The 115,343-nt window shown below is 39.1% G+C and carries 100 protein-coding genes, 4 tRNA genes and 2 pseudogenes (2 of these 106 cut by a window edge); 60 read left to right on the forward strand and 46 right to left on the reverse strand.

Annotation, left to right across the window (positions count from 1 at the left end):
• On the reverse strand, positions 1 to 214 hold the 5' portion of the coding sequence (locus GQR52_RS05915; protein WP_165727797.1) for a glutathione S-transferase. Its footprint begins 410 nt before the window's first position; the window shows 214 of its 624 coding nt (coding positions 1–214); the start codon lies at positions 212 to 214; its stop codon lies off the left edge, out of view.
• Between the two features lie 116 nt (positions 215 to 330).
• Between GQR52_RS05915 and GQR52_RS05920 the strand changes: the two genes are divergently transcribed.
• Positions 331 to 1,224 (forward strand): LysR family transcriptional regulator, encoded by an 894-nt coding sequence (locus tag GQR52_RS05920; RefSeq protein WP_165727798.1) that lies wholly within the window; start codon positions 331 to 333, stop codon positions 1,222 to 1,224.
• Between the two features lie 156 nt (positions 1,225 to 1,380).
• On the opposite strand, the gene GQR52_RS05925 is transcribed toward GQR52_RS05920, so the two are convergent.
• The 3 genes from GQR52_RS05925 to GQR52_RS05935 all read right to left on the reverse strand — a co-directional run bounded on the left by GQR52_RS05925 (position 1,381) and on the right by GQR52_RS05935 (position 4,733).
• A complete protein-coding gene (locus GQR52_RS05925; protein ID WP_165727799.1) occupies positions 1,381 to 2,232 on the reverse strand; it encodes a universal stress protein in 852 nt (283 codons plus the stop codon).
• A gap of 10 nt (positions 2,233 to 2,242) precedes the next feature.
• Positions 2,243 to 3,733 (reverse strand): SulP family inorganic anion transporter, encoded by a 1,491-nt coding sequence (locus tag GQR52_RS05930; protein ID WP_165727800.1) that lies wholly within the window; start codon positions 3,731 to 3,733, stop codon positions 2,243 to 2,245.
• 271 nt (positions 3,734 to 4,004) lie between these two features.
• A complete protein-coding gene (locus GQR52_RS05935) occupies positions 4,005 to 4,733 on the reverse strand; it encodes an NUDIX domain-containing protein (protein ID WP_165727801.1) in 729 nt (242 codons plus the stop codon).
• A 365-nt stretch (positions 4,734 to 5,098) separates the two neighbouring features.
• On the opposite strand from GQR52_RS05935, the gene GQR52_RS05940 reads away from it, so the two are divergent.
• The 9 genes from GQR52_RS05940 (at position 5,099) to GQR52_RS05980 (ending at position 17,496) form a co-directional block, all read left to right on the forward strand.
• Positions 5,099 to 6,454: an MFS transporter gene (locus GQR52_RS05940; RefSeq protein WP_165727802.1), complete on the forward strand. Its 1,356-nt coding sequence runs from the start codon at positions 5,099 to 5,101 to the stop codon at positions 6,452 to 6,454.
• Between the two features lie 62 nt (positions 6,455 to 6,516).
• The gene (locus GQR52_RS05945; protein ID WP_165727803.1) at positions 6,517 to 7,584 is read left to right on the forward strand and encodes a glycoside hydrolase family 43 protein; all 1,068 of its coding nucleotides are present in this window, start codon (positions 6,517 to 6,519) and stop codon (positions 7,582 to 7,584) included.
• A 388-nt stretch (positions 7,585 to 7,972) separates the two neighbouring features.
• Complete coding sequence (locus GQR52_RS05950; RefSeq protein ID WP_165727804.1) at positions 7,973 to 11,002, forward strand: TonB-dependent receptor; 3,030 nt, start codon at positions 7,973 to 7,975, stop codon at positions 11,000 to 11,002.
• Positions 11,003 to 11,179: 177 nt separating this feature from the next.
• A complete protein-coding gene (locus GQR52_RS05955) occupies positions 11,180 to 11,923 on the forward strand; it encodes a SapC family protein (protein WP_165727805.1) in 744 nt (247 codons plus the stop codon).
• Between the two features lie 10 nt (positions 11,924 to 11,933).
• Positions 11,934 to 12,944: a cupin-like domain-containing protein gene (locus GQR52_RS05960; protein WP_165727806.1), complete on the forward strand. Its 1,011-nt coding sequence runs from the start codon at positions 11,934 to 11,936 to the stop codon at positions 12,942 to 12,944.
• A 22-nt stretch (positions 12,945 to 12,966) separates the two neighbouring features.
• Complete coding sequence (locus GQR52_RS05965) at positions 12,967 to 14,451, forward strand: tryptophan halogenase family protein (protein WP_165727807.1); 1,485 nt, start codon at positions 12,967 to 12,969, stop codon at positions 14,449 to 14,451.
• Between the two features lie 5 nt (positions 14,452 to 14,456).
• Complete coding sequence (locus tag GQR52_RS05970) at positions 14,457 to 15,167, forward strand: DUF6445 family protein (protein WP_165727808.1); 711 nt, start codon at positions 14,457 to 14,459, stop codon at positions 15,165 to 15,167.
• A gap of 7 nt (positions 15,168 to 15,174) precedes the next feature.
• Positions 15,175 to 16,002, forward strand: coding sequence for a ThuA domain-containing protein (locus GQR52_RS05975; protein ID WP_024611074.1), 828 nt, complete (start codon positions 15,175 to 15,177; stop codon positions 16,000 to 16,002).
• 213 nt (positions 16,003 to 16,215) lie between these two features.
• A complete protein-coding gene (locus GQR52_RS05980) occupies positions 16,216 to 17,496 on the forward strand; it encodes a glycosyl hydrolase family 8 (protein WP_165727809.1) in 1,281 nt (426 codons plus the stop codon).
• Between the two features lie 153 nt (positions 17,497 to 17,649).
• Here GQR52_RS05980 and GQR52_RS05985 read toward each other — a convergent pair whose 3' ends face one another.
• On the reverse strand, positions 17,650 to 18,624 hold the full coding sequence (locus GQR52_RS05985) for an SMP-30/gluconolactonase/LRE family protein (protein ID WP_165727810.1): 975 nt from the start codon (positions 18,622 to 18,624) through the stop codon (positions 17,650 to 17,652).
• Positions 18,625 to 18,739: 115 nt separating this feature from the next.
• On the opposite strand from GQR52_RS05985, the gene GQR52_RS05990 reads away from it, so the two are divergent.
• From GQR52_RS05990 to GQR52_RS06000, 3 genes are all read left to right on the forward strand, one after another.
• Positions 18,740 to 19,873, forward strand: coding sequence for an endo-1,4-beta-xylanase (locus tag GQR52_RS05990; protein WP_165727811.1), 1,134 nt, complete (start codon positions 18,740 to 18,742; stop codon positions 19,871 to 19,873).
• Positions 19,874 to 20,457: 584 nt separating this feature from the next.
• Positions 20,458 to 22,680, forward strand: a complete 2,223-nt coding sequence (locus GQR52_RS05995; RefSeq protein WP_165727812.1) for an endo-1,4-beta-xylanase — start codon at positions 20,458 to 20,460, stop codon at positions 22,678 to 22,680.
• A gap of 464 nt (positions 22,681 to 23,144) precedes the next feature.
• Positions 23,145 to 24,002, forward strand: coding sequence for a nucleotide-binding protein (locus GQR52_RS06000; RefSeq protein WP_165727813.1), 858 nt, complete (start codon positions 23,145 to 23,147; stop codon positions 24,000 to 24,002).
• Between the two features lie 120 nt (positions 24,003 to 24,122).
• On the opposite strand, the gene GQR52_RS06005 is transcribed toward GQR52_RS06000, so the two are convergent.
• Entirely contained in the window at positions 24,123 to 24,593 is a 471-nt protein-coding gene (locus tag GQR52_RS06005; RefSeq protein ID WP_240914459.1) for a cupin domain-containing protein, read from the reverse strand.
• Positions 24,594 to 24,761: 168 nt separating this feature from the next.
• Between GQR52_RS06005 and GQR52_RS06010 the strand changes: the two genes are divergently transcribed.
• Positions 24,762 to 25,910 carry an endo-1,4-beta-xylanase gene (locus GQR52_RS06010; protein ID WP_165727814.1) on the forward strand — a complete coding sequence of 383 codons (1,149 nt, stop codon included), beginning with the start codon at positions 24,762 to 24,764 and terminating at the stop codon, positions 25,908 to 25,910.
• Positions 25,911 to 26,006: 96 nt separating this feature from the next.
• Here GQR52_RS06010 and GQR52_RS06015 read toward each other — a convergent pair whose 3' ends face one another.
• The 6 genes from GQR52_RS06015 to xylB form a co-directional block, all read right to left on the reverse strand.
• Complete coding sequence (locus GQR52_RS06015) at positions 26,007 to 26,981, reverse strand: aldose epimerase family protein (RefSeq protein ID WP_165727815.1); 975 nt, start codon at positions 26,979 to 26,981, stop codon at positions 26,007 to 26,009.
• 13 nt (positions 26,982 to 26,994) lie between these two features.
• Entirely contained in the window at positions 26,995 to 27,378 is a 384-nt protein-coding gene (locus GQR52_RS06020; RefSeq protein ID WP_165727816.1) for a hypothetical protein, read from the reverse strand.
• Between the two features lie 80 nt (positions 27,379 to 27,458).
• Positions 27,459 to 29,477 carry a transketolase gene (tkt, locus tag GQR52_RS06025; protein WP_165727817.1) on the reverse strand — a complete coding sequence of 673 codons (2,019 nt, stop codon included), beginning with the start codon at positions 29,475 to 29,477 and terminating at the stop codon, positions 27,459 to 27,461.
• Between the two features lie 58 nt (positions 29,478 to 29,535).
• Positions 29,536 to 30,474: a transaldolase gene (gene tal, locus GQR52_RS06030; RefSeq protein WP_165727818.1), complete on the reverse strand. Its 939-nt coding sequence runs from the start codon at positions 30,472 to 30,474 to the stop codon at positions 29,536 to 29,538.
• Between the two features lie 39 nt (positions 30,475 to 30,513).
• Complete coding sequence (gene xylA, locus GQR52_RS06035; RefSeq protein ID WP_007375167.1) at positions 30,514 to 31,833, reverse strand: xylose isomerase; 1,320 nt, start codon at positions 31,831 to 31,833, stop codon at positions 30,514 to 30,516.
• 30 nt (positions 31,834 to 31,863) lie between these two features.
• Positions 31,864 to 33,321 (reverse strand): xylulokinase, encoded by a 1,458-nt coding sequence (xylB, locus tag GQR52_RS06040; protein WP_165727819.1) that lies wholly within the window; start codon positions 33,319 to 33,321, stop codon positions 31,864 to 31,866.
• A gap of 162 nt (positions 33,322 to 33,483) precedes the next feature.
• Between xylB and GQR52_RS06045 the strand changes: the two genes are divergently transcribed.
• The gene (locus GQR52_RS06045; protein WP_165727820.1) at positions 33,484 to 34,440 is read left to right on the forward strand and encodes a Gfo/Idh/MocA family oxidoreductase; all 957 of its coding nucleotides are present in this window, start codon (positions 33,484 to 33,486) and stop codon (positions 34,438 to 34,440) included.
• An 81-nt stretch (positions 34,441 to 34,521) separates the two neighbouring features.
• Here the strand turns inward: GQR52_RS06045 and GQR52_RS06050 are convergent, their stop codons facing one another.
• The gene (locus GQR52_RS06050; protein ID WP_165727821.1) at positions 34,522 to 36,132 is read right to left on the reverse strand and encodes a glycoside hydrolase family 43 protein; all 1,611 of its coding nucleotides are present in this window, start codon (positions 36,130 to 36,132) and stop codon (positions 34,522 to 34,524) included.
• A 211-nt stretch (positions 36,133 to 36,343) separates the two neighbouring features.
• Here GQR52_RS06050 and GQR52_RS06055 point away from each other — a divergent pair, with 211 nt between their 5' ends.
• The 7 genes from GQR52_RS06055 to GQR52_RS06085 all read left to right on the forward strand — a co-directional run bounded on the left by GQR52_RS06055 (position 36,344) and on the right by GQR52_RS06085 (position 43,605).
• Positions 36,344 to 37,384 (forward strand): LacI family DNA-binding transcriptional regulator, encoded by a 1,041-nt coding sequence (locus GQR52_RS06055; protein WP_165727822.1) that lies wholly within the window; start codon positions 36,344 to 36,346, stop codon positions 37,382 to 37,384.
• 54 nt (positions 37,385 to 37,438) lie between these two features.
• Complete coding sequence (locus tag GQR52_RS06060; RefSeq protein WP_346774280.1) at positions 37,439 to 38,848, forward strand: sugar porter family MFS transporter; 1,410 nt, start codon at positions 37,439 to 37,441, stop codon at positions 38,846 to 38,848.
• A 1,082-nt stretch (positions 38,849 to 39,930) separates the two neighbouring features.
• On the forward strand, positions 39,931 to 40,329 hold the full coding sequence (locus GQR52_RS06065; protein WP_165727824.1) for a type IV pilin protein: 399 nt from the start codon (positions 39,931 to 39,933) through the stop codon (positions 40,327 to 40,329).
• Positions 40,320 to 40,772, forward strand: a complete 453-nt coding sequence (locus tag GQR52_RS06070; RefSeq protein ID WP_165727825.1) for a GspH/FimT family pseudopilin — start codon at positions 40,320 to 40,322, stop codon at positions 40,770 to 40,772. The genes GQR52_RS06065 and GQR52_RS06070 overlap by 10 nt, the downstream gene beginning before the upstream one ends.
• The gene (locus GQR52_RS06075) at positions 40,766 to 41,176 is read left to right on the forward strand and encodes a prepilin-type N-terminal cleavage/methylation domain-containing protein (protein ID WP_165727826.1); all 411 of its coding nucleotides are present in this window, start codon (positions 40,766 to 40,768) and stop codon (positions 41,174 to 41,176) included. Before GQR52_RS06070 ends, GQR52_RS06075 begins: the two co-directional genes overlap by 7 nt.
• Positions 41,173 to 41,685, forward strand: coding sequence for a prepilin-type N-terminal cleavage/methylation domain-containing protein (locus GQR52_RS06080; protein WP_165727827.1), 513 nt, complete (start codon positions 41,173 to 41,175; stop codon positions 41,683 to 41,685). The genes GQR52_RS06075 and GQR52_RS06080 overlap by 4 nt, the downstream gene beginning before the upstream one ends.
• Positions 41,686 to 43,605 (forward strand): PilX N-terminal domain-containing pilus assembly protein, encoded by a 1,920-nt coding sequence (locus GQR52_RS06085; protein WP_165727828.1) that lies wholly within the window; start codon positions 41,686 to 41,688, stop codon positions 43,603 to 43,605.
• A gap of 357 nt (positions 43,606 to 43,962) precedes the next feature.
• On the opposite strand, the gene GQR52_RS06090 is transcribed toward GQR52_RS06085, so the two are convergent.
• From GQR52_RS06090 to GQR52_RS06105, 4 genes are all read right to left on the reverse strand, one after another.
• Positions 43,963 to 44,039, reverse strand: a tRNA-Val gene (locus GQR52_RS06090).
• Between the two features lie 149 nt (positions 44,040 to 44,188).
• Positions 44,189 to 44,265, reverse strand: a tRNA-Val gene (locus GQR52_RS06095).
• A 113-nt stretch (positions 44,266 to 44,378) separates the two neighbouring features.
• Positions 44,379 to 45,374, reverse strand: coding sequence for a DUF3080 family protein (locus GQR52_RS06100; protein ID WP_240914461.1), 996 nt, complete (start codon positions 45,372 to 45,374; stop codon positions 44,379 to 44,381).
• Between the two features lie 31 nt (positions 45,375 to 45,405).
• Positions 45,406 to 46,776 carry an MATE family efflux transporter gene (locus GQR52_RS06105; protein ID WP_165727830.1) on the reverse strand — a complete coding sequence of 457 codons (1,371 nt, stop codon included), beginning with the start codon at positions 46,774 to 46,776 and terminating at the stop codon, positions 45,406 to 45,408.
• A gap of 128 nt (positions 46,777 to 46,904) precedes the next feature.
• Here GQR52_RS06105 and GQR52_RS06110 point away from each other — a divergent pair, with 128 nt between their 5' ends.
• Positions 46,905 to 47,531, forward strand: a complete 627-nt coding sequence (locus GQR52_RS06110; RefSeq protein WP_165727831.1) for a riboflavin synthase subunit alpha — start codon at positions 46,905 to 46,907, stop codon at positions 47,529 to 47,531.
• A 1-nt stretch (position 47,532) separates the two neighbouring features.
• On the opposite strand, the gene GQR52_RS06115 is transcribed toward GQR52_RS06110, so the two are convergent.
• Positions 47,533 to 47,736, reverse strand: a complete 204-nt coding sequence (locus GQR52_RS06115) for a CPXCG motif-containing cysteine-rich protein (protein WP_165727832.1) — start codon at positions 47,734 to 47,736, stop codon at positions 47,533 to 47,535.
• A 103-nt stretch (positions 47,737 to 47,839) separates the two neighbouring features.
• Positions 47,840 to 48,712: a fructosamine kinase family protein gene (locus GQR52_RS06120; protein ID WP_165727833.1), complete on the reverse strand. Its 873-nt coding sequence runs from the start codon at positions 48,710 to 48,712 to the stop codon at positions 47,840 to 47,842.
• Between the two features lie 125 nt (positions 48,713 to 48,837).
• Between GQR52_RS06120 and GQR52_RS06125 the strand changes: the two genes are divergently transcribed.
• From GQR52_RS06125 to GQR52_RS06140, 4 genes are all read left to right on the forward strand, one after another.
• Entirely contained in the window at positions 48,838 to 49,530 is a 693-nt protein-coding gene (locus tag GQR52_RS06125) for a DUF445 domain-containing protein (protein WP_165727834.1), read from the forward strand.
• Between the two features lie 123 nt (positions 49,531 to 49,653).
• Positions 49,654 to 50,439 carry a hypothetical protein gene (locus tag GQR52_RS06130; RefSeq protein WP_024590332.1) on the forward strand — a complete coding sequence of 262 codons (786 nt, stop codon included), beginning with the start codon at positions 49,654 to 49,656 and terminating at the stop codon, positions 50,437 to 50,439.
• Positions 50,440 to 50,539: 100 nt separating this feature from the next.
• A complete protein-coding gene (locus GQR52_RS06135) occupies positions 50,540 to 51,922 on the forward strand; it encodes an amidohydrolase (protein WP_165727835.1) in 1,383 nt (460 codons plus the stop codon).
• 12 nt (positions 51,923 to 51,934) lie between these two features.
• Positions 51,935 to 53,182, forward strand: coding sequence for an amidohydrolase family protein (locus GQR52_RS06140; RefSeq protein ID WP_165727836.1), 1,248 nt, complete (start codon positions 51,935 to 51,937; stop codon positions 53,180 to 53,182).
• Between the two features lie 306 nt (positions 53,183 to 53,488).
• Here the strand turns inward: GQR52_RS06140 and GQR52_RS06145 are convergent, their stop codons facing one another.
• The gene (locus tag GQR52_RS06145; protein ID WP_165727837.1) at positions 53,489 to 55,711 is read right to left on the reverse strand and encodes an NADP-dependent isocitrate dehydrogenase; all 2,223 of its coding nucleotides are present in this window, start codon (positions 55,709 to 55,711) and stop codon (positions 53,489 to 53,491) included.
• A gap of 791 nt (positions 55,712 to 56,502) precedes the next feature.
• Positions 56,503 to 56,721, reverse strand: coding sequence for a cold shock domain-containing protein CspD (cspD, locus tag GQR52_RS06150; protein WP_002962500.1), 219 nt, complete (start codon positions 56,719 to 56,721; stop codon positions 56,503 to 56,505).
• Positions 56,722 to 56,930: 209 nt separating this feature from the next.
• Between cspD and clpS the strand changes: the two genes are divergently transcribed.
• Together clpS and clpA are read left to right on the forward strand one after the other, a co-directional pair.
• Positions 56,931 to 57,239, forward strand: coding sequence for an ATP-dependent Clp protease adapter ClpS (gene clpS / locus GQR52_RS06155; RefSeq protein ID WP_007585109.1), 309 nt, complete (start codon positions 56,931 to 56,933; stop codon positions 57,237 to 57,239).
• Positions 57,240 to 57,470: 231 nt separating this feature from the next.
• Entirely contained in the window at positions 57,471 to 59,732 is a 2,262-nt protein-coding gene (gene clpA / locus GQR52_RS06160) for an ATP-dependent Clp protease ATP-binding subunit ClpA (protein ID WP_007585108.1), read from the forward strand.
• A gap of 213 nt (positions 59,733 to 59,945) precedes the next feature.
• Here the strand turns inward: clpA and infA are convergent, their stop codons facing one another.
• The 4 genes from infA to trxB all read right to left on the reverse strand — a co-directional run bounded on the left by infA (position 59,946) and on the right by trxB (position 62,715).
• A complete protein-coding gene (gene infA, locus GQR52_RS06165; RefSeq protein WP_002962494.1) occupies positions 59,946 to 60,164 on the reverse strand; it encodes a translation initiation factor IF-1 in 219 nt (72 codons plus the stop codon).
• A gap of 90 nt (positions 60,165 to 60,254) precedes the next feature.
• On the reverse strand, positions 60,255 to 60,959 hold the full coding sequence (locus GQR52_RS06170; protein ID WP_010552618.1) for an arginyltransferase: 705 nt from the start codon (positions 60,957 to 60,959) through the stop codon (positions 60,255 to 60,257).
• Positions 60,952 to 61,668, reverse strand: coding sequence for a leucyl/phenylalanyl-tRNA--protein transferase (gene aat / locus GQR52_RS06175; RefSeq protein ID WP_165727838.1), 717 nt, complete (start codon positions 61,666 to 61,668; stop codon positions 60,952 to 60,954). Before aat ends, GQR52_RS06170 begins: the two co-directional genes overlap by 8 nt.
• 96 nt (positions 61,669 to 61,764) lie before the next feature.
• Entirely contained in the window at positions 61,765 to 62,715 is a 951-nt protein-coding gene (trxB, locus tag GQR52_RS06180; protein ID WP_008168643.1) for a thioredoxin-disulfide reductase, read from the reverse strand.
• A 298-nt stretch (positions 62,716 to 63,013) separates the two neighbouring features.
• Between trxB and pssA the strand changes: the two genes are divergently transcribed.
• Positions 63,014 to 64,339: a CDP-diacylglycerol--serine O-phosphatidyltransferase gene (gene pssA, locus GQR52_RS06185; protein ID WP_165727839.1), complete on the forward strand. Its 1,326-nt coding sequence runs from the start codon at positions 63,014 to 63,016 to the stop codon at positions 64,337 to 64,339.
• Between the two features lie 119 nt (positions 64,340 to 64,458).
• Here pssA and ald read toward each other — a convergent pair whose 3' ends face one another.
• Positions 64,459 to 65,580, reverse strand: coding sequence for an alanine dehydrogenase (gene ald, locus GQR52_RS06190; RefSeq protein ID WP_165727840.1), 1,122 nt, complete (start codon positions 65,578 to 65,580; stop codon positions 64,459 to 64,461).
• Between the two features lie 142 nt (positions 65,581 to 65,722).
• Between ald and lrp the strand changes: the two genes are divergently transcribed.
• From lrp to GQR52_RS06225, 7 genes are all read left to right on the forward strand, one after another.
• On the forward strand, positions 65,723 to 66,202 hold the full coding sequence (lrp, locus tag GQR52_RS06195; RefSeq protein WP_007582985.1) for a leucine-responsive transcriptional regulator Lrp: 480 nt from the start codon (positions 65,723 to 65,725) through the stop codon (positions 66,200 to 66,202).
• 174 nt (positions 66,203 to 66,376) lie between these two features.
• A complete protein-coding gene (locus GQR52_RS06200; protein ID WP_165727841.1) occupies positions 66,377 to 68,875 on the forward strand; it encodes a DNA translocase FtsK 4TM domain-containing protein in 2,499 nt (832 codons plus the stop codon).
• Positions 68,872 to 69,498, forward strand: a complete 627-nt coding sequence (gene lolA, locus GQR52_RS06205) for an outer membrane lipoprotein chaperone LolA (protein WP_165727842.1) — start codon at positions 68,872 to 68,874, stop codon at positions 69,496 to 69,498. Before GQR52_RS06200 ends, lolA begins: the two co-directional genes overlap by 4 nt.
• A complete protein-coding gene (locus GQR52_RS06210) occupies positions 69,491 to 70,834 on the forward strand; it encodes a replication-associated recombination protein A (RefSeq protein WP_165727843.1) in 1,344 nt (447 codons plus the stop codon). The genes lolA and GQR52_RS06210 overlap by 8 nt, the downstream gene beginning before the upstream one ends.
• Positions 70,827 to 71,207 carry a fluoride efflux transporter CrcB gene (crcB, locus tag GQR52_RS06215; RefSeq protein ID WP_165727844.1) on the forward strand — a complete coding sequence of 127 codons (381 nt, stop codon included), beginning with the start codon at positions 70,827 to 70,829 and terminating at the stop codon, positions 71,205 to 71,207. Before GQR52_RS06210 ends, crcB begins: the two co-directional genes overlap by 8 nt.
• A gap of 9 nt (positions 71,208 to 71,216) precedes the next feature.
• Complete coding sequence (gene serS / locus GQR52_RS06220; protein ID WP_165727845.1) at positions 71,217 to 72,521, forward strand: serine--tRNA ligase; 1,305 nt, start codon at positions 71,217 to 71,219, stop codon at positions 72,519 to 72,521.
• A gap of 364 nt (positions 72,522 to 72,885) precedes the next feature.
• Positions 72,886 to 74,139, forward strand: a complete 1,254-nt coding sequence (locus tag GQR52_RS06225) for a hypothetical protein (RefSeq protein WP_165727846.1) — start codon at positions 72,886 to 72,888, stop codon at positions 74,137 to 74,139.
• A gap of 22 nt (positions 74,140 to 74,161) precedes the next feature.
• On the opposite strand, the pseudogene GQR52_RS06230 reads toward GQR52_RS06225, so the two are convergent.
• Positions 74,162 to 74,575: pseudogene (locus GQR52_RS06230) on the reverse strand (transposase); the annotation flags it as partial.
• Positions 74,576 to 74,683: 108 nt separating this feature from the next.
• Here GQR52_RS06230 and GQR52_RS06235 point away from each other — a divergent pair.
• The 3 genes and pseudogenes from GQR52_RS06235 to GQR52_RS06245 form a co-directional block, all read left to right on the forward strand.
• Positions 74,684 to 75,631, forward strand: a complete 948-nt coding sequence (locus tag GQR52_RS06235) for a transposase (protein ID WP_165727847.1) — start codon at positions 74,684 to 74,686, stop codon at positions 75,629 to 75,631.
• Between the two features lie 82 nt (positions 75,632 to 75,713).
• Positions 75,714 to 76,688, forward strand: a complete 975-nt coding sequence (locus GQR52_RS06240; RefSeq protein WP_165727848.1) for a transposase — start codon at positions 75,714 to 75,716, stop codon at positions 76,686 to 76,688.
• A 203-nt stretch (positions 76,689 to 76,891) separates the two neighbouring features.
• A pseudogene (locus GQR52_RS06245) lies at positions 76,892 to 77,191 on the forward strand (hypothetical protein); the annotation flags it as partial.
• Positions 77,192 to 77,294: 103 nt separating this feature from the next.
• On the opposite strand, the gene GQR52_RS06250 reads toward GQR52_RS06245, so the two are convergent.
• The 4 genes from GQR52_RS06250 to GQR52_RS06265 all read right to left on the reverse strand — a co-directional run bounded on the left by GQR52_RS06250 (position 77,295) and on the right by GQR52_RS06265 (position 83,332).
• Positions 77,295 to 78,494, reverse strand: a complete 1,200-nt coding sequence (locus GQR52_RS06250) for an Nramp family divalent metal transporter (RefSeq protein WP_165727849.1) — start codon at positions 78,492 to 78,494, stop codon at positions 77,295 to 77,297.
• 463 nt (positions 78,495 to 78,957) lie between these two features.
• Positions 78,958 to 80,220 (reverse strand): valine--pyruvate transaminase, encoded by a 1,263-nt coding sequence (locus GQR52_RS06255; protein ID WP_165727850.1) that lies wholly within the window; start codon positions 80,218 to 80,220, stop codon positions 78,958 to 78,960.
• A gap of 135 nt (positions 80,221 to 80,355) precedes the next feature.
• Positions 80,356 to 81,015, reverse strand: coding sequence for a glutathione S-transferase (locus GQR52_RS06260; RefSeq protein ID WP_165727851.1), 660 nt, complete (start codon positions 81,013 to 81,015; stop codon positions 80,356 to 80,358).
• Between the two features lie 13 nt (positions 81,016 to 81,028).
• Positions 81,029 to 83,332: a peptidase U32 family protein gene (locus GQR52_RS06265; protein ID WP_165727852.1), complete on the reverse strand. Its 2,304-nt coding sequence runs from the start codon at positions 83,330 to 83,332 to the stop codon at positions 81,029 to 81,031.
• 296 nt (positions 83,333 to 83,628) lie between these two features.
• Between GQR52_RS06265 and GQR52_RS06270 the strand changes: the two genes are divergently transcribed.
• From GQR52_RS06270 to GQR52_RS06280, 3 genes are all read left to right on the forward strand, one after another.
• Positions 83,629 to 84,738 carry an endonuclease/exonuclease/phosphatase family protein gene (locus GQR52_RS06270; RefSeq protein ID WP_165727902.1) on the forward strand — a complete coding sequence of 370 codons (1,110 nt, stop codon included), beginning with the start codon at positions 83,629 to 83,631 and terminating at the stop codon, positions 84,736 to 84,738.
• Positions 84,739 to 84,968: 230 nt separating this feature from the next.
• Positions 84,969 to 87,356 (forward strand): GGDEF domain-containing protein, encoded by a 2,388-nt coding sequence (locus GQR52_RS06275; RefSeq protein WP_165727853.1) that lies wholly within the window; start codon positions 84,969 to 84,971, stop codon positions 87,354 to 87,356.
• A 190-nt stretch (positions 87,357 to 87,546) separates the two neighbouring features.
• Entirely contained in the window at positions 87,547 to 87,966 is a 420-nt protein-coding gene (locus GQR52_RS06280) for an MAPEG family protein (RefSeq protein WP_002963227.1), read from the forward strand.
• 130 nt (positions 87,967 to 88,096) lie between these two features.
• Here GQR52_RS06280 and GQR52_RS06285 read toward each other — a convergent pair whose 3' ends face one another.
• On the reverse strand, positions 88,097 to 89,944 hold the full coding sequence (locus tag GQR52_RS06285) for an ABC transporter ATP-binding protein (RefSeq protein ID WP_165727854.1): 1,848 nt from the start codon (positions 89,942 to 89,944) through the stop codon (positions 88,097 to 88,099).
• Between the two features lie 149 nt (positions 89,945 to 90,093).
• Positions 90,094 to 90,930 carry a hypothetical protein gene (locus GQR52_RS06290; RefSeq protein WP_165727855.1) on the reverse strand — a complete coding sequence of 279 codons (837 nt, stop codon included), beginning with the start codon at positions 90,928 to 90,930 and terminating at the stop codon, positions 90,094 to 90,096.
• Between the two features lie 247 nt (positions 90,931 to 91,177).
• On the opposite strand from GQR52_RS06290, the gene GQR52_RS06295 reads away from it, so the two are divergent.
• Positions 91,178 to 91,582, forward strand: coding sequence for a GFA family protein (locus tag GQR52_RS06295; RefSeq protein ID WP_165727856.1), 405 nt, complete (start codon positions 91,178 to 91,180; stop codon positions 91,580 to 91,582).
• Between the two features lie 6 nt (positions 91,583 to 91,588).
• Here the strand turns inward: GQR52_RS06295 and GQR52_RS06300 are convergent, their stop codons facing one another.
• Positions 91,589 to 92,386: a hypothetical protein gene (locus GQR52_RS06300; RefSeq protein WP_165727857.1), complete on the reverse strand. Its 798-nt coding sequence runs from the start codon at positions 92,384 to 92,386 to the stop codon at positions 91,589 to 91,591.
• A 149-nt stretch (positions 92,387 to 92,535) separates the two neighbouring features.
• Between GQR52_RS06300 and GQR52_RS06305 the strand changes: the two genes are divergently transcribed.
• From GQR52_RS06305 to GQR52_RS06315, 3 genes are all read left to right on the forward strand, one after another.
• Positions 92,536 to 92,928, forward strand: a complete 393-nt coding sequence (locus GQR52_RS06305) for a hypothetical protein (RefSeq protein WP_024589167.1) — start codon at positions 92,536 to 92,538, stop codon at positions 92,926 to 92,928.
• A gap of 118 nt (positions 92,929 to 93,046) precedes the next feature.
• The gene (locus GQR52_RS06310; RefSeq protein ID WP_165727858.1) at positions 93,047 to 94,450 is read left to right on the forward strand and encodes a M28 family metallopeptidase; all 1,404 of its coding nucleotides are present in this window, start codon (positions 93,047 to 93,049) and stop codon (positions 94,448 to 94,450) included.
• A 117-nt stretch (positions 94,451 to 94,567) separates the two neighbouring features.
• Positions 94,568 to 95,014 (forward strand): DUF4826 family protein, encoded by a 447-nt coding sequence (locus tag GQR52_RS06315; RefSeq protein ID WP_007580192.1) that lies wholly within the window; start codon positions 94,568 to 94,570, stop codon positions 95,012 to 95,014.
• Between the two features lie 62 nt (positions 95,015 to 95,076).
• On the opposite strand, the gene GQR52_RS06320 is transcribed toward GQR52_RS06315, so the two are convergent.
• The 5 genes from GQR52_RS06320 to mnmA form a co-directional block, all read right to left on the reverse strand.
• The gene (locus GQR52_RS06320; protein ID WP_010552647.1) at positions 95,077 to 95,535 is read right to left on the reverse strand and encodes a GNAT family N-acetyltransferase; all 459 of its coding nucleotides are present in this window, start codon (positions 95,533 to 95,535) and stop codon (positions 95,077 to 95,079) included.
• A 154-nt stretch (positions 95,536 to 95,689) separates the two neighbouring features.
• Positions 95,690 to 96,847 carry a cupin domain-containing protein gene (locus GQR52_RS06325; RefSeq protein WP_165727859.1) on the reverse strand — a complete coding sequence of 386 codons (1,158 nt, stop codon included), beginning with the start codon at positions 96,845 to 96,847 and terminating at the stop codon, positions 95,690 to 95,692.
• An 88-nt stretch (positions 96,848 to 96,935) separates the two neighbouring features.
• Entirely contained in the window at positions 96,936 to 98,306 is a 1,371-nt protein-coding gene (gene purB / locus GQR52_RS06330; protein WP_024589170.1) for an adenylosuccinate lyase, read from the reverse strand.
• A gap of 31 nt (positions 98,307 to 98,337) precedes the next feature.
• Positions 98,338 to 98,940, reverse strand: a complete 603-nt coding sequence (hflD, locus tag GQR52_RS06335; protein WP_165727860.1) for a high frequency lysogenization protein HflD — start codon at positions 98,938 to 98,940, stop codon at positions 98,338 to 98,340.
• On the reverse strand, positions 98,940 to 100,040 hold the full coding sequence (mnmA, locus tag GQR52_RS06340; protein WP_007580201.1) for a tRNA 2-thiouridine(34) synthase MnmA: 1,101 nt from the start codon (positions 100,038 to 100,040) through the stop codon (positions 98,940 to 98,942). The genes hflD and mnmA overlap by 1 nt, the downstream gene beginning before the upstream one ends.
• Before the next feature lie 360 nt (positions 100,041 to 100,400).
• On the opposite strand from mnmA, the gene GQR52_RS06345 reads away from it, so the two are divergent.
• Positions 100,401 to 101,672, forward strand: coding sequence for a diguanylate cyclase (locus GQR52_RS06345; RefSeq protein ID WP_165727861.1), 1,272 nt, complete (start codon positions 100,401 to 100,403; stop codon positions 101,670 to 101,672).
• A gap of 50 nt (positions 101,673 to 101,722) precedes the next feature.
• Here GQR52_RS06345 and GQR52_RS06350 read toward each other — a convergent pair whose 3' ends face one another.
• From GQR52_RS06350 to GQR52_RS06380, 7 genes are read right to left on the reverse strand one after another with little or no spacing between them, the layout of a single operon-like run.
• A complete protein-coding gene (locus GQR52_RS06350; protein ID WP_165727862.1) occupies positions 101,723 to 102,160 on the reverse strand; it encodes an NUDIX hydrolase in 438 nt (145 codons plus the stop codon).
• Complete coding sequence (locus GQR52_RS06355; protein WP_165727863.1) at positions 102,153 to 102,839, reverse strand: pseudouridine synthase; 687 nt, start codon at positions 102,837 to 102,839, stop codon at positions 102,153 to 102,155. The genes GQR52_RS06350 and GQR52_RS06355 overlap by 8 nt, the downstream gene beginning before the upstream one ends.
• Positions 102,839 to 103,168 (reverse strand): TusE/DsrC/DsvC family sulfur relay protein, encoded by a 330-nt coding sequence (locus GQR52_RS06360; protein WP_165727864.1) that lies wholly within the window; start codon positions 103,166 to 103,168, stop codon positions 102,839 to 102,841. Before GQR52_RS06360 ends, GQR52_RS06355 begins: the two co-directional genes overlap by 1 nt.
• A 3-nt stretch (positions 103,169 to 103,171) precedes the next feature.
• Positions 103,172 to 103,438, reverse strand: a complete 267-nt coding sequence (locus GQR52_RS06365; protein ID WP_007580209.1) for a DsrH/TusB family sulfur metabolism protein — start codon at positions 103,436 to 103,438, stop codon at positions 103,172 to 103,174.
• Complete coding sequence (tusC, locus tag GQR52_RS06370; protein WP_007580210.1) at positions 103,435 to 103,791, reverse strand: sulfurtransferase complex subunit TusC; 357 nt, start codon at positions 103,789 to 103,791, stop codon at positions 103,435 to 103,437. Before tusC ends, GQR52_RS06365 begins: the two co-directional genes overlap by 4 nt.
• A complete protein-coding gene (gene tusD / locus GQR52_RS06375) occupies positions 103,788 to 104,141 on the reverse strand; it encodes a sulfurtransferase complex subunit TusD (RefSeq protein ID WP_165727865.1) in 354 nt (117 codons plus the stop codon). Before tusD ends, tusC begins: the two co-directional genes overlap by 4 nt.
• A 55-nt stretch (positions 104,142 to 104,196) precedes the next feature.
• Positions 104,197 to 104,862 carry a Bax inhibitor-1/YccA family protein gene (locus GQR52_RS06380; protein ID WP_007580214.1) on the reverse strand — a complete coding sequence of 222 codons (666 nt, stop codon included), beginning with the start codon at positions 104,860 to 104,862 and terminating at the stop codon, positions 104,197 to 104,199.
• 251 nt (positions 104,863 to 105,113) lie between these two features.
• On the opposite strand from GQR52_RS06380, the gene GQR52_RS06385 reads away from it, so the two are divergent.
• The 12 genes from GQR52_RS06385 to pepN all read left to right on the forward strand — a co-directional run.
• A tRNA-Ser gene (locus GQR52_RS06385) sits at positions 105,114 to 105,204 on the forward strand.
• Positions 105,205 to 105,287: 83 nt separating this feature from the next.
• Positions 105,288 to 105,378 (forward strand) — tRNA-Ser (locus tag GQR52_RS06390).
• 382 nt (positions 105,379 to 105,760) lie between these two features.
• The gene (locus GQR52_RS06395) at positions 105,761 to 106,645 is read left to right on the forward strand and encodes a LytTR family DNA-binding domain-containing protein (RefSeq protein ID WP_165727866.1); all 885 of its coding nucleotides are present in this window, start codon (positions 105,761 to 105,763) and stop codon (positions 106,643 to 106,645) included.
• A gap of 118 nt (positions 106,646 to 106,763) precedes the next feature.
• A complete protein-coding gene (locus tag GQR52_RS06400; protein ID WP_007586924.1) occupies positions 106,764 to 107,576 on the forward strand; it encodes a CPBP family intramembrane glutamic endopeptidase in 813 nt (270 codons plus the stop codon).
• 13 nt (positions 107,577 to 107,589) lie between these two features.
• Positions 107,590 to 107,835 carry a hypothetical protein gene (locus GQR52_RS06405; protein WP_165727867.1) on the forward strand — a complete coding sequence of 82 codons (246 nt, stop codon included), beginning with the start codon at positions 107,590 to 107,592 and terminating at the stop codon, positions 107,833 to 107,835.
• 174 nt (positions 107,836 to 108,009) lie between these two features.
• The gene (locus GQR52_RS06410) at positions 108,010 to 108,390 is read left to right on the forward strand and encodes a hypothetical protein (protein WP_007586920.1); all 381 of its coding nucleotides are present in this window, start codon (positions 108,010 to 108,012) and stop codon (positions 108,388 to 108,390) included.
• A 128-nt stretch (positions 108,391 to 108,518) separates the two neighbouring features.
• A complete protein-coding gene (locus GQR52_RS06415; RefSeq protein WP_007586917.1) occupies positions 108,519 to 108,977 on the forward strand; it encodes a GAF domain-containing protein in 459 nt (152 codons plus the stop codon).
• Positions 108,977 to 109,255 carry a hypothetical protein gene (locus GQR52_RS06420; RefSeq protein ID WP_002961910.1) on the forward strand — a complete coding sequence of 93 codons (279 nt, stop codon included), beginning with the start codon at positions 108,977 to 108,979 and terminating at the stop codon, positions 109,253 to 109,255. Before GQR52_RS06415 ends, GQR52_RS06420 begins: the two co-directional genes overlap by 1 nt.
• Positions 109,256 to 109,270: 15 nt before the next feature.
• Positions 109,271 to 109,921, forward strand: coding sequence for an RNA chaperone ProQ (gene proQ / locus GQR52_RS06425; RefSeq protein ID WP_007586916.1), 651 nt, complete (start codon positions 109,271 to 109,273; stop codon positions 109,919 to 109,921).
• Positions 109,922 to 109,947: 26 nt separating this feature from the next.
• Positions 109,948 to 111,972 (forward strand): carboxy terminal-processing peptidase, encoded by a 2,025-nt coding sequence (gene prc / locus GQR52_RS06430; protein WP_165727868.1) that lies wholly within the window; start codon positions 109,948 to 109,950, stop codon positions 111,970 to 111,972.
• 181 nt (positions 111,973 to 112,153) lie between these two features.
• Positions 112,154 to 113,617 (forward strand): Na+/H+ antiporter NhaC, encoded by a 1,464-nt coding sequence (gene nhaC / locus GQR52_RS06435; RefSeq protein ID WP_007586912.1) that lies wholly within the window; start codon positions 112,154 to 112,156, stop codon positions 113,615 to 113,617.
• Between the two features lie 47 nt (positions 113,618 to 113,664).
• Positions 113,665 to 115,343: the 5' portion of an aminopeptidase N gene (gene pepN, locus GQR52_RS06440; RefSeq protein ID WP_165727869.1), read on the forward strand. The gene runs 916 nt beyond the window's last position; the window shows 1,679 of its 2,595 coding nt (coding positions 1–1,679); its start codon is at positions 113,665 to 113,667; its stop codon lies beyond the right edge, outside the window.

The following is a 115,343-nucleotide window of genomic DNA, read 5'->3' on the forward strand; positions in this document are numbered from 1 at the left end:
AAATAGCGTTTGAATCGTTAATAACGTCATCGTTATTTTTGAGTACCGGTACTTGTCCAAAAATATTCATTTTTAGAAAGTCAGCTTGCTTTTGTGCGCCGTTTTGCAGTGCCACATCAACCATATTTACATCAAGCTTTAAAAGCGATGTAAATAGCTCTGCGCGGTGTGAATGACCAGATAAAGTAAAACGGTATAGCGTTAGTTTGCTCATGGGTTGTCCTGTTTTTAATTTTGAATAGTGATTTTTAGTAACGCTATTCTTTCACTATTGTCAGTTTTGAAAAACCGAGCTAGCAAGGAATTAATGTCAATGCTATATTGACAATCATGGATACTATTATTGGCATTAAAACAATCATCGCGGTTGTTGAAACAGGCTCTTTTACAGCCGCAGGCGACAGACTAGGGCTTTCAAAGGCGCTGGTTAGTAAATACGTGGGCATTGTAGAGCAAGACTTAGGGGTTAGATTATTTAACCGCTCCACGCGTAGAATTTCGATTACCGAAGCGGGGCAAAGTTATTACGCAAGCGTAGTGCCCGTTATTGAAAGCTACAGCGAAATGCTCGATAACTTATCGGGTCAAACAGCGCTTGCCAGCGGAAAGCTTAGGGTGAGTGCGCCGGTGTCGTTTGGTGAATCAAACCTTGCGCCGTTAATGCCTGAGTTACTGAGCCGATACCCTGATTTAAGTATTGATTTAGTGCTTTCTGACAAAACAATTGATTTGCTAGAAGAGGGGGTTGATTTAGCAATTAGAATTGGCAGTGTGTCTGACTCTAATTTAATTGCGAGGCAAATTACCAGTTACCCTTTAATTTTATGTGCTTCGGCAGATTATATAAACCGCTTTGGTGCTCCTACGAGCGTTGAAGAGCTTGAACAACACGCCACAGTGATTGATAGCAACTTTAAAATAGGTCGCCATTGGCCTCTAGTTTCACCAAGTGGTGAGGCATTAACGGCAAGCGTAAACTCGCGTGTTTCGGTTAATAATCCGCAAGCTGTAAAAGAGGTTGTTGTTGCGGGTGGCGGTATTGGCTTAATCCCTGAAATAGTGGTGAGAGACGATATTGCATCGGGTAAGCTTGTGCAGGTTATGCGGGACTATAAAACATTTGAATTTGGCTTATTTGCTATTTATCCGCATAGAAAATTTGTGGCTCAAAAGGTGACGTCGTTTATTCAGTTTTTATTCGAAAAGTTTGAAGTTAAAAAATAAAGCGGCTCTCAACCTTCAACCTTACTTTAAAGTTAAAACTAAAACTAAAACCCAGGCTAAGCCAAAAACCAAAAGCCTAAAATCAGTTAAGTGATTTTAGGCTTTTTGGTGTGGGCTATTAAATTTTTTTAAATAACCACTTACTTAAAAGGAGCCTTACTTTAAAATAACCACAGGCACATCGCTGTTTTCGAGCATTTTAAGGGTGTTGCTGCCTACAAAAAACTGCCTTAGCTTAGAGTGGCCAAACGCACCCATTACAATTAGTTCTACATTATTTTGCTCTTTGTATTGCATTAACGAGTTAAAAATATTGCCCTCTAAAAAGCTTGCTGACACTTTAAAACCCATACTGGTGAGTTTGTATTGCGCGTTAATAAACTTTTCTTCAAGGTCTTCTTCGTTGTTTTTAATACTCACTAAATGACAATGTAAGCCGTGTAATAAACCGCCATCAATCACTTGTTGTAGCGCTTTATCGGCTGTTTCGCGGCCATCGTACGCAATCATAAATGACGTAGGTTGTTTAAACGTTTCAGGAACAAGCAAAATAGGTTGGGTTGCATTGCGTATTAGAGTTTCTATATGTGAGCCAAGTACCGCTAAGCTATTACTATGCCCAGTACCATTTTGTCCAATAACAATAAGGCGAGCGTCGTCTTTAAAGTCGATAACGGTATCGAGCAAATCACTGTGGCGCTTAATTAACTCAAAATTAATAATGCCTGCCGATTTAGCATGCTCACTTACTGAGTTTAATAATTCATCAGCCATTTTTAAACTTACTTTGCAGCGCTGCTCGTCAAGGGCTACCATTTCACTAAGCAGCGAAGAATGCGCGCCAATCCCAATGCTGCCAGAGTAGTTGCCGATATTAGTTTGCTGGGCTTTTTCAAGCGTATGTACAAAACTAATGGGTTTATTTAGCTTTTTTGAAGCCCAAATAGCGGCTTCGGTTACATTTTTAGTGATGGCTGAGCCATCAACACAGGTAATTATTTTAGTCATTACATTCTCCTTAATGTCCGCCAAGTAGTTTTTCGACTTCTTCAGGGTTGTTATGCACACCAAACTTATCAACAACGGTTTCGGTTGCGCTATTCATACCAATAACATCAACTGTTGCGCCTTCACGCCTAAATTTAATAACCACCTTGTCGAGTGACGATACTCCTGTTATATCCCAAAAGTGGGCATGGGTTAAATCTATTACTACATTAGCAACCGCATTTTTAAAATCGAATGACGCTATAAATTGCTCAGCGGAGGCAAAAAACACTTGACCAACAACTTCATAGGTTATTTGGTCGTTGATTTCATCATGATTGGTTTTAACCACCATAAAGCGACCAATTTTATTGGCAAAAAACAACGTTGCTAACAATACGCCAACTAAAACACCAATGGCTAAGTTATGCGTAGCAACCACCACAATAACGGTGGAAATCATCACTATATTTGATGAAAGCGGGTTCTTTTTTAAATCTTTAACGGATGCCCAAGAGAACGTACCAATCGATACCATAATCATTACAGCAACCAATGCAGCCATAGGAATTAACCGTAGCCATTCATCTAAAAACACCACCATGATGATTAAAAACAAACCGGCAATAAACGTTGAGAGCCGACCACGACCGCCCGATTTAACGTTAATGATAGACTGCCCAATCATGGCGCAACCCGCCATACCACCAAATAACCCTGCACCAATATTGGCAATACCTTGACCTTTACACTCTTTATTACGGTCGCTCGTTGTATCGGTTAAGTCATCAACAATAGTCGCGGTCATCATCGATTCAAGTAAGCCCACAACAGCAAGACCAATTGAGTAGGGTAAAACAATTTGCAGTGTTTCGAGTGTTAGTGGTACATCGGGCCATAAAAATATAGGTAGGGTGTCTGGCAGTTCGCCCATGTCGCCAACGGTTCTTATATCAAGCCCTAAAAACAGTGAAACAAGCGTAATAACAACAATACACACTAAAGGAGAGGGAAGTATTTTGCCAATAGTGGGAATATACGGAAATAAGTAAATAATACCCAAGCCCGCTGCGGTCATCGCATAAACATGCCAAGTAACATTAGTCAGCTCAGGCAATTGCGCCATAAATATTAAAATAGCCAATGCGTTTACAAACCCAGTAACAACAGAGCGTGATACAAACCGCATTAACTCACCGAGCTTTAAAAACCCTGCAAATATTTGTATTACGCCGGTAAGTAAGGTGGCAACCAGTAAATATTCAAGACCGTAGTCTTTAACCAGCGTGACCATTAGCAGCGCCATTGCTCCGGTTGCCGCCGAAATCATTCCTGGGCGTCCGCCTACAAAGGCAATAATAACCGCGATACAAAATGAGGCGTATAACCCCACCTTTGGATCAACACCCGCAATAATAGAAAAGGCAATCGCTTCAGGTATAAGGGCAAGCGCCACAACAATACCAGCAAGCACATCGCCACGAATATTAGAGAGCCAATCTCTTTTTACGTGATCAAACATGTAAGTAACCTAATTAGTTAGTTTCCCAAAGTATAGGGGAATATTTTATTTAAATAACAGTGATTCTCGCGCAGATGGCGATTAAGGGTGCACGCAACGTGCTGATGAAAAAGGGAGTGGTTGCCTAGGGCGGCGTAAGTTTCAAGTAAAAAGCTCCTTTTTGATTAGTGTGTATTAATAATGCGGGCGAATTATAAGTAACACATACACTTTAGCAGCATGCTGTTTGGCCTTAAAGACCAAACTTTAATCTAATAATGTTTTTGAATATTTAAAACTCAAATGTAAAACCAAACTCTCTTAATTTTTCATATACGTTTATGTCAAAACGGTACAAAGTAGCAGCTCTGTGGGCTACGTTGGTTTGTTTTTCTTTGCAGTTTATTAATAAGTTCATTTTTTGAAACTTACGTCTAAAGTTAGGCTTATCGAGTGACTTATTTAAAATCGACTCGTAAATTCCTTGTAGCTCAAGCAGGGTGAATTTTTCAGGGAGTAAGCTAAAACCGATAGGCTCGTGCCTTACTTTATAACGTAAGTAATCAAGGCCACTTTTTAAAATGTCGGCGTGGTCAAACATTAAAGCAGGTGCGTTGTTTACATCAAACCACTCACACTCTACAGCGTTATCGCCACTCACAAGATTGGTTTCTTCAAAGCGCACGAGCGAGTAGTAAACAATAGTAATAATACGCCTAGCGGGGTAGCGGTCTACGTTACCAAATGCACCTAACTGATCTAAATAAAGGTTTTCAACACCGGTGGTACTTTTAACAACACGCAGAGCTGCAAGGTCTAAGTTTTCGTCTTTACGAACCCAATGACCAATTAAACCCCATTGGCTTGTTGCAAGACCGCGATTATATTTAACCAGCAGCACTTTTAACTTACCTTCATGAATAGCAAATACAATATTATCTACGGTTAGATTACTAATGCAGTCATCAGGAATCGATTCTTCGTCAATATTGTTAGAAATATTTGATGTTTTATGGTGCATAAATTACTCAGCCAATGCTATACATACATATTGTTATAAAGACTATTAAGAGTATATAAAAGGCGATTAAAGCGCAAATAAAAAACATTTATAAATCCTATCTAAAACAATCACATCTATTTAATTAACCGCTATTTCAGCTGTACCTAATTTAATGTATCAACACACATTTTTTTATTTTGGCCAAGTAGTGGTTTTTTATTGAACGGCTAATGCCTTTGTATGTTAGTAAATTTAACGCCAAATTAGCGTCATGTATTAAATAAATTACCAGTTGATTAAAAATGTAACATAAATGTTTACATGCGCTAAAAATGCATATAGTATTTTTGACTATATCGATTTGCATTGAAAATTGAGCACACATGAACAACACAAAACACACACTCACAATTAAAGAAAAAATAGGGTACGGCCTAGGTGATACAGCCAGTAATATTGTATTTCAAATGGTCGCTAACTTTATGTTGATATTTTATACCGATGTTTACGGTTTATCTGCAGCTGCTGCGGGTACGCTACTTTTAGCGGTTCGTTTATTTGATGGTATTACCGATCCAATAATGGGCAGCATTGCTGATAGAACGCGCAGCCGTTGGGGTTCTTACCGTCCTTACATATTATTTTTAGCTGTTCCGTACGGTGTGTTTGCTTGCTTAGCATTTATAACCCCAGATTTTGATTCTACGGGCAAGCTTATATATGCCTACTTAACTTACGGGCTATTAATGACGTGTTATACCGCCATTAATATACCGTACGGTGCACTTGGCGCAGTAATGACAAACGATCCTAAAGAGCGCGCATCGCTACAGTCATACCGATTTGCAATGGCAATGGCAGCACTGCTTGTAATTGTATGGGCACTGCCTAAGCTGGTTGCCTTTTTTGGCGACGGCAACGATGTAGTAGGTTACCCGCTAGCAATGGTGTTTTTAGGCGGACTTGCCGCAGCGTGTTTTTTACTGTGTTTTAAAATGACCAAAGAAACCAAACAAGTTAAACCCGCGCAAAGTAAAAAGAATGCCTTTCTTGAGTTTTTAAGCCTATTTAAAAACGATCAATGGGTTGTTATAGCCGTTATAAGCCTAGCAACATTAATCTTAATTGGCGTTAGAGCCTCAGTAGCGCCGCATTATATTAAGTACTACGTAGGGGAAGCCTCGCTTACTTCTAACTTTTTAACACTCTCAGCAATTGGCTCAGTATTGGGCGCTATATCTACCAACTTTTTAACCAAATTTATTGAAAAGAAAACACTTTTCATTGTCGCTTTAGTGGTCGTAATTATTTCTCACAGCATGTTTTACGTACTTGAGAGCGACGCAATCGTAACCATTTTTATTGTGTACTTTATTGCTAACTTTGCTCACATGATTATTACCCCAATTATGTTTTCGATGGTGGCTGATACGGTTGACTACGGCGCATTAAAAATTGGCCGTAGATTAACGGCAGTTACGTTTTCGGGTCATTTATTAGCAATAAAACTAGGCTTTGCAATTGGCGGTGCTATTGCAGGCTGGATATTATCAGGGTACGCCTACGTACCAAATCAAGAGCAATCAGAACACACGTTATCAGGCATTTTACTCGCCTTTGCTGGTATTCCAGTAATTTGTACCGTGGCATGTTTAATTTTTATAACACGTTACAAACTTACCGAGCCTGAAGTAAAGCGCATTCAAACGAAGCTGGCTGATAACAAAACCATAAACTAATTTAGCAGTCCATTTTGCACCTTTTAAAAGTGTAAATTGGGCAGGCAATACTAGGAGTAAAAATGCAAAATACAGCGCAAGCAGCACCCCCATCTAATGGATTAAGTGACGCTGAACTTAAACAGTTAAAAGACTTACAACGAGCCAACTCGTTAATACAAAATCACAATGTATTAGTTGATCACATGTATACAGCCGATCCGTCAGCGCATGTGTTTAACGGCAAAGTGTATATTTATCCGTCGCACGACATTGAATCAAAAAATGAAATTAATGATAACGGCGACCACTTTGCAATGCGCGACTACCATGTGTTTTCGCTGGACGAAAGCACAGGCAAAGCCATAGACCATGGCGTAGCACTTTGTGTAGACGATGTAAAATGGGCAAGCAAGCAAATGTGGGCACCCGATGCAGCGCATAAACTTGGTCAGTATTACCTTTATTTTCCGGCACGCGATCAGCAAGGTATTTTCAGAATTGGCGTTGCAAAAAGTGACAGCCCAACAGGGCCCTTTAAAGCAGAAGACGATTACATTCAAGGCACGTTTAGTATCGATCCGGCTGTATTTGAAGATGACGACTCAAGCCATTATTTATATTTTGGTGGCTTGTGGGGCGGCCAATTACAAAATTGGCAAACAAGCGAATTTAACAAAGAAGGTACATATCCAAAAAATGGTGAAGCTGCAATTCCAGCACGCGTAGCAAAATTATCGGAAGATATGATCAGCCTAAGCGAAGACGTAAAAGAGGTTGTTGTACTTGATGAGAGTGGCTTACCAATTACAGTATGCGATAACAACCGCCGCTTTTTTGAAGGCCCATGGGTACACAAACACAACGGTGTTTATTATTTTTCGTATTCAACGGGTGATACACACAAAATTGTCTATGCAACGGGCGATAATCCGTACGGACCATTTACCTATCAGGGCGTTATTTTAAACCCAGTACTGGGTTGGACCACGCACCACTCAATTGTTAAGCACAATGGTGATTGGTTTTTATTTTATCACGACAGTACGTTATCGAGCGGGCAAACCCATTTACGCAGTATGAAAATGGCTAAGCTTGAGCACGACGAAAACGGAAAAATCCAAACAATAAGCCCATATGAACACGCTTAATAAAAATAGTTATAAACAATGCAAATTATCTGCGTGAGCACTGCAACGCCTTTTATTTGCATAAAAAAGATATAGTCAATATGACCATTAATTTATTTGTAAATGGTCGATTTAAGAGGAAGCTGAGGACATATGACAAAATGAAAATATTTTAAAGTAAAAAATTAGCACAAAGAATTAGCATAAACTTGCTGATATTTAATGTTTTTTTAGTTAAGTAGCACAGGTTTAAAACTGGTTGTGGTCTTTGTAAAACGTTTAAAACATACACACACAATAATTATTTATTGACCGTAAAATGAAACAAATAGTTTACAATTATGTTTCGAGTAATTCTTAAAGTCTTGCAGTACGTCAATAATAATTAAATAAGAAAAAGGGCATCATGATGTTTAAGAAAAAGATAATTTCAACAGCCATACTCGCTGCAATAGGGTCGGTTACGCTTCCTCACCAAAGCTACGCTGCAGAAACCGTTGTCGATGAAGATGTAGAAATAATACAAGTAACCGGCATTAGAGGTTCATTGCAACGCTCTATGGATGTTAAACGCGATTCTTCTGGTATTGTCGATGCAATTTCGGCTGAGGATATGGGGAAATTTCCTGATACCAATCTTGCTGAATCGCTACAACGTATTACCGGCGTATCAATTGATAGAGCCGGCGGTGAAGGTAGCCGCGTAACAGTCCGTGGATTTGGACCTGCTAATAACTTAATTACTATTAATGGTCGTCAGCTTCCTAATACAACAGGTGACCGCACATTTGATTTTGCAAATGTCGCATCTGAAAGCGTATCGGGTGTGCAAGTTTATAAAACATCAGACGCAAGTGTTACCTCAGGTGGCATTGGCGCAACTATAAACTTAACAACAAACAGACCCTTAAATAGCCCAGGTATAAAAGCATCGTTTGGCGTAAAAGCCGTAGACGATCAATCAACCGATGAGGGCAGCATTACACCAGAGGTAAGCGGTTTATATTCGCAAACATTTGGGGATGACAAGTTTGGTATCTCGATATCGGGTAGTTACCAAGACCGTGAAAGCGGTATGCAACAGTTTATTCAAGATCAAGGTTACAGAGCATCTGATTACACAAATACAGGATGGGGCGGCGTACCTGCAGGAGCAGAAGGCGGAACAAACAGACCTACATCAGGTATTTATTCAAACCCGCAACAACCACGTTATGTGTTTGAAGAGCGCCAACGTGAGCGTATAAATGGGCAGCTAGTTTTTCAATATCAGCCTGTTGAAAACATTACAGTAACCCTTGATTACACTGGCTTTAAAACAACTATTGAAGAGCAGCATACGGACGCCTCAGTTTGGTTTAACTACGCTGGCGATAGAAGTGAATCTGTTTGGGCGGGAGAGCCTAACGCGTATCCACTTATTTACTCAGAAATTTATGACATCCAAAGTGATGCCGACTACCGCGATACGTCGCTTACTGTAGGTTCTTGGGGCCGCGAAGAAAAAACAGATTCATTAGGCTTTAACCTAGAGTGGGCAGTGTCGGATCAACTTAACCTAGAGTTTGATCATCACAGTTCAAAAGCCTCTATGAAAGCAACCGATCCACGCCACGGTACACGTAATAATATTCAGTTACCGTCGTACACTCGTTCGCGTACAGGGCTTGATTTAACCGGTGACTTACCAGGTATTGCTATTGGGAACATTGAAAATTTCACGCCAGAAACCATGCGTTTATCGGGTAGCTGGTTTGCAAACGACAAATACGATTCAGAAATCGATCAAACACAAATCTCAGGTAAGTACTTCTTTGACGACAGTTTAAGTATTGATTTTGGCGTTGCGGTTAATAAAGTAAATAACCATTATCGTCATACGCAAGTACAGCGCCCAGATTGGGGTGGAGTTGGTGTTGAGGGCGACTTTGCTGATATCGATTGGCGCCAAGATACTATTTTAGATAAGTTTCAAGCTAAAGCGGGTAATTTTGAAGGCACTGCAACACAAGGCGAATATGATTTATTTAATACAATCTTTTTTGCCGACTTTGACGCGATTGTAAATGCTGCCGAGTTTGCTGACCCTGTTGCTAACGTAGATAACCTTTACGGTGATTGTAAAGCAGCCGACGGCGCAGCGGCAGGACCAAACGGGGAAGGACAATTTTGTGCCTCAACCGATTGGGATGCAGCAACAAACCGCTTTACTGAAGAAAAAACGCAGTCTGCTTTTGCACAAGTAAATTACAAAGGCGAATTGAGCGGCATGTTCTTCGATCTACAAGTTGGCTTACGCTACGAAAAAACAGACGTATATTCTAAAGCAACCGCACCCGGCTACAGCCGCGTAGAATGGAACGAAGATACAGCCACATCAGTAACGGGTGTTACCGGTATTGAAACGCTAAGCCAATCGGCAGATTACAGCCAGTTCCTGCCAAATATTAATTTTAATATTGAAGTTGTTGAAGATGTAATGATTCGCGCAGCAGCAAGCAAAACTATTTCAAGAGCGGGTTATGGTCAGCTGCAAGGCGGCACAACTATTAATACCGGCGGTAGTTTAAGTGGTTATTCGGGTGGGTCTGGTAATCCAGGACTTAAACCGCTTGAATCAATTAACTACGACTTATCAAGTGAATGGTATTACGGCGAAGGAAGCTATATTTCGTTTGGTTACTTTAAAAAAGACGTAACAAACTGGATAACTACAGGCACTATCGACTCAAATATATTTAACTTAGCGGATCCATTAAATGGTGAAAAATTTAGAGCTGCATCAAGTGCTCTAGGTGGTAATGCATCTAACGAAGACATCAGAAATTACATATTTGAAAACTTTGCTGATGATCCAAATGTGCAACCTAAATTTGATGAAGATGGTGAGTTAGACGGCGGCACAATTGTTGGTGACCCAGACTCAGATGATCCAATTAACTTTAGAATAAACGTGCCTGTAAATGGCGACCAAGAATACACCATTGATGGATTTGAATTTAATATTCAGCACTTATTTGGTGAGTCAGGCTTTGGCGGTATTTTTAACTACACCATGGTTGACTCGGGTCTTGAATACGACAACGATTCGCTAGAGGATACAGAAGCACTCGTAGGGTTAAGTGATACTGCAAACGTGGTGTTCTTTTACGATAAAGAAGGCTTACAAGCACGTATTGCGTATAACTGGCGCGACTCGTTTTTAAATGAACGTCGTGTAAATGGCGATTTAACCGCACCAATTTACACCGATGAGTATTACCAAATAGACTTTAACGTAAGTTACGAAGTACCAGCAGTAGAGGGACTTACTGTATTTATTGAAGGTATAAACATTACCGACGAGTACGTAACATCGTACGGGCGTAAGCAACAGTTGATTTATAACATCACTCAAACAGGCTCTCGTTACGGTTTAGGTGTTCGTTATAATTTTTAATAAATTACCCTTGTAGCAACCTTATAAAAGCCGCATTTTGCGGCTTTTTTATTTGCCTAAATTAACCTAGTAATAATAATATCCAGCTGTTATAGTCAATGTGAATTTAACTTATTAGTTACATTTAATGTGTAGCAATAGGTAAAGGCACACAACAACAATTGGAGCACACAATCCATGGCCAATCATGCATTATTAAATAATGTTGAACATCAGCATTTAAAAATAAACCCTGCACGCAGCACACACCTAGGTGACGGGGTTTGGTACAGCGAAACATTTGTGAGTGAATTTAGAGTCGCTCAAGCACATTACCCAATATTTTTTACCAAAGACGATACAAAAAATACATTTTCGCCGGTGTGTTTATACGGCATAAACAAAGACGAAAACTTATTTTTAGTAAACCAACAATGGCAAGCACACTACATTCCGCTCAGCATGCAGCGACTGCCTTTTGCTATTGCGACTCAAAATACAATGCAAAACGGTGTAGCAACGCAAGAGCGCATGTTAAGTATTGATTTAGACTCGCCAAAAGTGTCAACAAAGCAGGGTATTAACTTATTTTTAGAACACGGCGGGAATAGTGATTACCTCGAAAACATAATAAATGTGCTCGACAACTTGCATCACGGTCTACAACAAAACCAGCCCTTTATTAAAACCTTAATTAAACATGGTTTGCTTGAATCGGTATCGCTAGAGCTTGATTTAGTAAACGGGCTTAAACATAACTTACTTGGTTTTTATACCATAAACGAAGAGTCGCTTAACCAGCTAAGTAGCGATGCAATTACACAGCTGCATTCGCAAGGATATTTAGCGTGTATATACATGATCATTGCATCGCAAGTACATGTGCGTGATTTAGTGGCGCTTAAAAACGAGCAACTTATGCTACAAAAGCACGCTGTGTAAGTACTTAGCTATGGAAAATTTAGCAAATAATATCCAAACGCTGAGTGGCTTAACTCCCAGGACGTTACCCAAGGAGCTTTTAAACTCGCCTGTGCCTATTGTACTAAAAGGGTTTGTAAGCGATTGGCCCTTAGTTATTGCTGCTAAAAAGTCAGACAGTGCAGCGATTGATTATTTAACGCCGTTTTACGAAGGTTTTTTAGTTAATACTTGCACAATACCCGCCAGTCAAAGCGGGGTTGTAGGGTATAACCCCGATATGAGCGGTTTTAATTTTACTAATCAGCAAGCTGCATTTATTAATGCGCTTGAGCAAATAACGCAAAGTGCAAATAGCCCACAAGCCGACACTTTATACATTGGCTCTACCAGCATTGCACAGTGCTTACCTGCTTTGGTTAAACACTGCCATGTTAACGCATTAAGCGAAGGCTGTTTATTTAATGTATGGGCAGGCGGAAAAGTTACCGTACCAGCACATTACGACGTAGCGCAAAATTTAGCATGTTGTGTTGCAGGTAAAAGGCGTTTTACTTTATTTGCCCCCGATCAAATAGATAATTTATACATAGGCCCGCTTGATAAAGCACCCGGTGGTCAGCCAATAAGCTTAACCACCACAACTGCGCCCAACTTCACGCAATACCCTAAGTTTGAGCAAGCAATAAAAGCGGCAATTACCGCTGATCTTGAAGCCGGCGATGCCCTTATATTACCCAGCATGTGGTGGCACCAAGTAGAGGGGCTTGGCAGTTTAAATATACTGTTTAATTATTGGTTTAAAAATACGCCTGCGGTGTATGGGCAGCCTACTAATGCGTTGCACCTTGCTATTTTAAACATACGTAATTTACCAAAACATGAGCGAGCAGCATGGCAACGCTTGTTTAATTACTATGTATTTGCTGATAACGAATTTACCCACATACCAGAGCCCGCACAGGCTATTTTAACAAAGCCAATGGATGAGCTAACAGCGCGTAAATTAAGAGCCGAATTACAAAATAAATTAAGACGCTAAGCGTACTTGTAAGGTTTGAATTATGAATCAAAATGCAATTAAAAAAATAGTAATAGCAGGTGGCGGCACCGCTGGTTGGATGTGCAGCGCTGCAATGGCAAAGCTGCTAGGTAAAAATATTGAAATATGCTTGGTTGAATCCGATTTAATACCTACCGTAGGGGTCGGGGAGTCAACTATTCCTACGCTGCATATATTTCACGATTTACTAAAAATTAGCGAATCAGAATTTATGGCAGCCACTAATGCCACGTTTAAGTTAGGCATATCGTTTGAGGGCTGGAAACAAAACCAGCAAAGCTACTTTCACTCATTTGGTTATGTGGGGCAAGGTTGTTGGGCTGCAGGTTTTCAGCACTTTTGGCTAAAAGGTATGCAACAAGGTGTAGCAGCCGATATTGGTGATTATTGCACAGAGCACGTAGCAAGTCGCTTGGGTAAATTTGCCGTAGTGCCGAATCAAGACCGTAACCATGCTTATCAGTTAGATGCCGGTTTGTACGCTAAGTTTTTACGAAATTTTGCAGAGCAAAACGGCGCTAAACGTATAGAAGGCATGATAAGCAAAGTTAACTTAGAGCCCAATAATGGCTTTATAAAATCGCTTACTTTAGGTGACGGGCAAATTATTGAGGGCGATTTATTTATAGATTGCACCGGCTTTAAAGGTTTATTAATAGAGCAAGCGCTACACACCGGATACGAAGATTGGAGCCATTGGCTCCCGTGCGACAGCGCAGTAGCAGTACAAACCGAATTAGTAAGCCCAATAGTGCCATATACGCGTGCAATGGCACATAAATGTGGTTGGCAGTGGCAAATACCGCTGCAAAGCCGCCGTGGTAATGGCTTAGTGTTTTGTAGTAAATACATGAGCGATGATGAGGCAAAAACAGCGCTCCTTAATAACGTAGAAGGCAAACCTATTAATGAGCCGCGCGTTATTAAATACCGCACCGGTACACGGCGTAAACATTGGAACAAAAACTGTGTTGCTATTGGCTTGGCAAGTGGTTTTATTGAGCCGCTTGAATCAACCAGTATTCATTTAATTCAGCAAAGCATTATTAGATTAATGCAAAACATGCCAACCAAGGCAATTGAGTCGTGTTATCAAGATGACTTTAATAACAAAATGCGCTTTGAGGCGGAAAATATCCGCGACTTTATTGTACTGCATTACCACGTAACGCAGCGCACCGACAGCGACTTTTGGCGTTACTGTAAAAATATGCCAATACCAGAGTCGCTCGCTAAACGCCTTGAGCTATTTAAACAAAGCGGGCATGTTTATAAAGCAGAGCAAGAGCTATTTGGCGAAGCATCGTGGTTACAAGTGATGTTAGGGCAAGGGCTAGTGCCGCAAAATTATCACCCCATTGTAGATAGCATGAGCGATGATGAGCTTAAACGATTTTTAGAATCAATAAAAAATCATGTGGCTAAAAAAGCAAATAGCTTACCGAGTCACATTGATTTTATTAATCATTATTGCAAGGCTAAGTAAGTATTATGCTAACACTTGGCAATAACTTACAGCCAGAGTATGAGTTTATAGGGCAAGAGCAAACGCCAATTATTATAATTGACGACTACCTTAGTGAGCCGCAAAAACTTATAAAATTAGCGCAAAGTGCTGCTCAAAGTAATGGAGAGTTTAAACCCGACGAACTCACTCAATACCCAGGTTTACGTATGCCGCTGCCAAAGCAATGTGTGGTTGATTACTTAAAGCCTCTTATACAGGGGTTTTATAACGTATTTAATATTGGGCAAACACTTACCCCATACCCAAAAGATAATGCCTTATCGTTAATTACTAAAACGGAGCAGCAGCTATCACCAATACAAACCTTGCCACACTTTGATACCAACGATCCTAACCTAATTGCCATTATTCATTACCTTGGAGAGGGGCCGCATGGCGGAACGGGGTTTTTTAGGCATAAAAAAACAGGGTTTGAAATAATAAGCACAAAGCGCAAAAACACGTATTTAACGCATGCTCAACACATTCTTGAGTGCAGTAACACAAAACCTAGTTACTGTACCCCACAGCACAGTGAGTTTGAATGCTACAAGCACATACCCTACAAGCCAAATAGGCTTATTGTGTTTCCTGGGTATTTGCTGCACACCAGTTTACTTAATACAGCCACCGATATTTCACCGTGTCCACAAACAGGGCGGTTAACGGCCAATATGTTTGTTCATTTTAAATAGGAATACTATGTTTTTTTCTTTACCTAGATTCGCATATAAGGGTTGGCTATTAAGCTTTGTTGTATTGGCGCTGAGTATGGCAACAGTGCAAAAAAGTCATGCTACAGGGTTTGATACCCTCCCTAAAAAGCAATTTAATGTGCTGCTATTTACAAAAACCGCAGGGTGGCACCATAAGTCGCAAACCGAAGGCGTTAAAGCGCTAGAAGGCTTAGCCGATAAGCACTTTTTTAATTTAATTTGGCACGAAGAAAGCCATTATTTTAACGACGATTACTTAAAAAATGTTGATGTAGTAGTGTTTTTATCAACCACAGGCGATATTTTAAACCCAAAAGAGCAAGCCGCGCTTGAACGATTTGTAAAAGCAGGTAAAGGCTTTGTGGGTATTCATAGCGCATCAGACACCGAATACGATTGGCTGTGGTATCAAAAGCTGGTGGGGCGCACCTTTAACATTCATCCTGTTATTCAAACCGGTGTATTAAGCAAAGTGCCTAATACTAACTTTATTGGCTTAAGCCATATGCCGCAGGAAATGCTTTGGACTGACGAGTGGTACGAGTTTGGGCCAGAGCTCACTAAGTTAAACTACTTACTCACGGTTGATGAGCAAACTTACAACCCAACTGCCGATTGGGGTAATAACAAAACAGGCTCAGGCATGGGATCGTTTCATCCTATTTCGTGGTATCACAATTACGATGGCGGCCGCTCATTTTATACCGCTCTTGGGCATACTAATGCGGTGTATAGCAGTGAGTTTTTAACCGAACATATTTATGGCGGTATTTATTGGGCTGCAACAGGTAAAGGGTTAAAAAGCAGTAATTAATGAATAACTCATAAATGTACTTTTTAGTTTTATTTACATCGTTCAAGGCCGCTTTTTTAAGCGGCCTTTTGCATTTTAGGCACTGTTTAAACACCTCACTCATTTCACTTAGTTTATAAAATAAACAAATAATTTTGAGAATTGCTTGATCAAATGGTCAAGAAGACTATATTAAATTTGCACGCTGATATAATTCAAATAAAGAGGATAAACATGAAAGTATTTTTTAAAATAACAACTTTATTGTTAACACTAATAAGCTATCAATCACTTGCTGCATTTAATAATAACCCATCGAGTGTAGGCGCCGACAGTTCAGGGACATACCGTAACCTCGCACAAGAAATGGGTAAAACAAATATACAGCAAAAGGTGAATAGTACTTTTGACAATATGTTTGGCTATAACAACACTCAACAACTTTACTACCCGTACACCGAAAACGGTGTTTATAAAGCACACTACATAAAAGCAATTAACCCAGACGAAGGCGACGATATAAGAACAGAAGGGCAATCGTGGGGAATGACCGCCGCTGTTATGCTCTACAAGCAAGAAGAATTTGATAACCTATGGCGCTTTGCTAAAGCGTATCAAAAAAATCCAGACAATCACCCTGATGTAAAAAAACAAGGCGTTTACGCGTGGAAACTAAAGCTTAATCAAAACGGCTTTGTTTATAAAGTAGATGAAGGTCCGGCTCCCGATGGTGAAGAGTACTTTGCGTTTGCACTACTTAATGCCTCTGCTCGTTGGGGTAATTCGGGCGAATTTGATTATTATGCTGATGCCATTACCATGTTAAACACAATTAAAAACAAGCTGATGCAAAACCAAATAATCCGTTTTTCACCTTACATTGATAACCTAACAGACCCTTCTTATCATATACCTGCGTTTTACGACTACTTTGCAAATAACGTGACTAATCAAGCCGACAAAAATTACTGGCGACAAGTGGCTACAAAAAGTAGAACCTTACTTAAAAACCATTTTACAAAAGTGAATGATAATCCGCATTGGAACTTACCTACATTTTTATCGCGCTTAGATGGCAGCCCTGTTATTGGCTACATTTTTAACGGCCAAGCAAACCCAGGTCAATGGTATGAGTTTGATGCATGGCGCGTAATTATGAATGTTGGCTTAGACGCGCATTTAATGGGTGCTCAAGCATGGCATAAAAGTGCAGTAAATAAAGCATTAGGCTTTTTAAGTTATGCAAAAACAAACAACAGTAAAAACTGTTACGAGCAAGTGTATTCGTACGGTGGAGCGCAAAACAAAGGCTGCGCAGGTGAAGGTCAAAAAGCCGCGAATGCAGTAGCGTTACTTGCTTCAACAAACGCTGGGCAAGCAAATGAGTTTTTTAACGAATTTTGGTCTTTATCGCAACCAACGGGTGACTACCGTTACTATAATGGTTCGTTATATATGTTAGCTATGCTGCATGTATCGGGCAATTTTAAGTTTTATAACAACACGTTTAATTAAAATAACGGTGCCTAAGTAGCAAAAATCTAAGTAGCAAAAGCTTAGGCAGCAAAAACTTAAATAATAAAAAACCGGTGTAACCAAGTTACACCGGTTTTTGTGCTTAACGAGTGAGCTTAACTTTCCCTTTAATAAGTTACTTAACTAATTTAGCTAATTAGCCAAACCCGCTACTTTTACATCAAGCGTAAACAAGCCCTTAGCGGTGGTTATTAATAATGTTTTGCGATTTTTACCACCAAACGCAAGGTTGGTTACATTAGGGCCAAGTTCAATTTTATCGATAAGTAAGCCGCTTGGCGTGTAAATATTAATAACGCCTTCTTTGTGGCTGCTAACGTAAATATTGCCAGCAGAGTCTACTTTTATACCATCGGGCGAGGTTACTTTAATAAAGTCTTCGCGCGGTGAAATATCACCGTTTTCATCGATAGTGTATTTGCTTACGCGGTTGCTAAAGTCGCCAACATAAAGGGTACGTTGATCAGGCGAGAGCGCAACACCGTTAGGCTTTTCAAGAGTAGCGTCAATTAAACTAAGTACGCCTGTATTGCTTAACTTATACACACCAGTATAAGGCATTTGTTGAGTGCGTTCGCCTATTTGCCAGTTAGGATCGGTAAAAAATATATCGCCATTTTTATGCATAGTCATATCGTTTGGCGAGCTAAAGCTTAGCCCATCAAATTCATTAACTACCACGGTATTAGTTTTACTTTTTATATTAATTTTAGAAAGCGACTGCGTACTGTGGTTAAGCGTATAGAGGCTCTCTCCTTTGGCATACAGGCCATTTGTACCACTGTGTTCTAAATAAGTGGTAAGGATATTGGGCAGCACTAATTTATAAATGGTCGAATCGGGGCCGAGTGCTTGCGAGCTTGAAAAATTCATTTCAGAAAAATAAAACGCATTGTCTTGGCTTGACCACGTAGGCCCTTCTAAAAACAAAAGCTCGTCACTAACAAGTGTGGGCTTAACGCCTTTTATTAATGGTGACTGCTCATTGCTTTGGCTGTTTACAGCGTTTAACAAAGGTGTATTTTCAAGTTGTTGTGCCAGCGCTGCTTTATTAAAGCAGAGCATTAATACAACTAAACTTAGTGTTTTTTTGTGTGTTTTTAGCATGGACGTTTACTCAGGTTTGTTTAATTCATAATTAATGGTCATTTTGACTATATCATTTGTTTTTTTCGTTGTATGATATTTATTGAAAATAATAACGATTCAACGGAGCACACACATGCATAAAAAACACACACTCAGCCTGCTTTTACTTACAGGATCTTTAAGCGTAAACGCTGCACAAGACCAAGCCCTTAAAAACACCTTTGCAGACTCATTCAAAATGGGGGTTGCTGTAAATCAAGATATAGTGACAGGCAAAAACGCAGCCGCGCAGTCAATTATTGCTAAGCAATTTAATACAGTCACCCTAGAAAACGCCATGAAAGCTGAAGTAATTTACCCACAGCAAGGTAAGGTCGATTTTAGTGGTGCAGATGCATTTATAGATTTTGCCAAGCAAAATAACATGTTTACAGTAGCCCACACCTTAGTGTGGCATAACCAAACGCCTGACTGGTTTTTTACAAATAGCAAAAATGAGCCAAATACCCCAGCAGAGCAGTTAGAGCAAATGCGCAAACACATAGAGCTGGTAGCAGGGCGCTATAAAAACAAAGTAGATGCGTGGGATGTAGTAAACGAAGTAATTGCTGATGACGGCTCTTATCGACCAACTGTGTGGGTTAACCGCGTGGGCGATGGCGATACAATGGTAAAAGCCGCGTTTAAATACGCTCAGCAGTATTCACCTAATACCGAGCTTTACTACAACGACTTTAATGCGTGGCGACCAGAAAAAAGAGACGGCATTATACGTATGATCAAAATGCTGCAAAAAGAAGGTATTCGAATCGATGGCATTGGCATACAAGCGCATTGGGGGCTTAACTTTCCTAAAATGCAATACATTGAGCAAGCCATTGACGCATACGCCGCGTTGGGTATAAAAGTGATGATCACCGAGCTTGATATAGACGTGCTGCCTTTAACAAAAGAAGGGCAGATTACCGGCACCGATATGATGAAACCACAGTTTCAGTTAGAAGAGTTTGAAACCTACCTCGACCCATATAAAAATGGCTTACCTAGCGACGTAGAGGCGCAATTAAACGCCCGTTATAAAGCCTTGTTTGAACTGTTTTACGCAAAACGCGACAAGATAGACCGCGTAACCTTTTGGGGATTACACGATGGTATGTCGTGGAAAAACGACTACCCAATCCCAAACAGAACAAACTACCCATTACTATGGGATCGTAATTTAAACCCTAAGCCAGTTATTAAAACCATTGCTGAAGTAGTTCAGTAAATCGCATTGTGTAGTCAAAGCCGAGTATTTTTAAATACTCGGCTTTTTTTGTTTGGAAATTTTCACATAGGGGCAAATAAAAGTCACTTTACTAAGTGATGAGCTGGCAAACCTTGATCTTACCTAAGTAACACAAGCAAAAGTATCACTTACACCTTCTATTTAATTATTTTCTTCAAACTCAAATAAAACTCAAAGCAAACGCAATATGAAGCGGGTTAAATTTTAATCTTGATCCTTATTGTTAAATAGACTATAACAATGTTGGTTTTAGGTTAATTTAATGATTGTATATTCACACACACGATATAGAACAATAAAAATTTAATTTAAGCCTTAACTATAACTCAATGATTTTAAATTTATATTTGTACCCTTGTACAAGGTAAATATTAACGTTTGAAGAGATATTAAAATAATAAATATAAATGACTGTTTGTTTTTCTAATCAGTTGTAGTCATATTGAATAATAGCTTTTGATGATACAGTAGAAATACTCTTATCATATTTTATTTACTCAAATGGCTTTACTGCACCTAGTTTAAAAACGACTCATTTATTGCTTTAGTCTAAGGAATAAAAAATGAATAAATCGATTTTTCGTAACACCGGATTAGTGACCTTAGTGTCACTTTTAATGGCGTGCGGGGGGAATAATAAAGATACACCGGTGCCTGAACCCATACCGGAAGTAGTAGCCCCTGATACACCAGAGCCTGAAGCGCCAATAGCAGCTGAAATAACAAATGGCGGGTTTGAAGAAGACACTGCAGGGCAAACAACACCCGTCGGAAATTGGGTATTTAGGCCAACACAAGAATCAAGCGCAACTTCTACTATAGAAGTAATAGAATCCGAAGAAGGCGTTAATACTTACCAAGGCACAAAAGCAGTTGAGGTGAGCGTTAATACACTGGGTGACAACCCGTGGGGAATTGAAATAGCTTATGAAGACCTTCCTATCACCGGTGGTAAAAATTATGAGTTTAGCGTTTGGGCCAAAGGTGAAGAGGGAACCAGTGCCGATTTTTGGATTCAAACACCTGCGCCAGATTACGGTCAACTTAGCCTAGTAAAAGAAACACTCACAGGCGAGTGGCAAAAAATAACATTAACAGCCGCAACGGCTGAAGCTGACTCATTAGTTAGATTAGCAATTCACTTTTCAAAAGAAGAGAACATTAACAAATCTATATATATTGACGAATTTTCAGGCTTTATTTTAGACGATGTACCAGCACAAGAAATACCTGATGTTCAATATAGCGAAGTAACAGCACAAAGTTTAAAAGCATTGGCACCTAATTTTAATATTGGTGTGGCTGTGCCAGCGGGTGGTTTTGGTAACAGCGTAATAGACAGACCAGAGATTAAAACGATTATTGAACAACACTTTAATCAGCTCTCGGCTGAAAATATTATGAAGCCTACCTATTTACAACCAACCCAAGGCGAATTTTTTTACGATGATTCTGATGAGCTAGTTAACTACGCCAAAGACAACTCACTTACTATACATGGCCATGTTTTTGTTTGGCACTCGCAAATTGCGCCTTGGATGCAAAGTTTTCAAGGTGATAAAGCCGCGTGGATAACCATGATGGAAGATCACATCACTCAAGTTGCCACTCATTTTGAAGAAGAAGGCGATAACGATACCGTCGTTAGCTGGGATGTAGTTAACGAAGCGTTTATGGAAAACGGTAAATACCGTGGTGAAAAAACCACAAACGACAGCGCCGACGAATCTGTATGGTTTGAAAACATAGGAGCCGAATTTTTATCGTTAGCCTATAAAGCAGCAAGAGCGGCCGACCCCGATGCCGACTTATACTACAATGATTACAACCTGATTTGGAATGCCGATAAATTAGATGCCGTTATATCTATGGTTAACGATTTTCACAACAACGGCGTGCCTATTGATGGTATTGGGTTTCAATCTCATATTTCACTTAACAGCCCTGACATTTCAACCATTCAGGCACATCTTCAAAAAGTGGTCGATATTCGCCCTAAAATTAAAGTAAAAATTACCGAGCTAGACGTTCGTATGAACAATGAAGGCGGCATTCCTCTAACTTACCTAACCAGTGAAAGAGCGGATGAGCAAAAGCAGTACTACTACGATATTGTTAAAACATACCTAGAAACTGTACCTGAAGATCAACGCGGTGGCATAACTATTTGGGGCGTAATTGACGAGGATAGCTGGCTACAAAACTGGCCAGAGCCAACAACAGAATGGCCACTGTTATTTTTTAATGACTTTACTGCAAAACCTGCCTTACAAGGATTTGCTAATGCATTAAAAGAGCTAATTGAAGTTGGTCAACCAGCACCTTCATCAGAGCTGCTAACTAATGGCGACTTTGAAGCCGGACTTGATTCATGGCAAGCGCGTGGCAGTGCAAGCATAACCTTAGAGTCAACCCAAGCTCATAGCGGTAATAATAGCGCTTTAGTACAAGGTCGAACTGAAACGTGGAATGGGTTACAAAAGGATGTAAAAGGCTTATTTACAGCAGATAAAACCTATAACGTATCTGCATGGGTTAAGTTATCTGACGATACCAGTACCGTTTCACCAGATATAAAACTCACGCTACAAATAGAGCACACTAGCACTGAGTACCTCGAGCTAACCCCTGTTACAAACGTAGTCGCAGGCGATTGGGTACAGCTTTCGGGTACTTACACTCATTCAATTACAACGCAGGAAAGTGCGGCTTTACTTTATGTTGAGTCAAATGAACTCACTGCAGACTTTTATGTAGATGATGTATCGGTAACCTTGGTTGAATAATAAACCTAACTAAAAGTAATTAACCCCAGAGTAAATAGTCTGTATTTTTATACAGACTATTTTTTTGCGTATGTTTTAATTGTTTTACTCAAAATGAAGCAAGTTAAGTAGCGTTGCCTATTGTGGTTGTTTGATGACGTTTTAATAAAACGATTGCATATGAAGTTAAGCAAAGTGTAATCAAAGCTGGATATTTTTAAATACTCGGCTTTTTTTAGAAAATTTTCACGAAGAGAAGAAAATGAGAAGTGCCCGACGAGTTCAAAGCATCATGATAAGAAAAAATAACTTAAAGCTTATAACTAGCAATACGTTATAGTACTTTGTACTAATATAAGAATAAATAGCAGGATTTATTTATATCTTAAATGAGATAGATAAGTTCTGTATGAATAGCTATACGAATCATCAAAATTAAGTATCTGTATAGCGTGATATAAATTATTTAAAATGGTTGTATTAACATGGAAAAACCTCGTCTATTTATTGGTTCATCGTCGGAAAGCTATGATGTGGCTAGTGCATGTAATGTTTGTCTTGACCGCAAAGTTGAAGTAACAATTTGGGATAAGATATTTAACTCAGGTGGAGATACTCTTACATCACTTACCGATAAAGCAAAAAATGTTGATTTTGCGCTTTTTATATTTTGCCCTGAAGATCTAACTGTAATGAGAAGTAATCCTAAACCTACAGTCCGAGACAACGTAATATTTGAGTTGGGATTATTTATTGGAGCCTTAGGCAAAGAGCGCTGTTTTATTCTTAAGCCTAGGCATGAAGAGCTTTATATGCCGACGGATTTATTGGGTGTAAACATCAACGACTATGATCCTATTCGCAGAGATAATGATTTAGAATCGGCAGTAAATTCAGCATGTACCAGGTTTTTAAAGCAAATAGATAAGTTAGGTAGTTTCCATAGCCAATTTAAAGACGATCTACGTCAATCAGCTGGTACAACTGAATACAAAAAATCTCTCCCTCAACACGTTGTAACAGAGTCTATGCTCATTATTCTTTGCAACTTACTTTCAACAGCAACAGACAACGACAGTATTTCAGCTTTCAGTTTGTCTAATAGTTCAGAGCCACATAAAAGTACTATAGCTTTAATAAAACTAGAACGAATGCGTTTAATTGAGAAAGTACTTGATTCAGATTTTAATGGTAATGAGTGGTATGGCTATAAATTAACGCAAGATGGGGTTGAATACGTGTTAGAAAATGAAACTAGAATAGATAAACTCTTAACGCCAATTCAACAACCGCAGTACAGACAGTCAACTCCAGAAGTAAAAGATGACGATATTTCGTTTTAATTAAAAAATAGCCTGATCTTATATCAGGCTATTTTTTCCTCTAAAAGCGAAGCGTCTCTTAACCTCTTTGTGCATAATTCTCTTAATCTATTTCACTAAAAACTAAAAAACCAGCCAAAACTACTTAGCCTGATACCTCACTACCACAAACTTAAGCGGTACATCGCCGTTGTTATAAACCCCGTGTAGATCATTAGGGGCTGCAAATAAAATATCTCCAGTATGAGCTGGCTGGCTTTTGCCATTAAGCGTCCACGTGCCAGAGCCCTCGAGAATCATTAAGTATTCTTCATCAGGATGCTGGTGGGCGGGGTGTATTTCGTTATTAGGTTTAATAACCGCCACACCTGTAATAGCGCCTTTGGTGAGTGATGTATCGCCATAAAAGTACGTATGAAAATCACCGCCTTCGTAGTGAGTGATATGCGCGTCTTTTGGGCTCACTATAGATGAGGTAAGTTGCTTGGGTTTATCTGCTGCGCTGACAGGTAATGCAGTAATTATTGCAGAAGTTAATGCAGCAGTTAATGCGACCGTTAATGCAAAGGTGCCTGCGGCTTTTAGTGATAAAGTGTTTGTTGTGTTTTTCATGTGTGTCCTTGCTAATTTATTTACTAGTTATCTTGCTAGTTAGGTATGCAATTAAGGAATGTGTGCTGTGTTATTTTTGTTCAGTCTATTTTAATAAAACGTTGTTGTCAAAAAGACTATATGGTGTTAAGTTTACCTTGCACACTAAAAACACACAACAGGTACATCATGCATAAAAATAAACTAACGATTGCTATTTTATTAGGAATGTCGAGCCTTGCACTTGGCTGTAATGGCTCAGCAGAGCAAAGTAAACCGACACTAAAAGCACAAAAAGCATCGGCGCAATTAACGCTTAAAGCGCAATTTAAAGACCACTTTAAAATAGGTACGGCGATTAGCCGAGACCAAATATTAGGGGCTTTGCCTGAAGATTTAAATGTGGCTAAAGCGCAATTTAATACCTTTACGCCAGAGAACTCAATGAAGTGGGAGCGTATACACCCAGAGCTAGAAACCTATGATTTTGAAGCCGCTGATGCGTTAGTTAAGTACGCACAAGAGAACAACCAAGAGTTAGTTGGGCATACATTAGTGTGGCATTCGCAAACGCCTGATTGGGTTTTTGAAGACGAGCAGGGCGAACCGCTTACCCGCGACGCATTACTTAAGCGTATGCAAAACCATATTAATGCTGTTGCAGGGCGTTATAAAAACCGTATTTTTGCATGGGACGTTGTAAACGAAGCACTTAACGAAGACGGCACACTGCGTGAATCTAAATGGAGCACCATTATTGGTGACGACTTTATAGAATACGCGTTTAAATACGCTAAGCAGGCAGCGCCTAATGCCAAGCTGTATTACAACGACTACAACTTGTATAAGCCAGAAAAAAGAGCCGGTGCAATTGCGCTTATTAAAAATTTACAAAGCAAAGGCATTGAAATAGATGGCATTGGCATGCAAGCGCATTATTCGCTTGATAACCCAGAGCTGTCGTTAATGGAAGACTCTATTGTGGCATATGCTGCAACGGGTATTGATGTGATGATAACCGAGCTTGATATTTCGGTATTGCCGTTCCCTGAAGGTGAAGAACAAGGCGCTGACATTTCGTTAGATATAGCGCTGCAAGAGCGCTTTAACCCATACCCGAATGGTTTGCCGAGTGAAGTAAACACCCAGTTAGGCGAGCGCTATAAAGCCGTGTTTAACATACTTAAAAAGCATGACGATAAAGTAAGCCGTGTTACTTTTTGGGGTATAAGCGATGCAGGCACTTGGCGTAACGATTGGCCAATGCAAGAGCGCACCGATTACCCATTATTAATTGACCGTGAGCTAAAACTTAAAAGCTTTGTAAGCGATTTATAATAGTAAAAAACATTTAATCTCCCGTAAAGGATCGCTTAATAGCGATCCTTTTTTGGTTTTAAGCGCTTAAAATAGCTATTTTTGATAGGTTTATTATTAAGATTTCAAGTTAGTTAAGCAGTAACTAATGTGTGTTTGCAAAGGCACTTGTGGTGTTAAATAGCTAAATGGGAAGTGTGGGTTATTTGGGCTGTCGGGGCAAAATTGCGGTTCTAGGCAAATACCGTCATGTGCATTAAAAGGACTTTTTAAATGCTGCCCCGTATATACCTGAATAGCAGGGTAGTTAGAAAATACACTCAGCATTACTTGTTCATCAGCACTTGTAAGCGCTGCGTGTCGCTTATTGGCTTGCAGATTAAGCACTTGCTCGGTTACAAAGTTATGATCGAGTTTATCGGTTTTATTAAGCACCCGCGCATTTGTGTAGTCAAAAGTTGTATTTGCTACAGGGACTATTAAACCTGTGGGAATGGAGTTTGTATCTACGGGGGTATAATGCGCGGCGGCCAGTTTTAATGTATGCCCTTGTGCGCTGTTAGTAATGCCATTTAAATTAAAATATGGGTGCGCTGTTGGCCCTGCAATGGTTTTTTTATTACTGGTAATCGTAAATTTAATATCAAGATTACTTTGGTTTTTACTGTTAGTGGTAAAGGTATACAGCACGTTAAATATAGTTTTACCGGGGTAGCCGTTGTAACCATCGGGTAAGGTAATACTTAAACTTAATGCATTTTTGTGATGATAATCGAGCTGCCAAAACAAGTCGCTTAATGCTTTATGCCCGCCATGAAGTTGGTTATTGCCTTCGTTTTTATTAAGCGCATAAGCTTTATTATCAATATGTATTTGGGCGTTACTTAGCCTACTTGCATAAGGTCCGGCTACTGCGCCTAAGTAAAACGTGTCGTTTAAATAGTTATTAATATTAGAATAGCCGAGTACAATATTTCGTTTTTTATTATCAACATGGGTAACCCAGCTGGTAAGCCGGGCACCGTAGTTAATAATAGAAATAGTGTCGTTTGCCTCATTACTTAGTGTGTATTGAACAAGTGAAGTTGTCATGGTGGTTACTCTTTTAATTGTTCATTCTGGCTTTTTTAATTTCTTCTTTTACGATTGGATACAGATCGTAAGTTGGGTAAAACTCAGTACTGTAAGCTTTCCAACCATAACGTTCAATCGATAAATTTACTTTTGGTAATAAGGCTGCCGGAAAACGCAAAGTAACAACTTGCCCTATGCCCATCATTACTTTCCAAGATTCTACTGTTGCGCCCTCTGGCGGGAAGTGTTTGTAAAAGTTAGCGTTGTTGAGTATTTCTTTTATTTCAGAGAGGTTTTTTGATTGGTCGTGCTTTAAAAAAATCGTCAGCATTAGTTCATCATTTTGCTTGTCATTTGCCCATGCGTTAAAACTAGTACCTGCACTAAAAAGCATAATTAATAGTAAGTATTTCATCATATTCCTTAAATTTAAAAATGCGCTAAGCATTGGGATACTTAGCGCATTAATTGGATAAAATTGTGTTTTTAAAAGTATTAAGCGTTGGCTTTAATTAACGCCTGCGCGGTGCTCACTACATTTTTGGTGGTAAAGCCAAAATGCTCTAATAACACGTTACCTGGCGCCGACTCGCCAAAAGTGCTCATACCAATTACTTTGCCTTGTAAGCCTACATATTTAAGCCAGTAATCTTGGTGTGAGGTTTCGATTGCAATGCGCTTTACAACCGAGTTTGGCAATACACTTTGCTTGTAATCGTCTGATTGTAGATCAAACAATGTGGTGCTTGGCATTGATACCACACGCACTGCAACGCCTTGTGCTGTAAGCTCTTTTGCGGCTTGCATTGCTAAGTCAACTTCAGAGCCAGTTGCAATTAAAATAAGCTCAGGCGTTTTATTGCTTTCGCTAAGAATGTAGCCGCCTTTTTCTATGTCGCTAATTTGCTGAGCTGTACGTGGCTGGTGGTTGAGCCCTTGGCGACTAAAAATAAGCGCGGTAGGTTGCTTCTGATTTTGTATCGCGTTTTTCCACGAAACGGCGGTTTCTACTGCGTCACATGGGCGCCATGTTACTAGGTTTGGCGTCATACGTAGGTTGGCTAGTTGCTCAATAGGTTGGTGAGTTGGGCCGTCTTCACCTTGGCCAATAGAGTCGTGGGTATACACAAATATATTTTGAATACCCATAAGTGCCGACATTCTTACTGCGTTACGGGCGTATTCCATAAACATTAAAAACGTAGCACCGTAATTAATAAAACCACTGTGCAGTGATATGCCATTCATAATGCCGCTCATACCAAACTCGCGCACGCCATAAAACAGGTAATTACCGCTGGCGTCATCTGCGCTTATGCCTTTGGAGCCAGACCACAGCGTTAAGTTAGAACCGGCTAAATCGGCAGAGCCACCCAGTAACTCTGGTAAATGCGGGGCAAAGGCTTCAATGGTGTTTTGCGAGGCTTTTCGGCTGGCAATGTTAGCGGCGTCATTGTTGCACTGTGCAATATAGTTGTTTGCCATGGCTTCAAAGTTGTCAGGCAGGGTGCGTTTAATTACGCGTCGCTCAAATTCTTTGCCAAGCTCAGGGTGTCTTTTGGTGTAGTCGCTAAACAGTTGTTGCCATTGTTTTTGTTTTTTATCACCGCTTTGTTTAGCGTCCCAATGGGCGTAAATATCATCACTGATACTAAATGCTTTATTTGGGAGGTTTAAAAATTTGCGTGTAGCAGTTATTTCGTCATTACCTAATGGCGAGCCATGGCAGTCGTGCGAGCCTGATTTATTTGGCGAGCCAAAACCAATCACGGTTTTACAACAAAGTAGGGTAGGTTTATCGCTCACTTGTTTTGCTTGTGCAATAGCGTTTGCAATTTGTTCTGGGTCGTGGCCGTCAATATCTTTTATTACATGCCAGCCGTAAGCGTCAAAGCGTTTAGCGGTATCGTCGGTAAACCAGCCCTCAACGTGTCCGTCGATAGATATGCCGTTATCGTCCCAAAAAGCAATAAGTTTACCCAGGCCTAATGTGCCAGCAAGCGAACATGCTTCGTGCGATATGCCTTCCATTAAACAGCCATCGCCCATAAAACAGTAAGTGTAATGATCAACAATATCAAAACTCTCTTTGTTAAATTGTGCTGCTAAGGCTTTTTCGGCAATGGCCATGCCTACGGCATTTGATAAACCGGCACCAAGCGGACCTGTGGTTGTTTCAACACCTGGGGTGTAACCGTATTCAGGGTGACCTGGGGTTTTTGAATGCATTTGTCTAAATTGTTTAAGCTCGCTAAGTGGTAGTTCGTACCCGCTTAAATGCAATAAAGAATAAATAAGCATAGAGCCGTGCCCGTTACTGAGTACAAAGCGGTCTCGGTTTGGCCAATTTGGATCGGTTGGATTGTGGTTTAAAAAATCGTTCCACAGTACTTCGGCTATATCGGCCATACCCATAGGTGCGCCCGGATGCCCTGAGTTTGCTTGCTGTACCGCATCCATACTGAGTGCACGAATGGCATTAGCAAAAGGCGCACGAGAAGAAAGTTGAGTCATGTATTACCTCAAATAAAATTAAAAAAGCCCGCACGTTATGTAGCAGGCTTGAGGGAAATTAGTTTAGTAAGTCTTCAACCAATTTAGCCAAAATACGCTGATCTTTGGCAAAGTTACGAATACCTTCACCGAGCTTTTCGCTGGCCATTGGATCTTCGTTGTGCTGCCATAAAAATTGCTCGTGGGTGAGTGGGGTTATGTCGCTTTGCGGTGCTTTGGCAATGTTTGCAGCGTCAAGCTTTGTAACCAGTTCACCTTCTTGGCTTTGTAAATCATTGAGTAATGATGGCGAGATAGTCAGTAAATCGCAGCCAGCAAGTTCGATTATTTCCTGAATGTTTCTAAAGCTTGCGCCCATTACCACGGTTTTATAATCGTACTTTTTATAGTACTGATAAATACCGGTAACCGACTGCACACCAGGATCTTCGTTTGGGGTATATTCTTTATTATCGCGGGCTTTGTACCAATCAAGAATACGACCAACAAACGGGGATATAAGTGTTACATTAGCTTGCGCGCACGCAATGGCTTGCGCCATCGAAAAAAGCAGCGTTAAGTTACACTTAATGCCTTCTTTTTCTAACTGCTCAGCGGCTTTAATGCCTTCCCACGTTGAAGCAAGTTTAATAAGTACGCGGTCTTTTGAAATACCCGCTTGCTCGTAAAGTGAAATAAGCTTACGCCCTTTGGCAATACTTGCTTGGGTGTCAAACGATAAACGCGCATCTACTTCGCTTGATATACGCCCAGGTATTACTTTTAGTATTTCACAGCCAAAGTTAACAATAAGTTGGTCGCAAATAGCGTCAACGTTGTTGCCAGCTTTGCTTATAGCATCACTAATTAAATGTTTATACTGAGGTAATTTTGCAGCTTGTAAAATTAACGAAGGGTTGGTTGTTGCATCAACCGGTTGTAGAGCTTTGATTGACTCTACATCGCCACTGTCGGCAACGACCGTGGTTACTTTTTTGAGTTGTTCTAACAAGTTCATAATGATGTACGCCTCGGCTTTAAAACCGAGGCGATGTCCTTATACGTAGCGGTTAACAATATTCTCAAGCAGTTCTTGGCGCCCAGAAACTTGCTTAGGATCGATGTTGTTCTCGTGTACTAAGGCTGAAAGGCTCTCAAGTGATTGCTCACCATTTAGAATGCTTTGACCTAGGTCTTCTTTCCAACCAGCGTAACGTTTTTCAACAAAATCAGTCAGCTCGCCACCTTCAATCATTGCTGCTGCATTGAGTAATGCTTTAGCCATCGTATCCATACCGCCAATGTGACCAATGAATAAGTCATCACGCTCACACGATTGACGACGAAGTTTAGTGTCAAAGTTAAAGCCGCCCGTTGTAAAACCACCCATTTTTAAAATTTCGTAAACAACAAGTGTGCACTCAGCTACGTCGTTAGGAAATTGATCAGTATCCCAACCGTTTTGCATGTCGCCACGGTTAGCATCAATACTACCCATAATGCCCTCAGCGCAAGCAACTGCAATTTCGTGGTGGAAGCTATGACCCGCAAGTGTTGCGTGGTTTGCTTCAATGTTTACTTTAATTTCGTCTTGTAAGCCGTGCTTGTATAAAAAGCCTGCAACCGTTGCTGTATCGTAATCGTACTGGTGCTTAGTTGGCTCTTGTGGTTTTGGCTCAATTAATAATGTGCCTTTAAAACCAATTTTTTTCTTGTGCTCTACAACCATTTTCAAAAAGCGTGCGTACTGTTCGCTTTCTTGTGCAAGGTCTGTATTTAGTAGCGTGTCGTAACCTTCACGACCACCCCAAAGTACGTAGTTTTCGCCGCCTAAACGATGCGTAATTTCCATTGCATGTTTAACTTGTGCTGCTGCATATGCATACGTATTAGGATTAGGGTTTGTTGCACCACCGGCACAAAAACGCTGATTTGAGAATAAGTTAGCAGTACCCCACAGTAGTTTTACACCTGTGCGCTGCATTTCTTTTTCGATAATGTTTGCTATGTGCGTTACGTTATCGTGGCTTTCTTGTAGTGTTTTGCCTTCAGGGGCAATATCAACATCATGAAAACAAAAGTAAGGAACGCCCAATTTTTCATAAAATTCAAAAGCTACTTTTACTTTTTGTTCAGCAAGTTCTAATTGATTGCCTACAGGTTGGATCCAAGGACGGTCAAACGTACCTTCACCAAAAATATCAAACCCTGTAGAACAAAAGTTATGCCAGTAACAGGCTGCAAAACGTAAATGTTCTTTCATTGTTTTGCCAAGCACTACTTGGTTTTCGTCGTAGTAACGAAATGCAAATGGGTTTTTAGAGTTTTCACCCTCAAATTTAATTTTTTCAACGTTTGTAAAAAATTGCTCGCTCATAATGTGCTCCATTAATTTTATAATAGTGTATTAAAAGTATGTTTTTACACTTTGGTAAAGTGCTTTGTATGTTGTGTATTGCTGTGCGTAAAAGTTTTGCATGACTGGGTCTGGCTCAATTGTTTGCGTTACTTTGCCGTTAACACACACTTGTTGTGCAGGGAGTTGTTCTACTCCTATTCGGGCAAGTCTTGCGGCGCCAAATGCAGGGCCAACTTCTGAGCCTTCTCGGTAAATAAGGGGGCGGTTAAGTACGCTTGCGATGATTTTTCCCCACAGTGGGCTCTTAGCGCCGCCACCAATAACGGTTACATCGTCAATTTGTGCGCCGGCATCAAGCAGTACTTGTTGGCCATCGGCAAAGGCAAAAGCAACGCCCTCGAGTACTGCACGGCCAAGAGCTGCTGCATCGGTATCGCTGTCTAAACCAAAAAATACGCCTTTGGCATCGGGGTTATTATGCGGCGTACGCTCGCCAGTTAAATAAGGTAAAAATATGACTGAGCTTGGTTTGCTAAAATCGCATTTACTTACTTGTTCAAGCAATGCGCTTTCGTTTTTAAAACCGGTTAATTTAGTGACCCAGGTTAAACAGCTTGCTGCGCTTAACACCACTGACATTTGGTGCCAGGTGTTTTCAATGCAATGACAAAAGGTATGTACTGCACCTTCTGGGTTAGGCAGGAATTTATCGTTAGCAACAAAGTAAACGCCCGAAGTACCTAATGACAAAAACGCTTGTTTAGGCCTTACTACGCCAACACCAGCAGCGCCTGCGGCATTATCGCCACCGCCTGCAACAACAGGCACTTGTTCCATACCCCATTTAGTAGCAACTTGGGCTGTTAATTTGCCAGTAATTTGTGTGCCCTCAAAAAGGGTAGGCATGTGTTGCTCTGTTAAGTCGCAAGCGCTAAGCATTTTTTGCGACCATGCTCTTTTTTCTACGTCTAGCCACAGTGTGCCTGCTGAGTCAGACATGTCTGATGCAAAATCACCAGTCATTAAAAAGCGTAGGTAGTCTTTTGGTAATAATACTTTGGCTACTTTTGCAAAGTTTTCTGGTTCAAACTCTTTTAACCACACCAATTTAGGTGCAGTAAAACCAGGCATTGCTATGTTGCCGGTAATATTACGAGAATTTGGTTCGCGTTTTTCAAGCTCTACACATTGTGCTGCACTGCGCCCGTCGTTCCATAAAATGGCGGGGCGAATAATACTATTGTTTTTATCAAGTAGTGTTGCGCCATGCATTTGCCCAGAAAGGCCCACAGCCTTTACTGACTTTAGTAATGCAGGGTGAGTATTTTTAAGCTCCTCGATTGCGCTAGATGTAGCGAGCCACCAATCTGCTGGATTTTGTTCAGAAAAAAGGGGGGTCGGGCGTGAAACGCTCAAAGAACCGCTCGCTTGAGCAAGCAATTGGTCTTGCTCGTCTAAAATAATTACTTTTACACCTGAAGTGCCTAAATCGATACCAAGGAACATAAATGTGATGCTTAATGTTGTTTTAGTGTTAGCGCTAACATTAATGATTTGATATTGTTAAGTCAAGCTAGTTTTAAACTATGTTTAACAATTAATTTGCAAGTTTATAGCTTGATTGTTGGAGTTCACTTAAATTTCTTTTTAAGATCATAAGGAAACACTATGAAAAAAATAAACTGGGGTATTGTTGGCTGCGGACGAATTGCGGCACAATTTTGTGAAGACTTAGCACATACAAATAATGGGATTGCGTATGCAGTTGCAGCAAGAAGCGGGGATGATGCAACCGCTTTTGCGAGCAAGTATGGTGCGGCCAATGCCTACGAAGGGTATCAAGCATTATTTGACGATAAAAACGTTGATGTGGTTTACATTGCGACCCCGCATAACTTTCACTTTAAAAATGCCAGCGATGCTATTAAAGCAGGCAAGCATGTATTGTGCGAAAAGCCCATTACGGTCTCGGCTGAAGAGTGTAAGTATTTGTCTTTACTGGCTAAAAAGCACGACGTATTTTTAATGGAAGCCATGTGGACGTACTTTTTACCTGCAATACAAAAAGCTAAACAATGGGTAGAGCAAGGGCGAATTGGCACTATTAAGCATGTTAAAGCCGACTTTGGTTACCCCGTGCCTTTTAATCCCGACGGGCGTGAATACAACCCCGATTTAGCGGGCGGTTGTTTACTTGATATGGGAATTTATCCGCTTGCCATTGCCAATTACTTTTTAAATAACGACCTTGAAAACTTATACGTAAGAGCAAATATTCGCTACAAAGGCGTGGAAGACGATGTACTTATTACTGCTAATTGTGGCGATGTAATGGTGAGCTTAGCAACGTCATTTCAATGCCGGTTAGGGAATGGCGCGTATATTATTGGCGACAAAGGCTATATAAAAATACCTGATGCATTTAGGGCTTATGAGTGCTCTTTGTATGAGCTTGATGACTTAATTGAGCATTTTGAAGATGGCAGGCAGTCACAAGGTTACAGCTTTGAAGCCCAAGAAGTAGGGCGCTTACTGAGCGAAAATAAACGAGAGAGTGACATTATGAGTCACTCTCAGAGTTTACTTTTACAATCGCAAATGGAGCGTATTAAAGCCCTGTTTTAAAGGAGGTTTAAGAGAGTTTTAAAAAGCTTTAAAAATTTTATATCAGCTCTAAATCAACTAATAAACTTAACTGGCGGCGATTTATTCGCCGCTAGGTTCGTCATAATTAAAAAATGAAAAGTGAGCTTCTTTATTTCTCCCCGATAAGTCTTGGCAGGCCATACCAACAAAAGCGCCGGTAAAACAAGGGCGATACCCTTGCGGTGATTGCTGTACGTAATCATCAGATAAAATGCTGCCATCGAGCACAGGGCCAAACTTTATCCAGCAGTTTTTCTCGGTGGCGTAGTAAAACTGCAGCTGAGCGCCATTAAAATCAGCTTTTAAGTAAACAGGTTTGTTTGTTTTAAGCAAAAACGGTGCAACAGGCGTGCTTGTTTGATATTTATCGCAGCTTATTATATTTAAATAACGCGGTGTGGTTTCATCGCCTACATCGCTGCCGCTTATATGCAAATAGTAGTAATGCGCGGTGTTGTAATAACATACTAGCCCCGCCATTTGTTGAAAACTGCTCGGCGCAAAATCAACGCATGTGCTGCTAACAGTATGATGAGCCTGTACACGCCTGGCAATAAAACTTTGCTGATGCAATGAGCTTAAAGACTCTTTACCTACTAGGGTAAGCGATGCTTTTTGAGTGTTTTTATACACCCAGCTTTTGCACATGGGTATACGCAATGACTGAAAATCAACAGTCAGATCATCGTTACTAAAATCAATATGTGTTGAGGGTTGAGGCTGTGGATTTAGCATTAAACCTTCAACGGGTACGTGTATTCTGGGGGCTTTATTTGTGTGTTTGGCATAAGGCCAGTCATCGTCTTTCCAGATTATTTGCTCAATCCCTGTTTCACGCCCTGTAATGCAGCGGCCACGCTCAGTCAGTGGTCTTGATGTTAAAAATACCGTGTACCAATCACCGGTTTGTGTTTGAAAAAAATCTCCATGGCCACATTTTTGCAGCGTATTACTCGGCTCGTGGGCTGCTGTTATTACGGGGTTGTGCGGGTGTGCTTGGTAAGGGCCAAATACGTTTTTAGAGCGCGCAACACTAATGCAGTGCTCATACCCAGTGCCACCTTCAGCGGTAATTAAATAGTAGTAATCGCCGCGTTTTAAAATATGTGGGCCTTCAGTGCATCCAAGCTCTGTGCCTGCAAATATAGGTTTAACATCGCCTATTAGCTTATTGGTTTTTAGGCAAAGCTCTTGCATCACTATGCCACCAAAGAGTGCGTTGTTGCGGTGATCAACCAACATGTTGAGTAAATAACTTTTACCGTCATCATCGTGAAAAATAGACGGATCAAAACCGCTAGAATTTAAGTAAGTCGCTTGTGACCAGTTACCGGTAATATCAGTGGTTGATACAAAATAGTTTGGTGTGTCTTTCCAAGGGCCATCAAAGCTTTTTACATTGGTATATACCAAATAAAAACACCCATTGTTGTAGCTAAGTTGCGCAGCCCATACGCCGCAAGAGTCGGGCACTCCTCGCATATCGAGTTGCTCTACGGTGTTAAGTGCTTGGCCTATAACTCGCCAATTTACTAAATCGGTAGAGTGGTGAATTTGCACACCGCCAAACCATTCAAATGTTGAAGTGGCTATGTAGTAATCGTTATTAACTCTGACAATGTTTGGGTCTGGGTTAAAGCCTCTTAGAATTGGGTTTTGCAGCATGCTCATAATATAGGCCTTTTTAAGTTTTTTATATTATTGGGTGTGGATATTATAAATTTGTTGTTAGCGCTAACATTTTCAGTGTAGTATAAGACTTTGTCAATAAGTAATCATTTAAAACGCGCTATAAACAATATCAAGCTTTACAATTATGTATAATGAAAATTAAGAAAGTTAATTATAACAATCCACTGATTGTGAGTAGGTAATAACAGTAATGGCCGATCCTAAAAGAGCAAGAATACAAGATGTAGCCGAGCAGGCTGGTGTATCAATGATGACAGTTTCGCGCGTGCTCAACCAAGACAAAAAAGTAAGCGACAAAACCCGCGAAAAAGTAATGGCGGTTGTTGAGCAATTAAACTACCGGCCAAATGTGTCTGCTAGGCGTCTTGCTAGTACTAAGTCATTCTTTTTAGGACTGTTGTACGATAACCCAAGTGACTCTTACATAAGCCAGTTTTTATTGGCAGCGCTTAAAAAATGCCGCGCATTGGGCTATCACCTTGTTGTTGACGAAGCGCATACCGATATTGACAAAACAATTGAATCGGTAAAGCAACTTATTGATGTTACACAGGTTGATGGCATGATTTTACTGCCTCCAATGTGCGACAACGAACAGGTTTTAGATGTACTAACTAAAGCAAATGTTCCGTTTGTAAGAATAACACCAGATACAAAATTAAATCGCTCCCCTTATATATGCATGGACGATTACCAAGCGGCGTTTGATGTTACAGAGCATTTAATAAATCAAGGGCATAGCAAAATTGCACATATTATTGGCGACACTAAACAAGGTGTAAGCCGTTTGCGTTACCAAGGCTATTTAGATGCATTGCGTTCTAATAAAATAATAACGCCACCTGAGTATATAGAGCAGGGCAGTTTTACCTATCAATCGGGCATGGAAGCGGCAATAAAATTACTTTCGCTTGATGATAAACCAACAGCTATTTTTGCAGCTAACGATGATATGGCGGCCGCTGTAATCTCAATAGCTCAAAAACAAGGTATTAATATTCCAAGCGAACTCTCGGTTGTTGGCTTTGATGACACGCAACTTGCAACTATAGTTTGGCCAAATATTTCTACGGTAAAACAGCCTATTAATGAAATGGCTGAGCTTGCCATTACGTTACTTGCATCGGGTCAGTATAACGATTTAAGCAATGTGAAAAGCTTAGACTTAAGACATATTTTAGATTTTGAATTAATAGAAAGAGAATCAAGCTCAGCCAATAAAAATAACTAAATAACGCACACACTTTTGAGCTTCAAAATCTATATAAAATAACAACAACACACAATATGGATACTTATGAACGAGAAAGAAAATGTACTTTTAATAGTACTGGTTTGCTTTGTTGCGACCATTGGCGGGTTTTTATTTGGGTTTGACAGCGGCGTAATTAACGGCACGGTTGATGGACTCCAAACAGCGTTTGGCTCCAGTAGTACAGGTACGGGATTTAACGTATCGAGCATGCTAATTGGTTGTGCCATTGGTGCGTTTTGCGCAGGTCGATTGGCTGATAAATTTGGTCGGCGTCCAATTTTACTTTTTGCCGCTGCTTTATTTATTATAAGTGCTTGGGGCTCGGGTGTGTCAGTCACCTCGTTTGAATTTGTGATTTATCGCATTTTAGGCGGCTTAGCTGTAGGGGCTGCGTCGGTTATGACCCCAGCTTATATTAGCGAGATTGCCCCCGCGCGATACAGAGGCACGCTCTCTACACTTCAACAAGTGGCTATTATTTTTGGTTTGTTTAGCGCATTTGTGAGTAACTACTTTTTAGCCAATACTGCTGGCGGTTCTACGGCTATATTTTGGCTCGACTTTGAAACATGGCGTTGGATGTTTTGGGTTGAGTTATTACCTGCATGCTTATTTTTAATCGCTTTATTTTTTATCCCCGAAAGCCCTCGATACTTAATTATGGCTGGTAAAAAAGACGCTGCTGCACGGGTGTTATCGTCATTATATGGTGCTGAAACTGCCGCTCTTAAATTAAATGAAATAGCAGAGTCTCTTGCTGGCGATAAACACCACCCTAAATTATCTGATCTTATTGATAAACCTAAAAAACGTTTACGCCCCATTGTTTGGATAGGAATTGGCTTAGCTACATTTCAGCAATTAGTAGGCATTAACGTTGTTTTTTACTACGGCGCGGTACTTTGGCAAGCAGCCGGTTTTACTGAATCTGACGCGTTACTTATTAATATAATAAGCGGCTTTGTAAGTATTTTAGCGGTGTTTATTACCATGTATTTTATAGACAAAATTGGCAGAAAACCTTTTTTGTTAACCGGCTCAATTGGTATGACGGTGACACTTTCGGTTATTGTTTATGCCTTTTTAAATGCAGATATTGGCTCAACAGGCAACTTAGAATTAGGAGAGCAGGGCATAGTTGCTTTAATAGCCGCTAATGCTTATGTATTCTTTTTTAACTTATCGTGGGGCCCTGTAATGTGGGTTATGTTAGGCGAAATGTTCCCTAACCAAATTCGCGGCTCTACCCTTGCAGTTACCGGCTTTGCCCAGTGGATAGCTAACTTTTTAATTACTTGGTCGTTCCCTGTTATGCTCACCGGTATAGGTTTAGCAGGTGCGTATGGTTTTTACGCATTTTGCGCGTTTGTTTCAGTCATATTTGTATTTAAGTTTTTACACGAAACCAAAGGCAAAGAGCTTGAACAAATGAAAGGGTAAATATTATTCCTTTAATAAGCGCCAAAACTAAAGCAATAGAACTAGAATAATAGAACTAAAGCAATAGTTTTGGCGTTGTTAGACTGCTTCACTCGTTAAGCTTTTTTTACTAAACCCAAACACTTTATAAACTCGCAGTAACTATCTCACTTCTCAATAGTTAAATTACTAATGCATTTAAGTAAAGTGTAAGTCGCTTGTTCAATATCACGATCAGTAATAGCGTTTAACATCATTTTTTACACTTTTATTATTTCGATTTAAGCTGCCTCCATCGCTGTTTTCCCTTAGTTGTTAACTGGGTCATCAACCTTCGGCCATGTTCTAAAAATGAATAATATTAGACGTGACGTAGTTTTTTTTAACAAGACGTAGTTGCGCAGTTTGTGTAATAAGCAACTAAAAAGCAAATACAGCTGATAGTCTGCAGTGAGCGAGAACCCGTCATTCAAAAATTTTGATATCTGAAGTCAAGATTTGACCCTCGGCTTTTTTTCTCGGCTTTTTTTTATTTAAATAACAGAGATTCTCGCGCAGGCGGCGATTAGAGTTGCACGAAGTGTGCTGATGAAAATAGACGTGTTTGCTTAGGGCGGCGTAGTTTTCAAGAAAAGCTCCTAAACTGGTTAATTACTTATATTTTTAAAAATAACACACGGGAGGTTTTGTTTCTAGTGGATAAAATTCAATATAAAAATGCTTAAATAAAATACAGGTAATTATTTTTGAAACTTAAATAGTGAGGTAAAAGGCCGCACGAATTTTTTTAAATTATTTTTTAGAGTAATAACCCACGCCTATTTATTAAATAAATAAAATGCTAAAGCCTGCAGTACTTAAGGGTTGGTTTTAATTAAATATATAATTATTCTAAGGAGTTACCTAACGCACTGTTTTAGTGCAACTTTTTAGATGTGTTAGTTTAATTCAGGGTATTGTTGAAGTTAATCGTACAATCCTTAATATTCAAACTTTTATATTATTGACAGCACATTGTTTGGCACTATCATGTACTACAAAATGAATCTTGGCTTAATTTTTGCAAAATTAAACATATTGCTATAAATAATGGAATTAAATAATTGGACACACAGCGGGTTAATAAACCTTCCGGTTTTACTCTTATAGAATTAATGATAGTAATTGCAATTATTGGGATTTTATATGCAATTGCACTTCCTAGTTATACGAGCTACATACAGCAAAGTAGAAGAGCAGATGTGCAACAGATTTTATTACAACAAACAGCTGTTTTAGAAAGGCAATACACCCGTGTTGGTGGCTACCCAAGTACATTTACTTTTCCTACCTCAGATTATTACTCCTTTAGCTATACAACCGATGCAACTACAGGTGCTTCAAATGGGTCTGAATTTACAATACAAGTTACTCCTAAAGGTGCACAAAAAAGTGACGAGTGTGGCAAGTTGTCTGTAAATCAAAGCGGTACAAAGTCTGCAGATAAATCTAAATGCTGGTAAAAAAAAGTACTGGTTTTACTTTACTCGAAGTTTTAATCACGATGACTATTATCGGTATTCTAACTGCCGTTGCGGCTCCTTCGTTTATTACTTTTATAAAGCGGGATCGATTAGTTACAAACTCGAACCAATTGCATAGTGTTTTTAAGTTCGCGCGAAGCGAAGCGGTCAAAAGAGATCAAGTCGTTTCTCTCAAAACGTCCAATAAACAATGGCAGGTACAAACAGAAATAGACTCTAAGCAAACAATGTTAAACATGTTTGAAATCACGCATAACAGCATTTCAGTCGGCCTTGAAGATATTAATATTTCAAGTACAGGCGAATTAAGTCAATCCTATCAAATTTTAGTAACCGATGGTGATAGCTCAACTTCTGATTTTACACTGTGTATTTTACAAAGCGGGCAAAGTTGGTTAGCTGAGGCGCCTGAAACATGCTAAAGAATCGCAATAAAGGATTTTCTCTTTTAGAGGTTATGATTGCATTAATTATTGCAACCGTGGCTTTATTAGGATTAGCCTCAGGGCAATTAAAATCATTGCAATACATAACAAACAGTTTTAATTATACGGTATCTATAATTGAGGCTAATAATGTATTAGAACGAATTTGGCCACACCTATGCGAACTGCAACAAACGAATCCTGATTTGTACAATGATGCTGATTTCAGAGCTTATTTATCTCCACAGATTGATGCCTATACACTTATTTTACCAGCGGATTTTTCTAATGATTTAACTGTTGAAATAACATGGCAAGATAAACGTTTGACTGACAATTTAGAAAACCGTGTTGTAATTACAGGAAGTTTTCCGACGCTACCTGCTGGATGCGTACCATGAAAAATTTAATAAATAAGCACCATGGTTTTACGTTAATAGAGCTTATGGTTGCACTTGCTGCAGGTATGTTTTTATTAGGTGGTGTGAGCCTGGCTTATTCTTCAATTAGTAGCAGTACCAGCACAGCAAAAGATTTAGAAAATGCATTAGATGTAATCCGATTTAGCAGTAAAGTATTTACACGAAGTCTAAAACAAACCAGCTCAATTCCTACTTATAGCGATAATATTTTAAGTGTTGAGCAAGAATCGGGTGTACTTTCATGCACAGGCTCAATAATTAATGCGCCATTCACTGAAAAATATAGTCACGAAGACGACTCATTATTTTGTGATATAGGTAATGGCAAAGTAAAAATATTAAAAGGTGTTAATACAATCAGCTATCTAATTGATAACAATGTTGTGAGTGTCCTTGTAGAACCTACAAACTTACCAAGCCAATTTAATAACAGCTTAGTTATTGATATATCTTTGTCGCAAATGGTAATGAATAAGGCATTTCAATAAATGAAAAATACATCTGGTTTTACGCTAGTTACTGTACTTATTTTAACATCTATGGCTTCAATTGTTGTACTTAGCACTCTTAGAGATAGTGTGATTCAGGAACGTTTGAGTGGTAATTTTCAGAAAAAGTTGAACGCAAGGTTGATGTCTGAAAAAGGCGTATTTTCAAGTATGGAAAAACTTGAAACAGCAATGCTTGCAGACCCGACTATAAATATTAATGATCTAATAGCCCGTAATAGTGAAGTTTCTGGAACAGGCTCACTTGAATCTAGTATATACAATGCAACAATCGAGATTGATAGTAATGGCGATATTTTAATTTCTAGCGAAGGAGCCCGCTTTGAAGGCGAGGACCAAATGCAAGCTATATTTGAATATGTAGTAGGTGGCGGCGGAACTACCAGTGCCTCAGTTTTTTCTAATGGAATTACAGGATGTTCTGGTGTTGCAATTAGTGGAAGTGGCTTAATTGATAGTTATGATTCGTCTTTAGGGGATTATAACGACACGCTAGATGATGGCAGTAAAAATACATCAGAAGAATCCTTTGTTAATACAGTTAACGATACTGGTGATATTACGCTCAATGGTAGCGGTACAATTGAAGGTGATGTTTTATCCTCAAGTAACTTATCAATTATTCAAGGCGCAGATGTTACAGGCAATATTCATAGTAATGGCAATTTAATACTCTCTGGTGGTGTGGTTATTGGAGGTGATGCATCTGCATATTTAAGCTTCACACAAAGTAGTGGTACTGTTTCTGGTAGTATTTCAGCAAACCAATCTATCTCAATACAGCAAACGCCAGTTGGTGGAGATATTAGTTCATCCGGTTCTATTTCGGTTACAGGTAATACAGTCCAAGGAACAATTCGTTCATATGGTTTAGTGGCTCTTACACAAACAATAATACGTAACGGTGTTTATACTTCCGGTAATTATGAACAAACAGGTGGAACCGTATACGGTGGAGTGCGTGTTCAAGGTAATGTAACACTTAAACAGTGGGGCAGTACTATTGATAGTAAAGATTTAAGATACGCAGGTAACGGCTCTTTTAAAGACGATACACCAGAGTATGCTTTTTCACCTTATAAAGTATCAAGTACAGAAATATCAATACCAACTATTGAGCCTGTTGAAAAAATAACACCAGAGAGTGAAAATAATAGAGGGTTAACTGCGTGTGATCCACTTGATATTGCAACAGCAATTGATAGCGTGTCAGTTAATACGACAAGCCCTGATCTTTTTATAAACAATAATAGCAGTGCAGGTGACTTACTCGAATTAGAAACTAATAAGGCTAACTTTTTAGTAGATTTTGGAAGTACTCCAGATGGTGCCATTACTGCTAAAGCTGCAGCTTTTCTTGATTCAGCAACTCAAATATTTTATTTTGATGACGTGACAATTAAGGGGCGAATGCAGGTGAAAAGCAACTACAATGCGGTTATGTTTGTAGATGGTGATTTTACAATGAATGGCGCAAGTTCGCTAACGATCCCTGATAACAGCAGTTTAACTATAATAATTAAAGGAAAGTTTCAAATAGGCAGTGGTGCACAGGTTCACACCCCCGACAATGGCATTACAGACGAAGGGCGACCTGTTTTTAGTATTTATAGTTCATATAATGGAAATGACACAGGAATAGAGTTCTCAGGTGGTACACAAGAGCTTTACGCTGTTATATACGCACCTCTTACACAAGTTAAAGTTACTTCAGCTGTTGGTTTTAAAGGATCTATTTTAGGAGATACAGTTATTGTAAGTGGTGCTGGTGGTATTCACTTTGACACGGCATTAAATGAGGCTAGTTTTGGTGGTTCTTCATCTGGTAGTAATGGATCAGCAAGCAAATTAGTTTTTAAAGGCTGGCGCTTTACACCCATTGAACAAAGCAATGAATAAAAAATACTGCAATAAGCTTATTTCTATAAGAGAAGCTATTAGGCTTGCTAAATTAATTGCTCTTATTAATATTCTAAAATTTAAAATTTAAAATTTAAAATTTAAAATTTAAAATTTAAAACTTAAAACCAAACTCTCTTAATTTTTCATATACGTTTATGTCAAAACGGTAAAAATAGGAGCTCGGGAGCTACGTTTGTTTTTCTTTGCAGTTTATTAATAAGTTCATTTTTTCACCCAAATTTGTATGCTTATTAGCATAACATTTCTTTCTTAATGGGTGGCCAAAATCACTACTACAGAACGGTTGTTCAAGAGTGGGTAGTGTTTTTTTTTGTTTTTTTTATTACTTTGAAGTGGTACGACTGAGTGGATTCGAACCACCGACCCCTACCATGTCAAGGTAGTGCTCTAACCAACTGAGCTACAGTCGTACAATTTTTGAGGTTTTACTTAAATAGATTTACTCTTTAAGTTAAGAATAAATGTTGGTACGACTGAGTGAATTCGAACTACTGACCTTTGGACCGGGTGATCAAGAGTAGGTAGTGCTTTTTCCTTCAATTATACTTTTCTTAAATGTTGGTACGACTGAGTGGATTCGAACCACCGACCCCTACCATGTCAAGGTAGTGCTCTAACCAACTGAGCTACAGTCGTATTACTTTATTTAAGTAGGTGTTAATTGCTTAACAACGGCGGCTAATATATAGCGTGGCGGTTGGTGAATCAAGCAAGTTTGTTGTTTTTGAGTTTATTTGCCGTTTTTTTATTCATATTGGGCTTATTTCACACGTTTTATAAAAACCTTGCCACCAAACCACATGTTTTTTAGCTGAGCTTTTTAGTAAGTTCAGTAAGTTACTTGTCGAGCCCGTTTTTACTAAGTTATTAATTTGAGGGCTGGAAATACTTTCGTTAAACCAAAGCTCGTTATAAAGCGGTTGTAGTACTTCTAAATAACCAGTTAACTGCGCTTGATAGGGCTGAATTTGTTTTAGGTAAAACTTTTGAAATACGTTGCTCATGATTTTTGCGTTTTTATTGTTTTTACCCTCTGGGCATAGGGTATTAAAGTTTAGTGTTTTTACAAGCTGTGTGGCGTTGTTGTTTAACACTACCTGTTTACGGGCTGACTGAATTAAAGCTTGGTTAAATTGATATTTATTAAGCTGTTCGAGTGCACTAAAAATAGAATCGCTATTAATTTCACTAAATTCTTTAGCGTTAATTTGCTGCTTAATAAGTACAAGTTGTTTGAGCGCCTGCAAGGTATCACTAAAGCCTGCGGGTTCGCTACTTAGCTCGTTTGATGTTAACAGCCATGTTTTATTAAGCTCTGGTTCTTTAAATAGCATGGCGTTAAAAAAGTGCATTAGGTGTGTTTCTTTGTAGTTTTTGGCAGCGAGTATTTTTGTGTAACTAGGGCTATTTTTATCAAGTGTATTTAAGCAAACCTGCGCACTTTTAATAAAGTTTATTTGATACTTTAATTGCCCCGCAGCACTGGCTGTTTTTCCTAATTGGTTATTATGCTCACTTATAAGCACGTTAAGCTTACATTGTCTAATACCTGCAAGCTCAACGATACTCAGTGTTAAGTCATTTTGTGCTATTGGGGTAGGCTGCAGTAAGAGGAGTTGCTTGAGTGGCACAGGCTTTGTTGTATTTACATTAACGGTGCTACTTAAGCGCTCAATATAGGTGGCGTTTACACTACTGGGTGCTTTACTACAGCCGGTAAGCGCAAAAACGAACATTACCAGCATTGTAGCTGGTAATGTTTTAAGGCTGAGTTTATTAGTTTTGATTAAGTGTATCAATTTTAAGAAATTCATATTTTAGACGTTTTTTTACCGTTAGCATTAATAAAATAGCAGCGACACTAAGACCTACTATTATCCCAGTCCAGAAGCCGTGTGGCCCCATGGCTGGCACAATTATGTCTGTTCTTGCCAATACGTAACCTAAACAAAAGCCGATTAACCAATAAGATATAAACGTAATATACGATATAGGCGTAGTGTATTTTAACCCTCTAAGTATGCCATTGGCTGCAACTTGCAATGCATCCGGTAATTGATAAATACACGCTAAAATCATAATTGATGAAGCCAATGCCATTACGGCAGGGCTGTCGGTATAAAGCTGGCTAATTAAATCACGGCCGAGGAATGTTATGAGTGCTAAAAATAATGCAATCGCAATTGCTAAAATATAGCTAGTAGATACAGCAACTTTAAGTTCGGTCATTTTATTTTGACCAAATAAATTACCTATACGAATACTAATAGCGATAGATAGGCTTAACGGCATCATAAATAACAAAGTAGTAACGCTTGCTGCTATTTGATGGCCTGAGACTGCAACTGCGCCTAAGTGCGCGATAAACAGCGGTATACACGCAAATAAAGTAACTTCAAAAAAAGTGGCGAGTGAGATTGGTATCCCTAATTTTGTAATTATACCAATAGTGGTTAGGTTAGGTTTTTTAAATGATGAAAGCAGGCCTTTGGCATCTACCTTTTTACTTGTGTGGCAATAGGTAACTTGTGCTATTGCCATAACAGTTAAAACAATGGCTGTTGCTATACCACACCCTGCGCCGCCATAAGCGGGTAAGCCAAATAAGCCGTTTATAAAAATATAATTTACCGGAATATTTACAGCTAAACCTAGCAGGCTTATATAAAACGCGGGCTTGGTCATACCCATGCCTTCGGTAACGTTTCTGTATACGGTAAAAGTTAAAAAACCAAAAATGCCCCATTTAACAAAGTGAATGTAATCATACGCAAGATTTGCAATCGCTGGGCTGGTGTCTAGTTTAAAAATAATGGTGTCGGCTAAATAGGTAATAGAAAAGCCTACGCAGCATAAAATAGCCGTTAAATAGAGAGCTTGTTGAAAATAATGACTAATACCTTTGCGATCGCCGCTGCCCGAAAATTGTGCAATAATACCAGTAAGCGCTAATAAAATACCTTGAAGGCCAAGTAAAAGAGGATTCCATATCCCCGTAGCAATAGAAAGTGCAGCTAAATCAGTAGGGCTGACTTGTCCGGCCATGATGGTGTCGACGACCGACATTAAAATAAGAGTTACTTGCGCTAAAAAAACAGGTAAAGCGAGGGAAAGTAAACGCTTGGCTTCCCAATTACAAAAGGTCATAAAAACAGCTAGTTGATAAAATAGGGCGTAATTGTAATCTATTGGGGTTTAAATAAAAATCACAGGAGTGAATGATTTTATGAGTTGATACGTTAAACTAGCACTTTGTAATAATTTAAAGTGATTTTATGTTTACAGGAATAGTGCAGACGCAAGCAACGGTAGTCTCTAAGACTCAAACAGACGGTGTTTTACGCTTAGTTGTATCGGTAAGCGATGAGTACGTTAAGCATTTAGATTTAGGCGCAAGTATTGCTATTAATGGCTGTTGTTTAACCGTTGTGCAAGTTGAGCTAAGTAATCACGATGTGGTGGCGCAAGTGCATTTTGATGTGATTGACGAAACCCTAAAGTTAACTAATTTAGGCCTACTTGAGCTAGGCAGTTTAGTTAATTATGAGCGCTCTGTTACGTTTGGTACTGAGTTGGGTGGGCATATAGTGTCTGGGCATATTCATTGTACGTCACAAATTTCTCAAATAGTGAAGCTTGAGAATAACTGCAAAATACAACTCAGTTTGCCAAAAGAGTGGCAAAAGTATGTGCTATATAAAGGCTTTGTTGCGGTAAATGGCGCAAGCTTAACCGTAGGCGAAGTTGACGAACAAGGCTTTTGGTTACATCTAATTCCAGAAACGCTCGCCATTACAAACATTGATGCAGCGCAAGTGGGTGACAAGTTTAATATTGAAGTTGATCAGCAAACTTACACTATTGTAAATACGGTAGAAAACTACTTACGCCATCAGGCTTAAGTTAAAATATTTGTTCGTCGTCACTGTCTACGTGTAGCTCTAATTTATTGTTAGCATGATCTATATGCATATTTAAATGAATTGGGTTACAACAGGCAGTGCATTCCTCAACGTAGTCTTGATCGCCCATGCTTGCGTCTAAGTCTAAATGTATGTGGTGGCCGCAGTGTGGGCACGTTATTCGTTGTGATAAAAAATCTTTCATAATCACTCCAGTTATAAATAATTAAGTTAGATTTAACTTAATCGCTTACAGATGAACGCCTACTTACTCATTAAATATAGTGCTGAAATGCAGCTTATGACACTTATTTTATACCTTCAAATACCAGCTTTTCTATATGTTGTTTAGCTTCAGTAAGATAGTGACCGGCAAAGATGTTAGCGTGATTTAAAATAGGGTATAGCTGGTATATTAACTTACGTTTTTCGTAATTTTGAGAAAGCGGGTAGTGCGCGTTATAGGCGCTATAAAAGTCTTTTGGCAGTGGCGCAAATAGTTCGCTCATTGCAATATCAACTTCCCGATCACCATAATAACAAGCCGGGTTAAATACCGTTGGCTCTGCTTTTAAAAAGCCCATATTTCCTCGCCAAAAATCGCCATGTAATAATGAAGGTTCTACTTGGTGACTATGCAGCTGTTCTTTAACGGCATTAATTAAGCGCTCGGGTTCAATAAAGTTAATGCCTTTTTCAGCGAGTAACTGTAATTGCCACCCTATACGCTCTTCGGCGTAAAATACATCCCATTTTTTATGCCAGCGATTAGGTTGTATGGTAGTGGCTATATAGTTGTCTACATCAAAACCAAACATGGCTTGGTCGTGTTTTTGATGCATTTTAGCGAGGCTGCTTCCCATAGTTGCCCACGTGTTGTGGGGTTGTTTATCTAAAACAAGCCACTGTAAAACAATAAACGAAAACTCTATATTTGCACCGGTTGTAATACATTCAGGGACTTTAAAATTACTATTTTGCGCTAAAAGCTTTAAGCCAATAAATTCACTTTCTAAACGCTCGAGTTCGCTTTTTAATGCTATTTTAACGAAGAAGTTATGCGTACCATTGGTAATATGAAATAGTTTGTCGGTATTTGTACTTTGTAATTGGCGTTTATAGGTGTGTTTAAAGTCAAAACTAATGGCTTGGCTGATGTGCTCATTTACTGTTTTCCACATAACAATTGCTCGCCTTTTAAACAGATACTTAAACTATGGCAAAAAGGTATTAATTTAACAATCTAAACGTTGTAAAATTAATGACTATATTGCATAAAAATTACACTTACTGTAATGGAGTAAAAATGAACAAAAGTTTAATAACCAATTTGCTAGCGGGTTTATGTGTTGTTGTAGGTTTTATGTTTAACCAAGCAATTGTGTTATCTGTTGGTTTATTTGCGCTTTCAGGTGCGGTAACTAATTTATTAGCGATTCATATGTTGTTCGAAAAAGTCCCGTTTTTATATGGCTCGGGTGTTATTGCGCTTAAGTTTGAAAGCTTTAAAGTAGCAATTCGTAATTTAATATTAACGGAGTTCTTTTCAGAGCAAAAAATTAATAATTTACTCAATAAAGCGCAGCCAAATATCGATTTTGAGCCAATAATTAGTAATGTTGATTTAAACCCTGCGTTCGACAATTTACTTGTCGTTATTGAAGAGTCACAGTTTGGTAGCATGTTGGGTATGTTTGGTGGCACAGCGGCAATAGAGCCAATGCGCGAAAAATTTATTGAAAAAATGCAACACTCACTTGGTGAAATTTCTCAAACTGACGACTTTAAAGTATTAGTTACCCAAACACTTTCACAAGGTAATAGCGCAGAGAGCTTACATAAAACAGTGCTTAAACTAGTTGATGAGCGCTTAGATGAGCTTACCCCAAAAATGGTTAAAGAGATTATTCAAACCATGATCCGCGAGCACTTAGGCTGGCTTGTTGTGTGGGGTGGTGTGTTTGGTGGTTTATTTGGTTTAATTGCAGCGCTTATTTAAGCGCTGTTTTGTGTTAAGTGATATCTGTAAAATAATTAAATTAAATGCTTTTTTGCGGCTGACTTATTTTTTCAGGCTGTTATTATCGCCCCCATAATTTAGTCGTGTTTTTTAGGAGCAACGGTGAGCAAAACGTTAGCCAGTTATTATCAGCAAGCATACGCTTGCGATCAGCAGCATTTTAACCAGTGTTTTTATTGTGGCTGTGAAGCGACAGAGCGCGACCATTGTCCGCCCCTGCATATGCTGCAAAGCATTGTTGATTTAGGTGAAGAGGCTGACTTTATATCTATTGCGGCTTGTTATGAGTGCCATGCACTTTTACATAACGAAAGGCTGATGACGATTGATGAGCGCTTTACTAAAATGAAAAAAAAGCTTGCCACTAAATACGCAAAACCTCTGCGTGTTTATAACATGTGGGAAGAAAACGAACTTGGCGATATGAGCGATGAGTTTGCGCATAGTATTCAAGCGGGTATGAAATTAGGAAAAGAAGCCGCTGAGCGTTTAGCGTTTACTGGTTTTAGTTATGCCACAGAAGATGCCAAAGTCGCTGTACGCGAAAAAACGAAAGAATTTGATGTAGAAGGCATGATATTTACCGACTTTAAAGAGGCGTTAAATTACTGCATTAATGACTTGAACGTACAAAAAAGTGACTTTTATAAAATATTGGTTGAGGACTACCAAGGCGATTTTAATAAAGCATTGAGCCAGTATCGTCACCGTCATGACAAAGTAACAGCGGCTAAAGATGGTAATACAATTATTAAAGACTTTTCTAAGTTGCATAAACAAAACTCTGATTTTGTAACCCGTACGGTTAAGCACTTTATTAGTAAAGACCCATCGCTGACTACCGAAGGTGCGCTCGAAAAGTTATATAACAATTATATAAAGAAATAATTACAGAAATTCATCTTAATTAACTGCGTTTTCACCTGTTTTTTTGGCTTTATCCCTTAGCTTTCGCTAAAGTAGCAAAAAAACAGGAGATCCAAACAACATGCAAAAATTTGCTCCCTCTTTATTAGCTGTTGGCTTAGCGGCTGCACTTGTAGGTTGCCAAGAAAACGGCCCGCAAGACGATAAAATAACAATTAACAAAAATCCTTACCCAAGCACTTATCAGCCAGTTGCTACATCAAGCACATTAATTACCAACGCCACTGTATTAACAGGCACTGGTGAGCGTTTAGATGATGCTGATGTATTACTTGTTGACGGTAAAGTACAACAAGTAGGTAAAGACTTAACTGCTACTGCTGATGTTACAATTGATGCACAGGGCAAATGGGTTACACCAGGTATTATTGACGTACATTCACATTTAGGTGCTTACCCAAGCCCATCGGTTGAGTCGCATCAAGATGGTAACGAAATGACCAGCCCTAATACTGCAGAAGTGTGGGTTGAGCATTCTGTTTGGCCACAAGATCCTGGCTTTAATCGCGCACGCGAAGGTGGCATTACTTCTCTACAAATTTTACCAGGCTCAGCTAACTTATTTGGTGGTCGCGGCGTTACGCTTAAAAACGTACCTGCACACACTATGCAAGGCATGAAATTTCCAGAGGCGCCGTATGGTTTAAAAATGGCGTGTGGTGAAAACCCTAAACGTGTTTATGGTCGTCAAGGTGTATTGCCTTCAACTCGTATGGGTAATATGGCAGGTTACCGTATGGCATGGGCTGAAGCCGCTGAATACAAACGTGCATGGGATAAGTACGATGCCGATTATGAAGCAGGTTTAAACCCAGAAGCACCAGTGCGTGATATTAAACACGATACGCTTCGTGGTGTGCTTGAAGGCGAAGTACGTATTCATAATCATTGTTATAAAGCTGAAGAAATGGCAATGATGATTGACCTGTCAAAAGAATTTAATTACGACGCCGGTACTTTTCATCATGGTGTAGAAGCTTATAAAATTGCTGACTTACTTGCCCAAAATGGTTCGTGTGCTGCACTTTGGCCAGACTGGTGGGGCTTTAAAATGGAAGCCTACGACATGGTTCAAGAAAACGTAGCCATTGTTGATGCAGTTAAAAATTCATGTGCGGTTGTTCACTCAGATTCAGATACCACTATTCAGCGCTTAAACCAAGAAGCTGGCAAGGTTATGTACCGTGCTAACGAAAACGGTTTTGATATTTCTGAGCAACACGCTATTAAATGGATCACGGCTAACGCTGCTAAGTCGTTAGGTATTGATGACAAAACAGGTTCACTAGAAGCGGGTAAACAGGGCGATGTGGTTATTTGGAATCAAAGCCCATTTAGTGTTTATGCTAAAGCTGAACAAGTGTTTGTTGATGGTGCAAAAGTTTACGATAGAAACGACAGCGCGTATCAAGCAACAAGTGATTTTATGTTAGGTCAACAATAAGGAGCACCCAGAATGAAAAATTTATCACGTTCGTTTTCGCTTTCTCTGGTTGCTGCAGGATTATTAGCATCTGGTGCTGTAAGCGCACAATCGCTAGCAATTATTAATGCAACATTACACACGTCTTCTGATCAAGGTGTTTTAGAAGCGGCAAGCATTGTAATGACAGATGGAAAAATTACAGCAATTAACCCAGCTGAAGTTATAGCCGATAAAGTTATTGATGCAAAAGGTCAAATTGTAACACCCGGTTTTATTGCCAGTGTAAATCAACTTGGTTTAGTTGAAGTTAGTGCAGTTGCGGGCTCTCGCGATGCAGGCGAGGAAAAAGCCGGTATTGATTTTGACGTAAGTCTTGCTTACAACGCGCATTCGAGCTTAATTCCTTACGCTCGTAAAGGCGGCGTAACACGCGATGTAATTACCCCTCATGGTGGCGATAGCATTTTTTCAGGTCTTGCTAGTGTTGTTGATTTAAGTGGTAGTTTTGATAGCGAAATGCAAAAACAAGCGGCTCTAGTTGTTTATTTAGGTGAGCGTAGTAAAGGCTCTCGTGCTTTTACTTTACAAACACTTATTAATAAACTTGATGAGCACAAAACGAAAGCCGGTAAAAAAGCTAAAAAAGATGACGACAAACCAAGTGCTGAAGACAAAGTAATGGTGAAAGTCCTTAGTGGCGAAATGCCATTAGTTGTTGGCGTTTCGCGTGCGGCAGATATTATTGAGCTCATTAAAGTAAAAGAGCAATTTGGCATTAATTTAGTACTTAATGGTGCACAAGACGCTGTTGTAGTTAAAGAGCGCGTTGCTAAAGCAAATATCCCAGTAATTATTAGTGCAATGGACAGCTTACCAGCAAGTTTTGATTCGCTTCATGCGAGTTTAGATAATGCAGGTGTGCTTGAAAAAGCAGGTGTTAAAGTATTATTAACGGTAGGTGGCGATGCAAGCCATAATATTTATCAGTTACGTTTTGATGCTGGTAATGCAGTATCGTATGGTATGAGCCAAGAGGGCGCGTTAAAAGCGGTTACATCAAACGTTGCTGATGTATTTGGCATTAATGCAGGTAGCCTTGAAGTAGGCAAAGCCGCTGATGTAGTAATGTGGAGTAATGACCCGTTTGAACTGAGTAGCCACGTGAGCAAAATGTTTATTAATGGGACTGAGGTATCTACACAATCTCGTCAGGATAAACTGCGTGACCGTTATACGACTGATTCAAAAATGCCACGCGCATATACCAACCCGCAATAATACTTAATCAATTTGAGGGATTAAATCTGACGCTAACTGCGTTAAAAATTTCTGATATAGAGCAACTAAATCACGAAATTTTTGCCTTGTTATCGACAAGATTTTCTTGCCTCAAAATTGATCACTTAATTAAGCGAATTGGTATGATACAAAGTAATCAGAGTTTAAATAACTTAAATAACTTAAATAACTTAAATAGTTTTGGTTAATCAAAAAGGTCGCTATCTAATGATAACGACCTTTTTTATTGGCGTAAAAAAGCCGCTTACTTTTTCAAGTAAGCGGCTTTTTAATTTAAACCAATATTTATACTAATTTAGCAAGAATACCGTTAAACGTAGTGCTTGGACGCATTGCTTTAAACGCTGCATCGTCATTAGGTAGGAAGTAACCGCCTAAATCTACTGCAGGGCCTTGAGCATCGTTTAGCTCACTTACGATTTGGTCTTTATTAGACTCAAGATCGCTAGCAATTTGCGTAAACTGTGCTTTAAGTTCGCTGTCGTCGTTTTGTTTAGCAAGTTCTTGTGCCCAGAATAAAGATAGGAAGAAATGAGAACCACGGTTATCAATTTCTTTCACTTTACGTGAAGGCGATTTGTTTTCTGCTAAGAAAGTACCAGTCGCTTTATCTAGCGTATCAGCAAGAACTTGTGCCTTGTTGTTACCCGTAGTTACGCTTAGGTGCTCAAGCGATGCAGCAAGTGCTAAAAATTCACCTAAAGAATCCCAACGTAAGTGGTTTTCTTTTTCGAATTGTTGAACATGCTTAGGTGCAGAACCACCCGCGCCAGTTTCAAATAAGCCGCCACCGTTCATAAGTGGAACAATTGAAAGCATTTTAGCACTAGTACCTAGCTCTAAGATTGGGAATAAATCTGTAAGGTAATCACGTAAAACGTTACCTGTTACAGAAATAGTGTCTTTACCTTCTTTAATACGCGCTAGTGAGAACAATGTTGCTTCAAGCGGTGCTAAAATTTGAATATCTAAACCAGCTGTATCGTGATCTGGTAGGTATTTATTTACTTTTTTGATTAGCTCTGCATCGTGTGCACGATTTTCGTCTAACCAAAAAATAGCAGGAACGCCAGTTGCACGTGCACGGCTTACTGCAAGTTTAACCCAATCTTGGATTGGTGCGTCTTTAGCCTGACACATGCGCCAAATATCGCCTTGCTCAACACTGTGCTCAAGTAATGTATTACCATTTGTATCAACAACACGGATAGAACCGTCAGCTTTAGCTTCAAACGTTTTATCGTGTGAACCGTATTCTTCAGCTTTTTGAGCCATAAGGCCAACGTTTGGAACGCTACCCATAGTTGTTGGATCAAATGCACCGTTTACTTTACAAAAATCAATAGTTGCTTGGTAAATACCTGAGTAACAACGATCTGGAATTACAAAGCTAGTGTCTTGTAATTTACCATCGTTATTCCACATTTGACCGCTTGAACGAATTGCAGCAGGCATAGATGCATCAATAATCACATCACTTGGTACGTGTAGGTTTGTAATACCACGGTCAGAATCAACCATAGCAATAGCAGGGCGGCTAGCGTAAACAGCTTGAATGTCTGCTTCAATTTCTTTGCGCTTTGCATCGTCTAATGTTTGAATTTTAGAATATATGTCGCCTAAACCATTATTTACATCAACACCTAGCTCTTCAAAAAGCTTACCGTGTTTAGCAAATACATCTTTGTAGAATACTTTTACAGCGTGACCAAAGATGATTGGATCAGATACTTTCATCATTGTCGCTTTCATGTGAAGCGAGAATAAAACGCCTTTTTCTTTTGCTGCATCAATTTCAGTAGCTAAGAAAGCTTGAAGCTTAGAAGCGCTGATGCTTGATGCATCAATAACTTCGCCAGCTAAAAGAGGAGTGCTTTGTTTAAGTACTGTAACATCGCCGTTAGTTGCAACGTGTTCAATACGAACATCAGTTGCTGTATCAACAGTGATTGATTGCTCAGAGCCAAAGAAATCGCCTTCGCTCATGCTAGCAACGTAAGACTCTGAATCTTTGCTCCACGCACCCATTGAATGTGGGTTGTTACGTGCATATTCTTTTACAGAACCAGGTGCACGACGGTCTGAGTTACCTTCACGAAGTACTGGGTTTACTGCACTGCCTTTAATTTTGTCGTAAGCAGCTTGAATTGCTTTTTCTTCATCATTTTTAGGTTCTACAGGGTAATCTGGAAGTGCATAACCTTGTGCTTGAAGCTCTTTAATTACCGCGCGAAGCTGTGGAACAGATGCACTGATATTTGGTAATTTAATAATGTTAGCTTCTGGTGTTTTAGCAAGCTCGCCAAGTTCAGCAAGTGCATCACCAATGCGTTGTTCTGGTGTTAAATAATCAGGGAAGCTTGCAATTACACGACCTGCTAAAGAGATATCGCGAGTTTCAACTTCAACACCTGCCGCATTTGTATATGCTTGGATGATAGGTAGCAACGAGTAAGTTGCTAGTGCCGGAGCTTCGTCCGTTTTTGTATAGATAATTTTTGATGTCATCATCATTCCTAGATAGTAGACCGTAAAGGCCTTATTCAACAATGCAAAGAAACTCATTACTTTTGAGTGAGTACATATTATTAAACGAGTTAATGCACACGTACGCTCGTAATGAATAGTTTGTTAGGTGTTGGTACTCAGCGTTGCTCTTTTATAAAAGCAGAATAGTCACACCTGACGAACTGGAATTGTATTTATAGCTAAAAAATTAACAAAAATAAATCAGCCTTTAGCCTAGTACATATAAAAGAGGCGACAAGTTGGATTAGTTGCTGCGTTAATACGCAATTTTTAGCACCAAGAGTGTAACAAGCTTAAATAAAAAGGGCTAGGGTCTGTTGATCTTTGCGGATTGAAATTTGTTCAAACTAGGGGCTATTTAATCGCGGCGCGAGATTAGTAACCTAGTGGGCTAAGTAAAAACCGAGCAACAAAGAGTAAATAGTCCCTAGGAAGAACCCTCTGGGCAGCGACTGTTTGGCATTAATGCTACGTTATCGCCCATTTATGGGGAATAACCACACTGCATAGGCTCTGCCTTGCCTAAATACCAAACAGACTGCTGCAAATTCAACCTTGAAAGATCAACAGACCCTAGAGTTTGAGCATGCCCAATAAGCAGTTAAACAATCAACTCTTAGAACATTGGGGTATATAAAATAAATTCAAGGAAAAGGGTTGAATTTGAATGAAAAGAGGCAATAAATAGGGGAGAAGAGATAAGTTAGTATGCTTAAGGAATTAAGCGAGGATCTTAAAAGGTCACTCGCTTTAGTCGAACAAAACAATAGTCACTCAATAATGTCACCATCTGGGGCAATATTTTTAGCGTGTAGACCTTTAGGTCCTTGTTCTAATTCGAATGTTACATCTTGACCAGCTTTAAGCGTTTTATAACCGTCCATTACAATTGTTGAGTAATGAGCGAAAATATCATTCTCGCAGCCGTCTTCTACGATGAAACCAAAACCTTTAGCGTTGTTGAACCATTTAACTTTACCGCAAGCCATACTTCTACATCCTTCAATAAGTTGACTAATTTAGTTATTCTAAATTGTATTATTTGCTAGACTGACTAAGGTTTAATCAATCTACGTTTGACTGTAGTTTATTTAGCCAACCAGTCAAGTGTTTTGAGTTATTTTTTTAACATTTTATTTATTTTTTATTCAAGTTTGCTTGAGTTACAAAGACAAGACTATATTTAATTATGAGTGGTATGAAAGATTCAGGTGTTATCGACACAGTTCGCGACAGTGAAAAGCAAAAGCTACAGCCGCCGCGAAAATATAAAGTTGTTTTAAATAACGACGACTACACGCCGATGGACTTTGTAATAGAAGTTTTAACGACGTTTTTTAATATGGATAGCGATAGAGCAACCGACGTGATGCTTCAGGTTCATGAAAAAGGTAAGGGTATATGCGGTGTTTACAGCGCCGATGTTGCCCATACTAAAGCTGAACAAGTTAACCGCTACGCGCGTGATAACGAGCATCCACTGCTTTGTAGTTGTGAGCAGGAATAAATACCAATTTTATTAGAAAATGACCATTTTAGCGGATTAAATTACTTATTAACTTCGTTAAAAATTATTCATATAGAATAACTATATTTGTAATTTTTGCCTTGTTACTAAGTTATTTCCTCATCGCTATAATAGGCCACTAATTTTATACAATTGGTATAAATACCAATCTAGGGTGATCAAACATCCGATTGTTGTGGTATAAATTATTATCTCAGTAAGGGGTTGCCAATGCTAAACAAAGACTTAGAACTCACATTAAATGCCGCGTTTCGTGAAGCGCGCACTCGCCGTCATGAGTTTATGACCGTAGAGCACCTTTTACTTGCGCTGTTAGATAATCCTTCTGCAGGAGAAGCCCTAAACGCGTGTGGTGTTAATATTTCTGGTTTAAAAACCGAATTATTAGAATTTATTGACGAAACAACACCCGTCATTCCAGATTTAGAAGAAGAGCGTGAAACTCAGCCAACACTTGGCTTTCAACGTGTATTACAACGCGCTGTGTTCCATGTGCAATCGTCAGGTAAAAATGAAGTCACTGGCGTGAATGTGCTAGTTGCTATTTTTTCTGAGCAAGAAAGCCAAGCTGTATATTTACTTAAAAAGCATGATGTATCGCGTTTAGACATCGTTAACTTTATTTCGCATGGTATTTCTAAAGCAGATGATGAATTAGGCAACGACAGCGACGATATTCATGATGAAGTGCAAGAAGTTCAAAATGAAGAAGCAAGCAAGCTAGACAGCTTTACAACTAATTTAAACGTTCAAGCCCGTGAAGGTAACATTGACCCACTGATCGGTCGCGACAGCGAAGTAGAGCGCACGGTACAAGTATTGTGTCGTCGTAAAAAGAATAACCCATTACTTGTTGGTGAAGCGGGCGTTGGTAAAACAGCTATTGCTGAAGGCTTAGCGTATCGCATTGTTAATAAGCAAGTACCAGAAGTAATTGCAGATGCCGTTGTGTACTCGCTAGATATGGGTGCATTGCTTGCGGGTACTAAATACCGTGGCGACTTTGAAAAGCGTTTTAAAAGCTTACTAAAAGAGCTACAAGCAGAGCCTGGATCTATTTTATTTATTGATGAAATACATACTATTATTGGTGCCGGCGCGGCGTCTGGTGGTGTTATGGACGCATCAAACTTGCTTAAACCACTCCTTTCAAGTGGTAAGCTACGTTGTATGGGTTCAACAACTTACAACGAGTATAAAAATATTTTTGAGAAAGACCGTGCATTAGTACGTCGCTTTCAAAAAATTGATGTACTTGAGCCAAGTGTTGCCGATACCACTAAAATATTAAATGGATTAAAAGAGCGTTACGAAGAGCACCATGGTATTCGTTACACTCAAAAAGCATTAAAAGCAGCTGCAGAGCTTAGTGCTAAATATATTAATGAGCGCCATTTGCCAGATAAAGCAATTGATGTAATTGATGAAGCGGGTGCAAGTCAGCGCTTGCAACCTAGCTCTAAACGTAAAAAAACCATTGGCGTGGCAGATATAGAACTAATTATATCTAAAATGGCACGTATCCCAGCGCAAAGCGTCTCGTCAACAGATAAAGAAACGCTTAAAAACTTAGACCGTAACCTTAAAATGCTCGTGTTTGGGCAAGATCAATCTATTGATGCGCTTACATCAGCTATTCGCTTATCTCGCTCTGGTTTATCGAGCGAAGAAAAACCAGTGGGTTCGTTCTTGTTTGCAGGCCCAACCGGTGTGGGTAAAACAGAAGTAACTAAGCAACTTGCTAAATGTATGGGTGTTGAGTTTATTCGTTTTGATATGTCGGAATATGTAGAACGCCATGCAATAAGCCGATTAATTGGTGCACCACCAGGGTATGTTGGTTTTGAACAAGGTGGTTTATTAACAGAAGCTGTGATTAAAAATCCACATGCAGTTGTACTACTAGATGAGATTGAAAAAGCGCATCCAGACATTTACAACATTTTGCTACAGGTTATGGATCACGGTACGTTAACCGATAATAACGGTCGTAAAGCTGATTTTAGAAACGTAGTGGTTGTAATGACTACCAATGCGGGCGTTCAAGAAACTACGCGTAAGTCGATTGGTTTTACAGAGCAAGATCATACGCACGATGCAATGGGTGCAATTAATAAAGTATTTTCACCAGAATTTAGAAACCGTTTAGATAACATCATTTGGTTTAATCACCTTGAACGTGAAGTTATTCTACTGGTGGTTGATAAATTTATTGTGGAACTGCAAGCGCAGCTCGATAAAAAATCGGTTAATCTTGAGCTTACGTCTAAAGCACGTGAGTGGTTGGCAGATAAAGGCTACGATAAAGCAATGGGTGCACGTCCAATGGCACGTGTTATTCAAGAAGAGCTTAAAAAGCAATTAGCTAACGAAATACTGTTTGGTGAACTTGTTGATGGCGGTACGGTTAAAGTATCAGTTAAAGACAAGAAGATTCGCTTTGATTACGAGAGTAATTTAACACCAGCGTAAAATGTTAATTAAATAATCTAGTTAAATAAAATGGCCCGCTACATAATAGCGGGCCATTTTTTTGCCCTTTTTATAGGCAACAAAAAACCCAGCAAAAACTGGGCTTTTTGTTTATTAAATGTAATTGCTAGTCAATGTCTATCAATTACATTTAATAAACGCTTAAAGCTAGTAAAACACTAGCCAAAAACTAAATCTCGTTTACGCACTTACTTAGCGAGCACGGAATACGATACGACCCTTTGATAAATCGTAAGGAGTCATTTCTACCGTTACTTTATCGCCGGTTAAAATACGGATATAGTTTTTGCGCATTTTGCCTGAAATATGAGCCACAACTACGTGACCATTTTCTAGCTCAACTCGGAACATTGTATTTGGTAAAGTATCAAGGACTGTCCCTTGCATTTCGATTACGTCTTCTTTCGCCATGTTTAGCGTAACACCTCTTTAATAGTTAAACGCTGCAGATTTTGCCCAAAATACTCCAATAAGTAAAGGCGCAGGGGCTATATTTGCAAATTAAATAGCCACCCACTCATCATTGAGCTGTTTTTGAGCAGGTAAAAACTGAGTTTTGTACTTCATTTTGTCGCATTCATCAATTTGATAGCCTAAGTACACGTATTGCTTATTTTGCTCTTTAGCAAACTTTAGCTGCTCTAATATCATCACAGAGCCTAAACTATAGTGTTCAAAGTCGGGATCAAAAAAGGTATAAATTGCAGAAATAGCGCTATTCATACAATCAGTTACGGCAACCGCGACTAAAGTATCTTGGTGCCACAATTCAATAAATGTGATCTTGAGCCAACTACAAAGCAAAAAACTTTGAAACTGTTCTTTTTCAGGAGGGTACATACTTCCATCCTGATGACGCATCGTTATGTATTTACTATAGAGCGGATAATACTCAGGTCGCTCTTGCGTTGAATATTTTACCTCAAACTGTGTTTTTGCTTTGTTTAGTTTACGTTTTTGCGATTTTGAGGGCATAAAGTCTTGTGCTAATACACGCACAGAACTACATGCGCTGCATATTGGGCAGTGCGGACGGTATATTTGGTTACCACTGCGACGAAATCCCAAGCCTAATAATGACTCAAATTTGTCGGTGCTGTAGCAACTAGGATCAAGAATAACTAAAAGTTGCTCTTGTCTGTTGGGTAAATAGCTACAGTCAAACTCTTGGGTTAAACCAACACGTGCAGGAAGTTGCTCATTCATAGATTGCGTCAAGTTCTTGTGGCTCCCACATAATAGGGTTAACAGTATAGTTATGTGCAGCTTTTAGTTTAGTCAAAAATGTTGAACGGGGAATTACTTGTGCACCCAGGGTCATTAAATAAGGGTTTTCTAACTGGCAATCAATAAAGTGTGCATCATGGCGTTTAAGCCAATTTACCAATGCCCACATAGCAAGTTTGGAGCAATTGGTTTGATGATGAAACATCGACTCGCCACAAAATACCCCATTTTGCATTATGCCGTATAAGCCACCTGCAAGGTCTCCGTTACTCCACACCTCTAAACTATGTGCAATGCCTGCATTGTGTGCATTAACGTAAGCGTTGAGCATGTCAGAGGTGATCCAGGTGCCATCGGTATCAAGGCGTTGATCGCGACAGGCTTCTATCACTTCCTCAAAGGCATTATTAATGGTTACTCTAACAGGGTGTTTTTTTAAATGCTTACGCAGGCTCTTACTTATATGAAAATCATTAAGCTCAAAAATGCCTCGCTCACTTGGCGACCACCACATAATAGGCTCGTCTTCGCTAAACCAAGGGAATATTCCGCTTTTGTAGGCATTACTTAGCCGAGGCAAGCTTAAATCGCCACCAATTGCTAATAAGCCATCAGGGGATTCTAATGCGTATTCCGGATTGGGGAATGCTATATCGGTTTCGCTTAATTGGTATAGCTGATTTCTCATACAGTACTTATTTTATAATTGATCGTAAAAGTGTAACTATATTTTAGGCATAAAAAAAGGGCTGAATAATCAGCCCCTCTAAATTATTTTGACCGCTTATAGATTATCTAAGAAACGTTCAGCATCAAGTGCAGCCATACAGCCTGTACCCGCTGATGTGATTGCTTGACGGTAAATGTGGTCTGACACATCACCTGCAGCAAAAACGCCTTCTACGCTTGTTTGAGTCGCGTTACCGTGAAGACCAGACTCTACAACTAAGTAGCCATCTTTCATTTCTAGTTGACCAACAAACATATCAGTATTTGGCTTGTGACCAATAGCAATAAATACGCCGGCTAAATCAAGCTCTTCAGTTGCATCAGAGTGTGCATCTTTAATACGCACGCCTGTTACGCCCATTTGGTCGCCTAGTACTTCGTCAAGTGTGCGGTTGTAATGCATTACAACGTTACCGTTTGCTGCTTTTTCAGCAAGGCGGTCAGCTAGTATTTTTTCACTGCGGAAACTATCACGACGGTGAATAACATGTACTTCATCAGCAATGTTAGATAAGTAAAGCGCTTCTTCAACCGCTGTATTACCACCACCAACAACTGCTACTTTTTGACCTTTATAGAAAAAACCGTCACACGTAGCACACGCCGAAACACCACGGCCTTGGAAATTAGTTTCTGACTCTAAGCCTAAGTATTTAGCAGACGCACCGGTTGCAATGATTAACGCATCACATGTGTAAGTACCTTGGTCGCCAGTTAGTGTGAAAGGGCGCTTCGATACATCTACTTTATTGATGTGATCGAATATGATTTCAGTTTCAAAGCGCTCAGCGTGCTCTTTCATACGATCCATTAACGCAGGGCCTGTTAAACCGTGTGCATCACCAGGCCAGTTTTCAACTTCAGTTGTGGTTGTTAATTGGCCACCTTGTTGAATGCCTGTAATTAAAACAGGGTTTAAATTTGCACGTGCTGCATATACTGCGGCAGTATAACCAGCTGGGCCAGAGCCTAAAATTAGTAGCTTACAATGTTTTGCTTCAGTCATTATTTTTCCTAAACGTTTAATACGGTGTTCAATATGCTCATTAATGCGCTTGATTCTAAGAAAAACAAGGCAGATGTAAACAAAATCCGCGATTATTTTTTTTCTTAAATCGAAAAGCTGTGCAGTATTGTGTACTAGAGTTCTGTGCTTTTACAGTTAAAATGCCTAAGTAGCTCAATAAATAGACTAACAGGCAACAAAACAGCGTTATTTCATGACCCCTTTGATTTTTTTTGTTATGTTTTACCTAATTTTATTTGTCACTGATAGATTATGTGACCTAAGCAAATAGGCAACTATGTTATTTTGGCAGGAAAAACCCGCATTCGGGTTGACTTCAAAAGACGTTAACGTCTTAACCAATGCGCAAGATTACCGAACGCAATTGCTACGCTTGATAGCGAACGCAAAAAAACGAATTTATATTACGACGTTGTATTTACAAGACGACGAAGCGGGCCGTGAGATTTTAGAAGCGCTGCATCGTGTGTCATTGGCAAACCCGGCACTTGAGGTAAAAGTGCTGGTGGATTTTCATCGTGCGCAACGTGGTTTAATTGGCGCTGATAAATCAGACGGCAACGCAAGTTTATACTGTGACGATTTAGAAAAGTTTAAATCGAATGTACAAGTGTATGGCGTACCTGTAAAAGCTAAAGAGCTTTTTGGTGTACTGCATTTAAAAGGTTTTGTAATTGACGACACATTACTTTACAGCGGTGCAAGCTTAAACAACGTGTACTTGCAATACAACGAGCGCTACAGGCTCGATCGTTACTTTTTAATAACGCAGAGCGAACTGTGTGACTCAGTGGTTGATTTTATTGAAACAAAGCTGCTTAGTTCAGTGGCTGTGCCGCGTATAGACACGCGACCGCTTAAGCGTTTGCACGACTTTAAGCTTGATCAAAAGCAATTAATGCGCGATTTAAAAGTCGCAAGTTATAACGCAGCAGAGCAGCTAAATACGAAAGCATTAGGTATTCGCTTGTTTTTAGGACTCGGGCGTCGTAATAACGAATTAAATCGTTTAATAAAAGCGTTATTTGATAACACAGAGCAAGAACTTGTGTTGTATACGCCATACTTTAATTTTCCGGCGCCGCTTATGCGATCACTGCGTCGATTATTAAAGCAGGGTAAGCAAGTGACTATTGTTGTAGGCGATAAAACAGCAAATGACTTTTATTTACCGCCAAGCGAGCCGTTTAGTAAAATAGGGGCATTACCTTATTTATACGAAACCATTTTGCATAAGTTTGTAAAAACGCAAAAGCGTCATATCGATAACGGTAATTTAAATGTGTACCTGTGGAAAGATGAAAGCAATTCGTTTCATTTAAAAGGTATTTGTTCAGATAGAACAAAGCATTTACTGAGCGGGCATAACTTAAATCCGCGTGCATGGGGTCTTGATATCGAAAACGGTATTTTAATAGAAGATCCAGAGCAAACAATTATGGATGCTATTGATAACGAAAAGCAGGAAATTTTACAACACTGTCGACGTTTAACAGGCCCAGATGATTTAGAAACGATGGATGATTACCCACAGCCAGTTAAAAAACTACTTGGCCAAGCTAAGCGCGTAAAAGTAGATTTTATAATTAAGCGTTTTATCTAAACCAGTTTATTTAAATCTGAAATTTAAATACAAAAAAAGCAGCTAATTAGCTGCTTTTTTTATGGGTTGTAGTTAGGTAGCTACATTACTTAATACCAACCTAACTACAAAACGCTAAATTATGCGTTTTCTACCGCTGTGCGTGGGTCAACATATTCCATGTTGAACGCTTCTGCTACTTCTTTGTAAGTTACTTGGCCTTTAATTACGTTTAAGCCTTTTAAGAAGTGAGCGTCATCTAGTAGCGCCTTTTTATAACCTTTGTTTGCAAGGTTAATGATGAAAGGCAATGTTGCATTGTTAAGTGCAAACGTAGATGTGCGTGGAACAGCACCTGGCATGTTAGCAACACAGTAGTGAACAACTTCATCAACGATGAAAGTAGGATCAGCATGCGTCGTTGCTTTAGAAGTAGCAATACAGCCACCTTGGTCGATTGCAACGTCAACAATTGCAGAACCAGGTTTCATTGCTTTAATGTGCTCAGCAGTTACTAGTTTAGGTGCAGCTGCACCTGGGATTAGTACGCCACCAATTACTAAATCAGCTTCTAGTACGTGTTTTTCTAGAGCATCAGCAGTTGAGTAAATAGCTTTAACTTTATTACCAAATTGCGCGTCTAGTGCACGTAATACGTCGATGTTACGGTCAAGAACGACAACTTCAGCACCAAGACCAACAGCCATTTGCGCTGCACTACGACCAACCATGCCGCCGCCAATGATAACAACTTTAGCCGCTTCAACGCCTGGTACGCCACCTAGTAGCATGCCACGACCGTGGTTAGATTTTTCTAGCGCTTGTGCACCAGCTTGAATAGACATACGACCAGCAACTTCGCTCATAGGAGCAAGAAGCGGTAAACCACCGCGAGAGTCAGTTACAGTTTCGTATGCAATACAAATAGCTTTGCTTTTTACAAGGTCTTCAGTTTGTGGAAGATCAGGTGCAAGGTGTAAGTAAGTGAAAAGAATTTGGTCTTCACGTAGCATTGCACGTTCAACAACTTGTGGCTCTTTTACTTTTACAATCATGTCTGCTTTAGCGAAAACGTCAGCAGCAGTTGCTAAAATTTCAGCACCCGCTAACGTGTAATCTTCGTTAGTAAAACCAATACCCATGCCTGCATCAGTTTCTACAATCACTTGATGACCGTGGTTTACTAATTCACGAACACTCGCAGGAACCATACCTACACGGTATTCATGGTTTTTAATTTCTTTAGGAACACCAATAATCATATCATTTGCCTTATTAAGAACGGATTAACATTTTTCACTATTATATTCATCATAAGCCCGTGTGTCTCACCTTTTTTAAAGTCAAATCTAGTGTTATCATCTATATAACAAAAATAAACAGCATAAAAAACTAGTTGGCACTATGCATCAGTTATTAGATAGAATTGACCGTAAAATTTTAATGGAATTACAGCACGATGGACGCCTTTCAAATGTTGAACTGGCCAGACGAGTTGGCCTAAGCGCCACGCCCTGTCTGGAGCGAGTGAAAAAGCTAGAACGAGAAGGCTACATACTTGGCTATAAAGCAGTGGTCGATCCAGCTAAGCTTGGGCAAGGTTTATCGGTGTATGTAGAAGTAACAATTACTAAAACATCTCCCGACGTATTTGATGAGTTTAGTGCAGCCGTTAAAAAGCACGAAGAAATTATCGAATGTCATTTAGTATCGGGTAATTTTGATTTTTTACTTAAAACGCGCGTAAATGATATGTCAGAATACCGTGGTGTATTAGGTGACATATTATTAAAATTGCCTAACGTTAGTGAAAGCCGAACTTATGTAGTGATGGAAGAAGTAAAAGGTGAAGAAGGCGTAATTATTCGTCCTTATATTACTTAAGGTTATTTATATTAGCTTGCGTCATTTGCTTATATCAGCTCAAATTATAAAAACTTGTTCATAATCAGGCCATCAAGGTTAAGATAAAGTGCAACAAATTGCATTTCCTGCTAAGGTATTTCACTGCTAAGTAAGTGTGAATAAAAATAGAATAATAAAGAGGAATAGGGAACTATGCGCCTAAACGGTGTGCAAAGACTATTAGAAACTGGGCTGATTATCAGCACCTTTACGGCAATATTTATTTTATGTGCCTTGATCAGCTTTGATCCAGCAGATGCTGCATGGTCGCAAACTAGTTTTAGCGAAGTAAGCAACATCACAGGAGCAGCCGGTGCATGGATAGCCGACATTTTATTACTCACATTTGGTTGGCTGGCCTACTTAGTGCCTGCGGCCATTCAGTTATTTGGTTATTTGTTATTTAAACAACCTCACCGTATTTTACAGCTTGATTACACCACCTTAGCGCTGCGTGTGATTGGTTTTGCGTTATTTATTACTTCAGCGACGGCTATTAGCAGCATAAACTTTGACGATATTTATAACTTCTCATCTGGTGGGGTAGTGGGCGATGTTATTGCATCAGCGATGATGCCTGCGTTTAACTTTACCGGAACATCTATATTATTGCTGTGTTTCTTTTTTGCAGGCTTAACATTACTAACCGGCGTATCGTGGGTTGATTTTGTGGATTATCTTGGCGATTTAATGGTTAGGCTTTACCGCTTTATTGTATCGTACGCAAAAGGCTGGATGCACCGAGAACAGGCTGCAGGCAAAGTAAATAATAACGATGAGGCTGACGCTCACTTTGAAGACGATATTCATGAGCAAATAGAGCTACCTACATCAGATAAAAAAGCAGATAAACAAAAAGCAATTAATAAACCGCAAACGCCATTTAGCGAGCCACAAATTAGTGACGACTTTATGCCGTTTGATGAGCTTGACGACATACTCGATCAAGAGATTGGCTTTAGCGCAATAGACGACGAGCCAATGGATACAGAAGCTGCATTAAATGCGCTAGACCAAAGCCCCGTTATAGAGCCTGAAAAGCCAGTTACAACGGTGGTATCGCCAGCTAGACCAATGCCTAAACCAAAACCTGCGTATCAGCCGCCGCCAACGGCTAAAGAAAAGTTTGAGCAATTATTAACGCAAGAGCCACCACCGGGGCCATTACCGTCGCTTGATTTACTCGACAGACCGGATAAAGCTAAAAACCCAATTTCGCAAGAAGAGCTCGATACAGTATCGCGCCTAGTAGAGACAAAACTACTCGACTTTAACGTTCAAGCTAAAGTTGTTGCTGTATATCCAGGCCCCGTTGTTACACGTTTTGAGCTAGATTTAGCACCCGGAATTAAAGTATCTAAAATTACAGGCTTGGCTAAAGATTTAGCACGTTCGCTTTCGGCTATTAGTGTACGTGTTGTAGAAGTTATACCAGGTAAAACGTATGTAGGTATTGAGCTTCCCAACAAACACCGTGAAATAGTACGTTTGTCAGAAGTAATAAACGCGCCTAAATTTGAGCAAAACCCGTCGCCACTTACCATGGTGTTAGGTAAAGATATTGCCGGTCAGCCTGTCTGTGCTGACCTTGGTAAAATGCCACACTTATTAGTAGCAGGTACAACCGGTTCAGGTAAATCAGTGGGCGTAAATGTCATGATAGTAAGCTTGCTTTACAAATCGGGCCCTGACGATGTACGTATGATCATGATTGACCCTAAAATGCTTGAGCTTTCAGTATACGAAGGTATTCCGCACTTATTGTGTGAAGTAGTCACCGACATGAAAGAAGCAGCTAACGCTCTGCGTTGGTGTGTAGGCGAAATGGAACGCCGTTATAAATTAATGTCAGCATTAGGTGTACGTAACTTAAAAGGTTACAACCAAAAAGTGCTTGAAGCAAAAGAAGCGGGTTACCCAATTCTTGACCCATTATTTAAAGACACAGATGGCATGAAAGAAGGCCCAGACGAGCTAGGTAAATTACCAAGTATTGTTGTAGTAATTGACGAATTTGCCGACATGATGATGATTGTAGGTAAAAAAGTAGAAGAGCTAATTGCACGTATTGCCCAAAAAGCACGTGCGGCAGGTATTCACTTAATACTGGCAACTCAGCGCCCATCGGTTGATGTAATTACAGGTTTAATTAAAGCAAATATACCAACACGTATGGCGTTTCAGGTATCGAGCAAAATAGATTCACGCACAATACTTGATCAACAAGGCGCCGAAAACCTGCTGGGTATGGGCGACATGCTTTATTTACCACCAGGTACTAGCGTACCAGAGCGTGTGCATGGCGCGTTTGTAGACGACCATGAAGTACATGCCGTAGTAAACGATTGGAAAGCGCGTGCAAAACCAAATTACGTTGATGAAATACTCAATGGCGATGCAAGCGAGGATATTTTATTACCAGGTGAAGCAAGCGAAAACGCAGACGAAGAAAACGATCCGCTATACGACGAAGCCGTGTCGTTTGTAATAGAAACCGGCAAAGTATCGGTATCGTCAGTGCAACGTAAACTACGTGTTGGTTATAACAGAGCAGCACGCTTAGTAGAACAAATGGAAACATCGGGTATCGTGAGTTCACCAGGTCATAACGGTGCTCGCGATGTATTAGTACCTAATGGAGCAAATTCATGAAAAAAGTTAACGCCTTATTATTAGTGTTAGGCAGCGTACTTGCCGCACCAAGCTTTGCTGATGACAGCCAAGCATTACAAGACCAATTAGCGACTTTAAAAAGTTTTAAAGCACAATTCGCACAAAAAGTAACAGACAAAGAAGGCCAAGCAGTGATGCAAGGCGAGGGTACAATAGCCCTTCAACAGCCTATGATGATTCGCTGGCAGCAAACTAATCCAGACGATACGTTATTTGTATCAAACGGCGATAAAACATATTACTTCGACAGCTTTGCTGAGCAAGTAACGATTATGAAAACCAGCAGCTTGATCGACTCGACACCGTTTGTACTACTTACATCTAAAGACCCAGCACAGTGGGAAAAATACAGCGTACTTGCAACAAATACAGGCTTTAGCGTAACACCCAATAAAGGCGTAGAAAGCCAGGTAGAACAACTTGACATAGCGTTTGCAGATAACGAACAAGGCCTTGCTAAATTAGTCGTTACCGACAACTCAGGGCAGTTATCGTCATTTACGTTTAACGATGCACAAGTTAATACACAGCTTGATAAAAGCACTTTTGAATTTACGCCTCCTGAAGGTGTTGAAATAGACGATCAGAGTAACGGTGAGTAATTTAGGATTTAATTTTGGGCCAGATGTACGGCCACTTGCTGCGCGTATGCGCCCTACAACGCTTGACGAGTACATTGGTCAACAGCATTTATTAAGTGCTGACAAACCATTGCATCAAGCCATTGTAGCGGGGCGCTGCCATAGTTTAATTTTGTGGGGCCCGCCGGGTGTAGGTAAAACAACACTTGCGCAAATAATTGCCAACCATGCAGATGCCTCACTTATTCAAATGTCGGCGGTAACCGCAGGCGTAAAAGATATTCGCGACAGCGTAACGCAAGCGCGCGATAACTTAGAAAGCCGCGGCCAACGCACCCTTATGTTTGTTGACGAAGTTCACCGCTTTAATAAATCCCAGCAAGATGCGTTTTTACCGCACATAGAAGACGGCACCTTTATATTTGTAGGTGCAACGACCGAAAACCCCTCGTTTGCCCTTAACAACGCTATATTGTCGCGTGCACGTGTGTATGTTTTAAAATCGCTTGCCGATAGTGATTTATACACCGTAATAGAACGCGCACTTAAGCAAGACGAACAATTAAGCCAAAAGCATATCACTATTGCCGACAACGCTAAAAAGGCGTTATGCCAAGCAAGTGGTGGCGATGCCCGCAAAGTACTTAATTTACTTGAACAAGCGGTTGATTTAACAACTGAGCAAAACGGTCAATACAACGTAGACGAGCACGTACTTAGCCAAGTGTTACCTACTCATTTAGCTAAATACGATAAAGGCGGCGATGAATTTTACGATTTAATATCAGCCTTTCACAAATCAGTACGTGGCAGCTCTCCTGATGGTGCATTGTATTGGTATTGCCGAATTTTAGCCGGTGGCGGTGACCCTCTATATGTTGCAAGGCGTTTACTTGCCATAGCTACAGAAGACATTGGTAACGCCGATCCGCGTGCGATGGAAGTGGCGTTAAATGCGTGGGATATATTTCAGCGAGTAGGTCCAAGCGAAGGTGAGCGTGCTATTGCACAAGCCACATTGTATTTAGCCAGCGCACCTAAAAGTAATGCGGTGTATATGGCGTTTAATCAAGCCAAAGCAGATGCTCAAAACGAGCCAAGTTACCCAGTGCCAGAGCATTTACGCAATGCCCCAACCAACTTAATGAAAGACTTAGGTTACGGCGCCGAGTACCGCTATGCGCATAACGAAGAAGGCGCATTTGCCGCAGGTGAAAAGTACCTACCGCCAGAAATGGAAGGTAAGGAATATTACTTACCGAGCGATCGCGGACTTGAGCAAAAAATTAAACAAAAACTCGACTACCTAAAAGAGCGCGATGCGCAAAGCCCACTTAAACGGTACGAAAATGATTAAACTTTATATGATGATTGCACTTGGCGGAGCGTCCGGTGCGTGTTTACGGTTTTTTATTAGCGAAAGCATGCTAAAACTCCTCGGTAGGGGATTCCCTTTTGGCACGTTGACGGTTAATATTCTGGGTTCATTGTTAATGGGCATTTTGTACGGTTTGATAGATAAAGAAATTATCACCGCCAGCCCCGCCAAAACCCTTATCAGTATTGGCTTTTTAGGTGCATTAACCACCTTTTCAACATTCTCAATGGACTCGTTGTTGTTATTACAACAAGGTCACTTTATTAAAATGGCCCTCAATATCATCTTAAACGTGATGGTGTGTATTTTTATGGCTTGGCTGGGCCTTCAGCTAGTAATGCAAAAAGGTTAAAAAACTAACATGTTAGATTCTAAATTTTTACGTCAAGACATCGAACAAACTGCAGCACGTTTAGCGGCGCGCGGTTACGAACTCGATGTAGCGACGGTAACGGCACTTGAAGAAAAACGCAAAACATTACAAGTAAAAACGCAAGAACTTCAAAGTCAACGTAATGCAAGCGCAAAAGCAATTGGTCAAGCCAAAGCAAAAGGCGAAGACGCGCAGCCACTACTTGATGCAGTGGCTAACTTAGGTAGCGAGCTAGACGCCGCTAAAACTGAGCAAGATGAAGTATTAGCCGCAATTAACGACATTGCTTTAGCAATTCCTAACTTGCCAGACGAGTCAGTACCTGCCGGTAAAGACGAGGACGACAACGTTGAAATTTTAACGTGGGGCACCCCTAAAAAATTCGATTTTGAAGTAAAAGACCACGTAGATGTAGGGCAAGACCTAAACGGCTTAGACTTTGAAATGGGCGTTAAAATTAGTGGTGCACGCTTTACCGTAATGCGCGGCCAAGTAGCGCGTATGCACCGTGCACTAACGCAATTTATGCTAGATACACACGCTGATAAAAACGGCTACACCGAAATGTACGTACCGTACTTAGTTAATAGCGCAAGCCTTTATGGCACAAGCCAATTACCTAAATTTGCGGGCGATTTGTTCCACACATTAGGCCTTGTGAACGACGATGGCGAACAACAAGCCGGCTTTAGCTTAATTCCTACAGCTGAAGTACCGCTTACAAACAGCGCACGCGACGAAATTTACGACGAAAGCGATTTACCAATTCGATTAGTTGCCCACACGCCGTGTTTTAGAAGTGAAGCCGGCAGCTATGGTCGCGATACGCGTGGCCTAATTCGTCAGCACCAGTTTGATAAAGTTGAACTTGTACAGCTTGTGAAACCAGAAGACTCAATGGCAACGCTTGAAGAGTTAACAGGTCACGCAGAGCAAATACTACAAGCGCTAGAACTTCCGTACCGTAAAGTAATTTTATGTATGGGCGACATGGGCTTTGGCTCAGCTAAAACATACGATTTAGAAGTATGGCTACCTGCGCAAGACACATACCGCGAAATTTCATCATGTTCAAACATGGCTGATTTTCAGGCGCGTAGAATGCAAGCACGTTTTCGCCGTGAAGGTGTTAAAAAGCCAGAGTTACTACATACACTAAATGGTTCAGGCTTAGCAGTGGGTCGTACATTAGTAGCCATACTAGAAAACTACCAACAAGCCGATGGCACAGTAGTAGTACCAGAAGCATTACGCCCATACATGGGTGGATTGGAAGTGATTGGTAAACAATAAAAATCAAGTTTAAGTTAAGCAAGCTTTAAGCTTGTAAATCTTAATACGAAAGCCGCTGTTTGTAATAAACAGCGGCTTTTTTTTTAAGTTAAAGGTAAAAACTTAAAAAAAATTCAAGTTATCTTATTAATAGAGCTTACACCAATTTTATAGCTCATTACTTTTTTGTCCGATATTACTGATCTCTACCATTTTGGGGTATTTCTACATCAAGGAAACTTAAATATCGGCTAACTAGTTGTTTACAAGTCCTTATTAGCTGGTTAAATTAGAACCTTTGTAATATTTGGGCATTTGTCGGTTTGTAAAGCGACAAATATCGGATACAAAGTTGTTAGCAATACTCATAGTAAGGGTAATTAATTTGGAATCTATACAACAACGATTTGAAAGATTACAAAATGCAATGAATGCGATCGTTTCACACGATCCTGAACATAGCTTTACTGAACTGATTGATGATAAAAGAGCATTATTTAAAGGTTTTAAAATGATTTATTCAACTAATCATTTAGATGGGAATTTTGCAAAATCATCATTAAAATCAATTGAAGATGAATGCCCTGTTTTAAAAAAATACTTCTACGGCAACGGATTACTTTTTTTCTCTGATGAGCTTTACGATAAAACATGGATACATGGAGAAATAAAAATTCCACTAGACTACTCGCTTAGTTTAGATTCTAACGCTGCAGAAAGATTTAGGGCATGGGAAGATGGAAAAGACCTTGATAAGTCAATTCATGACTTTGAAAAATTAGTTAGGTTTATAAAAGACGGTGAAGGTAATGGATTCAACTTTGATTACTCTTTCTTTTTAATAGAGAATTATTTTGATTCTATGAAAGAAAATAATCACCGACCATTTAATACAATCAGAGCATTAAAGCGGTTTGACCATTTGAATTATGATATGAATAATTTTGATGTTACTAAGCCAATATTTTATGAAGATAGAGCTGTTGCTGGGCAACGTGCAATAGAGACGCTTCATGCTTTCCATTCAAGTCCTGAAATTCTTAAATTCCAAGAGCGGAGAATGCTCTTATATATTGTGTTGCTAAAGGCCGTAATACTCCGTCAAAATATAAAAACTACTCTCGCTGAAAAAATATCAGAGTTAGTACTTTTTTGCTTAAACGACTTAGGGAAGTTTCCTAAAACGGAACTTTATTTTGCTTGGAAGTTATTAAAATATGGCAAGCAACTTCGTTTTTTTGACCCTGTTAGCCAAATTAGTAAAAAAACACTTAAAAAAATAAAAGGGATGTCATGGGATATATTTGCTTTGAGATATCAAGAAACTTTGGCATCTAAAGGCGATTTCGGCGAGTTTTTTATTCCATTCTTCGCTTCATTTGATAATCGCTTTGTAGAACTAGCTCAAGCTTGTCCAATACGTGCTGTATTACTTGATGAAAAAGGTAAAAATGTAATTACAATTCAGCTTGATGAGCTTGAATTCCAAACCGAATTAAATACCTCGATAGAACCCGAAGTCCATAAAATGCTTTTGGATACAGAGCTAAAGTTGAAAAGAATGAATACAAATCTATCCAACGATACTTTGGTAGAACTAGCACTATCATTAGAGTTTGAACTAGAAGCGTATTGCTAACAACACGCCCTGAGGTGGACGACTAGTAAAATTTAGCTATTAACTGCAATTTTAAAAGTGGTGAACCTCTGCGTTTTAAGGCCGCTAAATACGTCGATTCATCGTAGGGTGTATTCGTTTTCCAACACTTAAATACAATCCTTATCCATTTAAAGGCCAGTGATCTAATTATGCTGTTATGCGGCTTACCCTTGGCTTTTTGTTGCTCATAATACGCTTTAGCCCAAAACGAATAACGAATAGAAAAGCCAGCCCATTCTACAAATGTTTGCCTTAAAAAAGTGGGGCAACTATAACGCCAATGAGTCCACATTTTTTGACCACTGCGCTCAATAACAGGCGCTATACCCGCGTACTTTTGAAGCTCTGCAGTATCATTGTAACGCGCACGATTACTCCCAAAAGCAACAAGTAAACGTGGGGCGAGTTGTGGACCAAGGGCAATAATAACAGCAATAATAACAGTGACACCCATCCTAATTTTTGCACTTTGTGAAACTAAGTACTAGTCTTTGATTAGTGCAAAAAATAAGCAGGGTGTCTTATGGCAATCGCAAGAAAGCGTCAAGTAAGTTTGGTTGATACAAAATACTATCACTGCATATCACGATGTGTTCGGCGTGCTTTCCTGTGCGGTGAAGACCGCTTTACAGGCCAATCTTTTGAGCATCGCAGAGGTTGGGTTGAAGATAGGCTGCTTGAGTTAGCCAAGGTATTTTGTATTGATGTATGTGCTTATGCCGTAATGAGTAACCATACCCACTTAGTGTTGTACGTTGATGATAAAAAAGCGAATAGGTTAAATGATAAAGCGATTGTTATTCGCTGGCATAAACTCTGTAAAGGCACATTGCTAACGCAAAAATATGTACAAGGTGAAAAGCTAAGTAAAGTTGAACTTATCTTTTTTAATCAAACAGTAAAGCAGTACCGAGAGCGCCTATCAAGTATTAGCTGGTTTATGCGGTTGTTAAATGAAAACATTGCGCGCAGAGCAAATAAAGAAGATAACTGCACTGGCCGTTTTTGGGAAGGACGATTTACGTCTCAAGCATTATTAGATGAAGCAGCCCTTACGGCCTGTATGGCGTATGTCGATTTAAACCCAATTAGAGCCAAAATGGCTAATACCCCAGAAGAGTCAGACCATACCAGCGTACAAAAGCGCTTAACATGTGCGGCAGAAGGTAAACAGCCTAAGCAGTTACTTCGTTTTGCGGGTATGTCACGTCAGATAATGCCAAAAGGACTGCCGTTTGAGCTTAAATCGTACCTTGAACTTGTTGAGCTAACAGGGCGCTGTATACGAGAAGACAAACGTGGTTATATTGAAAGTACACACTTACCCTTACTCGAAAGAGTTAATATCTCCCCAGAAAACTGGTTAAAGCTCACCACACAATTTACGCGTGTATTTCATGGTGCAGTCGGCAGGCCAGCCTCACAAGAAGGTTATTGTGAAAACTTAAACCGAAAGCGGCGAGAAAAATAACAGTGACACCCATCATATTTTTTGCAGTTTAGTGAGCTAAGTACTAGGCTTTTATCAGTGTGAAAAATAAGCAGGGTGTCTTATGGCAATTGCAAGAAAGCGCCAAGTAAGTTTGGTTGATACAAAGTACTACCATTGCATATCACGTTGCGTACGCCGTGCATTTTTATGTGGGGAAGACCACTTTACAGGTCAATCCTACGAGCATCGTAGAGGCTGGGTTGAAGACAAACTGCTTGAGTTAGCCAAGGTATTTTGTATTGACGTCTGTGCTTATGCTGTCATGAGCAATCATACGCACTTAGTGTTGTATGTTGATGACAAAAAAGCGAATCGGCTGAATGATAAAGCGATTGTTATTCGCTGGCACAAGCTGTGTAAAGGCACTGTACTTACGCAAAAATACATACAGGGTGAAAAGCTAAGTAAAGCTGAACTTATCTTTTTTAATCAAACAGTAAAACAATACCGCGAGCGCCTATCAAGTATTAGCTGGTTTATGCGGTTGTTAAATGAAAACATTGCTCGCAGAGCAAATAAAGAAGATAACTGCACTGGCCGTTTTTGGGAGGGACGATTTACGTCTCAAGCATTATTAGATGAAGCAGCCCTTGCGGCCTGTATGGCGTATGTCGATTTAAACCCCATTAGAGCTAAAATGGCTAACACCCCAGAAGAGTCAGACCATACCAGCATCAAACAGCGTTTAACGTATGCAAAGGATGGCAAGCAACCAAAACAACTACTGCGCTTTGCAGGCATGCCTCGTCAAATTATGCCAAAAGGGCTGCCGTTTGAGCTTAAATCGTACCTTGAACTTGTTGAGCTAACAGGGCGCTGTATACGAGAAGACAAACGTGGTTATATTGAAAGTACACACTTACCCTTACTCGAAAGAGTTAATATCTCCCCAGAAAACTGGTTAAAGCTCACCACACAATTTACGCGTGTATTACATGGTGCAGTCGGCAGGCCAGCCTCACAAGAAGGTTATTGTGAAAACTTAAACCGAAAGCGGCGAGCGAATATCAGTAACTGCGAAAAGCTACTGGCATAAAACTTAAACTACTCAGTAATAAATCACAACTGCATTATGCAGTCATTTTCATGCGTGTAATTTAGGTTTAACAGTGATAATTGCTTATTAAATGTGTAACGCGCGAGTAAAGATATAAAAAGAGGTGAACTCTTAGCTCAAAAAAGTAAATTTAGTGGCGCTAGATTAGTTTACAATTGGAGTGGCTGTCTAGTTTAATGCGTGATGATTGGTTAGGCCTATTACCTACCTACGGCGCTATTATTGCCCTAGCACTTGCCATCGCTTTTTTTGTTACCCTAAAGCTTAATAAAAAGGTTAAAAAATACAGTACTCAGCTATTTGTTATTGCTGGCATTGTGGCATTTGCTATTGTGTTAATTGCCATTGAATCAATTATGAATATTCATATTATAGCGGGCGCAAGAGGCTGGGGTTTTTATGCTCAACTGCTTGCAGGCGCGTTAGGTGGTTTGGCGTTTTCGCAATTAGTTAAGGCAACTAAAAACCAAAAAGCGTGTTAGCTGTGTGAATATAAATACGGCTTATACGTTATTTGGTGATTAATAAATAAAGGCCGCTGTTTATTGTAAACAGGGGCCTTTAAATATGTTTTTTAGAATTTAATCAAAAAATTAAACTAATTAGTTTGTAGCTACTTAGACCAAATATTAGGATTAAAACGGGCAGGGTCACCAGGTTTAACACCAAAGAGTTTGTGTAGTTTCCCATAACGCCTTTTTGATTAACCAGCCAAACAAGGTAGGTACTAACAATAGGGAGTAATAACCCGTTAGCCGCTTGCGCAAATATAATTACCGCTACAGGGTCTAAACCGAGTGAGGCAACCGCAGCACCAAACAATAAAATAACAATAGCAACGCCTTTGAAGCGTGTGTTACTCATATCGTTAGACCAACCTAACATGCCACACACAGCATAAGCTCCAGCAAGTGGCGCTGTAATGGCGCTTGTTAAACCTGCTGCAAACAAGCCAATAGCAAAAAAGTAATGAGCGGCATCGCCAAGCAATGGCTCTAGCTGTACGGCCATGTTCGCAGCACTAATTTGCCCCGCATCTGTGCCATAAAATGCAACTGATGCAGTAGATAAAATAGCTAGTGTTATCACACCGCCTAAGGTGATTGATAGGCCTGTATCAACATTTGTTTGTTTGATCACTTTTTCCATATCGCTATTACTGTCGTGTCTGGCAGCGAGTACGCCGGAGTGTAAAAATAAGTTGTACGGCACAATGGTAGTGCCAACTAAAGCGAGTATGGTTGTAATAGAACCCTCAGGCATACTAGGGATAAAACCTGAAAATACATCACTGAGCGAGGGAGCAGCCATTACAAGTGTTGAGATAAACACTAAGCTCATTAAAATAACGAGTAGAATTAGCGCGTTTTCAACCACTTTATGTTTGCCGCTATACAGTAAAGCAGCACTTAAAAAAGCAATAAGTGGTGTCCATATTTGAGAGCTAACTTGAGGGAATATTTCAATTAGGCCCATGCTAGCGCCACTTAAGTTACCCGCTTCATAAGCTGCACTGCCCACGCCAATGGCGCTAATAACTAAAAATATAGCCAAAGATTTAAATAAGGGCGTTTGAATATGTGCTCTGAGCGCTTGAGCTAAATCTTGCCCGGTAGCAACGCCAAGGCGAGCTGCCATAGATTGTAATAATATAGTGGCAATTACTGAAAACAGTAATGTCCATATAAGTGCAAAACCAAAGTTTGCACCTGCCACGCTGGCAGTAGTAATGGTCCCTGGTCCAATAAAGGCAGCGGTGACGAGAAGTCCTGGTCCTAATCGCATAATTGACCTTAATAGTGCTATTGCACGTTTTTATTTAAAGTTACATCCAACGTTTAAAAACGATATTTATACGCGATGCCTGTTGTGTCATTGCTGCCACTTAAATTAAGTGCCTTGCAGCGACAATCGCCCCTTGGCAGGTTCTCTTATAATAAGCATATGTTATACCAATCCGCAATAATACTTAATCAATTTGAGGGATTAAATCTGACGCTAACTGCGTTAAAAATTTCTGATATAGAACAACTAAATAACGAAATATTTGCCTGGTTATCGACACGATTTTCTCACTTCAGAATAGATCACTTAATTAAGCGAATTGCTATTAAAAAAGGTCGCGTAGGATACCAATTTATATATAAATTTAAAGGGGATACAGTGCGTTTGCATAAATTTTGAACGAATATGTAAGCGACACGAGTTAAATATAATGATGCCGATATTTATATCGGCATCATTATATTTACTTTATTAGGCTTTTAATCACTTCTAAGCCTTTTTTTAGTGTATTGGCATCAGTAGCATAGTTAATACGAATACACTCGTGCTTGTGCGCCCAACTGTCGTCAATGCCAATAAAAAAGTTGTGCCCAGGAATTACATAAACATCTTGAGCTTTAAGTTCTTGATACAACACTTCGCTGGTTATTTTTGCATCTTTAAGCCACAGCCACATAAAAAATGCGCCTTCAACTTTGTGCAAATAAACAGGCAGTTCGGCAAATACTTCATCAAACAACTCAATCGCTATTTGAGCTTTGTTTTTATAAAAAGGCAGCACAACATTACGACACAGTGGAAGGAGTTCACCGTCGTTAATTAAGCGCGTCACTAAGCTTGGGCCAATACTGTTTGGCGATAACACCATACTGCCATTTACGCGCCCGATGGCTTTAATAATCTCATTATTGGCAACTACAATACCGCTGCGTAAACCCGGTAAGCCTAGTTTTGAAAGCGACATACATAAAATAATATTTGAGTTCCAGGTTAGGTTTGCATCGGTATAAATACAGCCAGGAAAAGGGTCGCCATAGGCATTATCAATAATAAGCGGTATAGCGTACTTATGTGCAAGCGCATCCAAATGGCGTACTTCTTCATCGGTAATTACGTTGCCGGTAGGGTTTGTAGGACGCGATACACAAAGTGCACTAATACTACTGTCGGTTGCTAATACGTTTTCAACTGCGTCAAAATCAATCACATATTTAAATTGTTTTGAGCCATTTTCAGTATTTAGAATTTCGATATCTGGTTTTATGGCAACAAACATATCATCCGATAAACCTTGGTCGGCATAACCTACGTATTCTGGCGCAAGGGGAAATAAAATCTTTTTATGGCTGCCATCAGGCATTTCACCTGCCAGCATATTAAACAACACAAAAAAGTTAGCTTGGCTGCCATTACCTAGTGCTACGTTATCGGCGCTAATATCCCATGCATATTCTTTACTTAGCTGGCCAGCTAATGCAGCTCTAAACTCGTCGTTACCAGTCGGGCCGTCGTAAAGGCCAAATACCTGCGATACCTTGTTACTGGCAACGAGTTTTTGTAATTCACTTAAAAAAACCTCATTTACTTGTGGTACTAATGCGGGGTTACCGCCACCGAGCATAACAATATTAGGATTGTTGCTGTTTTTAGCACCACCTAAATCTTCCATTAACTGAGTAATGCCGTTGGGTTGTGTGAATTTAGTGCCGAAGTTTGAGTAGTTCATAATGCATAGCGTTTGTTAGTAATGGGGAGGGCAGTATAGCGTAAATAAAGGGCTTAAATCCGATGATGAGAATAATTCAATACTTAGCTTTGTAGTTGGCTATGACAATAAAATTTCTATAAAACAAAGGCTAAGTTAAGATTTTTTAACGCCGTATAAAAACTCTTCGCCGCAGTCCATATACAAATCAAATTTGGTCATAACTTTGGTGAACATGGGGGCGTGTAAAAACTCGTTTAACCATGCGCGTACATGCGTGTATTCACTTTGTAAGTACCAATGTTTATCTACACGGGCAAACTGTCTAATAAATGGCAGCAGGGCATAATCGGCTAGACTTTTTTCATCGCCCATTAAGTATTTATGCGTGGTTAGTTTTTCTTCAAATTGCTTAATAAATTCTTCGCAGGCTTTTTGGTAATAAATTTGTGCCATGTCTTTTGTGCGAGCATAAAACTTATACTTTTCAAGCACTGGTTTAAATTTCGTGTCGTTTAGCTTAATTAACTCAAGCATGCGCTCAAGTGCTAATGGGTCTTGAGTATGCAGTAAATTATGCGGATCGTTTTGCTTTAAAGCCCAGAGCATAATATCGAGGCTTTCATCTATAACTTGATTATTCGGCAACAATAAAACTGGCACCGTGCCTTTTGGCGATATTTGCAAAAGATGCGGCGGCTTATTTTTAGTTTTTATAGCGCGTAGAAGCACTTGTTGCTCTGCCATTAAAATACCCATTCGTGCGCGCATTGCATATGGGCAGTGTTGTAATGAATATAATAATGGCAGTGTCATTTTAATACTTACCTTAACTGTTTAAGCCTTCAACATATTGCTGACGTGTTTTTACTTTTACCATATGATTTAATTGATCAGCTGCTTGTGTTTGCCCGCTAATTAAATCTTGAAAATGCGCAAGTAACACGGCTTTATCTAGTTTTTCTTTATCGCCTGAGCCAATGTCAGTTAAATCAATCATGAACTCGTCAAACTTATCGGCGTAATCGGTCACAATATCCATATTTAAAAATTGCTCATGATTATAAATGCTCGGATAGCCGCCTTTTTGTTTATCAATGGCAAAGCTAATGCCTTTAACATTGGTAACGGTTGTTTCCTTTTTACAGCTCAGCATACAGCTGGCATCAATACGTGGTTTTTTACAGCCAACGGTTTGCTGGAAAAAACACTGACGGCTGGTCATCATTAGTATTGGATGATAAATGCTGTACATCATTTTAAAGTTGTTAGGGCGTTTAATACTGCGCATTTGCTGCTTGTTTATTTCGTTTGAAATAAACGCGCCTTTAGCATTTAAATCTTCTTGTAGCGTTAATAACGCATAAGAGTTTGTAGTGTTTAATAATGGACCGGCAATCCAGTCAAGACCCATTTGCACGGCTTTAAATGCAACGCCTGTGTTGTTACTAATAATAAGCTTAGGTTTTACAACCTCGAGTAAACGTACCGCTTCTTCAAAATCTTTACCAATTAATACCGCCGGGAACCACGGAATTAACTGCGGGTGCTCTAAAAATACGTTGATGTATTTATCGTTATCGGTTCTAAAGCTTTCAGGTAATTTAAAGTAAACGTCACCGTCAGTTAAATTACATAAGTGAGCGTCTTTTATGTCCGATATTAAAACAGAGAGCGTCGTTTTATTTTCGGCTTTTTCGTGATTCACTAGTTTAGGTAGTTCAACAGGGGCTATAACGTCTTTGCCTTCGTTTAATAAAAATGCTACCTGCTTTTTAATACGCGCTAGCTCTTTAAACGGAATGCTTAAGTTGTCGCCGAGGTTTGAGTAATCCATATTTTTAATTTCAAAATTGGCATTACTAAACGTTTTAAAGCGCTTATCAATGGCAGCAATATCAACAACTGATTTATCAGCGGTATGCATAACCATTTGCGATTGCACTTCAAAGCGCTGAGGTTGCTCAGTGTTTAAATTCGCGCTTTCATTTATTAACGAACTATCGTTTTTATCGTTAATAACCAGCGTTACTGTAAATGGCTGATTTAACTGTCCTGAAAATTCAAAACGAAGCTCACGCTTTGAAATATCTAAAAACTGAATTTTCTTTTTAACTAATGAATCAATTTCACTTTTTTGGGTAGAGAGATCTTGTTGCGCATCGTAAATTTGTACAACCGAAATAGCGTTACTTTTTTCGTTTGCGTGATCAAAGCTATGGTCGCGCGGATTGTCGGTAAACATGTTTTTGGTCATGTCGCCGGTTAAAAACTTATTAGTAAAGTTACGGTTAAATACTTTATACAAGCTAGAATCGTCTTCAATTAAGTTACCGGTTTGTACAAAGGTATCTATTTGTTTGCGCCAGCTATCAATAACCGTGTGTACATAGTTAGCGCCTTTAATACGGCCTTCTACTTTTAACGAGTCAACACCTGCAGCGACTAGTTCAGGTAGGTCGAAGTAAGCTGAGTTATCTTTTAAGTTTAACGGATGCTTGTTACCCATTGCAGTAGGCTCGTACTCATCACGACATGCTTGTGAGCAACGACCACGGTTACCCGAGTTACCTACACTTACCGAGCTTGAATAACATTGCCCCGAAAACGCGATACATAAAGCGCCGTGCACAAACACTTCGGTTAATACATCGCATTTATGTGCTACGTCGGTCAGTATTTTAATTTCAGTTAAGTTAAGCTCGCGCGATAAATTTACACGCGTAGCGCCAATGCGCGCTAAAAATTCAACCTGTGATTCGTTATGCGTAGTTAACTGAGTTGATGCGTGAATATGCAAAGTAGGAAAGTGCTTTTTAACTATATTGAATAACCCTAGGTCTTGCACAATAATGCCGTCGAGCGTGGTATTTACTAGTTGGTTTAGTAGCTTAAATAGCGCACCCATTTCATGCTCTAATATAACCACATTTAGTGTTAAAAATATTTCACAGCCGTATTCATGCGCTAAGCGCAGTGCGCCGTTAAGCTCATCAAACGAAAGATTAGACGCTCGGTTACGTGCATTAAAGGTATCTAACCCACAATAAACCGCATTAGCACCAGCTACAATGGCGGCTTTTACTGCGTTTACATCACCGCCTGGGGCTAATAGTTCAATCTTTCTACTCATTACAATGTCGCTTCGTTCATATTTAATTGTCGCGAATTTTATCTGTTTAGGCGCGTTAATGCTATTTATTGAGGGATATAATAAATACATAATTAAAAGACTGTATAAAATTGTAATTAAGCTGGCTGATTTATTACGTAAACATGTAATAAAATGATAGTTTATAAGCAAGCTAGTCTTTCAACTTTACTTAGGCGATACCCATCAGTAATCAAAATATTAAACAGTTAAATACAGATTTAAACGCTCAAGAAGCTGTAATTACCAACACTCACCTAAAAATAGCCACATTTAATCTGTTTAACTATCTTGAGCCACCCAATGCATACTATGAGTTTGAGAAAATTTATACCGCGCAGCAGTGGGCTAAAAAGCAGCGTTGGATTGTTGATTACTTAACAGAACATGCGCCTGATGTGATTGGTTTTCAGGAAGTGTTTAGCATTGATTCGTTAAAAGAGTTAATGAGTGAGCAAGGTTATAATTACTTTGCAGTAGTTGATGAGCCTGAGGTGATTGACGACTTTATTTATAAACGCCCCGTAGTGGCAATCGCCTCTAAATACCCGATAGTTGAAGTGGCGTCGGTTGAGCACGATAGCGAGCTTGCAAGTGCACTTGGCCTTAATAGTGAGTTTACTTTTAGTCGCAAGGTATTAAGAGCGACCGTTACTTTGCCGCACATAGGCAATACTGATTGCTATGTGGTGCATTTTAAATCTAAGCGCCCAATGATTAATGTTGATGAGCACAATAAAGAGCTTACAGCCGAGCAAAACATAATTGAGATTTTAAAAGCGAATGTAGCGGGCGGTTGGGGCTCAACTATTCAGCGTGGTAGTGAAGCTACATTGCTAATGATACAAATGATTACTCGCCGCGAAGCTACGCAGCAACCCATGATGCTAATGGGCGATTTTAATAACGACCTAGCTGATGGTGTGCTCAGTCATTTACTTACTAATACGCTACGTTTTGCCCCTGCGTTTGACGCTAAAAACTACTTAGCTAAATATTGTCTAAATGATTCATGGGATTTGTTTGTTAAGTCGCAGCTAAGTAATGATGAGGTTTTTAGCGATGAAGCAATAACAAACGATGAACAAAGTGATTGTGATCGCAATAACAGCGAGATTGTTGATTCAGCGGATAAAAGCCAAGTAAAAAATATAAATATAACAAAGACAGCACCGTTAAGGCCGCCAACACATTATTATGGCGCGAGCAGCTCTGTGCTTGATTACATTTTATTGTCGTGTGAGTTTGACGCTAGTTACGATGACAGCTTTTTTGAAGTAAGCGCTTATAACACTTACGACAGGCACTTAATAAACCCCGAGTATGAGCGTGATGATTTAACTACCGACCACGGTGTTGTATTGGTTATCCTTAAACTAAGAAGCTAGGTTTTCTCATTTAATAACTTACAGCGTACGATTAAGCTAAAAAAGAATTAAGCTGCAATATGCATAATTATGCTAAAATCATAAATTAACAATTACCCATATTGCAGCGAAACTTGACCTGCAGTCTTTATGTGTATATTTTATCGCCAGAATTTTTTGCATTAAATTAATAACAAATCACTAAAATGGTAAATATGGAATTTTACACTTACTCGTATCACACGCGAAAGATGGACTTAACTTCGCAAGTACATACTTTCTTCGTAAATCAAATTTATAATTCTAAATTGTTAGTGAAAGCTTTGCTTTTTGCTTTGTTTATTAGTTTAAGTAGCGCTTACGCGCAAGAAACCACCTCATACAGTTTAATCAATGAATCTAATACAGGGCTGCTAAAAAGAGCCGAATTACTTATGGATACTGACGTTATAACAAGTATCGAACTAAGTAAGGCGTTGTTGTTACAAGCGCAAAGTGCTGATGACACGTTACTCAGCGCAAAATTACATAACTTATTAGGTAAAGCGAATAAAAAAAATAACAATATTAATGAATCGCTTCATCACTTTTCACAATCCTCGGCTTATTACAGTAAATTAAATGATTCACGCAACCAAATAAAGGCGTCTATTAATTATATAAAAATATTATTAGATGAAAAACGTTATGACGAACTTGCTAACCGCATTGAAACTTTATTACCAACAACGCTTGTGTATGGCGATGAGTTTTTTATAGCACAAGTACTCCTAACAAAGGGGGATTCGTTTTATGAACAAAAAAAATACAATGACGCGATAACGCAATATTCATCTGCTTTAAAATACCTTGTAAATAAAGACGAACAAATACAAAAACAGTTAGGTGAAACGTATAAAAAATTAGCTCAGTCGTATAAGCGCCTTGAAAATAGAGAGCAAACGGCTCATTTTTATACCAAAGCTTTAGAGATATATACTAATTTAGATGATTTAAAGTTGATGGCGCGTACATTAAATACACTAGCAGAAGCGCAGCGCTATTTAGACAACTTAGTTTTAGCCCTTGATTACTCCACTCGTGCATTAGAAATACATAAAGAAATTGACGATCCTGTGGGCTTGGCTAAAGCATTATTAGGTGCTGGTATTATTTATCGACATATCAACCTTTATGAAAAATCACTTAAGCATATAAATGAGGCATATTTATATTATAAAAAAGTAAATAACGTGCTTGGGATTGCTAAAACATCCAATCAAATGGGGCTGCTATACACACGATTAAAGCAGTTTGATCAGGCCGAGATTTTCTATCAAATAACCATTGATTTACCAAAAGGTGTGGTCGAGGAAAAAACGCTCGCATCAGCTTTGAGAGAAATGGCTGTTATTAACCTTGAGTCTGGCGATTTAGTATCAGCGATGCAATATGCTAAAAAAGCTTATGTCACTTATAAAAATAACAACCTTACATCGTACATTTCTACAACGGCGCGTATTATTGCTAATATTTATCGCGCCCAAGGAAATAACAATAAGGCTATAGAATATTACAAAGAGTCATTGTCGTTTGCCAAAAAAACAGGTGGTAAACTCTATGAGATAAAGTCGCTTACAGCGCTTGCTGGCATTTTAATTGGTATTGATACAAATGAGGCGATTTCTTTACTAAAAAGGTCACTCGCCTTATCAACTGAAATTGATGATAAGTTACATATGCTATATGCCTATCGTGAAATTCGAATAGCAGAAAAATTGCGTGGTCGCATTGAAGAGTCACTACGTTACGCAGAAGAGGAAATAGCCCTAACCGAAGTTATTCACGATGAAAGGAATGAAAACAAGTTGGCGCTCGAAAAAGCACATTTGCATTCTCACAAAATGGAAATAGAGCTGGAGACGTTAAGAGAAAAAGAAAAACTCCATCAACTTGAGCTTGAAAAGAAAAACAATGAAATTGAAATATCAGGCCAAGCTAGGGTTATATCAGAGCTAGAGCTTGCAAAAAACAAATACGCGAGTATTGCGCTCGCATTTTTATTAGCCGCTTGCTTAGCTATTGTTTTATTGGTTTATCGAAGCTTTATTGCCTCTAAAAAACGTAATGAAGAGTTAGACTATTTGGCCGCGAGAGACCCTTTGACCAATTGTTATAACCGCCGTATTTTATTTGAGATTATGAATCGCGACTTTTTGGATTTACCTCAGATTGAAGAGTACTGTATTTTAATGGTCGATATTGACCATTTTAAAAGTGTTAACGATACTTATGGGCACAGCATTGGCGACACCGTACTTTGTGGCGTTGCCAGTCTTTTACAAGCTAATATACGTACGAGCGATAGCGTTGCCCGTTTTGGTGGCGAAGAATTTTGTATTATTTTACCCAACACGACTCAAGAGCAAGCAATACGTATTGCTGAAGCTATTCGTATTAAAGTAGAAAAAGCGATATTTGATGATATTCCTGTTACGTGTAGTTTTGGGGTTACGTCTATTAAATTTAAAGCCAGAACACCTTCTGAGTTAATTGAACAGGCTGATTTAGCACTTTATGAGGCTAAGTCTTTGGGTCGTAATCAAGTTGTGTTGTGGGATTGTGCGTTTGAAGAGTTTAAGCTTTTTAGATCGGAGTAAACCTAGCAGTATACAGCTCAGTTTTGATGTTATTTTTTAAAATCATAACAAGTAAATTTTATACAACGCCGTGAGTTACTTACATATGTAATTAGGTTTATTAAATTAACCTTTTAAATATCAGTGTATTAACTTAGGCTTTAAAATTGCATTCTAAACTAAGTTAAAAAACAAAATAAGGGATTTAGTAATGACTGAAGTTGCACTTTCGGCCTATTTGGCATTTTACCTCTATTTAATTATGTTGCTTGTACAGTGGGCTGTGGCTACGTTTAGCAAAGCTAAAGAGCCAAATGCTGTACCAGGTAAAATTGACGAGGATTTATCGCACGATAGCTTTATATTTAGAGCGCATCGTACGTTTCATAATACGCTTGAAAACAGCGCATTATTTATAGGTACGGTGTTATTTGCGTTTGTAATTAATTATCAAAGCCCGATTTTTGCAATGTGTATTTGGGTGTACTTAATTGCGCGTTTAATTCACATGGCGCTGTACTACGCTATAGCAACGGAGAAAAACCCAAGTCCACGTAGTTACTTCTTTTTAATTGGTGTGCTTGCTAATGTGGTTATGCTGATAATGATAGGATTAAGACTAATCTCTTAGTTTATAAAAAAGTTATAAACTCTATTTATAACTTTAAACAAAAAAGCGAAGAGCCTTTAAGGCATCTTCGCTTTTTTGTTTAGGTAGCAGCAGAATATAAACCACGTCTACAGTAAGCTAATATTAATGGCTAATCGACGCCTATAAACCCACCTGTTTGGTGTGTCCACAGGGCTGCGTAAATCCCGCCCTTAGCGATTAGTTCTTCATGAGTGCCTTGCTCAACTACGCCGCCGTCATCAAGTACAATTAATCTGTCCATTTGTGCAATGGTTGAGAGCCTATGCGCTATCGCGATTACTGTTTTGCCTGTCATTAAGTCATCAAGGCTTGCCTGAATTGCCGCTTCTACTTCTGAGTCGAGTGCGCTGGTGGCTTCGTCGAGTATAAGTATGGGTGCATTTTTAAGTAGTACACGTGCAATAGCAATACGTTGGCGCTGTCCGCCCGAAAGAGTAACGCCGCGTTCGCCCACTTGTGCATCAAAGCCTTTGTTGCCTTTGCTATCTACCAAGTCGTTTATAAACTCAAGTGCTTTAGCTTGTTTGGTGGCGTTGATCATCTCGTCTTGTGTTGCATCAGGGCGACCATACAAAATGTTGTCTTTTACTGAGCGATGAAGCAGGGAAGTGTCTTGCGTAACCATCGCTATGTAGCGGCGTAGACTTTCTTGGCTTACGTCTGTGATGTTTTGCCCATCAATTTTTATTGTTCCTGAGTCAGTATCGTAAAAACGCAGTAACAAGTTAACAAGTGTTGATTTACCTGCACCAGAGCGACCGACTAAGCCAATTTTTTCGCCAGGTTTAATGTTTAAGTTTAAACCATTCATTACTGGGCTGCGATTAGTCTCGTTTGCAGCTTTGCCGTAGTTAAAATGTACGTTGTTAAACTCAATAGCACCTTGGCTTACGTTAAGTGTATCGGCATTTGGTTTATCGGCAACTTCAATAGGGTTAGACAGTGTTTTCATACCATCGGCTACGGTGCCAATGTTTTCGAACAAGCTGCTTATTTCCCACATGATCCATTGCGCCATACCGTTTAATCTAAGCGCTAAACTAACAGCAACTGCAATGGCACCTGCGCTAATTGCACTAAGCGACCATAAATAAAGTGATACTGCGGTAACCGAAAATACTAATAAATAATTTAAGCTTTGAATAACAAAGTTTAGGCTGGTTACCAAGCGCATTTGTTTGTACACAGGCTGCAAAAATACATCCATGCTTTGTTTTGCGTATTGCTCTTCACGCTGGGTATACGAAAACAATTTAATAGTAGAAATATTTGTGTAGCTATCAACAATTCGACCGGTCATTTCTGAGCGCGCATCAGCTTGTGAGCTGGCAATTTTTTTAAGGCGAGGTACAAAATAAAGCTGTACGCAAATGTATAAAACTAACCAAACCAGTAAAGGGATCATTAAGCGCCAATCAGCTTCGGCAACTAAAAATACCATTGAGCCAAAATAAACCACTATGTACATTAATACATCGAGTAGTTTGGTCACTGTTTCGCGAACGGCTAAAGAGGTTTGTAATACTTTGGTGGCTATTCTTCCTGCAAACTCATTTTGATAAAAGCTCACACTTTGGCGCAGTAAATAACGATGCGCTAACCAGCGAATCGACATAGGGTAATTGCCCAGTAATGCTTGGTGCAAAATAGCAGAATGAAAAAATACGACTACGGGCAATACCAGTAAGAGCATGACAGCCATTTTGATAAGTTCTGATTTTTGCTCTACAAACAAGGTTTCGGGTGTGTAGGCCGTTAACCAATCAACAAGCTGCCCCATATAGCTAAATAAAGAAACCTCTAAAATAGCGAGCATGGCGGCGCTGATTGACATTAGCACCAACGACAATTCCATTCCTTTGGTGTAGTGACGACAAAAAGCAAATAAAGTCGAAGGCGGCTGAGTAGGTTGATCCTCAGGAAATGCTTTTGTCATTTTTTCAAATAATCGATACATTTTAAAAACTTAAATGGCAAATAATGGTGGCTATTATACCATTTAAGTATTTTTAAATGCAGGTTTGTAAGGTATTAATTGTGAATATGCTAGAGCGTTATTAATATAAACTTATGTATAAAAGAACACCTAAAAACACTTCACTTACTTTATAGCATTGGGTTATTTAGGTTTGTACCTTTGCTCATGTATAAATCGTCATATCTGAGACCACCATTTCCGTAAGGCTTTTTAATTGGGCCTGTATTACAGTTTGCTAAAAAATATATAAGAGGTTGTTCGCGCTTCATTCTAAATTGTGCATTTTTATACACCAGTGTTTGCTTGCTAAATTCACCACCTTTTACGTAAACATCATATTGCTGACCTTGCTCTGATGCTGCTGCGTTATTAACAACGTACCATACGTCGTACCAGGTATTTGTTTGCAGTGGCTTGGCCGATTGTTTGGTAGTGTAGTTTTGAATGTTGCTATACCCGCTGTCGGTTTTAACCATTAAAGCGCCATCGTTTACAAACCCGTTTGATTCTGTTTTATCGGTTACGCGAAGTGTAGGCTCAAACGCATCGTACGCATGTTTATTAATTAGCTCTGGCGTAAGGTTGCTTAATCCAAAAGCATGGTTATTAGGAAAAGCAGCTACGTTTATACGCATATAAAATGTGTAGGTTTGACCAACTTCAACCGCTTGTGGAAGTTTTGTATAAGAAAGCGCTTTACGATTTCCTACAATGCCCTCAGCTGCAGGTTTTTTTAGTAAATAATGATTTGTTGATGAGTTTGCTTGTTCTGGTTGTATAACTGTTATTTGTGGGTTTTTAACCTGTGGTTTAGTTTCATTTTGGGTATCGACACTTTGCCACTTGCTAAGTGAATTTTCAAAGTTATCAATAAGTAGCCAATCGCTCGATGTACTTTTTTGAATGGTTGAACATGCTGATAGCGTGCTAAACAAACATAGAATTAAAATGTGTTTGGAAGACATAATTGGCTCTCGTAATATTATTGATATTTGGTTAACCAATTTAAATTTTGGCTATAGTTTTTATTGAGAGTTATGTAACCAATTTAATGTTTTTATGTCAACCATTAAAGCAATAGGTAATGGCGTGGGAACTGCGAAGATACAAAAATTATTATTCCATTCAAAAAATTAACCAGTAAACTTATCCATTAAATCAACTCAGCAAATTTCAGCTGAGTTTAAAATAATTTAATAGTTAGGATGTTATATGTATACGGGTTCGTGTTTGTGCGGTGAGGTAAGGGTTGAAGTGTCGGGTAGTATAACCAGCATTATTCATTGTCATTGTTCACTGTGCAGAAAAAACAGCGGGACTGCATTTGCAACCAATGGCTTTGTAAATACAGATGACTTCACAATAACCAAAGGAAAAGCATTACTTAGTGAATTTAGTTTTAAACCAGGGCGCACTCGTTACTTTTGTAAGTGGTGTGGCTCGCCGGTTTACAGTAGCAATAATGATGACAAAAGCAGAATACGAATTCGTTTAGGAATATTTGATAGCGATATTACTGAGCAGGTTTTATCGCATAATTTTGTTACGTCTAAAGCTAACTGGGAGAAGTTAGAAACAAGCTTACCGTGCTATGAAAAACATGAACCTGGACGGTAACGCGTTTTATTCAATGTGGTAAATGCTGTTAATACTTTTATAAAGGTTTGGTGCAAAATTTATAAACACAGGTGAGTTTTGTATTTCATCAACGTTTATGTGCATTAATGTTTGCTGGCTTAGTATGATCACTATATTTTTGTATTCGTTAAACTCTATTATCCCTAAGCACTTAAAATGTTGCCTTAAAAGTACTAAAAGCATTTGCAGCTCTTGGCCAGTTTGTGGGTTTAAATTAATGATTACTTGCGTATTTTGCTCACTGCAGCTATTTATATTTTGCCAAAAGCTATCGCTGGTTAAAAAAGGCTGGTGATATTCACCACTAAAAATATCGATAGTGATTACGTTAAAGTGATCAGTGCATTGGGTAATATATTGCTCGGCGCATTGTAAATAGGTGCTGTGCTTAATTGGTAACTTAAAGTGCTGGGCAGCAATTAAGGCAATGCTTGGGTTTATTTCTACCGTGTTAAATGTATTGATGGTGTTTATGTAAGGCGTATTACTTTGTAAGTGATACATAATTCGCTCAAACCCTGCAGTGCCCAAGCCTAAATTTAATATATTTAGTGTATCTACCGGTTTAAGTAAAAATAACATCATACACTGGTTTACAGGTACTATTACTTGCTCAGGGTGTATAAGGTTCATAACGCCCTGAATTGTAATGTCTTCATTGGTTTTTTGTGCAAGCGTTAACCACCGGTATTCTTTATTTTGATACACGCATACGGGGCCGTATGCACTTTGCTGCGACTCAATAAGGTTACTTTTAACTGTATCTTCTTTTAGCTGACGCATAACTTAAACTATTAATATATAAACAATGACAGTGTGCCACGAAAAACATATTTTTTAATAGATTATTGTGTAACAAGGTTTGTAATTTAACCTCAAAATATAATATTGTATTAGCAATTAATTAGTTAGACGTTATTCAAGGATTGAAAATGAGAACATTTATTTGCGCTGTTCATTTTGTGTGTGCTCAGTGGATGAAAAAATTAGACTCAAGAAATAAAAATACGGCCATAAATGCTGCAGCATTGTTAGCTATGATATCTACTGTATATAGTTTTCTTTTAGCTATGACATTTGACATTCACTACTTAGATAAAATAATCAGTACTTTTAAGCAAAACCCTTTACTTATTGGTGCTCTATTTTACGCAATCGTAATTGGAATTGTGTTTTTAATTTTGGGTGATTTTAACGGTTATAGAAGTAGAGTTAGATCTTGTATAAATAAAGGGAGCTTTAAAAAATATATTTTAGGAATAAAGCTGTGGATGTTTGGGTTAATTCCTATGACCGGTATTATGTTGATTGTACGACTCAATTAACTCTCTAAGTATTACTATAACTGCGCTTTAGCGTGCTCCTTTCTACATCTACCTCAAATGTATTGCCATAAAATCTTAGTTAAGTAATGGTTACACCATAATAATTAGGAGCTAATAGATGCTTAAAACACCTTTAAAAATCACAACAACGTTACTCAAATTTACTGCAATTGCAGGCGCTTGCTCACTTGCATTATCAGCACATGGTGAAACGCAATTACAATATACCGACCAACAAAAGTTACACGATATAGCAAGTGAAGTGTCGGCTACCCGTATCGGTAGTGACATTCAAACGCTGGTGGATTTTGGTACTCGCCATACGCTTTCAGAGACTAAATCGGATACGCGAGGTATTGGTGCGGCTAGGCGTTGGATAAAAAAAGAATTTGAAAAAATATCTGTGCAGTGTGGTGGTTGTCTGGAAATTATTGAAGTAAAGGACACTATATCGGGCGAAAAACGCATTCCTAATCCTGTTGAAGTGGTTAACATAGTGGCTATTCAACGTGGGTCGAGCGAGCCGAATCGGATGGTGATGATGTCGGGTGATATAGATTCACGTGTAAGTGATGTTATGGACTTTACGAGTGATTCACCGGGTGCTAACGATAATGCATCGGGCGTGGCAGGAGTAATAGAAGCAGCTCGTGTTTTAAGTAAATACAAATTTAATGGTTCGGTAGTTTACGCGGCGCTTTCGGGCGAAGAGCAAGGTTTGTTTGGCGGTAAAATATTAACGGCTTATGCACAAAAGCATAACTGGCAAGTTCATGGCGTTTTAAACAACGATATGATTGGCAATATTACCGGTATTAATGGGGTAACTAATAACACGACTGCACGTATATTTTCAGAAGGTACCCGTGTTGTAGAAACAAAAGAGCAAGCTAATACTCGGCGCTTTACAGGTGGTGAAGTCGATTCTGCGAGTCGTAATTTAGCTCGCTACATAGATACTATTGCTGACAGATACATTCCTAATTTAGATACAATACTTGTATATCGATTAGATAGATTTGGTCGTGGTGGGCATCATCGCCCATTTAATGATGCAGGTTTTGCAGCAGTGCGTATTATGGAAACTAACGAGCACTACGATCGTCAGCATCAAGATTTACGCACTGAAAATGGTGTTGAGTATGGTGATACCATTGAAGGTGTTGATTTTGATTATACGGCTAAGTTAACTTCACTTAATGCGGTAACGATGGCGTCTATGGCGTGGGCACCCGCACCGCCAAAAGAAGTTAAAATAAAGGGCGCTGTTACAGCTGATACGTCGTTTTCATGGCAACAAAGCAGTGATGAAAATATTGCTGGCTATAAAATTTATTGGCGTTACACGAGCGAGCCGCAATGGCAGTTTAGTAAATACGTTGGTAAGGTTTCACAGTACACACTTAAAAACGTAGTGATTGATAATTATTACTTTGGTGTAGCCTCTGTTAGTAAAGACGGTATTGAGTCTCCAGTAGTTTTTCCGGGTGATGTAGGTTCGTTTGATCACAATATAAAATAATAGTTTGGCTAAAAACACAGCAAACAGAGCGCTTTAAGGTGCAAACGACCTTTTTATACTTGCACCTTATTTACTAAGCCCTTAGAGTGTTAAAAAAGAAGTAAAAGGTTATTAAAAATGCAACAACAAGAAAAAAAGCCGTTAACAGCAAAAGAGCAAGTTATAACTGATGAGCAAAGAATGCAGTGGCAACGCGAATGTTTTCAAGCAGCGCAAAAACATTTAGCCGAAAAGGGCATTATGCCAAAATCAGTAGTTGATAAAGACAGCCGATTTTTAGCACCACTTTGTGCAATGTGGAAATTTAAAGCCCAAAACGGTAAAACATATTGGGTAGTAACAGGGCGCTTACCTACAGATCATGCTGAAGTAAGTGCAGCTACAGATGCTCGCGATGCAATGCGTTATTTTTCTTTGCAGTGGCAATTAAAAGCGGATCAAATTATGAGTACAGGCGCGCGTGATAAAACGCAGGTAGATTTTGCTAACTTACTTATAAATAGAGCACATGGCTTGTACGAAATGTATGATAATGAACCGCTGTGGGCAAATGAACCAAAGTAACTACAGTTTGGGTTAAGTAACAATGTAGAGGGTGATAGCTTATTTATTGCCCTTTTCTTTATCTAATGGACAAGTGTGAAGGGGGTTGTATTAAACGCCGAAACAGAGCATTGCATACGTTGCCTAGGAATTCCCGCCTCCATAAAAACATTTCCTTGCTGAATAAAGCCATTTCGCTTAAAACGCTCTACCTCATTTAAAATACAATTAATGCTTACTTCTTCTATACCTTGGTTGGAAGCTAATTCAACAATAAAGTTAAGAAGCGATTTATATACTTTGCGATTACGGTGCTCGGGTAATACCGCTATTCTGCCGATTAAGCCATCTGTACACAGCCGACCTGTTGCAATAGGGCAGTTTGCATCGTCTGTAACAAGTACATGTAATGCAATTTTATCTAGGCTATCAAATTCGATGTGCTTGGGGATATGTAACTCGTAAACAAAAACTCGCTCTCGAATTTTTTGTAGCATATCTTTTTTTATATCCCATTCAACCTTATCAACCAGATAGCCCATTGCAAACTCCTATTGATAGCCAATTAAAATGAGTAAGCAATCACAGCAAAATTATTTAAGCCAATATCAGGTGAAAATTAAAATTTTTAACTAACCTGTATACATAATATTTTACGCTGCAAAATGCTCACCATTATTAATAAAATTGGTATTATTACTCTTGGTCTATATTAAACCAAAGCCCCTCATTAACAAGTGTAGTAAAAGTTTGAGTAAAAACTAAACTTGGGTTTGTTAAATTTAATGCTGAACTTTCAAATTCAGTATTATCGGTAAGTAGTTTTACCGCCGCTAAGTCAGTTAATGGCATAGCGTAATTTTCACCGTTTACACTTAATAACACTTCGGTATCGAGCTGCTGATAAATAGCACGCGTGCCACCTAAACGCTCAAACACAGTTTCTTCATCACTTAAATCATCGCTTATTTGCTCAGGTGTAAATGGAGGTTCTACTGGTGCTAAATCCATTTCATGTTTGGGCTGACTAAGCGTTGAGCCTAACCATTGTTTAAATAAATCGTCATTTTCTAAAAGTGCCGCCATCAGTGTTTTAACTTTATCAACTTCAAGGTTTGTAAGTTCACCTTTTGATTTTCTTAGTGTGATGTTGTGATCGGTATAACGTTTTTGTCCGCTTTCGGTATCAATAATATGATCGGCAAAGCTCGACAATAAATCTTGTTGATTTGGCGCTCTAAAACCAACTGAATAATTTAGTGCGTTTTCTACAGCGTAACCTTCGTGAGGGCACCCTGGTGGAATATACAAAATATCGCCTGGTTCTAATATGCAATCTATTACGGCTTCAAATGCTTCAACTTGTAGTAATTTTTTGTTTTGAGCAAACTGCTTAAGTGTTGGGTCGGGTAAGCCTACACGCCAATGACGTTTACCTTCGCCTTGAATAATAAATACGTCGTATTGGTCTAAATGCGGGCCAACACCACCATTAGGCGTTGAATAGCTGATCATTAAATCATCTATGCGCCAGTTGGGAATAAACCTAAAAGGTTCTAGCAGTTGTGCAGCATCGCTATGCCAGTGATCAACTGCTTGCACGAGTAAAGTAGAGTGATCGTCTGTTAACTGCTCAAAGTCTTCAAATGGACCTTGGTGCGTTTGCCAATCATTTTTATGATTGGTGATAATACGTGACTCTATGCTTTCTTCCATTGCTAGGCCGGCAAGTTCATTAGCATCAAGCGGGTCTTGAAAATTAGCAAAACCTTGTTTGATTAAAAGCGGTTTTTTTTGCCAAAAATGGCTTAAAAACTCTTGCTCAGACAAATTATTTATTTTTAATTGATACATACATTATGCCTACTAGTTAGTGCAATGGGGTTAAAACAAAAAAAGCGAAAGGATGATCCTTTCGCTTTTTAAAAGAGCAATTTAGTTTTTAAACTAAATCATCAATAAACTCAACAGCACGACCAATGTAATTAGCAGGTGTTAGTTTTTTCATTTCTACTTTAGCGTGCTCTGGAAGGTCTAAACCATCGATGAAGTCAGCCATTATTTCTTTGTTTACACGTTTACCGCGTGTTAAATCTTTAAGTTTTTCGTATGGCTTTTCAATACCATATTTACGCATAACTGTTTGAATCGGCTCGGCTAGCAATTCCCAGTTTTGATCAAGCTCGTCAGCTAAACGTTGCTCGTTTACTTCAAGCTTGCTTACACCTTTAAGTGTTGATTGGTATGCAATAATTGCATAACCCATACCTACACCTAGGTTACGTAATACCGTTGAATCAGTAAGGTCACGCTGCCAGCGAGAAACGGGTAATTTTTGTGCAAGATGAGCAAAAATAGCATTTGCTAAGCCTAAGTTGCCTTCTGAGTTTTCAAAATCAATTGGGTTAACTTTATGTGGCATTGTTGATGAGCCAATTTCGCCAGCAATTGTTTTTTGCTTAAAGTGATTAAGGGCAATGTAACCCCACATGTCACGGTCGAAATCTAACAATATAGTGTTAAAACGTGCAATTGCGTCAAATAATTCTGCAATATAGTCATGCGGTTCAATTTGTGTAGTAAATGGGTTTAGTGTTAAGCCTAAACTTGATACAAATTTATCTGCATGTGTATGCCAGTCGTAATCTGGGTATGCGCTAAGGTGAGCGTTGTAGTTACCAACAGCACCATTAACTTTACCTAGCATCTCTACTTGTGCAATTTGCCCGCGTTGACGCTTTAAGCGCATATATACGTTAGCAAACTCTTTACCCATAGTTGATGGTGTAGCAGGTTGTCCGTGCGTACGAGTCATCATTGGGATTGTTTTGTATTCAATTGCTTTAGCTTTAATTGCGCTTAAAAGTTCATCGCAATAAGGAAGTAAAACATTTTTACGCGCTTCGCTTAGCATTAAACCATGAGATAGATTGTTAATATCTTCTGAAGTACAAGCAAAGTGAATAAATTCGTTTATTGCATGAAGCTCACTGTTATCGGCTACTTTTTCTTTTAGTAGGTATTCAACCGCTTTAACATCGTGATTTGTAGTGCGTTCTATATCTTTAACGCGTTGTGCATCAGCTTCACTGAAGTTATCTACAATGGCGTTTAGAAGTGCATTAGCTTCTTCGCTAAATGCAGGTACTTCTTTAATATCGCTTGCTGCAGCTAACGCTTGCAACCAACGCACTTCAACAATTACGCGGTATTTGATTAAGCCAAATTCGCTGAAAATACTGCGTAGTTCAGTGGTTTTGCTGCCGTAGCGACCATCCACTGGAGAGATAGCCGTTAACGCTGAAAGCTCCATAATAACTCCTAAATTTTAGTTTGAACGATAGTTAAATTTTTGTTTTAGCAATGGCGAGTATTTTTCTTTTTGTAAAGAAAAAGTGACGGCGTTTACCGCCCATTTGTCGCCATAATACTGCACTTCTAATGCCGGCGAGTAATAACGCACGGATTTTATTTTGAGTGAGTTGCTGTTTTAATAACTCGGGTTTGCCATAAACCTGTATTCGGTGCCCAAGGGGGCTCAGCACCGACGAGTATATATCTGCTAAACCGGCAACAACGCTCTCGTCGGTAATAGCAAAGTGGTCTAAACGACGATGAATATCATCAATTCGTTTACCTAATTCGTTTAAGCTTTTGTCGTTTGCACTTAGTGCTCGCTCAAGCTGCATTAAACCACCTACGTACTTTACAATTTCAACATCTTTTTGAGCGCCTGCGGTTAGCTGCGCCATTAATGTTTTGTAACCATCACGTAAGTTGTCAGTACCTTGGTAAACATCTTCTGGCGATGCCGGAGATGTTTGAATAATACTTGAAAGTAATATTTCTAAATCATGTTCGTTATTGTTGCCATATTGGGCAATTTTTTGAACTTGTTTAGCAGCCTGGCACATGGCGGCAAGCGCCATGACTTGGTGTTCATTCATTACTTAATCACCGAATCAATAATACCGCCACCTAAACAGATATCTTCTGCGTAAAATACGGCAGATTGACCAGGCGTCACTGCTTTTTGTGGCTCGTCGAACAATACGCGGGCCATGCCGTCTTCACCTACAAGTAGGGTACAGCTTAAGTCTTCTTGGCGGTAACGCGTTTTTACTGTGCAGCGAGTTGTGCCTTTAGGGCCAATACGGTCTACCCAGTGAAGTTGGTTTGCGTTAAGACCGTTGCTGTATAGGCGAGGGTGATCTTTACCTTGGCCCACAATAAGTACATTTCGCTCAAGGTCTTTATCTACTACGTACCATGGCTCACCAGAACCTTCTTTCATACCACCAATTAACAAGCCTTTGCGTTGGCCAAGCGTATGGTACATTAAGCCTTCGTGCTCACCTACGTTATTACCGTCTGTGTCTTCGATAACACCTGGCTGTGCAGGTAAGAACTTTTGTAAAAAGTCTTTAAATTTACGCTCACCAATAAAGCAGATGCCAGTGCTATCTTTTTTATCGTGAGTGATTAGGTCTTGCTCTTCAGCTATGCGGCGTACTTCAGGTTTTTCGATATCACCTACAGGGAATAACGTTTGGCCAATATGTTCATGGCTTAGAGTATATAAGAAGTAGCTTTGATCTTTATTGTTATCAAGCCCGCGACACATTACGTATTTGTCATCGCGAAGCTCACGGCGAACATAGTGACCCGTTGCAATAAAGTCTGCGCCTAGCGCTTGAGCTGCAAATTCTAAAAAAGCTTTAAATTTAATTTCTTTGTTACACATTATATCTGGGTTAGGTGTACGGCCTGCTTTGTACTCTGCTAAAAAGTACTCAAATACGTTGTCCCAGTATTCTGCTGCAAAGTTAACAGTGTGAAGCTCAATGCCTAATTTGTCGCACACTGCTTGCGCATCTTTTAAATCATCAGCGGCAGCACAGTATTCATCATTGTCATCTTCTTCCCAGTTCTTCATAAACAGGCCTTCTACTTGGTAGCCCTGTTGTTGTAATAAATATGCAGATACAGAAGAATCAACACCGCCGGACATACCAACGATGACTTTAATGTGACTATTTTCGCTCATGAATAATTTCGCTTATACAGATTGCTGTTAACTTGGAAAGGCCGCGATTATAGCATGTATTTTGTTTGTGCTTAAAGAGACTAAGGGCGCAAAGAGAGGAATTAGTCAGTATTTTATTTATATAACAAATAGCAAACTAGACTTAAACGCGTTATTGAGCTGAAGCTTCAGTGAAATTTAAGTGATCTGAACTAATGAATTAGGGCTATAGACTAATTCATGTAGTTATTAAGTTTTATTAATAGTATTTCCTTTTAAAACTACTAGAGTAAATATACACTTAATAAAATAAATATAGTGGTGAGTATATGAATGTAAACCACTTTAAGTCGCTTGATATATAGTCAATGGAATGAATATATGAATTACGCCTATCAAATAAACAAGATAAATTCTTTAGTTGAACACTACACAAACGAATCTGATTTTGTGGATAGTGAATTACTCTCCAGTAAAACGACAGAGTTTAAAAAGTCAGCCTATCACCTTTTTTACGAGTTAATAAAACTCAAGAACCCTCATATTTTTCAAGAGCCTAATTATGTACATGAGCTATTTAGTTTAATTAAACGTTCAACCGCTAAAAAGAATGTTGAATTAAAAGTACTTGAACATGTAGAGCACTGGTGGCTTGAATGGTATTTTGCTTTAGAAATGAATGAAAAGCTTAGTATTGAAAAAAATGATATGCCAATGAGTTACTTATCTCAAAGTACACTTAATCCGATGCGCAAACACGAGATAAGCCATTATGCAAAGTTATTCACTGTTCTCCCTATGCCAGTATGTAACGTATGCGCTAAAACAGGAGATATTTTAAGAGTAAATCAACGGTTTGTCGACGTATTCGGTTATACAGTAGAAGATGTTCCTAACCTGAAGTCGTGGTGGGATAAAGCGTATCCAGATCCGCAATACAGAGCACTTGTAAAAGACCTGTGGCAAGACTCACTTGAAAAGGCGCTGAATAATAATAACGACATACCCGCAAATAACTATCGAGTGTCTTGTCGTGATGGTTCACAAGTGATGATGGAAATATCAGGGATTGATATTGGAGAGGAATTTTTGGCGGTTTTTAATGATGCGACAGAGCGTTTAGAAGCTGAAGATATACTTAGAGATATGGCTTTTTTGGATGCACTAACCAAAATTGCGAATAGACGACGATTTGAAGACAAGCTTACGCATGAGTTTGAGCGTGCAAAGGACTGTGAGGGCGTGCTGTCGATGATTATTATCGATATTGATCATTTTAAACAGTTCAATGACCGATATGGACATGTTGCTGGTGATACCTGCTTATATGACGTAGCTCAAAAAATTGCTTCTACGGTAAGTCGACCAGAAGATTTTGTTGCTCGTTATGGTGGAGAAGAGTTTGTCGTTTTATTACCCCAAACAGATAGGCAAGGTGCTTTGTTTATAGCTGAGCAAATACAAAAGGCGGTAGAGAACTTAGCTATTGCGCATGAAGATAGTTTCACTGGTTTTTTGTCTATCAGTATGGGAATTAATACAATAAACGACTATACAACGGACGATAAAGTCAGCTTTGTGAAAGCAGCCGACAGTGCCCTGTATTATGCTAAAAAACAAGGGCGGAATTGCATAGCGTTAAGTTCGGTTTAATTATTTACAGTTATGTTTATCGCATAAATTAAAACAAGCTTTGATAGCGACTAGTTGTAAATAGTTTCAAGGCTCAACATTGGGCGCATTAGACTGTCGTTAATGCATTTTATTACCAGGGGACTTCTAAGCGGTAATGACTTGATTTGCTCAAACGTATACCAATTGGCGCTGATTATATCGGTATCTATTGGCACTGGAGTTTGTATGTTATCGAGCGCTTCAAATAAAAAGCAGAACCGTAAATAGTGTACTCCATTTTCGGCATGCAAATTATACACACCTAAAAAGCCGACTGGCTCAAGCGCTAAGCCTGTTTCTTCAAGTAATTCTCTGCTTGCGGCTTGTGCAAGAGTTTCGTTTTGTTCTAAATGACCAGCAGGTTGATTGTAGCAAACCTGCTGTGTAAATTTATCGCGCTCTTTGACGAGCAAAAACTCATTTTGCTTTTTTACTATTGCTGCAACCGTGACATGCGGTTTATGCATCAACTACACCCTTAATTACTTTGTATTCACCACAATTAATATCATCTAACGTATAGTTGCCAATGCTATAGCGAATAAGGCGAAGTGTAGGGTGGCCAATATGTGCGGTCATTCGACGAACTTGTCTATTTTTACCTTCGTTAATGGTGATACTTAGCCACGTAGTTGGGATTGCTTTTCGCTCGCGTACAGGGGGATTACGCGCCCAAATTGTAGGCTCATCTATTATTTTAACGTTAGCAGGGAGTGTTAGCCCGTCTTTAAGTTTTACGCCATTGCATAAATCGTTAATTGATTCACTTGTTGGTTCACCTTCAACTTGTGCCCAGTAGGTTTTATTGGTTTTTTTATCAGGTGCAGTTAAGGTGTTTTGTAATTTACCGCAGTTTGTTAAAAGCAATAAACCTTCACTGTCTCTGTCTAATCTTCCTGCTGCGTAAACTTCTTTAATAGGGATAAACTCTGCAAGCGTTTGTCTGTCGGCGTCATCTGTAAATTGGCATAGCACATCAAATGGTTTGTTGAATAATACAATTTTTCTGTCTTTAGATGCTATTTGTGGCTTTATTTCTCTTTTACCAGAAGGTGTTTTGTTAAGTGCACTGCGTGAATAAGTGCGCCCTGTACTTCTTTTTGGCTTGGATTCAGTTACTTGATTATTGCCTGATTTAGATCTCATTATATGCACCTAGCTGGTTTTGGTAATCCGGCGATTTTTGTTGCTTGCTTAGCAGGGCCTTTAGGAAATAATTTATACAAATAAAGGCTGTTTCCTTTGTCTTCACCGAGTGCTTTAGCCATTGCTTTTACAAGCATTCTAATGGCTGGGCTGGTGTTATACTCAATGTAAAAATCACGAACAAAGTTAATGACTTCCCAGTGTTGTTCACTAAGTGTAATGTTTTCTTGGATAGCAATTACAGGTGCAAGCTCCTTTGACCACAAAGTATGATCAAGCAAGTAGCCTTGTTTGTCGGTTTCAATCTGTTGGTTGTTAAATTCAAGCATGAGTTACCACGTAATTGATTGATTAGTTGATAAAGTGAGTGCTACAAAGTCTTCATAGCTAATGGCTTTATCGTTATCTGTTAATTTTATTGCACGTACTTGCGCGTCTTGTTCAAGTATTAACAGTGTATCTGCAAATTGCCTAAATTGTTTTTTTGCAAAGCAGGCATCACCAACAAGTAGCACGTTATCGTCTGATAAAATTAAGTTCTCTAGCTGATTTGCCGAATAATAGTTAAGCGGCTTAGAAAAAATATGTAATGTACTCATAAATTCACCACATGTTGCTGCGCTTTAATTAATGTTTGTTGTTGGCTAAAGTTGAGTGCTTTTGCCTCTATGAGCAAATCATGTTTATTTAAACCATAATCAAGCAATGACTTTTCACACACGTAGATGTTTTCAACATCATAAATTTCGAGTGTTTTAATGTTTTTAAAAAAATCTTTTAATCCAATATTGTTTGGTTGTTGATGCTTTTTTAAAGCCAAAACGGCGGGGCCGCTAAACAACCAACTCACATTTTGGTCAACGGCAGCAAATATCAATGTCATATCAAGTGCATCACGAATATTTAAATCGTCAAATGGACTGCACTGACTCATTACTAATACGTTTATCATTTAAATTGCACCCATTTATCAGCGTCGCTTGCAAGCATTGCAAATTCAGCTAGCCCTGCGACTGCAAATACACCTGTGTTTTTAATATCTAACCCGCGTTTTTCAGCGGCGGTAACACACAGCATTAAATTTAGTTTTTGATCAGCGAGTTGCTGCCAAAGTGCTGAAATTTGTAGTTCGTCTGAGGATAAATCAAAGTGGGTAGATGCATGATAAATACCTTGCTGGTATAAAAAAATAGCATCAATGGTGTGCCCTTGGGCTAAACATGCATTCGCAAACTTAACTAATCTTTGCGTGGTATCGTGATCGGATGGTGGTGTATGTAATGAAAGAACAAAACGTGACAAAACAATTCCAATAAAAAAGCCCCAATTAAGGGGCTATTTTAACAGAACTATTTAATTAGTCATCACTTGCGCCAAGTAGAGCAAGTAAAGACGTAAATAAGTTATATACGCTTAGGTATAAAGACACTGTTGCGCGAATGTAGTTGGTTTCGCCGCCATTAATGATTCGGCTTGTATCGAATAAAATCAAACCAGACATGATCAATACAACTGCAGCATTAAGCACCATAAACATCAGCGAACTGCCAACAAAAATATTAACAATGCTAGCTACAATCACAACTATTAAGCCAACCGTTAAAAAGCCACCCATAAATGAGAAGTCTTTTTTAGTGTTCAGTGCATAAGCAGATAAACCAAAAAAGATAAGCGCCGTAGAACCTAACGCTTGCATAATAAGCATTGGGCCATTAGGCATTGCAGCATAATGGTTAAGTAATGGACCTAAGCCAGCCCCCATTAAACCTGTGAAAGCAAACACCCAAAATACACCAGATGCTGTATCTGCTTTTTTATTTACAACAAATAATAAACCGAACGAAACAAGTGTAAACACAATTCCCATAAAGTAAGGTAATTGTAGTGCCATTGAAATACCGGCTGTAACAGCACTGAAAGCAAGTGTCATAGCTAGTAAAAAGTAGGTGTTTTTAAGTACCTTGTTTGTTTCAATGGTAGACATTACCGGTTTCGCGGTATTGTACGATTGATTAAACGCCATTGTAGAGCTCCTTTAAGTGAAACGTGTGTGTTTCGATAATTTAACTAAAATTAGATTACCAACTCTTATATGTTTGGGCAAACCTTTGTAGAACAATAGAGTTAAATATTTAAATAAAAGAGTATTGACGGCTAAATTAAAAACACTTTGTTCTAACTTTAGACAAATTAATTGTTTTTTAAGCACTTAAACAATTAATTAAAAAAAAAGCTTCACAAAAGGGGTGGTTTTCCCTATTATGCAGGCCGTGCGGAGAGATGGCAGAGTGGTCGAATGCACCGGTCTTGAAAACCGGCATGGGTTTATAGCCCATCTAGGGTTCAAATCCCTATCTCTCCACCACTTATTTAATAAGTGTGTGGTAATTAAAGTATCATTCATTTAAATAGTTATTAGTACACTCTTACTTTTAACTTAGCAGTATCGGAGAGATGGCAGAGTGGTCGAATGCACCGGTCTTGAAAACCGGCATGGGTTTATAGCCCATCTAGGGTTCAAATCCCTATCTCTCCACCATATAACAAAATAGCCCGCTAATTTAGCGGGCTTTTTTGTGTTTGGAACAAAATCAGTGCACTTATACCAATCCGTAATAATACTTAATCATTTTGCGGGGCTAAACGTGTCGCTCCCTGCATTAAAAAATTCTCATTTAGAACAACTAATAGCGGATTTTTTGCCTAGCTATCAACACGTTTTTCCGCCCTCAAAATAGACCACTTAATTAAGCGAATTGGTATTACATGTTTTATCTCTCATTAGTAAAATCTTAAAAGCAGATAGAATTGCTCACACACCACCTTCTGCTGTTAAATAACGTTGATGTTCTCTTCCTTTTTTTGTTTTTAATAAAACTACCATCACAAAAAATTTTAAATGAGTTGGAATGCACATATTAATGTGTGCTATTTTTAAACATTGGTGGATTAAAGGTATGCAAAATAGGATGTTGTGGCTCAAAGATGATCTAGATTCGAGAAAGTTAGTTGTATATCGTGCCGTCATGTTTTCGTTTATAGCGCTTTTTGTACTTTTTGTATTTCAACCTTTTGGCACTTCAAGCGATACCGAGTCTTACAAGTTTCTGCGGCTTTTTGGCTATGGGTTAGTAACCTTTTGTGCTTTGCTATTGTCAGGTTTCATAGAAATAGTGTTACTTAAGTTTAAGCTAAGTAAATTAAGCCGTTTAATTATTATTCCTGTCACATATATTTTAATTACTGCGTTATTCAATCATGGGTATTTTGTGGTTGCTGTACTTGGGTCTTGGCATTGGCAGAATCAATTACTTTTTGTAGGGTATATTTTTTGTATTGGTGTATTTCCTCTTATTTTTTTACTTGTGGTAAATAGGCATGTAATAGATTTAACTAAGCCAAGTACAGTTAGCGTCGATCAAGAGCAGTTGAGAGAAGTTGAATTAAAGACAATTACTCTTAAAGGCGATAATAAAAACGACGAAATTAACACGGCTCATCACCATATTTTATTTATTAAATCTTCAGACAACTATTGTGAAATAACAATACTGGAAGGAGCTTCAACTTCACGTAAACTATTACGTGTATCTCTTAGCGGTTTATTAAAGCAGCTTCCAGAAAATACAATTATATTACGATGCCACCGTTCTTATGCGGTCAACCTGCAAAACATTCAGCACTACAGTGGTAATGCTGGAGGGTTGCAATTATCGCTGCATACAATTGATATTAAAATACCGGTGTCTCGTTCTTATGTAAAAGTAATAAAAGATGCTTTGTCATTAATCCCAAAAACATGTTAATCCCCCCTAAAACATGGGCTTTATACCTCGTCTTGTAATTGAGACCTAATAAGTCGCTTTGTATTTTTACTATTGCCAAGATTAAGTTGAAATTTACAACTTAACGAGGAAAGTAGATATGAAATACGCTATCAAGGCACTTGTAATAATTTCTATATTTGTATTTTGCCACTATGTAATGAGGCAGTTTTGGGGAGAAGGTTGGTCTAGCTGGTTGTCTGAACTTGATAATCTAACTGGCATTTTATTTACCCCCGCTAAATATACTTTTTTATATGGACCGTTAGTTATTGCGGCTATTATTTTGTTTAAACAAAGTGAGCCTTTTGAATCTATAGGGCTTAATTCTTCTGGTTTTATTAACTATGCACTCGCAGCAATTATTTGTTGTGCTCCTATGGCAATAGGTTATGGATTTTTGAGTGATGAACTTAACCTATCAATACCAGCAATAATCACCGGCTCAGTTTATGCGGGTTTTTTTGAAGAGCTAATTTTTAGGGCTGCATTGTTTGGTGTTTTATTTAAATATTGTAGATGGGGCTTTGTGCCTGCGGCATTAATTAGTTCAGTAATATTTGGCCTGGGTCATATTTATCAAGGTAATGATGCGATTTCTGCATTGATGGCGGTTGCGATCACTACTGTAGCAGGTACATGGTTTGCGTGGCTATATTGTGAATGTGGTTATCGTATTTGGTTTCCTATGTGGATGCATATTTTTATGAATGCAGCTTACGGAATATTTGGTATGTCGGGTGGCGCAGTAGGTGATCTACAAGGTAACTTGTTTAAAGCAACAGCCATTGTGTTAAGTATTGTGTATGTTGAGATGCTAATTCGACGAGGAAAGCAGCGCGAAGTTACATTATCAAAATTATTTCAATGCACTAAAAGTGGCCTTTATACGCAACAAGCTAACTTAAATTGATTGGGAAACGACCATGCTAGAACTATTTATTGTAATAACTATATTTAGCTCACCCTTTGTGATTCTTACTATTACTAAACGTTATTTCACCTATAAAACTACAATAATGGCAGCGCAAGCAAAATTTAAAGGACTGAGTAATAATAAGATAACAAAATTAGAGGAACAAACAGCGATGTTGAACAAAAGATTGGCAGTGCTAGAGGAAATAGTAACATCTCGCCACTTTGAGTTATCAAATAAAATAGCTCAGTTATAAGCACTTTGATAAGTATGACCCAAACGTATGAGCCTATTAATTTATTAATAGGCTCATACTGCAATAAGGTTTATTTTTAATCATAAATTACGACCATAGTCTCTATTTCTAAGCTTTAGATCTTGGTGCATGCTTAATACATTAAAATTTATACTCTGTATTAAGGATTATTAGATGAAACATCAACTCGCAAAAAGTGTCGCGCTTTCATTATTGTCCCCGGTAATTATTGGTAGCTTGTTAGGATTGTATTATGCACTAACGCTACAGGGTGATTTCTTATCCGTATTTTTTCAACTATTGATGACTGCTATCTCAAATGCACATATTGTAGGCTTAACGATGGCGGCCTTTGTTGTGCCAGGGTATTTACTAATGTTTAAGTATTCTAAAGTTAATTATTCAGGTGTATTAACGCTTGGTTTGTTAGGTGGCGCTATATTTAGTTACTTATTAAGTGCCTCAACTGGCGAGATATTTTTGATTAATAGTGTTATGTCAGCATTTGCAGCCGGACTGTTTTTATTTGGTCTTCGCAAATCGGTAAAAAAATAATCGTAGCATTATTAACCAAGCACGCTGATAAACGGTGTGATTTCCTTTTTTTTACCTCCAAAAGGTTCCAATTTTTCACGACAAAGAGTACCTTTAGCTACTGTATGTTTAATAAGAAGTAGTTTGGTATGCAAAAGCACGATTTTTACCAGTCATTAGTTAAGCAAACTGAATCGCTGATAGCTGGTGAATCTAATGTAATTGCCAATTTGGCAAACATAAGCGCGCTGTTATTTACCTCTTTAGAAGATGTAAATTGGGCGGGCTTTTACTTTATGGATTCTCCTACTGAATTAGTACTTGGTCCGTTTCAAGGTAATCCTGCATGCATCCGTATTCCCGTTGGGAAAGGGGTATGTGGAACAGCTGCGGCAACCGCTGAAACACAATTAATTGAAGATGTTCACGCTTTTGACGGGCATATAGCCTGCGATGCAGCGTCTAACTCTGAAGTGGTTGTACCTATCATGAAACATGGTAAAGTATTCGCAGTACTAGACATTGATAGTCCAAGTATTGGCCGATTTGATGCTGATGATAAAGCTGGCCTTGAAGCATTAGTGAAATGCTTAGAGGCGAGCCTGTAATGAAAGATTTGCTAAATGTTCAAGACTACCTATTTGCTGTGCAAGATGTTGGCGACTGGGAAGGCGAAGAAGAGCATGTAGCGGAAACGCTCAATGATTTAATTCATATTGCATGGGATCGTCTTCCAGATGATTCAGAATGTGAATTTATTGATGAAACAATTAATGGTATTTGGGAACACCTTCGGGGTGATATGGCTGTAATAGAAGCCGATTTCGAAGAGTTGGTCGACTGGGTAACACACTACGTCGATTCGTCCCTTGATGAAAAGATGTGAAAAATAGGTTCTAAAATGGAAACCACAAACAAGCTAAAAGATATTAATGAAGTGTTGGAATTTTTATATCAAGAATTCCCACAATGTTTTAAACAAAAAGATGGCATCAAGCCGCTTAAAGTAGGTATTTTTAAAGATATTGCTGAGCGTATTGAAGGGTCTGAAAAAGTAAGTAAGACTCAAGTTCGTCAAGCGCTTAGAAAATACACGTCTAATTGGCGTTATTTAGAAGCTGTGACAAAGTCAGAGTTTCGTATTGATCTTGATGGTAATCAAGGTGAAAAAGTTGAGCAAGAGCATATCGACCATGCACAAAAAGCATTGGAAGAAAGCCGTGCTAAAATGGCAAAACGCAAAAAACAACAGCGTCCTCGCCAAGATTCTGATTCTAAATCTTTCAAGAAAAAACCAGCTCATGCTAGCAAAGCAGGCGATAAAAACGCACCTGCAGCTAACAAACCTGCTAAAGCAGCGCCAGTTAAACGTTCAGGAAAAATTGAACCTTTACCAGCAACTGAGGTCAAGGTTAATAATAAGGTTAAGGTTAAACTTGGCCAAGCACTTGTAAATGCAGTAATCACTGAAGTGAACAAAGATGACGTTCATGTTGAATTAGTGACTGGTATGCAAGTTAAAACCAAAGCTGACAGCTTATACATCGTTTAAGTTGTAAATAAATTAAGGAGTTGTGTATGAGTAAAAAGTTTACGCTCATTCCGTTAGTTGCTGCCCTGTTTTCAGGTTCATTATTTGCTGCTGTAGAAGCCGTTACAATTGACGATTTACCCCAGCTTAAGCAAGAGAGTCAACATGGTACTGCTAGCAAACGAGTGGCTAGCTTATTTGCTCGTTCACACTATACACCGGTTCGATTTAACGATGAGCTTTCTAGTAAAGTGTACGATCGTTATATCGAATCCCTTGATTTTAATAAAAGCGTTTTCTTAGCCAGCGATATTGCTTCTTTTGAGCAATATCGTGATGACTTTGATAACGCTATTACTACCGGTAAATTAGACTTTACGTTTGATATTTTTAACTTAAGTCTTAAACGCCGTTTTGAACGTTACGAGTATTCACTTACTTTACTTGAAAAAGAAATGACGTTTGATAAAGAAGATGAATACTTTTTTGACCGTGAAGATTCAGCATGGCCTTTGTCACAAGCTGAGCTTGATGAAATTTGGCGTGAGCGTGTAAAGTACGACGCACTGCGTTTAAAAATGACGGGTAAAGATTGGGAAGGCATTAAAGAAGTGCTGACCAAACGCTATAAAAATGCAGAAAAACGTTTAGTACAATCTAATTCAGAAGATGCTTTTCAAATTGTTATGAATTCGCTAGCACGTAGTATTGAGGCGCATACGTCTTATTTATCGCCACGTCGTGCAGAGCAATTCAAAATGGATATGGACTTAGAGCTTGAGGGCATTGGTGCCGTACTAAGCCCAGATGAAGACTACACTGTTATTCGCAGCTTAGTGCCGGGAGGCCCTGCAGATAAAACAGATCAAATTAAAGCTGATGACCGCATTATTGGTGTTGCCCAAGATGGCGAAGAATTTGTAGACGTAATTGGCTGGCGTTTAGATGACGTAGTTGATTTAATTAAAGGTCCTAAAGGGACTAAAGTACGTCTACAGTATTTAAAAGGTGTTGACGCTCACGGCGCACCTAAAGTTGTTGAAATCACGCGTGATAAAATTCGACTTGAAGATAGAGCGGCTAAATCAGAAGTATTTGAAGCAAAATACTCTGATTTAACAAGTAAAGTTGGCGTGATTGAAATTCCAGGCTTTTACAATAATCTTTCGAAAGATGTAAAAGTTGAGCTGGCTAAGCTTAAAGAAGAAAAAGTTGATGGTATTATTATCGACTTACGCCAAAATGGTGGTGGTTCTTTATATGAAGCAACACAACTGTCTGGTTTGTTTTTTGACCAAGGTCCAGTTGTTCAAATTCATACCTTAAATAACCGTATTGAAGAGCAAAAAGATCGCGATGGTATAACTTATTACAATGGTCCTTTAACTGTTTTAGTTGACCGTTACAGTGCCTCTGCTTCTGAAATATTTGCAGCAGCTATGCAAGATTACGGCCGTGCGGTTATTATTGGCGAGCAGACTTTTGGTAAAGGTACTGTACAGCAGCACAAAGGCTTAGGCCGCGCTTACGATTTATACGATAATGCGCTGGGTAGCGTACAGTATACGATTGCTAAGTTTTATCGTATTAACGGTGGTAGTACGCAACATAAAGGTGTGATCCCTGATATTTCGTTTCCATCAGCAATTGATCCTGCAGAGTGGGGCGAAAGTAAGCAAGATAATGCACTTCCTTGGGACAGCATTGTTAAAGCGAAATACAAAAAATTAGGTAATTTAACACCTATTATTACGTACCTTGAGAAACAACACGAAGTACGAATTAAATCAGAACCAGAATTTGGTTATGTATTTAATGACATTACCTTATACAACGAAGAGAAAGACCGTAAAACTATCTCTTTAGTTGAAGCAGACCGTATTAAAGAAAAAGATGAAGGTGAAGCACGTGCACTTGTACGTACTAACGAGCGTCTTAAGCGTTTAGGTAAAGATCCGGTAGAAAACTTAGACGATTTACCTGAAGTAATTGAAGAGCTTGACCCATTTTTGGAAGAAGCTGCATTAATTACTCAAGATTATATTAATTATGGTCGTATAGCTAAGAAGTAACAACTGGTTTTACCTCTATAAAAAAGGCGCATTAGCGCCTTTTTTACTACCTAAAATTTACTAAATTGTTATAATATTTGATTACATAAAGTTGAGCTAGAACAATCATGCTCAATTAATGCGCTTTACGTGCTAAAAATAATAATTAAACACACAGTAAGTGTGTCTAGGAGTCTCTACTTTGAAGCTATTGGATGACAAACCAATCAAGCCCGCCTCGTTTTTTGATGCATTAATTCCTATCTCTGTATTAATTTGTTTACTTGGTGCTGCCGTTTACTTATTTGGTGATAACTCTTCATCAGGCCCTAACCAAATTGCACTTTTATTTGCTACTTTTGCAGCGGCTTTAATTGGGCTTAAAAACGGTTATACATGGAAAAAATTAGAACAAGCTATGATCGAAGGTATAACGCTTTCACTTGGCGCTATCCTAATTTTACTTATGGTAGGTGCGTTAATTGGCACTTGGCTACTTTCTGGAACTGTACCAACTTTAATTTATTATGGCTTGCAAGTTATAAACCCAAGTTGGTTTTATGCAGCGAGTTGTTTAATTTGTGGCATTGTAGCTATGAGTATAGGTAGTTCTTGGACTACTGCCGCTACGATAGGTGTTGCTTTATTAGGCGTTGCAACGGGTCTTGGACTTGAACAAACAGTTACAGCAGGCGCTGTTATATCTGGCGCGTACTTTGGTGATAAGTTAAGCCCGCTGTCTGAAACAACCAATTTAGCGCCAGCAGTTGTAGGCGCTGATTTATTTGAGCATATTCAACATATGCTGTGGACGACAGTACCAAGTTTTGTAATTGCGCTGATTATATTTATATTCATGGGCTTTAACGCAACTGCTTCAAGCGAAGCGGGGCGCATTGATGAAATAACGGCTATTTTACAGCAAAACTTTAATATTGGTTTTGAAATGCTAATCCCGCTAATTGTACTTTTAGTTTTAGCGATTAAAAAAATGCCAGCCTTTCCTGCTATCTCTATCGGTGCTGTTGTGGGCGCTGTTTGGGCCATGTTGTTTCAATCTGATTTAATTGCTAGTCAAATTGATGTTTCTCAAGGGCAGTTAGTTGGCTATTTTAAGCTTGTTTGGACGACGTTTTTTGATGGTTTTAGCATAAGTACAGGCGATGACAAAATGGACTCCCTACTCAGTGGTGGCGGTATGTCTGGAATGCTTACAACCACATGGCTTATTATGACTGCACTGATGTTTGGTGCCATTATGGAAAAAACAGGCCTTTTGGATATTTTTGTTAAAAGCATACTTAAAATAGCTAAAAGTACGGGATCGTTAATTGCGGCAACAATAGCAACGTGTATTGGTACTAACGTGATAGCGGCCGATCAATATATTGCAATTGTTGTACCTGGTCGTATGTTTAAAGATGAATATGAAAAACGTGGTTTGAAGCCTGTTAACTTATCTCGTACATTGGAAGATGGCGGTACAATTACCAGCCCACTAATTCCATGGAACACGTGTGGCGCATATATGCAAAGCGTTTTACTAATAAATCCTTTTGATTATGCACTCTACGCTTTCTTTAACTTAATTAACCCTGTTTTAGCGGTGGTTTATGCCTACTTGGGCATTAAAATTTTACGTATTAAGCCAAAACAATCCGCCTAATTTTAAACAGCTCCTTTTAACTTAAAAGGAGCTGTTTTGGAGTATCTATGACTGAATCAAGTAAACCTCAAGCACAATATCTTAAAGACTATAAAGCTCCTGATTTTTTAATTGACCACACAGAGCTAACCTTTGACTTACAGCCATTATCAACCAAAGTAAGCTCTTTGCTAACGCTTACGCGTGTTGGTGATAAAAAAGCACCTTTAGTGCTTGATGGTATTGATTTACGCTTACTGTCTTTATCTATTGATACGGTTGATATAACTGATTATGAAATTATTGGCGAGCAGCTAATAATTAATAACCTACCGGATAGTTGTCAATTAAGTATTGTGACCGAGATATCGCCTGAGACGAATACTTCTTTAGAGGGTTTGTATTTATCTGGCGGTGCGTATTGTACACAGTGTGAAGCGCAGGGTTTTAGAAAGATCACCTATTACATGGATCGCCCTGATGTACTTGCCACGTTTGATGTAACTATTATTGCCGATAAAAAGTATCTACAACTTCTTTCTAATGGTAATCAAGTAGACAGTGGTGAAACACAAGATGGTCGTCATTTTGTGAAGTGGCAAGACCCATTTAAAAAGCCGAGCTATTTATTTGCACTTGTAGCGGGCGATTTTGATGTTTTAAAAGATACGTACACGACTAAAAGCGGCAAAGATGTAGAATTAGCATTGTTTGTTGATAAAGGTAATTTATCTAAAACACCCCATGCTATTGCCTCACTCAAAAAGGCAATGCAGTGGGATGAAGAACGCTTTAATTTAGAGTATGACCTTGATATTTATATGATTGTAGCCGTCGATTTTTTCAACATGGGCGCGATGGAAAATAAAGGGCTAAACGTTTTTAACAGTAAATGCGTATTAGCTAATCAAGAAACAGCCACAGATAAAGACTACCATACGATTGAATCCATTGTAGGGCATGAGTACTTTCATAACTGGACAGGTAACCGAGTTACTTGTAGAGATTGGTTTCAGTTATCGCTAAAAGAAGGGTTAACTGTATTTAGAGACCAAGAGTTCAGTAGTGATTTAGGCTCTCGTGCACTTAACCGAATTGATGCGGTCAAAGTTATGCGTACGCATCAGTTTAGCGAAGATGCAGGCCCTATGGCTCACCCAATTCGCCCTGAGAAAGTTATTGAAATGAATAACTTTTATACAGTAACTGTATACGATAAAGGTGCTGAAGTTATCCGTATGATGCACACATTACTGGGTGAAACTAATTTTCAAAAAGGGATGACGCTTTACTTTGAGCGCCACGATGGGCAAGCAGTTACATGTGATGACTTTGTAAGTGCGATGAGCGATGCATCAGGTGTTGATTTAGAGCAATTTAAACAATGGTACAGCCAATCAGGTACACCGCGTTTAAATGCAATTCAAGAATTTGATAGTAGCTCAAATACATACACTTTGACAATCGAGCAAACAGCGCCAGCTAATCAGCCAGAGAATAAAAAGCTTCATATACCTTTTGCTATTGAACTACTTGATGCCAATGGACAAAGTATTGCTCTGCAATATAAAGGTAAAAAGCTAGATCATGTACTCGATGTAACTAATGCGACTCAAATATTTAGCTTTGATAATATTTTAGAAAAGCCTGTTGCGGTTTTGCTAGAAGACTTTTCTGCACCTTGTATTTTAAACCAGCAAACAACAGAGCCCGAACTATTGCATATTATGCGTTTTGCGCGCAGTGA

The sequence above is a fragment of the Pseudoalteromonas sp. 31A1 genome (assembly GCF_011378815.1).
GTDB lineage: Bacteria > Pseudomonadota > Gammaproteobacteria > Enterobacterales > Alteromonadaceae > Pseudoalteromonas > Pseudoalteromonas arctica.

Excerpts from the sequence above, each read along its gene's own strand:
- GQR52_RS06355 (WP_165727863.1), bottom strand. The coding sequence starts at position 102,839 with ATGAGATCTAAATCAGGCAATAATCAAGTAACTGAATCCAAGCCAAAA.
- proQ (WP_007586916.1), top strand. The coding sequence starts at position 109,271 with ATGGAAACCACAAACAAGCTAAAAGATATTAATGAAGTGTTGGAATTT.
- GQR52_RS06400 (WP_007586924.1), top strand. The coding sequence starts at position 106,764 with ATGAAATACGCTATCAAGGCACTTGTAATAATTTCTATATTTGTATTT.
- GQR52_RS06085 (WP_165727828.1), top strand. The coding sequence starts at position 41,686 with ATGAAAAATACATCTGGTTTTACGCTAGTTACTGTACTTATTTTAACA.
- GQR52_RS05995 (WP_165727812.1), top strand. The coding sequence starts at position 20,458 with ATGAATAAATCGATTTTTCGTAACACCGGATTAGTGACCTTAGTGTCA.
- GQR52_RS06410 (WP_007586920.1), top strand. The coding sequence starts at position 108,010 with ATGAAACATCAACTCGCAAAAAGTGTCGCGCTTTCATTATTGTCCCCG.
- tal (WP_165727818.1), bottom strand. The coding sequence starts at position 30,474 with ATGAACTTGTTAGAACAACTCAAAAAAGTAACCACGGTCGTTGCCGAC.
- GQR52_RS06260 (WP_165727851.1), bottom strand. The coding sequence starts at position 81,015 with ATGACACTGCCATTATTATATTCATTACAACACTGCCCATATGCAATG.
- GQR52_RS06405 (WP_165727867.1), top strand. The coding sequence starts at position 107,590 with ATGCTAGAACTATTTATTGTAATAACTATATTTAGCTCACCCTTTGTG.
- clpS (WP_007585109.1), top strand. The coding sequence starts at position 56,931 with ATGAAAGATTCAGGTGTTATCGACACAGTTCGCGACAGTGAAAAGCAA.
- tusC (WP_007580210.1), bottom strand. The coding sequence starts at position 103,791 with ATGATAAACGTATTAGTAATGAGTCAGTGCAGTCCATTTGACGATTTA.
- GQR52_RS06080 (WP_165727827.1), top strand. The coding sequence starts at position 41,173 with ATGAAAAATTTAATAAATAAGCACCATGGTTTTACGTTAATAGAGCTT.
- lolA (WP_165727842.1), top strand. The coding sequence starts at position 68,872 with ATGAAAAAAGTTAACGCCTTATTATTAGTGTTAGGCAGCGTACTTGCC.
- GQR52_RS06005 (WP_240914459.1), bottom strand. The coding sequence starts at position 24,593 with ATGAAAAACACAACAAACACTTTATCACTAAAAGCCGCAGGCACCTTT.
- GQR52_RS06145 (WP_165727837.1), bottom strand. The coding sequence starts at position 55,711 with ATGACATCAAAAATTATCTATACAAAAACGGACGAAGCTCCGGCACTA.
- GQR52_RS06380 (WP_007580214.1), bottom strand. The coding sequence starts at position 104,862 with ATGGCGTTTAATCAATCGTACAATACCGCGAAACCGGTAATGTCTACC.
- GQR52_RS06275 (WP_165727853.1), top strand. The coding sequence starts at position 84,969 with ATGGACTTAACTTCGCAAGTACATACTTTCTTCGTAAATCAAATTTAT.
- GQR52_RS06360 (WP_165727864.1), bottom strand. The coding sequence starts at position 103,168 with ATGCTTGAATTTAACAACCAACAGATTGAAACCGACAAACAAGGCTAC.
- GQR52_RS05975 (WP_024611074.1), top strand. The coding sequence starts at position 15,175 with ATGTTTTTTTCTTTACCTAGATTCGCATATAAGGGTTGGCTATTAAGC.
- GQR52_RS05935 (WP_165727801.1), bottom strand. The coding sequence starts at position 4,733 with ATGCACCATAAAACATCAAATATTTCTAACAATATTGACGAAGAATCG.
- GQR52_RS06255 (WP_165727850.1), bottom strand. The coding sequence starts at position 80,220 with ATGAACTACTCAAACTTCGGCACTAAATTCACACAACCCAACGGCATT.
- GQR52_RS06020 (WP_165727816.1), bottom strand. The coding sequence starts at position 27,378 with ATGAAATACTTACTATTAATTATGCTTTTTAGTGCAGGTACTAGTTTT.
- GQR52_RS05940 (WP_165727802.1), top strand. The coding sequence starts at position 5,099 with ATGAACAACACAAAACACACACTCACAATTAAAGAAAAAATAGGGTAC.
- prc (WP_165727868.1), top strand. The coding sequence starts at position 109,948 with ATGAGTAAAAAGTTTACGCTCATTCCGTTAGTTGCTGCCCTGTTTTCA.
- GQR52_RS05920 (WP_165727798.1), top strand. The coding sequence starts at position 331 with ATGGATACTATTATTGGCATTAAAACAATCATCGCGGTTGTTGAAACA.
- xylB (WP_165727819.1), bottom strand. The coding sequence starts at position 33,321 with ATGTTCCTTGGTATCGATTTAGGCACTTCAGGTGTAAAAGTAATTATT.
- GQR52_RS06045 (WP_165727820.1), top strand. The coding sequence starts at position 33,484 with ATGAAAAAAATAAACTGGGGTATTGTTGGCTGCGGACGAATTGCGGCA.
- GQR52_RS05955 (WP_165727805.1), top strand. The coding sequence starts at position 11,180 with ATGGCCAATCATGCATTATTAAATAATGTTGAACATCAGCATTTAAAA.
- GQR52_RS06285 (WP_165727854.1), bottom strand. The coding sequence starts at position 89,944 with ATGTATCGATTATTTGAAAAAATGACAAAAGCATTTCCTGAGGATCAA.
- GQR52_RS06110 (WP_165727831.1), top strand. The coding sequence starts at position 46,905 with ATGTTTACAGGAATAGTGCAGACGCAAGCAACGGTAGTCTCTAAGACT.
- GQR52_RS05990 (WP_165727811.1), top strand. The coding sequence starts at position 18,740 with ATGCATAAAAAACACACACTCAGCCTGCTTTTACTTACAGGATCTTTA.
- GQR52_RS06050 (WP_165727821.1), bottom strand. The coding sequence starts at position 36,132 with ATGAGCATGCTGCAAAACCCAATTCTAAGAGGCTTTAACCCAGACCCA.
- pssA (WP_165727839.1), top strand. The coding sequence starts at position 63,014 with ATGTTATTTTGGCAGGAAAAACCCGCATTCGGGTTGACTTCAAAAGAC.
- purB (WP_024589170.1), bottom strand. The coding sequence starts at position 98,306 with ATGGAGCTTTCAGCGTTAACGGCTATCTCTCCAGTGGATGGTCGCTAC.
- aat (WP_165727838.1), bottom strand. The coding sequence starts at position 61,668 with ATGAGAAATCAGCTATACCAATTAAGCGAAACCGATATAGCATTCCCC.
- infA (WP_002962494.1), bottom strand. The coding sequence starts at position 60,164 with ATGGCGAAAGAAGACGTAATCGAAATGCAAGGGACAGTCCTTGATACT.
- GQR52_RS06135 (WP_165727835.1), top strand. The coding sequence starts at position 50,540 with ATGCAAAAATTTGCTCCCTCTTTATTAGCTGTTGGCTTAGCGGCTGCA.
- GQR52_RS06365 (WP_007580209.1), bottom strand. The coding sequence starts at position 103,438 with ATGAGTACATTACATATTTTTTCTAAGCCGCTTAACTATTATTCGGCA.
- GQR52_RS06415 (WP_007586917.1), top strand. The coding sequence starts at position 108,519 with ATGCAAAAGCACGATTTTTACCAGTCATTAGTTAAGCAAACTGAATCG.
- GQR52_RS06140 (WP_165727836.1), top strand. The coding sequence starts at position 51,935 with ATGAAAAATTTATCACGTTCGTTTTCGCTTTCTCTGGTTGCTGCAGGA.
- GQR52_RS05965 (WP_165727807.1), top strand. The coding sequence starts at position 12,967 with ATGAATCAAAATGCAATTAAAAAAATAGTAATAGCAGGTGGCGGCACC.
- GQR52_RS06345 (WP_165727861.1), top strand. The coding sequence starts at position 100,401 with ATGAATTACGCCTATCAAATAAACAAGATAAATTCTTTAGTTGAACAC.
- GQR52_RS06105 (WP_165727830.1), bottom strand. The coding sequence starts at position 46,776 with ATGACCTTTTGTAATTGGGAAGCCAAGCGTTTACTTTCCCTCGCTTTA.
- GQR52_RS06170 (WP_010552618.1), bottom strand. The coding sequence starts at position 60,959 with ATGAATGAGCAACTTCCTGCACGTGTTGGTTTAACCCAAGAGTTTGAC.
- GQR52_RS06250 (WP_165727849.1), bottom strand. The coding sequence starts at position 78,494 with ATGCGATTAGGACCAGGACTTCTCGTCACCGCTGCCTTTATTGGACCA.
- GQR52_RS06290 (WP_165727855.1), bottom strand. The coding sequence starts at position 90,930 with ATGTCTTCCAAACACATTTTAATTCTATGTTTGTTTAGCACGCTATCA.
- GQR52_RS06350 (WP_165727862.1), bottom strand. The coding sequence starts at position 102,160 with ATGCATAAACCGCATGTCACGGTTGCAGCAATAGTAAAAAAGCAAAAT.
- tkt (WP_165727817.1), bottom strand. The coding sequence starts at position 29,477 with ATGACTCAACTTTCTTCTCGTGCGCCTTTTGCTAATGCCATTCGTGCA.
- hflD (WP_165727860.1), bottom strand. The coding sequence starts at position 98,940 with ATGAATGAACACCAAGTCATGGCGCTTGCCGCCATGTGCCAGGCTGCT.
- GQR52_RS06010 (WP_165727814.1), top strand. The coding sequence starts at position 24,762 with ATGCATAAAAATAAACTAACGATTGCTATTTTATTAGGAATGTCGAGC.
- GQR52_RS06280 (WP_002963227.1), top strand. The coding sequence starts at position 87,547 with ATGACTGAAGTTGCACTTTCGGCCTATTTGGCATTTTACCTCTATTTA.
- GQR52_RS05930 (WP_165727800.1), bottom strand. The coding sequence starts at position 3,733 with ATGTTTGATCACGTAAAAAGAGATTGGCTCTCTAATATTCGTGGCGAT.
- cspD (WP_002962500.1), bottom strand. The coding sequence starts at position 56,721 with ATGGCTTGCGGTAAAGTTAAATGGTTCAACAACGCTAAAGGTTTTGGT.
- ald (WP_165727840.1), bottom strand. The coding sequence starts at position 65,580 with ATGATTATTGGTGTTCCTAAAGAAATTAAAAACCATGAATACCGTGTA.
- GQR52_RS05945 (WP_165727803.1), top strand. The coding sequence starts at position 6,517 with ATGCAAAATACAGCGCAAGCAGCACCCCCATCTAATGGATTAAGTGAC.
- crcB (WP_165727844.1), top strand. The coding sequence starts at position 70,827 with ATGATTAAACTTTATATGATGATTGCACTTGGCGGAGCGTCCGGTGCG.
- GQR52_RS06055 (WP_165727822.1), top strand. The coding sequence starts at position 36,344 with ATGGCCGATCCTAAAAGAGCAAGAATACAAGATGTAGCCGAGCAGGCT.
- GQR52_RS06015 (WP_165727815.1), bottom strand. The coding sequence starts at position 26,981 with ATGACAACTTCACTTGTTCAATACACACTAAGTAATGAGGCAAACGAC.
- GQR52_RS06265 (WP_165727852.1), bottom strand. The coding sequence starts at position 83,332 with ATGAGTAGAAAGATTGAACTATTAGCCCCAGGCGGTGATGTAAACGCA.
- GQR52_RS05985 (WP_165727810.1), bottom strand. The coding sequence starts at position 18,624 with ATGCTAAAAACACACAAAAAAACACTAAGTTTAGTTGTATTAATGCTC.
- GQR52_RS05960 (WP_165727806.1), top strand. The coding sequence starts at position 11,934 with ATGGAAAATTTAGCAAATAATATCCAAACGCTGAGTGGCTTAACTCCC.
- GQR52_RS06320 (WP_010552647.1), bottom strand. The coding sequence starts at position 95,535 with ATGGGCTATCTGGTTGATAAGGTTGAATGGGATATAAAAAAAGATATG.
- GQR52_RS05925 (WP_165727799.1), bottom strand. The coding sequence starts at position 2,232 with ATGACTAAAATAATTACCTGTGTTGATGGCTCAGCCATCACTAAAAAT.
- xylA (WP_007375167.1), bottom strand. The coding sequence starts at position 31,833 with ATGAGCGAGCAATTTTTTACAAACGTTGAAAAAATTAAATTTGAGGGT.
- GQR52_RS06200 (WP_165727841.1), top strand. The coding sequence starts at position 66,377 with ATGCGCCTAAACGGTGTGCAAAGACTATTAGAAACTGGGCTGATTATC.
- GQR52_RS06325 (WP_165727859.1), bottom strand. The coding sequence starts at position 96,847 with ATGTATCAATTAAAAATAAATAATTTGTCTGAGCAAGAGTTTTTAAGC.
- GQR52_RS05980 (WP_165727809.1), top strand. The coding sequence starts at position 16,216 with ATGAAAGTATTTTTTAAAATAACAACTTTATTGTTAACACTAATAAGC.
- serS (WP_165727845.1), top strand. The coding sequence starts at position 71,217 with ATGTTAGATTCTAAATTTTTACGTCAAGACATCGAACAAACTGCAGCA.
- GQR52_RS06315 (WP_007580192.1), top strand. The coding sequence starts at position 94,568 with ATGCAACAACAAGAAAAAAAGCCGTTAACAGCAAAAGAGCAAGTTATA.
- GQR52_RS06115 (WP_165727832.1), bottom strand. The coding sequence starts at position 47,736 with ATGAAAGATTTTTTATCACAACGAATAACGTGCCCACACTGCGGCCAC.
- GQR52_RS06420 (WP_002961910.1), top strand. The coding sequence starts at position 108,977 with ATGAAAGATTTGCTAAATGTTCAAGACTACCTATTTGCTGTGCAAGAT.
- GQR52_RS06000 (WP_165727813.1), top strand. The coding sequence starts at position 23,145 with ATGGAAAAACCTCGTCTATTTATTGGTTCATCGTCGGAAAGCTATGAT.
- GQR52_RS06120 (WP_165727833.1), bottom strand. The coding sequence starts at position 48,712 with ATGTGGAAAACAGTAAATGAGCACATCAGCCAAGCCATTAGTTTTGAC.
- GQR52_RS06300 (WP_165727857.1), bottom strand. The coding sequence starts at position 92,386 with ATGCGTCAGCTAAAAGAAGATACAGTTAAAAGTAACCTTATTGAGTCG.
- GQR52_RS06310 (WP_165727858.1), top strand. The coding sequence starts at position 93,047 with ATGCTTAAAACACCTTTAAAAATCACAACAACGTTACTCAAATTTACT.
- GQR52_RS05970 (WP_165727808.1), top strand. The coding sequence starts at position 14,457 with ATGCTAACACTTGGCAATAACTTACAGCCAGAGTATGAGTTTATAGGG.
- mnmA (WP_007580201.1), bottom strand. The coding sequence starts at position 100,040 with ATGAGCGAAAATAGTCACATTAAAGTCATCGTTGGTATGTCCGGCGGT.
- trxB (WP_008168643.1), bottom strand. The coding sequence starts at position 62,715 with ATGACTGAAGCAAAACATTGTAAGCTACTAATTTTAGGCTCTGGCCCA.
- GQR52_RS06240 (WP_165727848.1), top strand. The coding sequence starts at position 75,714 with ATGGCAATTGCAAGAAAGCGCCAAGTAAGTTTGGTTGATACAAAGTAC.
- GQR52_RS06100 (WP_240914461.1), bottom strand. The coding sequence starts at position 45,374 with ATGCTGGTAATGTTCGTTTTTGCGCTTACCGGCTGTAGTAAAGCACCC.
- lrp (WP_007582985.1), top strand. The coding sequence starts at position 65,723 with ATGCATCAGTTATTAGATAGAATTGACCGTAAAATTTTAATGGAATTA.
- clpA (WP_007585108.1), top strand. The coding sequence starts at position 57,471 with ATGCTAAACAAAGACTTAGAACTCACATTAAATGCCGCGTTTCGTGAA.
- GQR52_RS06235 (WP_165727847.1), top strand. The coding sequence starts at position 74,684 with ATGGCAATCGCAAGAAAGCGTCAAGTAAGTTTGGTTGATACAAAATAC.
- GQR52_RS06125 (WP_165727834.1), top strand. The coding sequence starts at position 48,838 with ATGAACAAAAGTTTAATAACCAATTTGCTAGCGGGTTTATGTGTTGTT.
- GQR52_RS06295 (WP_165727856.1), top strand. The coding sequence starts at position 91,178 with ATGTATACGGGTTCGTGTTTGTGCGGTGAGGTAAGGGTTGAAGTGTCG.
- GQR52_RS06395 (WP_165727866.1), top strand. The coding sequence starts at position 105,761 with ATGTGTGCTATTTTTAAACATTGGTGGATTAAAGGTATGCAAAATAGG.
- GQR52_RS06305 (WP_024589167.1), top strand. The coding sequence starts at position 92,536 with ATGAGAACATTTATTTGCGCTGTTCATTTTGTGTGTGCTCAGTGGATG.
- GQR52_RS06070 (WP_165727825.1), top strand. The coding sequence starts at position 40,320 with ATGCTGGTAAAAAAAAGTACTGGTTTTACTTTACTCGAAGTTTTAATC.
- GQR52_RS06075 (WP_165727826.1), top strand. The coding sequence starts at position 40,766 with ATGCTAAAGAATCGCAATAAAGGATTTTCTCTTTTAGAGGTTATGATT.
- GQR52_RS05950 (WP_165727804.1), top strand. The coding sequence starts at position 7,973 with ATGTTTAAGAAAAAGATAATTTCAACAGCCATACTCGCTGCAATAGGG.